Origin of the sequence: Blautia marasmi, assembly GCF_900258535.1 — a bacterium.
GTDB classification, from domain to species: Bacteria; Bacillota; Clostridia; order Lachnospirales; family Lachnospiraceae; genus Blautia; species Blautia hominis.
The window spans coordinates 634385-749727 of sequence record NZ_OIWX01000001.1; the positions used below are offsets into that span (position 1 = coordinate 634385).

The following is a 115343-nucleotide window of genomic DNA, read 5'->3' on the forward strand; positions in this document are numbered from 1 at the left end:
AGATCAAAGGAAGAATCACATATCTCCGCCCCCATACAAAATGCTTGTGCTTATATCAAATCCCATATAGCGGAGCCGCTCTCAATCCATATGCTCGCCAAACGCAGCGGATATTCAGAGTATTACTTTTCTCACAAATTCAAGGAGGAGATGGGTACAAGCATGAATGAATACGTCTTGAAGGAGAAAATCGACCAGGCCAAGCTGCTTCTGTCCGGTACTACTGAAAACATTCAGACGATCAGCGATAACCTTTCCTTCAGTAATCGGAGTTACTTTTACACCTGTTTTCAGAAACATGTCGGTATGTCACCCAGCGAATACCGTGCACAGAATCACAGGATATGATAGTTCTGATTTTATCTATAATGTTTTGTTTTTCCATATTCCATTTTCTTTCCATGAATTTTTGTACATATAAGCGAATTTCTATACTACATGCAAATAAAACTTCCCTTATAGTTGTCTTATCAGCTGTATAACGCAAATATACACAAAGAAAACGGAGGATTTATTTATCATGGCAAAAAAACAAAAGCTCTCACAGAGCGAAATTGACGGTGTACAATACCGCCGTGCAAAACTCTGGCAAATTATCCTGTTCGCATGTAATGCCTTTGTCGGCATGAGCGTCTACTCTCTCATCGGACTGGCAAGTTACACAGCCAGTCTTGGTTTTGGTATTGCCACTGCAGTCGTAGGTGTTATCCTCACCTGGACAAGGATTTTAGATGGTATCACTGACCCGATACTCGCGTTTGTCTATGACAGAGTAAACACACGGTTTGGTAAAATCCGTATTCTGCTCATCACAGGTTATATCATCGAAGCTTTGGCTCTCATGGCAATGTTTGTCTGGGGACCCGGAAAAGGTCTTGGTATTATCGGCTTTACTTTATTTTACATAATCTATGTCATTGGTTATACCATCGCCAACATGACAGCCTTGACCATCAATCCATTGATCAGTAATGACCCCAAACAACGCCCGACGATCAGCGTATGGTCAACAGCATTAAACTATGTCATCCCCATGGCCCTCAGTATTGTATTAAATACTGTCCTGCTCCCCAAGTTCGGAGGAGATTATAATCTTGAATTCCTGGGTGCTGCCTGCAAGATATGCCTTGGTCTTGCCGCAATGGGTACTCTTCTTGTATGCATCGGTGTATCGGAATACGACAGACCGGAAAACTTCCGCGGATTAGCAGTTAAGAAGGAACACTTAAAACTCAAAGATATGACTGAGATCTTAAAACATAACCGTCCCCTTCAGTGCTACATCATCTCTTCCGCTTCTGACAAGATTGCACAGCAAACAACCTCCCAGGCCGTTATCGTAACAATGATGAATGGTATCTTGATAGGCAATATGGGACTTGCAACCATTCTCACTGTTATCGGTATGCTGCCTTCTATTCTCTTTGCAGTCGCCGGTGCAAAATATGCCGGAAAGTTCGGAAGCCAGAAAACCATCGTCAATTGGACTCGTATCTGTATCGTGATCAGCGTGGTCATGTGGGGCTTCTTAATTGCGATTGACCCCAGGAAGATTGCCAGTGCAGGTATCTGCATGATTCTCTACGTGGTTCTCACCCTGATGAAAAACGGTGCCAATATGTGTGTAACTACTGCAGGTACCGCTTTTATGTCAGATATCATTGACTATGAACAGGATCGCAGCGGCCGTTATGTTCCGGCAGTCGTTACGGGCATTTACAGTTTTATAGATAAAATTGTATCTTCCTTCTCCGCTTTGATCGCCACAGGCGCTGTTGCAATGATCGGTTATACTTCTACTATGCCCCAGCCAACAGATGCTGCCACCCCGGCTATTTTCTGGACTACAACGATCATCATGTTCGGACTTCCAATCCTTGGCTGGATCTGCACTCTGGCAGCCATGCACTTCTGCCATTTAAGTAAAGAAGATATGGTAGAAGTCCAAAAACGCATCGAAAAGAAGAAAAACGCAGTACCGGCAGAAAGTGAGGAAAAATAAGCATGGCCAGATGTATAACACAGCTAAAAGACAATTGGAATTTTGTAAGATCAGCAAAGGATGCCCTTACCGCTGCAACGCTTCCCGGGGAGTCAGTGACACTTCCCCATACCTGGAACGCCATTGATGGCCAGGACGGAGGAAATGACTACCACAGGGGCACTTGCTATTACATAAAGAAATTGCATAAACCGGAATTAAAACCCGGAGAACAGGCTTATCTGGAATTCCAGGGTGCAGCTATGACTGCCGGCATCTATGTAAACGGCCATCTGCTCACCCACCACGAAGGCGGATATTCCACCTTCCGTGTAAATATCACAGAGGTTTTGTCAGATGAAAATACCATTGTTGCCGCTTTAAATAACGAAGACAACAATACCTGTTATCCGCAGAAAGCAGATTTTACCTTTTACGGCGGACTTTACCGGATGGTAAACCTGATCGTCGTTCCGGAAACCCATTTTGAACTGGACTACTGCGGTACACCCGGAATTAAGGTAACACCCCAAGTGGATTTGGAAAATCACAAAGCTACCGTTACTGTAGAGGCATGGATTTCGGCAGATGACCTGGTAACATTCACTGTGGATGGCCGGTCTCAAACAGTATTATCCGTCGAAAAACATGCACAAACTATATTTATGATTGAAAACGTACACTTATGGGATGGATTAAACGATCCGTATCTCTATACAGCCAGTGCCTCTTTAGAAAGCGGTGATGAAGTAAGTACACGTTTTGGATGCCGAGAGTTCCATATAGACCCTCAGAAGGGTTTCTTTTTAAACGGAAGCTCCTATCCCCTGCGCGGAGTTTCCCGTCATCAGGACTTTAAAGACGTAGGAAATGCCCTTACCATGGAGCATCACAAAAAAGACATGGAAATCATCCTGGAATTGGGTGCAACCACCCTCCGACTGGCGCATTACCAGCACGCACAGGAATTTTATGACCTCTGCGATGAAAATGGGCTGATTCTCTGGGCGGAGATTCCATACATTACCATGCATATGAAAAACGCCCGTGCCAATACGTTGACACAGATGGAAGAATTAGTGGTACAAAACTACAACCACCCCTCTATTATAACCTGGGGATTATCCAACGAAATCACAGCCGCCAGCACCGTAAATGAGGATTTACTGGAAAACCACACACAGCTCCATGACCTGTGCCACAAACTTGATCCCACGAGACCCACAACCATGGCTAATGTATTTATGCTGGAGACGGACAGTCCTATCCTGGAAATCCCGGACATTAACAGTTATAACTTGTATTTTGGCTGGTATCTTGGCGAACTGGAACAAACTGATGAATTTTTTGACGAGTACCATAGAAAATATCCTGACAGAGCAATCGGTTTCTCTGAATATGGTGCAGATGCCAATCCACAATACCAGTCCGCCGCACCGGAGAAAGGTGATTACACAGAAAGCTATCAGGCCCTTTACCACGAACATATGCTGCAAATGATAGAAGCCAGACCCTATCTATGGGCCACACATGTATGGAATCTATTTGATTTTGCTGCTGACGGCCGTGACGAAGGCGGCAAACATGGAGAAAACCAGAAAGGCCTTGTCACCATCGACAGAAAACTGAAAAAAGACGCCTTCTATCTTTATAAAGCGGCATGGAACAGAACCGACAAGTTTGTACACCTGTGCGGCCGCCGCTATGCTGACCGCGTGGAAGAAACCACTGAGATCAAAGTATATTCCAATCAACCGGAGGTCACACTCTTTGTAGATGGAACTGAATTTGCTACTGTCTCAGGCAAAACCATTTTCAAATTCCAGGTACCGATCACAGGTACCCATGCCATTACTGCAAAAGCAGATGCCTGCGAAGACTGTATGACCATAAGGCGCGTTGCAGAAGAAAATCCGGACTATATATTTGTCAAGCGGGCTCCTGTCACAAACTGGTTTGACACAGATGACTTAGATCCTGAATGTTTTTCCATAAACGACCGCCTGGCAGATATCCGTGAAAATCCTCAGGCCGGTGCGCTCATTGACCAGATGATGTCACAGGGTGCTTCTGCGCGCGGTGACGTTGCCGATGCGGTTAAGGATAACCCGGCACTTCAGCGTATGATGGGCCGTATGACTTTGGTCAGTCTTCTGAAACAAAGTGGTGCCGATGACGAAAGCATCAAACAGCTCAACCGCGTTTTACAAGGTATTAAAAAATAACTGATATTTGAAAACCTCCCATCCCGGCAGTTAAGTACATGAGCAGATACTTAATGCCCGGATGGGAATTTTTGAAGGAGGAGATAAATGAAAACCGATGCTCGTGTCCGGTACACCAGGCAAATCATCCAGCACGTATTCATAGATTTATTAAAACAAAAACCACTTAATAAAATAACGGTAAAAGAAATCTGTGAAAAAGCGGAAATCAACCGCAGTACCTTTTATAAGCACTATGAGGACGTCTATCATCTCATGCATAAACTGGAAGAATCCGCTTTGAATCAGTTGGAGTTATTATTGTTTGGATCTGCGCATAACGGAAATATACATGTTCTCACTACATTACTCACCTCTCTTCTGGAATACAAGGACCTGCTCACATCACTTACAGCCAAATCTCCTGACAGTGATTTCCTTAACAGACTCGCTGAACGCTGTTCCCAATATGCAGTATCTCACTTGGCTTCCGGTGATGTGGATCATCTCAGCAATCCGGACAAACAATGCGTATACAGTTATCTAGCCGGAGGTACCACCATGTTAATCAAACATTGGATGAAAACAGGCGCCAAAGAAGCACCTGCCGTCATCGCAGAGAAAATAGATGATCTGAATCAGCTTATACTATCATATGATCACAGCCATTCCGTATCCTCAAATCTCTGATCATCACTCCAGGATCTCCGGATGTCTCCACTGTGAAACATTTTTACCTCCGGCGGACAGCGCCCCGTCAACAGGAATGGCAGCACCGGTAATATAACGTGCCATATCACTTGCCAAAAACAGTGCAAGATACGCGCACTCCTCGGGTTCTCCCATTCGGCCGGAAGGGCAGTCCTTTGCAAAGAAAGCCATTGCCTGCTCCGGCGCATCTCCAAATATACTTGTTTTTGTATATCCCGGGCAGATGGCATTAACCGTAATATTATAATGGGCATAATCAAGTGCAGCTGCTTTCGTCATTCCCACCACTCCAAATTTCGTTGCCGTATACAGAGCCTGACCCCGCTGAGGCATAATTCCCGCGATAGAGGCCACATTGATCAGGAATCCTCCCTGACTGTGGGAACGAAGGATTGCCTCCGCCGCATATTTCATCCCTGCAAAGACTCCTTTACTGTTCAAATCAAAGATATTCTCATAATCCTCCATTTTATACTCATGCAGCGGAGTTCCTCCCTGCCCAATGCCCGCATTATTTACCATTCCATCCAATCTTCCATATTGAGAAACGGCCGTATCAACCAACTTTTTCATCTGTTTTGCATCGCTGCAATCTGTCTGCACAAAAACAGCCTCCCCGCCATTTCCACAGATCGCATCTGCCACCGCCTGCCCCTGTTCCACACTTCTGGCCGCGCAGACGACTTTCATGCCGTTAGCCCCATATACCTCTGCGACTGCTTTTCCAATCCCCCTGCTTGCACCTGTTACAATTACAACCTTTCCTTTTACTGATCTGAATGTGGCTGTCTTATTGGTCTCGTTCATTTCTCTCTCCTTATTCTGTTATAGTGGCTGTTTCCTGTCCTCAACCTCATTTTCATTATATGGAGAGTCTAAGAGTATCTCAATCATCAAAAAATCACCATATGTTATATAATCAACACATGGTGGTGCTTTGGTGAAAAAATAGACAGATGAATTTAAATTGATGCCTTTACAGTCTGTACTCTCATGGGCACATATTTCCCAATCCACTTGCAATAAATGAAATAATACACTATAATAGACTAAACGGTCTATTATTTGAGGTGCTTATGAAGAGAGAAGAACGAACAGCAATAACAATCAATAAGATTATAGAGTTGGGGATTGAAGAATTTGGAACGAAAGGCTATGAAGGGGCATCTTTAAATCGAATTTGCGAACAGGGAATACCAAAGGGATTACTATACCATAATTTCAAAAATAAAGATGCAGTGTATATTGCCTGTGTAGAAAAATGCTATAAGGATTTAACAAATGCACTAAAGGAATTGGGGGAATATGGCAGTTTGCAAAGCTATATGCAGGCTCGATTACATTTTTTTAATCAACATATTAACGAATCAAATATTATTTTTGAAACAATGTTAAAGGAGCCGAAGCATTTGACCAAAGAGATACGAAAAGCTAATTCCTGCTTTCAAGCTTTCAACTATGCTTTTTTTTACAATATTATTTCGCAATACACATTACGAGAAGGTGTTACAAGAGAAGATGCTTTTCTATATTTCTCAGTTATACAAAGAATGTTCAATTCATTTATGGGAAACCTTGGACTTGATACATACACAAATGAGGAAGTAAAAGTATTGCATGAAGAAAAGGTATTGAAGTTTGTTGATCTGATGCTATATGGATTAGTAGAGAGTGAGGATTAGGTGGAATGACAGTAATAATTCATGTCTTAAGATGGATGTTGACGATTGTAATTGCGTTTATATGTGGGAAACTTGTTTCAAAAATAAAATTACCCTCAATACTAGGGTGGTTGGTTGCAGGAATGCTTTTAGGGCCATTTGCGTGTAATCTTCTTCCACAAGAACTTCTGGATACAAATGTTTATAAGGGGATCATTCACGTTTTGGAGTGTACGGTTGGTTTATTGATCGGTACTGAACTTGTTTGGAGAAAGATAAAAAGCTGTGGGAAAGCATTGCTTGTCACTACGCTGACACAATCGCTCGGAACATTTATTGTTGTTTCAATTTCATTTTGTATTGTATTTGCATCTTGTGGGATTCCACTGTACTTAGCTTTTGTTTTTGGTGGTATTGCACTTGCAACTGCACCAGCACCGGCATTGTCCATTGTACAGGAATTTAAGACAGATGGATCTGTGACGAGAACACTAATTCCAATGGCAGCGTTAGATGATATTGTGGGAGTTATTGTGTTTTTTACAACTATAACGATTGTTGCACGTCATCTGTCAGGTGGTGGATTACCGATATACATGATTCCTGTGATGATAGTATTACCACTTCTAATAGGGGGTTTGTTTGGAATACCAACAGGATTTGTATTAAGGAAGATACAGTTGAAAAGTGGAATTGTTATTACACTCGTAATTGGCATTTTGTTGACTTCGATTGTGGGAAATTTGTGTAACACATATTTGATGCCAATACCACTCTTAAACTTTATGCTTATGGGTATGGCTTTTTCTGGAGCTTTTTCTAATTTGGTTTCGGAGGAAAAACTTGTTGAAATAATAAATGATTTTCAAGTAATACAAGCCTTTGCAATGGTCGTTGTTATTATCAATTTGGGGGCACCATTGGATCTTCACGCTATATTGGGTGCAGGATTTTTTACCGTAGTGTATATCATCATGCGTGCAGTGGGTAAGTATTTCGGTGCGAGGGCAGGAGCAAAATTGACGAACATGCCAATGACAGTTCAGAAATATTTAGGATTTACTTTATTGCCGCATTCGGGCGTTTCGTTAGTGTTTACAGGGATTGCGGCATCCATGCTCAGCACTGCGGATACGCAGAGTGCTGCCGTTGTAACCGGAACAATCGCAGCAGCAGCGATAATCAATGAGATCATTGCGGTGATTATGGCAAAAAAAGGATTTGAGTGGGCAGGGGAGTTGAATGAGAAATAAAAGTTTCCATACAAAACTTAAACAAGCATGTTCAAGACAAGCGAGGTTGGAAGCGTGAGTTCTCTAACCGTTTATACAGGAGGACGCATCCATCTCCTTCCCAATAGAGTGCTTTCAGCCGGTTGGCCTTGCGTCCGCAGAACAGAAACAAGCTGTTTGAGAATGGATCCAGCTTACAGCGGTTGGGGCTTGCATCCCGGAAATGGGCCTGATAAATCTGTTCAAAATCCACGTTCCACCACACTTTTTATCATCACATATGGTTTTCTATGACAACTCTGCACTGCTTTTTATAACATGCAATTCCATATTTTAATATCCGCTTCATTCCCTCGTCACGCAATTGATCCTCATATTGCATGCTCCGTATCTGTTTCAGGGCCTGTTGGCATTCCGCCTCCAAATCACCACTATCAGAATATTTTACTTCAATAATAATACCTAACTCCTCATTATCAATTTCTATGGTGATATCACTGTATCCGTCACCTGATTCCCTGTTTGAAAATATCCCCCAGGATTCCTTAAACCCAAGAAGACCTAACAGAATGCCATGATAAAAGTTTTCTTTCATTTTCTTTTTCACAAAGGTGTCTCTGATACTGATAGTCTTTCGCAAATACTCCCCAAACAATCTCTCAACACCTTTTGCATCTCCCGATTTTAACGCCTCACAAAATGCATTTAAAGTCTCACCATCATGCTCAACAGTTTCCTTAAAATACTCCATGATCTGTCTGGTAAATATCTTTCTGATCTCCATGTTCGGGATAGCCAGACTAAAAACATCCCCGTCCGGTTTTCCCCGCTGTGTCAGGTAGCCGGTTGTAAACAAAACACTCCAGATATTGTCAACGGACTGATACATATCATGGTAAGTCAACTCCTGATGGATTTCCTTTCTAATCTCTTCTCCTGCGACCAAGCGTTCTATTTCACGTTTTACCGTACCATTATCTGACTTTTCGATAAAATGTTTTACCGCATCATTTCCACTTGTATTTGCCCAGTAGTTTTGCGGCATGGCGTCTTTGTCCGTTCGCCGTGTATCACAATAGTTGATCACATCCCAAGGGCAATATACCTCTATATTCCCAAACTGATATCCATCATACCATTCTTTCATCGTATGATAGACTTCTGAAAGCCGGTAATACTCCAGAAGTTTTTTCACATCAGCATCTGTGAACCCAAAATATTCGTCAAATCTCACATCCGAGATGGACAAAACTTTCAAATTATTCAGACCGGTAAAGATACTTTCCTTTGATATGCGCATACATCCTGTCAGCACTGCCAAATATAAACTTTTGTTTGTTTTCAATGCCTGCTCAAAGAGGTTACGAAGTAAAAGAACCATCTGCTCATAATATTGATTATCAAACGCCTTTGCCAATGGCACATCATATTCATCTATCAAAACAATAACCGCTTGTCCATAATGTTTTTCCAGAAGCATGGTAAGGGTTTTAAGACTCTCCATTAATACTGAATCCGACATCCGAAAAATTTGTGCATATTTAGAGTCAATCATGATGAGCTGACTGTACATCATCTTCTCTTCGCTGGATAACCTTTTACTGTCCAGCAAGAAACGAAACCGCAATGCTTCTTTTCCTATTACAGAGCACATCATGGAACGCGCGGTTTCAAAGCTGTCACCGCTTACTCCTTTGAGTGATATGGAAACAACGGGAAATTTACCCATATATTTATCACATAGTTCCTTTTCATCAGCTATTTCCAGACCCTCAAAAAGATCCTGTTTCCCTCCTATTTCAAAAAAACATTTCAGCATACTCATATTCAGGGATTTACCAAATCTTCTGGGTCTGGTGAAAAGGTTGACTTCCCCCCAATTATAAATAAGTTCTTTGATAAGCCCAGTTTTATCAATATAGTAAAACCCTTCCTCCCGAATCTTTTCAAATTCCTCTATTCCTATGGGAAGTTTTTTCTTCATTTCCATACCGTCCACACACCCCTTCTGTTCACCGCTTATTATTTATTTTAAGTATACACAAAAAAACACCAAATCACAACTCAGATTCCATACCTTTGCTTTTTCTCACTGCAGTTTGTCCAATTTTCCTGCTATTTTTATCCTGATATCAACCAGCCATGTGCATGGGATTTGGATGCAACGCGGCCGGAGTCACCGGATGCCGTATCATTGACTCTCCCAGGGAACGTCTCATTGCCATCCTGACCAACAGTTTTGTACCCTGCAACGGACGCTTTCCCACTATTTTAGCTGTCCTCACCATGTTCTTTGCTGTGGGAACCGGATTCTTCACGTCCCTTTCCCTTGCTGTTTTGCTGGCAGCGGTCATTTTACTTGGAATATTCATGACCTTTTTTTCTTCCTGGCTGCTGTCTAAAACCGTATTGAAAGGAGTTCCTTCTTCCTTTACCCTGGAGCTCCCCCCTTACCGGCGGCCCCAGTTCTTCCGTGTTCTGGTACGCTCGGTGCTTGACCGCACACTCCATGTGTTATGGCGCGCACTGATTGCCGCAGCCCCTGCCGGTCTTATCATCTGGGTTTTAGCAAATATAAAAGCCGGGGATACCACGCTGCTGCTGCATCTGGCTGGTTTTCTCGATCCTGCAGGAAAGCTGATGGGTCTGGACGGGATTATTCTGCTTGCCTTTATCCTGGGGCTTCCGGCCAATGAGATCGTGGTTCCCATTATGATCATGGCTTATACCGCCCAGGGTACTTTAAGTGACGCGGGAAGTCTTACCGGGCTTCATGCGCTGCTGGTACAAAATGGCTGGACTTGTTTCACGGCAGTTTCCATGCTGCTTTTCACTCTCATGCACTGGCCCTGTGCCACTACTCTTTTAACTGTAAAAAAAGAAACCCACAGCCTGAAGTGGACGTTTCTCGCCTTTCTTCTTCCTACAGCTATGGGATTTCTGTTTTGTTTTCTATTTAATTGTGCGGTGCGGCTGTTCTTCTGAACAGCCGTACCGGAATCTGCCCTGTCCGAGTAATTGCCTGTCACCTATCATATAGTCAATCCCATAGGTTTCCGGTGGCTGTGACAGCACTTCTTCCCCGGGAATTTTACTATGATCATACTACTGGACAAATCCAATCGGGTTTTGGTTATCCTCCACAATAAAATGATGTATGAAATCATATTCCTTATCTCTGCCCTTCATTTCAGCCACCCATTCATCCGCATCACCAAACCACATAGAAACATAGTCTTACTGCATCCATGTTCTTACTAATTCAATATCATCTTCCTGCAATACACGTAATAAATACATATTCATCTCCTTTGATCTGCATCTTTTTATCTTGTAAACTGCCATAGACCAATGTCCTCAAACACCATATCAGGGTCTATGTGATTTATTCCATTGTCTAATCCTTATTCTATAACGCAATCCCCGGAAACCCATTTTTTATAAATATTTTTCTACCGAACTTTGCTCATACACCCGTTTTCCTAAAAGCGTAATGGCCTGCACAGGGCAGCGATTGACACAGCGGTAACACATTGTACATTTCGCATGCGGCAATGCCTTTTGCTCCCGGATCGTAATGTTTTCCATAGGACAGAGGGACATACATTTTCCGCATCCGATACATTTTCCGGGATCGATCTTAAGCCTGCTGCTATATTTTTGGGTTTTTGTATAAAACCAGAGCCTCTGCCCCAACAATCCGGCCGCATGGCTGCCAAGTCCCAGTCCTTCCCGGACAGGTTTCCCCGCTTTGAGACTTTCCGCGGCATCTTTTAATTTTTTATCCGCATCCTGTATGATCTTCCGGTTCTGTTCAGAAGTCCTCTTCAATGCCTTCTCGTCACTGATACAATCCGGCATTTTCACATGCAGCCCTCCCAGAATTTCGGCATGGCAGCGTCTCATAAGTCTTGCCCCACACCCTGCACCATCTCCGCTGAACAGCCCCATGGTGGCAATTATGTATATTTTTTTACCGGCAAATAAGCTGCTGTTTTTTGTAATAAAGTCTCTCACGATCTTGGGCAGATTACTGTAATATACCGGATAACCAAACAAAATTTCCGTTGCGTCGCAAAGGGCTGTTACGGCCCGTTCCTCCTCCACTGGAAAAACATCAATTGTATCTCCGTAATATTGTAAAAATCGTTCCACACAAAATTTCGTATTTCCTGTTCCGCTAAAGTATATTCCAATCATCGGCTCAACCTTTCTTATGGATGAATAAAAAATATGCCAGTCAATAGGCAGCAAATTTTGCCACAGATACACACCTTGCAATTCTCTTGCATTTCCTTTATAGTTGTAACGAAACACTTCGTTCAAAAAATCCGGCTGTAAGCTGCACAGATGCAGGTAGTTACCGCCGGAGTAATAGAAGGAGACTGTCTTGAAGAACTTATTCAAATACATAATCAAACCATTTTTATTTCTCATCCTGATACTGTGCATACTTCTTATCTATGCGCATTTCGTGGAGCCCAACCTGTTAGTAAAAACAACCTACACTGTACAGGCCCCTTCCGATGTAAAAGAATGTAAAATCGTCTATTTTTCAGATACTCACTTGGGGAATCTGTATGATCAGGAACACCTCTCGCGGATCGTTGAAAAGATCAATTCACAGAACCCCGATATTGTTGTGTTCGGTGGTGATTTACTGGATAACTATGCCCGTGACCAAGAAATCCTGGATTTGGACTTTATAAAATCAAAGCTGAAAGCGATCAGCCCTGATTCCCAAAAATATGCAGTATATGGAAACCATGACTATGGCGGCGGTGCCAGCCGTGTCTACTCTGACCTTATGGAAAACGGGGGCTTTACCCTCTTAAACAATACCAGCTTGTATTTGGAAGAATTCAACATCCGAATGACTGGTTTTGACGATTACCTTTTAGGCAATACAGACCCGGAACTCTATCAGAGCCGGGAGGATGCATTTACGGTCCTGCTTTCCCATGAACCGGATGTTGCCCAGTTAATTTCCATGCCCCAGGCGGGCCTTATGCTTTCCGGGCACTCCCACGGCGGGCAGGTCACACTTCCCTTTCTTACGCAGTACAGCCTGCCCACCGGTGCTACCAAATATATCAAAGGGCACTATCCGGATTGTGGGGTATCTGAAAACCTTTCCCTCTATGTGAGCAAGGGAATTGGTATGACCGTGCTGCCTTTTCGGTTCCTCAATCCACCGGAAATCATGGTGCTTCAAATCCGGAACTAATAGCCCTCCTGCCGCAGTCACCGCCCCTGTTTATCTGTACCACAGGTATTTTATCCTTCTGCGGCAGGATCGGGTATTATGGTGATCCGCACCTTTTCTACCCGTTTTCCTGCCATTTTCATCACCTGCACTTCCAGGTTCTCGCAGGTAAAACTGCTGCCCTCCATTGGCACCTGTCCCATCTGGTCCATGACCCAGCCGCTTACTGTGAGTACCTCAAATTCTTCTTCTTTTCCCAGCATCTCAAATACTTTTTCAATATTGGCACTTCCCATGACCAGATATTCTGTCTCTGCTATTTTTTCAATTTCCTCTATTACCTTGTCGTGTTCATCCCAGATTTCCCCTACCAATTCCTCTAAAATATCCTCCAGGGTAACGATGCCGATGGTTCCTCCGAATTCATCCAGCACCACTGCAATATGGGATTTCTTCTGCTGCAGTTCTTTAAGCAGTGCCCCCACCTGCTTCCCTTTTGAGATAAACAGGGCCGGGCGGATAATGGCCTGGATATCCTTATCTGTATTCGCTATGTAATTGTGGAAATCTTTCTGGTAGATAATTCCGATGATGTTATCAATAGATGTCTCATACACCGGCAGTCTGGAATAACCGGTCCGTACAAACACCTCCGCAATCTCCTCTTTCCCGGCATCCGCGGATATCCCTGTGACGTCTATCCGGGGAGTCAGTATATCCGCTGCCTCCAGCTCTGAAAATTCGATGGCACTCCGGATCAAGGTACCCTCCTGCTCATCAATGCCGCCCTCCTGCTCTGCCTCCTCCACGATAGTCAGAAGTTCTTCCTCCGTGATAGACGGGTCATTGGATGTTTTGAACACAAGGGAGAGCAGTTTTTTCCACTGCTTAAACAAAAAATTAGCAGGCGTCAGCAGAACGACAAAAATATTCAGGATAGGCGCAGAAAACATGGCAAACTTTTCCGGAGATTCCTTAGCTATACTCTTAGGAGACACCTCGCCGAATATGAGCACCACAATGGTTGTTACCACCGTGGAAACACTGGCCCCTGCCTCATCACCCAGCATTTTCACAAATATGACCGTCGCCAGGGACGCGGATGCAATGTTCACAATATTGTTTCCGATGAGTATGGTTGACAGCAGGCTGTCATAGCTCTCTGAAAGACGCATTACCAGCGCTGCCCTTTTGTTTCCTTTCTCTGCCATATTTTTTACCCGGATTCGGTTCAGGGATGAGAAGGCGGTCTCGGTAGCCGAAAAATAAGCTGACATGATAATACAGAACACAATAATAATCAAAGATAAACTATCATTTTCCATCATAAAAATCCTTTCTGATTTCAATATACAATATTTATACCCGTATACAAAAGAAGAAATATCCTTACATGGCAGCCTCCTTTTCGGAGGAGCCCCTGCCAATCCTAACAAAACAAAAAGGCACAGCCACATCCCATTTCCAGGGCGCAGCTATGCCTTGTTCTATTCTCATATGCTTTCGCTTCTTACAACTGTGGTACGGGGCAGCGTCACTATCCGCGTTGTCCTTCATAAATTCCTCCGATGATCATACATAAAATTTTAATCGTATTATACTAGATGTTTCCGGCAAATGCAAGCTGTTTTTCACTTGAGAATCCGCGGTTTCCAGCTAAATATATAAAGCGTGAATTATTGATTGACAGTGTCACGTTTCACAGTATAGTATTATAGCATTAAAGTATTCCATTCCTAAAAAACATTTGATCAGCCGCACAAAAAAGGAGGTAATCTTCTATGAACGGAAACTATTATGATGAGAATTTAAACGCACAAAAACTTTACAAGGTTTACCAGACGAAATATCCCAGAGTAAAACAATATTTAGAATCGGAAATTTCATTTGTAAGAAATCATTTGCAGGGTACAGAGCGTATTTTGGAAATAGGGGCCGGATACGGAAGGATCATGAAAGAATTGGCGTCGAACTGTAAGACGATCATTGGGATTGATATCTCAAAAGACAATGCAGCTTTTGGCAATGAATATTTAAGCGATGTGCCCAATGCGCAATTATTGGTTATGGATGCTCATGATCTTAACTTCCGGGAGCCATTTGACGTTATTTTATGTCTGCAAAACGGACTGTCTGCCATAAACGCACAGCCAATGGCGTTTATTAAAAAATGTATGGATCTCCTTACAACGGACGGTAAAGTATTTGTCAGCAGCTATAGTCCCAAATTCTGGGATCACCGTGTTGCCTGGTTCCGGGAACAGTCGGAAAAGGGTTTGTTAGGTGAAATTGACATGGAGAGAACCCGGGATGGGGAAATTATATGCAAGGATGGCTTTCGTTCCTCTGCGCTCTCTCCAGAAGAGATGGATCGAATCGGAAAATCCACAGGTTATGCATATTATGTGACAGAGACCGACCAGTCCAGTATTTTCCTGGTCATATCCAAAGCTGGATAAGGCTGGAAAATATCCGCAGTAACCAAGGGGCCTCCCCTCATGCCCTTATAATATTATTCAGCCGGTCCAATTTCCGGTAATGTATGATCGCAGCACAGAAATCCTGCCGGAACACCGCATGGAAAGAGCTGCGCAGCAATTTTGCGCAGCTCTTTAACACTTGCTTTGATCCGGAAATAAAATGCGGCTCGCTCTTCATGACAGGGTCATATATGAATCAACATCTGCATCCAATCCAGCAACCAGTTTTTTTAATTCTTCTAATGGCATAGAATACCCACTGTTCACCCAGTGTTTCATCATTGCGATAATACCGTGCACCCGATAATAGGCAAAATATTCTAGTTTCTCAGGGACCTCTGTGATATCACTCTCTTCCACCCACGCATTCATACACGCAGCTACTAAATAATCCATCAGATTCTGCAAAAGGGGAGAATCTAATGTTTCATTGGGATTGAGGAATAGTACTTTTGTCAACGTTGGATTATCCTGCATATAGTCCAATAACGCATTGTAAAATGACTGATAGGACGTCAGTGATGGGTCCTCAAAGATGAAGGTCAATTTTTCAAAAATATCATGTTCAAAATCACGATACAGATCATAAATATCCTCATAATGACTATAAAAGGTTGCACGATGGATATCAGCCAAATCCGTTAATTCTTTAATTGTAATATCATGAAGAGCCTTTTCTTCTAACAGATAAGAAAAAGCTTTTTTTATTGCAGTCCTGGTTTTTACGGATCGGCGGTCTGTTTTTCTTTCCATAAATAATCTCCTGAAATTTTTATAAATAAGCGACACATAATATGGATGCTGTTGTCTGAACGACATTTAGGGGAAAATTGCAGATAGTAATTCCACATTAGTTCATTATACTTTAAAGAAAGAAAACAGGCAACAGATGTGGTTTAAACCAATAGAAAGGATGTCCCATGGAATTCAAAACATTAAAGAAGAAAGATTATAAAAAAGCCATTCAGTATGCAGTGGTTGGAATGCATTTTAACTGGTATATGAATAACCCCTCCCTTCTTAAACTGTATGGAAGATATTTTCTGTATCTGGAGCTAAATCGGGCAACACAGGTGATTGCGGCTTATGAAGGCGATGAACTTGCAGGGGTTCTTCTGGCAGAAATGTTCGGGGAAAAACCTTGCTGCAAATCCATCGGAAAACAAATTTATGCCGGGGTATTTCATTGGTTACAACATATATTTGTGAAAGGGGGCGTGGACTGTTATGACAAAGCAAATGAAAATATGCGCAATGAATATCTGCAAAACCACACCCCGGACGGAGAACTGATCTTCTTAGCCGCAAATCCCCGCATCAAAAGGAAAGGTACCGGAAGCCTTCTGCTGGCGGAACTGGAAAAAAGAGAGGCGGGAAAAGTCATCTATCTTTATACAGACAATGCCTGTACCTACCAATTTTATGAACATCGTGGATTTGCACGTTTCGCGGAAAGAAACATTGTATTGAATCTAAACAAAACGGTTCCTTTAACATGTTATTTTTACACCAAACAGCTTTGATGACAGGGGACTGCAGCCAGCCGCCCCCTATGGTCATATAGTAAGATACAAACAAACTGCCTAAATCAGATGGATTTGGTACATTCTGTTTTTACAGCACATGTTTGTATTTTCCACCCCTGCAATTCTTTATGCAGCCCCACTGCCATAAACGCCGTGATGACAGCCGAAAGTACATCCGCCGCCGGCTGTGCATAAAGAATGCCATTCAGCCCCATAACCCGCGGAAGCAGTAATATGACCGGGACAAAACATATTCCCTGCCTGCAGGCTCCCAGGATACATCCCTCTTTTGCCCTGCCCATCACAAGAAAAAGGAAGGAATATACCGTATAGAAACCAAAAAGCATAAAGGAAAGACCGTTTGCCCGCAGCGCTGCTGCGCCGATGCGTATCATCTCCGTATCCCCTTTTGTAAACAGTGACATCAACTGCGCCGGAAATACCGCAGCTGCCAAGCCAAATATTACACAAAATACCGTTGACCAGAGGACAGACGTTTTGATCGCTTCATTCAGACGGTCAAATTTCTTTGCCCCGTAGCTGAATCCTGCAATTGGCTGAAACCCTTTCAGGAATCCGAATACGATCAAAGTCCCCATAGACATGATCTTCGTAAGCGGGCCCATAGCAGCAAGGGCGGAACCTCCGTAATCCTTAGCCGCATTGTTGATCATACCAATAGAAAGACTGGTCAAAATCTGGAATAACAGGGTGGGAATCCCTATTTTCAAAATTTCACACATGATCTCTCGGGAAAAACAACATTCCCTGATACGAAAATTGAATACACTTTTTTTTCGGAAGATATAGCATAAATAAACTATAGTTGACACAATTTGCGATATAGCTGTGGCAATGGCCGCGCCGGCCACCCCAAGATCCAGTGTGTAAATAAAGATGGGATCTAATACCACGTTTAATAAGGCACCGGACATTAACGCGCACATAGCGGTTTTGGCTGCCCCCTCACTGGACACAATGTTATTCATGGTGACATTAAATACATTGAAGATCGAAAATGTGATATAAATGCCGGTATAAGTGACTGCATACGGCATAACGCTTTCAAGTGCGCCTGTGACTCTCAGGATAGGTTTCAGAAAAATGACACAGCCAAGTATAACGGCTGCACCGATCAAAACACTGCAGTATAAAGCGGTACTTGCCACTTTATTAGCAGTTTTTTTGTCACCGCTACCCAGAAGCCGGGACAGATAGGCAGCGGCACCATTTCCAAATAGAAGGCCCAGCCCTACCACAACCTGTCCAAGGGGAAAGGCTACGGTAATCGCCCCCATCTGCTCCGTTCACAAACCTCCCACAAAATAAGAATCCACCAGATTGTATAGTGCATTGATCAACATGCCCATCATAGTCGGAAGCCCCAGGGCTAAAAGGGCTTTGGGTATGGGGGCACTTCCCAGGAGCTCCATTTTTGTGTTACGTCCATTCATAATTAACTCTCCTCTCACTTCTCAATAGTTATAAAGCACATTACTATAAATTATAGCATATTAGTTATATTACTATAATTTATAGTATATGTCAAGAAAAAGATTGCGTACCTTCTCCACCTCCCCATTCATTCACTTGACACCAATTAGAAAATACAATAATATAATTTATAGTATTTAAGCATGTTTATACACGACTGTATCTTATAAGAGCAGGGTAAAAGGAGGATAACTATGGCAGCCATAGATTTAATCGTATTGGGAATACTCAAAAAAGAATCGTTAAGTGCCTATGATATTCAAAAATTAGTAGAATACCGGAACTTATCCAAATGGGTAAAGATCAGCACTCCGTCAATCTATAAAAAAGTAATCCAACTGGAAGAAAAAGGGTTTATAAAAAGCAGCCGAGTCAAAGAAGGGAAGATGCCGGATAAAGCTGTGTATTCCCTGACGGAAGATGGAAATAAAGAGTTCGAGAAGCTTATGCTGGAGATTTCGACAAAACCGATCCATTTTTTTCTGGACTTTAACGCTGTCATTGTAAATCTGCCCAGCCTTTCCCCCGAAAAGCAAAAACAATGCCTGGGGGATATCGAATGTAACATAAAGACTTTAAAAACATATTTGGAAGAAAATATGGCTATGAAAGAAAACGATTCCGGTATTCCCGAAACAGGCATGGCTGTTCTTAAACAACAGCTTATCCTGGCAAACGCTATAGAAACGTGGATTGCATCCCTGAAACAAAGTGAATAGTTTTTATATCTTTCGGAAACAGCTATGAATACGAAAATGATCAAATATGGAGCACATCATGGAAACTTTTGAAAAATACCTGTCAACCATTAAAAACGAAGAACACCGCTCTCGTATGAGAGAGGTCCTGGAATGGATCAATAACCGTTTCCCGGATATGCAGCCTAAAATTGCATGGAACCAGCCTATGTTCACAGACCATGGAACCTTTATCATTGGCTTCAGTGCGTCAAAACAGCATTTTTCCGTTGCACCGGAACAAAAAGGAATTGAAATGTTTTCATCTGAAATCAAAAAATCGGGTTATAGCTATAGTTCCAATATTTTTCGCATACGCTGGGATGAGCCTGTTAATTATTCCCTGCTTGAACAGATCATTCGGTACAACAGAACAGACAAAGCAGATTGTTCCTCCTTCTGGAGGAAATGATCGTCATACGTTAATAAATGTCTATGGTCAATTTCCCCAAATCCCATAGGCCCCCAGGTAAAGGCAGCCGGACGCCCGAACAACCTGTGTTTGTCTATCCGTAACATACCCAAAAGGACAGGGGAATTTATCCCTGTCCTTATGGAGTAACCTTCCGGAATCTTACCTATCCTTATAAAACGCAATACATTCATAAGGTCTCAAACAATACCTATTGTTTACCGGGCAGCGCCCCGTATAATTTCCGGCTATCTTTTCTGCATATCCTTCAGGGATCGTTATCTCTGCATTCTGATCTTGAAAATTATGGAACGTCAGGATCCCCAAATCGTCCGACACACGTTCATAAGCAATGACATTATCGTTCTCTGTATCATAAGGAACAAATTTCCCATGGACCAAAATATGGCTGTACGGGCTGTCCTGCCTGAGGCGGATGAGTTCCCTGTAGAAATTCAATACGGAGTTTTTGTCATCTTCTTCCTGTTCCGCATTGATGGCTGTATAGTTTTTATTTACCTTTATCCATGTCTTATCTGCATCGGAAAACCCTGCATTCCTACTCTGATTCCACTGCATCGGTGTCCGGCTGTTGTCGCGGCTTCTTTTCACCACTATGTCAAATGCTTCCGTTTCACTCAGCCCTGCTTTCAGTGCTCTTGCATACTGGCCATGTGTGGCGAGATCATCATAATCCTCCATGGATTCCATCCTTATATTTTCCATGCCAATCTCCTGTCCCTGATAAATGAACGGTGTCCCCCGCAAAAACAGAAACAGCGACGCCAGCATGGTCTTACTGTAATAATGAATGTCTTCATCCGGCAGATACTTATTCACGGAACGGTTCTGGTCGTGATTTTCCAGATACACGGCACCCCACCCCATATTCTGTACATGTTCCTGGCTTTTAAATATTTTCTCCCTCAGTTCCTTTATTGTGAAATGTCTCGGTTTGAACCATTCCCCGGTATCCGGTACATCAATATCCGTATAGCTGAAATCAAATACCATGGAGAAAAACCCATCTTCACCGATAAACCGATCCAACAGGGCCGGCGGAACATTTGCTTCCGCAACTGTCATACTATTATGGGGCTTAAATGTCTTCTCATTGAGTTCTCTCAGGAAATCCTCTATGCCCGGCTGATTCAGAATCCAATCACCGATATACCGAAGCCCATCCTCACCATCCGGCGGAAATATCCCATATTCCATTTTCTTCTTTATATTACAGATTGCATCTATCCGGAACCCGCCAAGTCCCTTATCCAGCCAGTAATTGATCATTTTATAGATCTCTTCCCTGAGTTCTTCATTTTCCCAGTTCAGATCCGGCTGTTTTTTTGAAAAAGCATGGAGATAAAATCGGCTGCTGTCCCCTACCCGCTCCCAGGCGGAGCCTCCAAAATAGGAGCGCCAGTTGTTGGGCGGATTTCCGTCTTCCGTTTCCCGGAAAATATAATAGTCTGCATATTTACTCTCCGGGTGGTTCAGCGCCTCCTGAAACCATGCATGTTCATCTGATGTATGGTTCACCACCAAATCCATCAGTACCTTCATTCCCATCTCATCTGCTTTTTCAATCAGTGCATCCATATCCCCATCGGTGCCGAACATGGGGTGGATATGGTAATAATCAGAAATATCATACCCCCCGTCATCCATGGGTGAGCAGTATACCGGGCAGAGCCAGAGGACATTCACACCCAGTTCTTTCAGATACGGCAATTTTTGTATGATCCCCGGCAGATCCCCTATCCCGTCTCCGTTGGTGTCACGAAAGCTTTTGGGGTAGATCTGATAAACCACCGCGTCCTTCCACCAGCCCTTTTTCATCATTCCTGTCATTGTATTCTTATTCATAATTTCCTCCATGGCTCACCCCTTGACTGCTCCCTGGGCTACACCTTCAATAATGTTCTTCTGCATAAATATGTAAACGACCAATATGGGCAGCATAGTCAGGATCAGACCTGCCAGTACAAGTGCATAGTCTGTAAAATACTGACCTGTAAACATATATGTCATCAAAGGCAGCGTCTTCCTGCTGTTATCTGAGAGAATAATAAACGGTGCAAGGAAATCATTCCAAGTTCCCAAAAAGTTTAAAATAAAGATAGTAGATGCAATGGGCTTCAATAACGGCAGGATGATCCTCACAAAGATTCCAACCTGTGTACATCCGTCTATCTTTGCTGCCTCCTCAAGTTCATACGGAATGGACTTCATAAAACCATGGAACATGAAAACCGCCATGGATACATTGGCCCCGACATAGAAGATGATCATGGTGAGCCTGCTGTTCATAATGCCAAGGCTGCTGAAATTCTTAACCAGAGGGATCATGATAGACTGGAACGGAATGATCATGGACACTACCATGGCCATAAATACGATCCTGTTGATGGTCCAGTCTTTTCTGGCAAACAGATAGGCGCACATGGCGGCAGCAATAATGGTAAGCACAACACTTGCCAGTGTGATCAATAGAGAATTTCCAAAAGTCTGCACATAGTTCATCTTATGGAACGCATCCACGATCGCAGAAAAATCAAGTGACTTTGGCAGCGCCAATGCATTGTCCACAATCTCTTTGTTGCTCTTAAATGCATTGACTAAAACAATATAAAACGGAATGAGGAACAGAAGAAAAATCCCGGTTGTCACCACATAATATAAACCTTTCTTTGCCTTTTTCATTATGCTTCAACCTCCTTTTTCTTTGTAACGGTTACCTGGATCACGGTTATGACAGCCACGATCAGAAACAGGATAAGAGCTTCTGCCTGTCCAATACCAAAGTCATTGTATTTAAATGCTTTGTTATATACATGCATGGATGCCATAATAGTAGATTTATACGGACCGCCTGCCGTCAGTGTCAGGTTCACGTCATACACCATAAATGCCGCCTTGATCGACAGAAAGCTGCAGATCGTAATAGATGGCATGATCAGCGGAAGGATGATCTTACGGATCGCGTAGAATCCGGATGCCCCGTCAAGGGATGCCGCCTCGCAAACATCTTTCGGAACCGCTATGATGCCCGCCATATAAATGATCATCAGATACCCTGCCATCTGCCACACTGCCACTATGATCATTGCCAGCATTGCTGTATTCGGATCACTCAGCCAGTTGCCTGCAAACGTCCCGAAAAGCGGTATCTGGCCCAACTGTACCAGTGCCTCCGAAAAGATAAATTTCCATACAATACCAAGAACCACACCGCCAATCAGGTTCGGGATGAAGAATCCGGTCCTGTAAACACCCTGCCCTCTATATCCTTTGGTCAGCAGATATGCAAGTAAAAATGCCAGGATATTGACTGCCAGTACAACTCCGATGGCATATTTGAAGGTCCTGACCAGTGATTCCCAGAAATTCACATCGTGGAACGCTTTCACATAATTGGAAAGACCCACCACATTAAAATGCTCTGATATACCATTCCAATCCGTAAAGGACATAAATACACCATTTACAAACGCCCAGCCTATCACAAAGACAAATGCCAGGATCGCAGGTCCCGCGAATCCCAAAAACAGCAATACCTGATTCCTCTTCTTTTTCATTTCCGATCTCCTCCTATTTTGCACGCCAGTAGGCTTCATATGCTTCTGCCACTTCTTCTCTGCTGATCTGGCCGTCCAGATACCGCTGAAGCGCTGCCCCTGTGTCCACATAATGGTCTGCCGTATTTGCCATGTATGCAACCTTTGTCCTTCCCTTCTCCTGATAGTTCAGGATACTGGAGGCAATGCCGTTCTCCACCTCTACGGCTGCATTGTCATAAGCCGGAATGCCCTTTGCGTCATTTACTACGAACTCCCATCCACGTTCTGTCTGGGTAATATATTCAATCAGTTCCCTGCCTGACTGCTGCTGTTCTTCTGTCGCGCCGTTAAAAACAGTCAGGTACATGGGTACCAGCGTTGCGATCCTGTTGTTTGGATAAGAATCATCCTCGCCTACAGGCAGAGGGATCATGCCATATTCCCCCTCCGGGTCCAGCGATTCAAGGGCTGTAGAACCCCAATTCCCCTGGAACCAGAAAGCCGCCTTCCCTTCTGTTAAGATCCTGGCCTGCTTGGTGGTATCTCCGTCGTTGGCATACAGAAGCGGATTGTCTGCATGGTAATTATATTCCTTCAGCAGGTCGATGGTATCCATAACCTCTTGAAACACTTCATTCGATGCCAAATCTTCCTCGCCGCGTTTCAGCTTATCCACAAATGCAGCCTGCTCCTGTGGATCTTCAGATTGTCCAGTGTAGATATCTGTGGCAAGATGTGTAGACAATGACCAATCCTGGGCGCCTAAGACAATGGGTGCGATCCCCGCTTTCTCTATTTCTTCAAAAACCATTCTCAAATCCTCACGTGTATGGATAGAATCCGGGTCGAAAGATTCACCAAGCACATCATCTAATACGGCTCTGTTATAGATCAGTCCCATTCCCTCAATTCGATAGGGAACTCCATAGACGGCTTCGCCATCCCTGGCTGCGTCGATCGTCCCAGCACTTGCATATTCTACTGCACTTAAATCGGACAGATCCGCCAGCCGGTCCTTTGCCCGCAGCAGATCTCCCGTCTCCAGTCCCATAACCGTGGGCGTGTTTCCTGAGTTAAACATTACCGTGATCATGCTTGAAGTGTCCGCCGGCATAGGCACCACTTCCACCTCTGTCGTCTTACTCTGTGCATTGAAATCTGCTGCCAGGGCGTCAATTTTTTCTGATAGGTCACCACCGCCTAAATAAGCCCTGATCTTTACTTTCCCGTCCTTCGTCTTTACCGCATCCTCCTTGCTCCCGCATGCTGTCATTGTACACATTACCATTAAACTGATCAGGATACTTAATACTCTTTTCCCTCTGGTCTTCATATGTCTCCTCCTTTGTGAAACATGTTTCATTCCGGCGATAAATTTTGGATGCCGCCGCATCCTTTTTCTTTTCTTGAAACATGTTTCATTTGTTGCTTTTATCATACACCCACATATAGACTCTGTCAATATCAAATTTATACTTTTTCACCTTATCTCCGCATACCGTCCCAAAGCTTCCCCTACTTGGTTGTCTCCCCGTCTTTTCTGACAACATCTATCAGATACTTCCTCTTTGTGAGCTTCTGTCCGGCCATCAGTTTCAGCAAAATCTCCACAGTTTTATCTCCAATTTTATCGGCTGACTGTATGATGGAGGTCACATTTACCAGATTAACATCCGCCACATACGTCCCATCGTAGGAGACCAGCGCAAAATCATCCGGGATCTTTTTTCCCAGCTTAAGGGCTGCTTTTAAGAATGCCGCTGCCTGGATATCGGCTGCCATCACTCCATCAACCTGCGGATATTTTTCTAATATCGTCTTCGCGATCTCAAGATAGCCTGAAAAATCAAACTCATTCCATTTTATTTCGATAAAACGGTTTTCGATCCCTGCTGCATTTAAAGCATGCGCCAACGCCGTATGACATTTATAAGATTCCACTTTAGATAATTCCCGGTCACCTATATGGATCACATACCTGCATTGGCTTTCCATAAACTTTTCCGCTGCAAGCCTACCGCCTTTTTCGTGGTCTGATACCACAATGGGCAGTTTTTTTCCTGCATCATAATCCAGCATGATCATAGGCTTGTCAAATTGTTGATACTCATTATCTTCAAGATCTGATACCCCCATAATGACTCCGTCCACAATATTTGTCTTTAAAATATTGATATATTCACGCTCCCGCTCAATCTGGCCGTCCGTACTGCAAAGCATTAATTTATAGCCTTTTTCATACAATTTTGATTCAATGCAGTGGGCCAGATTTGAGAAATAGGGATGCCTGATGCTTGGTATCAGCATCGCTACGGTACCCGATTTTTGCCTGAACATCCCCCTGGCAAGTTCATTTGGGATATAATTCAGTTCTTTCATCGCGTCTTCGATTTTCTGTCTTGTCTCAGGAGCAACATTTGCTGTCCCGTTCATTACGCGGGACACGGTACATGCTGCAACATTTGCTTTTTTCGCCACATCTCTGATACTGGCCAAGTCTGTCACTCTCCTTTATTTCCGCAAAAGCAGTCACCAATCAGACATGCCTGCTATATGAATGAAATATGTTTCATTCATATGATAACATACTTGCTATAAAGTGTAAAATCATTTCTTTCTTCCTATGTATCCAAAAAGCACAGACAGATCTTTGTGATCTGCTGTACTTTTTTGTAATTGAAAAGAAACACAGAAGCACAGAAGTTTTTACCGACCGGTAATTTGAAACGGCCTGGATCCGGTTAAATCATAGGCCGTATTTCTTTAAATATCCGGTCCGGAAAATATTTTTCTAACGGATAAAATTTGTATGCTGCATAGCTTCCTTTACCGGCATCCCCAACTGCTCTTTTCCAAGGGCAATGGATTTTATAAGAAACGACATATTATTCGCCAGCGTCCGCATTCCCTGCAGCCCTTCTGCGTCCTTTGCCGCCTCACCGATCTCTCTGCCGTGAATGCTGTTCCAATACTGACCGGATGCTACCGGCATTCCACTAATCGTAAAATATTTATTCAGTTCGTCAAAGGTGGATGACAACCCTCCTCTTCTGGCTGCCACAACGCTTGCTCCCACTTTCATTGTCTTATCAAAAGGCGTGCTGAAGAATAACCGGTCCAGAAATGACACCAGTGTGCCATTGGCGGATGCATAATATACCGGACTGCCAATGATCAGTCCGTCACAGGCCTCAAACTTAGGTGCGATCTCATTGACGCAATCTTCAAACACACATTTGCCCTTCTCGGCACATGCCCGGCAGGCTATACATCCCCGAATCGCTTTGTTTCCGATATGGATGATCTCACAAGCAATCCCTTCTTTTTGAAATACCTTTTCCATTTCCTTTAAGGCAATATAGGTGTTTCCCTCTTTATGAGGGCTTCCGTTGATCATTAATACATTCATTTTTATATCCTCCTTTTTCTCTTATGCAATTTCCATCTGTAATTTCCATTCCGTCAGCTTTGCAGGCAGAGCACACGAATTGCACCATTGTTTTTTGCTCCGCAATGCTGTACACTATGATTGTATCAACCGATTGTAACTATCGGTCAAGTGTTTTTTGTAAATTTCTATTTTATTTATATAGGAAACGGGGTATTTGAAAATGTATACTATGATGCAGGTCTGCAAAGAAGCCAATATGACTTATCAGACCTTAAAATATTACTGTAATGAAGGATTAGTCCCTAATGTAAAACGAGATAAAAACAACCGCAGAATTTTTGACGAACGAGATCTGAAATGGATCAAAGACTTGATCTGTCTGAAAAAATGTGATATGAGCATTCAGGAAATGAAAAAATATCTGGATTTATGTATGCAGGGCGAATCTACGATCCGTCAGCGGAAAGAAATGCTTACTAAGAAACGGAATGCCCTCTTAGCTTCCATCGAGGAATTGAAAGGCCATGTTGAATATATTGACTGGAAGCAGGCGTTTTATGATGACGTTCTTTCCGGCAAACGCCCTTATGTCAGCAACTTAATACCCGTAGAGAAATCGAATGAAAGATCAGATGATTCAGCTCTTTAAACCTACGTCAAAAGCGGATATGGTATTTCTTTCGGAAGTCCGTATCCGCCTTTCATAACGGTTCATAATTGCTTTTTATAGTTCCGCCCCCATTCTTCCATAGCATCCATAATCGGACGCATTGATTCGCCTAAAGCACTCAGGGCATATTCCACACGAGGCGGTACTTCCGGATAGACAGTGCGCGTAATGATTCCGTCACTTTCCATTGAACGGAGGCTGTCTGTCAGCACCTTTTGACTGATTCCCTCTAAATCTTTCCGCAGTTCATTAAACCGCCATGGTCTCTGCATCAGATTCCGCATAATCAGCAATTTCCATTTACTTCCGATGATCTGTACCGTAGTTGCCACAGGACAAGCGGGCATTTCTTCTTTCGTCAGCATCGAAACACTCCCTTCCAAAAGTTTAAAAACGAATGTTGTATTCAAATTATAATATAAATAGTATCTTGCTGCAAGAGAGTTACAAAAAAGTAACTAAGTAATAGATTTGTGCGTACTTTTTTTCTATGCCATTCCTCCGTACAATGTAAGCAAGGAGCAGGAAATGTTCCAAAAACGAAATGGAGGTAATGAATAATGGCACTCTCAAATTTAGCTGGTTGGAATGAAAAAGCCGCTTCCTGCGGAACATCTTGCGGTGCCGGCGACAGGCCCGATGAAAAGCCCGCTGCCTGCGGTTCTGCATGTGGGGCTGGTGATAAACCACAGGAAAAACCCACTGCTTGCGGTTCTGCATGCGGAGCTGGTGGCAAAACACAGGAAAGCCCCTCTGCTTGCGGTTCCGCATGTGGCGCGGATAGCAAAACACAGGAAAGCCCCTCTGCATGCGGTTCCGCATGTGGAGCGGGTGATAAACCCTCTGCATGTGGGGCGTCGGAACAATAAGTAACTTTTATTCTCAGCAGTCCCCGGCAGTGTTGTTCTGTTGGGGACAATTTCATATAAAGTGAGGAAAACAATATGAAAGAATATTTCGCCTTTCAATGGCACATCACAGACGAATGCGACCAGAGGTGCAAACACTGTTATATTTTTTCAGAGGATAACTGCAAGAAGCCGGACGCAATGAGCTGGGAACAAATGCAGGAGACATTTTATAATTGTCTTGATCTTTGTGAGGTGTGCAAACGGCTGCCGTATTTTTATATCACAGGGGGTGACCCCATTTTACACCCAGATTTTTGGCGGCTTCTTGCCCTGCTGAAAGAACATGAGATCCCCTTTGCCATTTTAGGAAATCCGTTTCACCTGACAGATGAAGTTTGCAGAAAATTGAAATACTATGGCTGCCGGAAATATCAGCTCTCCCTTGACGGAATGAGGGAAACCCATGATTGGTTCCGCAAACCCGGCTCTTTTGACTGTACACTGGAAAAAATCTCATGCATCAAAGGGGCCGGTATTCATTCTGTTATTATGACTACGGTATCAGGCGTAAATATCAAAGAAATCCCTGCCGTTATTGATACTGTCGTTGAGCATGGTGCAGATGTATTTGCTTTTGCCCGCTATTGTCCCACCAGTGGCGAAAAGGACACGGGAATGACCCCGCAGGAATATAGAGAACTGCTTGATACCTGCTATCTAAAATTTAAGGAATACGAAGCCACAGGCTGCTCTACTTATTTCAATAAAAAAGACCATCTCTGGACGCTTTACGAGTATGAGAAAGGTGTTTTCAAAATCCCGGAGGGCACAGAAGATGGCATGATATACGGAGGCTGTAACTGCGGGAACTGTCATATGACCATAGTTCCTACCGGCGATATTTATGCCTGCCGCCGGGTACAGAACAGCAAAGTAGGAAATGTGTTCACAGACCGTATAGCGGATATATGGGTGTGTCAAATGGAAGCCTATCGGAACTATACAAAGTTTGAGAAATGCTCCAAATGTGAGCTTCTATCATGGTGCCGCGGCTGCCCGGCTGTGGCCAGCGGAAAAGAAGGGAATTTTTATGCTGCCGACCCACAGTGTTGGAAAGAGGTGATTTTATGAATGCACAGACCTGTTTAAAGAAATTACAATATGTGGGTGTTCTGAGTTTTGCTACCGTCAGCCCGGACGGAACACCGCAGATACGATGTATCAGCGCCATACATTATGAAACAGACGCCTTATATTTTTTTACAGCCAGAGGAAAAGGGTTCTGTAAAGAGCTGCTTCGTGACGGGCGGGTGCAAATACTTGCATATACCCGGTACAATGAAATGATCCGTGTATCCGCAAAAGCGATCCCTGTCCCCCGGGCGGATCAGAAAAAATGGATAGATGTGATTTTTGAGGAGCAGCCTTACCTTGCCAATGTATACCCAAATGATACAAGAGAGATCGGCATTGTTTTTTCTATTCGTGATATGGAAATTGAATATTTCAATCTGGCTGTTCATCCGATCTTCCGGGAGAACTATATTGTCGGAAACCGCCGGATAAAGCAAAAAGGTTACGAGATAACCAACCACTGTATCGGCTGCGGAACGTGCGCGGAAAACTGTCCCCAGAACTGTATCAAAGCCGGCAAGCCCTATCAGATCATGCAGGAACATTGCCTGCACTGCGGCAGCTGCTATGAACATTGTCCGGTACAGGCAGTCATGCAAAAGGACTGAACAAACGCTGCCATAACCTGTTTTTCAGCAGGTTCCGTTAATTTAATGATCAACTCACTGCCTGCCGCACTGGCAGTATAGGAAAGTTCCCGGCCGTCACATGTAATTTTCAGTGCATTTAACTTTCCACCGCGTATATATAGTCCCCGGCCTGTATGATGAAATTGTATCATGATTTGTTTTCCCCTGCGGCAGGCTGTTCTGGCGGCAGACTGTTTTGGCGGCAGGCTGTTTTGGCTTCAGGCGCATCGCAGAGAATATGAATTTCATACTGTGCTCCAGCGTCTGCGATGGAGCACAGCATAAACTACTCATAACCTCCGTCTAAAACACACGTGAGCGGCTGTATATATAAAAAAGCTCCTGGCTTATTTTATATTCTTTCTCAAGTTTTTCAAATGTTTGATCAAACGCTTCCGCAGCCCGGCTGTCAAATTCATAAACCCGGCTTTCCTGAAATTTCCAGTTCCCCTTAGGAATCGCACCTTTAGAAAGTTCCTTTACCAATAAAGCAGTCGGAAAAATATTGTCACCAATACAAATATTATATTGTTTGCTACTTTTAAAACCGCTGCTTATATAGTTTTCGGGATTTCCGTATATTACAATAGCGTCATAGCCCAGCTCAACTGCTTTTTGAAAGGAATATTCCAATAATTTTTTACCATAACCCTTACGCTGATATTTTGGCAGCACACTAAGTGGTCCAAAGGTTAAAATTGATTTTTCATTTCCTTCTTCATCAACAAGCTTTGCTTTTGTGTACATAATATTTGCGATAACAGAGTTGTCGCATTCGATCACAAAATCAAGTTCAGGCAAAAAATCTTCATGGTCACGCATGATGTGCACAAGATAATGTTCATTACACCCGGGAACGTAGAGATTCCAAAAAGCCTTCCTTGTTAGTTCTTCCACTTCTCTATAGTCAGATTTTAATTCATTTCTTATTATCATTTTGCTTTCTCTCCATTCATACAAAATCTGTCCTGCAGTATTTCCATCACTCACGTCAGAATTTGGCCTTAACTATACATCTCCGCTTTATCCTTGAAGGTGCGTAACCGTAACTATCTGCCAAAATATCCGCTGATCTCTCGCATCCTGCCTAACTGATCCACATGGAACGGGCACCGCTGGCTGCAGTGTCCGCATCCGATGCAGTCATCTGCCTTTTTTTCCAGACTTTTATAATGCTCCCCTGCCAAAACATCACCGGCCAGGGCAAGGTCATAATATTTGTTGATCAGCGCAATAGCAAGCCCCTCCGGACATGGCTGGCAATGGTCGCAGTATACGCATTTACCCTCAGCGCTTTTCGGTGCAAAGGAACTGATCACAGCGTAGTCTTTCTCTTTTGCCTCTGCGAGGAAAAATCCCAGGAGATATTCCAAATCGGCATGGTCTCTTACCCCGGGAAGCACGGTTAGGACTCCCGGCTTGTCCAGAATATACTGGATGCACTGGTAAGCTGTAAGCGCCCTTCCAAAAGGAGATGTCTTTGCATCCAGCAGCTGCCCTCCGCTGAAGGCTTTCATCACAGAGATCCCGACCCCCTCTGTCTCACACCGCTGGTACAGGCGCATCCTTTCCGACACATTTCCCTTTCCCCACTCATCGCCGCATTCATAATCATAGGCCGGGTTGATGCTGAGCATCAGCATATCGGGAAGACCAGTATCAAGAACCAATTCAGCCGTTGCAGGGGTGTGGGAGGACAGCCCCAGATGACGGACTACCCCCTGTTCTCTGAGCCGCAGGAGGTACTGCAGAATTCCGCCCTCCTTATGCTGCTTCCAGTCTGCCTCCTCATCCAGGCAGTGCAGAAAACCATAGTCGATATAATCTGTTTTCAATGCCTCAAGCTGCCAGTCTACAGAGCGTTTTACGGTTTCCAGATCTGTAGTCCATCCATAAGCACCTTTGGTATAATCTGCGCCAAAATGGATCTGATAAAAAATCTTCTCCCTTACATCTCTCATTACCTTTCCAAAGACCTGAAAACAGGACCCATGAGATGTAGCCATATCATAGTAATTAATCCCCTCCTCAAAAGCCTTTTCCAATGTTTTGGCAGCTTCTTTTTCCTCTGCCATGGCAATCGCGCTGGTCCCCATTCCCAGGACACTGATCTTATCTCCCGTTTTCCGGTTTATACGATATTCCATAAAAATCCCCCTGTCTTTTTTCTATCCGCTTCCAATCCCTGTCCCGCCAGGCATAGAAATGACGAGAAGCATATGTTATGTCTTTATAATATCATACAAATCCAATCACGGGTATCTTTCTACTCTGTCTTTTACTTATTTATCTCTGTCAAACACTGCAGATATTGATGTATCATGCGCATCAGTTCCAGGGTACTTCGGAAATATATCTTTTCTTCCGGAAATCTTACTTCACCCTGCATGGAGGCATTCTTCCTGCAGTATATCTGAATAGTAATATTCTTCTTATACAGTGCGTGGTCCCATTTGGAAAAATCTGTACCGCTTTCTTCCTTTGCAGCACCTTGGCAATCAGCAAAACACGGAATCTTTTCTTCACACATTTTCAGACACCTGGGGGCCAAATCCCCCTGCGGGTACCCTGCCTGTTTCATTACCTCCTCCATTATGAGGAGCATCTGATCCAGGCCATGAAAAATCATTCTTGTATTGTGATATAACGACCTTAATTCACCGCTTGGCACACAATCTTTGTAATTAAAAAACTGTATGATCATTGCCGCTGCATATTCCTTGTTATCCGCTCTAAGCCTGTCATCTTCATAAATACTTTCTGTTTTCCACTGCCTCATACCGGTTTCCTCCTATATACAGAAAACACACTGCATCCACATGCCCCGTCTTATCTTTGAACAACCACGGAATAAATATTCTGTGGTTACTCTTGTAAAAAAGAAAAAACATTTTTGGAGTATCCGAAAAACAGAAGTGAAAATCTTCAAAATCACATGGAAAAATAAGCCTATAACAAGAATTACTTGTATCAGGCTTATTCGCTGCGGAATCCTTTATTTTCCTGTGAGGAAACGGAAATCCTATTGATTTTTATCCCTGAATCATCTATAATGACATCAACAAATCAGAGGATGAAAGCACACGTATGTATGACAGTTACCACAGAATATTTATTCTGTGGTGTTTTTGTTTAAACCACTAACTTCATCTTGGAGATAATACGCTCATGCTCCCGGATACTTGTCTGAACGTAGATCCGTGTGGTCTCAACAGAAGAATGCCCCAGTATATCTGCTAAATGGGCCAGGTTTTTATGAACCGCGTAAAAACAGCGGGCAAATAAATGCCGGAAATTATGGGGGAATACTTTATGGACATCCACATTTGCCTCTTTGCATAATTTTTTCATGTCATGGCAGATGTTGGAGCGGTCCAGTTTTTTTCCGCTGGAGGTGCAGAATACGGCACCTGTACGGATTCCCTGCTCTTTGGCGTATCGGCTCAGTTTATCCGTTAATTTCTTTGGCAGTATAACCGTTCTGTTTTTTCCTTTCAGATTGATATCTGCACGCCCTGTGCGGACAGCCTCCACGGTTATAAACGGAAGCTCACTGACCCGGATCCCCGTCCCGCCAAACGTCAGCAGTAAATAATACATTCTTTTATTTTTCAGTTTCCCTGCACTTGACAGCAGCCGCCGATATTCAGCTTCTGAAAGTTCCTTATTCTCTTCTATAAAAGAACAATGCTGGATCTTCAACAACTTCACTTTACAATCCTCCATGCCGGAAAAGACAAGATATGCATTGACAGCCGACAGCTTTGCATTTACCGTGCGGGCTTTATGCCTTTCCTGTAATTGTCCCCTGTACTCTAGCAGCCGGCTTTTCCCGATTGGCTGCCCCTGAAGAAATTCTTTTAGATTCTCGATTTCGGAAATATACTTTTGTATTGTCAGCTTGGCCTTCTCGTGTTCCCATAAATAATCCTGAAACTCCTCGATCATAGCTCTGGTAATTATGTCTCTTCTCATATATATCTGCCTCCAGTCTAAAGATATCATCCCACAATATTTTAACTGATATACGCCATATGAAAAACAATAACTGACCAGTGCGCTCTTACCACAAAACAGTTTTTACAACCGTTCAATCATAATTTTACAAAAAACCGGAATCTATTTCTTCTGATCTTAACGTCTTCGCCGAACTAAACTCTACTAAATCTTTTAATAAATGTTCGACAAACAATTACTGATTTATTATAATGAAGATAAAGATTTTGTTTTCAGGAGGAACCTCTTATGACCAACCAACTCCAGGAAAATCCGGATCGGAACAAAACTGGTACTTCGGGAATCTGTGGCAGATAAGCAGGTGCAGACAGAGAGACAGGAAATGCAGTGATCAGAAACTAAAAGATATGAGGGGGATAAAAAATGGAACACACAGCAAACATACCAAACACCAAACGGCTGCTCATCTGGGGCGCAGGGGACCAGGGGACCGTAGCCCTGGATTGCGCCTTAGCCACAAAGAAATACAGCAGGATTGATTTTCTGGATATTCGGGAAAAGGGCCACCGCCAGATCCCGGGATATAGGATCTACGAAGAGGCAAAGGAAAATATCAACACGCTTCTTCCATCGTATGATGAGGTCATCGTCGCAAGCGGAAGCAATTATCTGCGGGAAAAGAAAATTGCCCAGATACTTGCCGCAGGAGTTCCTCTGGCAACCCTGATACATCCCACAGCAGTTATCAGCCCTTCTGCCCGTGTATCAAAGGGATGCACGATCCTTACCAATGCCGTTATAAACAGCAATGCTTATGTGGGGATCGGATGCATTGTAAACACCAATGCCGTGGTGGAACACGACTGCCTGGCTGAGGATTATGTGAATATCTGTCCTCAGGTTTCTATGGGCGGCCACGCGAAAATAGGTAGGAGATCCTTTATCGGCATAGGCAGTACCATCCTGGATCATATCACCGTCGGCAGGGAGTCCATTGTGGGGGCAGGTGCCGTGGTGATCCGGAATGTCCCTGACGGTGTGACTGTAGTGGGCGTTCCCGCCAAAAGAAGGCTGTAAAATAATACCGCACCCAGTAATTGATATTTTACTTGTCAAGTGGACAAGTAAAATATCTAAAATCAGGTGCGGTATCATTCTTATGTGGGGGCGATCCCCCGCTCTTTTTCTTTGTCTTTCTCTTTTTCCTCCTGGAAAAATGCCTTTGTCTCCGCGATCACAACAGAGCTGAGGCCCAGAAGGCCGATGAGGTTCGGAAAAGCCATACATGCATTAGTGATATCTGCCAGCAGCCAGATGGGTTTCAGGGATAAAAACGGTGCCACTGCGATACATGCAATATAAACCATCTTGTACGGAAGTATGTATTTTACGCTGTTGAACAGATATACCAGACAGCGTTCCCCATAATAACACCAGCCGATAATGGTGGTGAAGGAGAAGAAAATAAGGCCGATTGTCACCATATACATCCCGATATCTCCGGGAAGGCTTGCATTAAACGCCGCATTGGAAAGCAGGCCTCCGTCCAGGTCTGTGGTCTCCAGCAGACCGGAAGTGATCACAACAATACCGGTCATGGTGCAGATAATGATGGTAGTAAAGAAAACACTGGTCATGGAGATAAGCCCCTGGCGCACACAGGATTTTGTCTTTGCCGCGGCCACAACGATAGGGGAACTGCCGAGACCGGCTTCATTTGTGTAGATTCCTCTTGCAAAGCCTGTCCGCATAGCTGTCATAACGGAGATCAAAATAGTCCCCCCGGCGCCGCCCAGCATGGCATGAGGGGTAAACGCTGACTCAAAGATAAGGGAAAAGGCTCTGGGTATGGCTGAAGCGTTGACGAAAAGCACTGCAAAGGAGCCGATCACATAAGCCGCTGCCATAACCGGAACCACCAGCTCTGCTACGCGTGAGATAGATTTCAGGCCTCCCAGGACAACAGCGGCCACCGCGATGGTAACCACAATCCCAATAGCCGCCACCGGAAGATGGAACGCTTCACTGGCTGACTCTGTGATGGCATTTACCTGAGGAAAGGTGCCGCAGCCCAGCAGTGCTGTGATGATGCCAAAAAAGGCAAACAGCTTTGCAAGCCAGATCCATCTTTTACCCATGCCGTTCTGGATATAGTACATTGGGCCGCCTGCGATCTGCCCGTTTTCATCCACCGTACGGTATTTGACTGCAAGCAGACCTTCCGCGTATTTTGTAGCCATCCCCACAAAAGCGGAAACCCACATCCAGAAAAGCGCACCCGGTCCTCCCACACGCAGGGCCGTGGCAACCCCCACGATACTGCCGGTTCCAATGGTTGCCGCCAGAGCCGTACACAGGGAGCCGAATGCCGACACATCACCTTCCCCCTCCTCTTTTTCAAAAATGTACCGCAGTGCTCTGGGAAGACGTGTAACCTGCAGACATTTCAGCCTCAATGTAAAATATAAGCCTGTTCCGATCAATAAAATCATAGTAGGCGGTCCCCAAACGACTGCCTGTACCTTTTCCAGCAAATGCAGAATACTATCCATAAATCTACCTCCAATCCAAGATCCAATGAGAAAAAGAGCGCGGCAAAGGTACGAAAACCGACATCTGTCTTTAACCTATTGCCGCGCTGTTAAATACTTTATGTGTTAAAAATGATAGTATCAGAACAAGGTTGTAACATCTGTATTTTCCATATTGAAACTTAACGATACATTTTTGCATGTACTTAATCCATTATACGTATTAATAGCAGAATACACAACATTATTTTCTTTGCATGCTGTCTCAAGTCCCTTTCCGGCAATCTCAAGACCATATTTCAGGGTTGCGTTGGTCAGTGCAATGGTGGATGTTCTCGGTACAGCGCCCGGCATATTTCCCACACAGTAATGTACCACACCATCCACAACGAAGGTTGGATCATCGTGATAGGTGACTTTTGTTGTCTCGCAGCACCCGCCCTGGTCCACTGCAACATCCACGATCACACTTCCCGGTCTCATATTTTTCAGATACGCTTTCTTCATGATCTTAGGGGCTGCTTTTCCCGGGATCAGAACAGAGCCGATGACCAGATCTGCATCAGCAACTGCATTTTCAATGGCAGCATCTGTGCTGTACAATGTCTGGATCCTCGCACCGAAAATATCGTCCAGGTAGGCAAGGCGGTTCAGGTTAATATCCGTGATCGTCACATTAGCTCCCATTCCTATGGCAATCTTGCAGGCATTGGTTCCCACATTGCCGCCCCCCAGAATGACTACATTGGCTTTTGGTGTGCCCGGCACGCCGGAAAGGAGGACACCGGAACCTCCAAAGGGTTTTTCAAGATATTTTGCGCCCTCCTGAATGCTGAGACGTCCGGCTATCTGGCTCATTGGTGCCAAAAGCGGCAGGCTGCCGTTTCTCTCGATCAGGGTTTCATAGGCCACGCCTTTTACTTTGGATGAAAGCAGCGCATCTGTAAGAGGACGGTCCGCTGCAAGATGCAGGTATGTATAAAGGATAAGTCCCTCATGGAAATATGGATACTCTTCCTGAAGCGGCTCTTTTACTTTTACCATCATCTCTGCTCTATCCCAGACTTCTTTTGCAGAATCAAGAATCACGGCCCCTGCTTTTCTATACTCATCTGTGGTAAATCCGGAGCCAATGCCGGCCTCATTCTCAATATAGACCTCATGGCCCGCATTCACATAAGAGACAACATTATCCGGGGTTAAACCCACACGATATTCATTGTTTTTGATTTCCTTCACGCATCCTACTCTCATAATCATATCCTCCTGATATTTTTTGTTCCGCTGATATTAGAAACACCCCAGGCCGCGGAATAACATGGGTATTTTATTTATTTCAAAACCGTCCGGTCATGAAATTCTAGTGAGATACACTTATGATATACTATGATGCAGCATCTGAAACAAATAACCGTACTGCCGCCCTATTTATGAATAATATTTTTCATTTTATATTTTAAAAGACTTTTTTCTTCATTTCTTCTATGGCTTTACTTTAACACATAGAAACCGTTTGTGCAATAAGACAGATTTACAGAAAAACCCAATGGTTTTTTGGTTAAATTGTCCATTCAAAATTTTATGATATATGTTACAATTTTAACATACACAAAGGATGTCCTGAATTTTCGGAAAAATCTGATTATTTATAAAAAATCCCCGGATAAGGGGGATCGTTGGGGGAATTATTATGAATGAAATAAAAGAATTACTCAAAAGTACAAAACTTACCAAGACAGGCAAGGTCATTGCAGAATTTATCATAGATAACATAGAGGAGGCCTGCTTCATGACCTCCACAGATATAGCCATGAAGCTGGATGTCAGTGAATCCTCTGTCATCCGCTTTTCCAGAGCCCTGGGATTTACCGGGTTCATGGACTTTCAGCGGAATCTGCGGAACAGCTATAAGGACAATGTGTACAGTATGTCCAGCAACATCACCGTCCCCTATGAGCGGCTGAAAATGAGCATGGAACGGGGCGAAGCGAATTTTATGGAAGAATTTCTGGTGAACACGGAAACCAATATCTCTTCTGTCTTAAAAAACAATTCCAGGGAAACCTTTGACAAGGCCGCTGATCTCATGATCAAAAGCCGGAAAAAATTTGTGATCGCTTCCAGAGCCAATTCCGGTGTGGGGGCCTACACTTATTTTCTGCTAAAGCACATGCTGCCGGATGTATACCCTACCAATGATTCCAATGCCAATGTCATTGACCACTTAAGCGACATTGGAAAAGAAGACTGTGTTATCGTCTTCAGTTTCCCCAGATATTCCAAGCTGGATATGATGGCAGTCCAGATGGCGGAGGATGCCGAGGCAGGTATTGTGGTGATCACGGATAAGAGAAGTGCGCTTCTGGCCCAGTACGCGGACATTGTATTCACCGTAGGCCTCAACAGCAGCACCTTTTTTAACTCCTATGTGGGTGTGGAATTTCTCGTGGAAATGTTATGCGCGGATATCAACAACAAAATCGGCTGTTCCAATGAGGACAAATTAAAAAATATTGATAAATATATCAATGAACTGCAAGTGTACTAATGTCCCCCGATGGTATCCACAAGTGTGCGATACAGCAGCCCCTGGTCAATAGGCTTCGCCAGATGACCGTTCATTCCCGCCTCAGAAGCCCGCACTACATCCTCCCGGAAAGCATCTGCCGTCATGGCAATGATGGGAATGCTTTTTGCCCTGGGATGTGAGGAACTCCGGATCCTGACTGTGGCCTGATAGCCGTCCATGACCGGCATCTGTACATCCATGAGGATCAGGTCATAACGGTCCCCATCAGACATAAATTTATCCAGGGCCTCTTTCCCGTCTTCTGCGTAATCCACTGCAATCCCTGTCATCTTCAACAGTTCCATGGCAATTTCCCGGTTGATCCCATTATCCTCCACCACAAGAACACAATGCCCCTTCAAATCCGGATGGTGAATTTCCATACCCTGTCCCGGTATCATGACTGTCTTTTCTATCCCGGTAACAGAGAGCAGGGTATTGTAAAGCGTGGACGCAAAAATAGGTTTGGCAAGAAATGCGTTAGCTCCTGCCTCCCTGGCCCTTTCTTCAATTGGAGTCAGGTCATAGGCTGTTATGATAATGATCAGCGTGTCGGGCCCCACAATCTCCCGGATGCGCCGTGTAACCTGGAGTCCGTCCATATCCGGCATCTTCCAGTCGATCAAACAGACATCATACTCCTCACCGATGCGGTGCGCTTGGCTGACCTTCCCAATACATTCCTCTCCGGTCAGCACCCAGTCCGCGCGGATCCCCATTTTCTCAAGCAGAAGGGACGCATGAATACAGCTGTCCCTGTCATCGTCGGATATGAGTACCTTCAGGGATTCCAAAGCAGGCTGTTTCTGGACCCGCTGTCTGTCCGCCGCTGCGGGCAGCGCAAAATCCAGTTCCACAGTAAAGGTACTTCCCTTATCTACCTGGCTCTTTACCGAGATCGTCCCGCCCATAAGCGTTACCAGATTTTTCGTGATGGCCATACCGAGGCCTGTTCCGCCGAACTTATTCCCGGCCGCTGCGCTCTCCTGCTCAAAAGGACTGAACAAACGCTCCATAAACCCGGCACTCATGCCAATTCCCGTATCACTGACTGTAAAGCAGAGACGTACCCGGCTGTCTGTGCGCTGTACCTGCCGGATCTCCAGCAGGATCGTTCCGTTTTCCGGTGTGAATTTCAGGGCATTTGACAAGAGATTCAGCAGGACCTGATTCAGGCGCAGGGCATCCCCGATCAGAGCGGTATCCGTAATACCAGCCAGCCGTACCGTAAACTCCAGCCCTTTTGCAGAGGCCTGGGGATATATGATAGAGGTAATAGACTCGGTCACGGATTCCAGATTAAATTCTTCACAGGCAATCTTCATTTTGCCTTCATCTATTTTTGACATATCCAGCACGTCATTGATCAGCGTCATCAGATGCTTGGATGAGTATCCTATTTTCTCCAGACAATCCGCCACTCTTTTTCTGTCGTCAATATACGCAGCCGCAATGGTTGTCATTCCGATAATGGCATTCATAGGTGTACGGATCTCATGACTCATCCGGGATAGAAAATCGGATTTTGCCTGGTTGGCATGTTCTGCCACGGACAGAGCGTCTTTCAGTGCCTCTTTCTGCTCTGTGAGTTTTTTCTGCATCCTCCGCAGTTCCGTTACGTCTGTGATGTCAATGAAAATAGCCAGATAGATCGGGTATCCTCCCTGCCATTCCACACAGGTGGCATTGACCTGAAGCCATAAGTTCTTGCCAAACCTGCTTTTTACACGCATGACAAAATGGACAGGCCTGCCTGCCAGTAAATCTTCTTTCTGTTCCAGGATGACTTCCATGTTCTCATCTATATTGCGGCGATGCAGGGAATCTTCACTCCCATTGTCTCCCTCCCCAAAGTATTCCATGAAATGGGAATTTCCCTCCAGCAAATGCAGTTCCAGATTATGTCCGATCCGGTATTTTGCCACAAATCCCGGCAGGCTCTCATAGGTCACTGACTGTTCCCGCTGCATCCGCACCAGATTATCTACGTTGGTGAGGACCGAATAAGCCACTTGATAACCGTCAATCATTTCCTCTGAAAACTGGGTGGAAAACTGTACCCAGACAAAATCACCGTTCTTCCGCCGTATACGCGAAAGCAGCTGATATCCGTTTTCATGATGTTTTAGCGCGCTTAAAACGGCTGCCGTCAGTTCTTCCCATTCCTGTTGGTCATTTTGGTAATAAAGGTCCGGCCGGTTGTGAAACGCCGCTTCATATTCTTCTTTCGGCCATCCTATCAGTTCATAATAAAATTCGTTTGCCCAGATCAGGGTAAAATGTTCATCCAGCAGATGCTTGCTCACACTCACCTTCAGCAGGCGCATCAGCGTCTCATATTCGTAATCGGACGACACGTTCTGCACACGGCCGCCGGCCTCGGTCATTTCTTTTTCCTGTTTCATGATTTTTGTGGAACCTCCCAGCAAATATTCTTTAAGTTAACGGACTGTCTCCTCTTTTATAATCTGATATATCCCGACAGCCTACAAGACAGGCTTTTTTCCTGTTCCATTCCACAATGGATGCATCTGCCAGTACCCACAGCTTCAAATAAGGATTATAAATCTCCATGGTACTCTGTCCGGTCTTTTTCGCATGTTTCATTACGCAGTTTTCACAGGGCTTCTCCCTGTGATAGAACACTTCATAACAGAGCTGTCCTGTTTCTGCTTCCGGCACCAGTTCTTTTGTCCTGCCATTTATGTATCTCAGTATATAAGTATTGGGGTCCAGAACATACAGCCAGACTCTCTGATGATCCAATACACTCTGCAGATTCACAACAGACTCTGCCAGCTCCTCCTGTGCCCTGTTTTTTAACAGGAAAACTGACAAGAGTCTGCCCAGAAATGTTAACGCCTCTATCTGTTCTTCTGTCCACAGCCTCCGTATTTTACAGTCATCAAATCCTACAAAACCGTAGAATACACCATCTTCACGAATTGCGTACTGAAGTGTGGACATAATAGACTGCTTCTCTAAAAGCTGCTGCTCCCAGCTCTTCAGTGACCGGATATTCTGGCAGTAGAAAAGCCCGTCATCGCCAAAATTGTCACGATAATCATGTCCGTCATCCACATAGGCAATATGCTGCAGTATCTCTTTCTGTGATTCCGTCCCGTCTGCGCACCATTCAAAGGTATTACTGCACCGCTGTCCATCCCTGCTACTCTCAAAAATGTAAATTCTGCTGATCCCGAAAAGCTCTCCCACCAGTGCCAGGATAGAGAGCACAGCCTGTTCAAAATCCTCTGCTCCATGTAAAATGTCAAATGCCCGGATGATCAAAAACGGAAGATTCCATTTTTTTGACAGGTTGGAATCAATCTCCGTGCGCCGGCCGGTATCCACTGCCACTCCGATGGGGCCTTTTCTCATCTCGTCGCGGTAGCACATATAGCGGTCCTTCCCAGCTGCCTTGGCCCGGTAAAGTGCTCTGTCCGCATGGTCAAACAGGATTTGAAAATCATTATCCGTTCCGCGGGAAAATGCAAGGCCGATGCTGCAGGAAAAAGCTTCCCCGTTCAGATTATCTTCAAGCATATTCTGCATGGTATGTATGATGTTCTCCGCTCTTTGTTCTGCAACACTTACCTGTTTCACATTAGGCATAAAAATCAAAAACTCATCGCCGCCGATTCTGGCAACCGTATCCTGGACCCGGAACAGGGCTGCGATCTTTGTGGCGATCTCTACCAGCACCGCGTCTCCGAACATATGCCCATACCGGTCATTGATCCGTTTAAAATCATCTACGTCCAAAAGCATCAGGGCAGAAAGGTCTTGGGAAGCGCATTCCCCAAGATGTGTCTCCACCCTTGTCTGGGCAGCGGCTTTGTTATAGAGGCCGGTCAGCACATCACGCGCAGCCCGCTCTTCCAATTCTCTGGACGCTTTCTTCTGGGAATCAATGTCCAGGATCACACCAACAACCTTGGAAGGCCTGCCGTCCAAGTCAAACTGTGTGGCTGCCCGTACTCTGCACCATTTGTACTTTCCCTCCGCGTCCGCGATCCGCAATTCTCCTTCCTTGCAGGATACGCCCGCAGACATGGCATCCATCATCTCCACAAATACCGGCATATCATCCGGATGCAAGTGGGAAGCCTTCGGCACGGACTCCCGGATCGTCTTTGTAATGGGAAGATATCCATACTGCTTCTCCCAGTTGGAGGAGAGATAAAGTTCATCACGGACTATATCCCATTCAAAGATAATATCATTGGTCTGCTCCATGATGATATTGTGGCGCTCCAGTGACAGCCGGAGTCTCTCCTCCGCCTGCCGTGACCGGGTGATATCCAGCAGAACACCACAGGCAGTTTCGGTGCCCTCCTCACTGACTATCATACATCGGTTGGAAACCCAGACGATCCGCCCGTCCTTGGCTGTGAGCCGATACTCCAGCTCCAGATTTTTCCCGGTGTTCCTCTGTTCCCGGAACTGCTTGAGGACTTTTTTGCGGTCTGCCGGATAAATGAGCTGCATCAGGCTGTTCTGAAACTTTTCCCCGATCTCTTTTTCCGAATATCCCACCAGGTCAGTCAGCCCTCTACTGACATGCAGTAAGGTAAACTCATGGTCGCACCTGTACTTCTGCATACCCCCAAAAAGCTGTTCCATCACTGGATCCTCTTTTGCTGCTTCTGGCCTGTACTCCGCTTTGGCTGTTTCCGGAAGTTCTGTCCCCTCCTTGTGCCACACGAGAAGCACCCTGCGCTGATGCGGAGCTTCCAGATTGATCCGGAGTATGGAAACCCTGCACCAAAGATAAGCACCTGTTCCCCTGTCAAGAATCCGGTATCTCTGTTCCCGCCAGGTCAGCCCCTCATCAAATAATTCCCGTATATAGCCGCCCAGAGGTTTCAGGGCCTCCGCCCTGTCCTCCGGATGTACCGCTGCCTGGACGAAAGCGCTGAGTGACTGCTCAAAACTCACTCCCGCGCGAAGGCTGACAAAATCCTGGTCCTGCAGATATACCAGATGGTATGTGCCTGTATTCAGATCCGCCTCCATAACCGTGGCATCCAGATACCGCAAAAGTGCAAAATACTTTAATTGACTTTGTTCCAGGGTATTCTCCCTGTCAGCCAGAAGCGGCGCTTCCGGAGCAGGCGGTGTTTCCCTTCCCTGTTCCGCAGACAGCCCGTCTGCATACTGCTCAGAGAGCTGTGCAAACGAAGCCCTGACATTTTTAAAGCTTTCCAAAAGCCTTTGAGAAAATGTCCCGCATTCCCCGTTCAGGATCATACTGCACGCCTGACCCGGGGGGATCGCCTTTTTGTATACCCGGTCCGTAGTCAGTGCATCATAGCAGTCGGCAATGGCAACTACCTGGGCACAGATCGGAATGGTACTGCCTTTCAAACCATCCGGATATCCCCTGCCGTCCCACCGTTCATGATGATATCTGCATATCTGATATGCATACTGCAGGTATTCCCTGTCCTGCAGACGGTCAAGCCCTGAGAGGATTTCACATCCCTTCAGGGTATGGGTCTTCATGACCTCGAATTCCTCGTCTGTGAGTCTTCCGGGCTTGTTCAGAATTCTGTCAGGAATGGCAATTTTTCCAATATCATGCATGGAAGATGCTTCCGCGATCAGACGGATCTTCCGTCCGTCCAGGTTATATTCCTGGTAATTTTCAGCTACATCTTCCAGAAGGATCTTTGTAAACATTCGGATCCGCCGGATATGCTGGCCGGACTCCAGGCTTCTGTATTCGATCACGGAAGAGAGCATATCAATAACAGCAGCATTGGATTCCTGTGCCCGCACTGCCTGTTCTTCCACCAGCGCCTCCAGGCTGCGGCGGTATCTGCCCAGTTCTATAATGTTCTTCACACGGCTCTTAACAACATCCGGCTCAAAAGGCTTTGCTATAATATCGGATGCTCCCAGTTCAAACACTTTTACCCTGTTGTCATTACTGTCATCCGCGGTAATGACAATGACAGGCGCATGGTACAGCAATTCCCCCTGCCGCATCTCCTCCAGGACTTCATAACCATCCTTTTCCGGCATGACCAAGTCGAGAAGAACCACTGTTATGGAATCATGGTACTGCCGCAGCAGCATCATAGCCTGTTCTCCGTTCTCCGCTTCCAGCAGATTATACTCCGTTTCAAACAGGTTTCTGAGTATAGCCCGGTTGATCTCCGCATCATCCGCGATCAGAATTGTCTCCTGCTTTGTCGTACCCATCACTCCTCACTCATTTCCTACTGCTGTCTCCTATGAAACCCACAACCTTGTTCATGTTCATTCCTTTCGATTATAGCATACGGTTTTTAAATCCTCAACTGACTTGTGATATTTTAGGTCAAATATATTTCTTCTGACCTTTTCCATGACACTGAATTTAGCGGCTGTCATACTGGCAGCCGCAGGGGTTCTGAATCCGGTTATTGGCGAACTGGTACATAATGCCGGGTCTGTGATCGTGATGATCAACTCTGCGTTTCTGCTGCGGTGGAGGAAAAATTTCAAGGTGTTGTGAGCTGATTCATATATTCACGCTTTGTCTCAGCCTGTATATGTACATAAAGATCAAGTGTTGTCTTCACGGAAGTATGTCCCAAAATCTCCGACAGGGATTTTGTGTCAAACCCCTGCTCAATCCAGCGGCAGGAGAACTGGTGACGGAGGGAATGGATCTTTATGTGTGGTATCTGGCATTTTTTCAGAAGGGCCGCATACCTTCGCTGGACTGTGCGGGGTTCCACACAATTTTCCGTACCTGTCAGGAGAAAGCATCCGCCATTTTTCTTTAATGCTGTGCCAATTGACAGCAGCCGGTCCGGAAGGGGGATCTCACGCATGGAAGTAGAGGTCTTAGGCGTACCGATGTTGAGCCGCGTCCGCGGGCATACCCCCTGCCCCTCTGTAAGGGTCATATCCAGGTTCTTTACACGTGTCACGGTCCGGCGGATATAGATTTTGCGGTGGTTAAGATCTATGTCCTCCCATTTCAGTCCGCACAGCTCCCCCACACGTATGCCCGTATACATGCACAAAAGAATACCGAAAGTAAATGGATCTGTGCCTTCACTCAGGCAGGCATCCAGTTTTCTGAAATCCTCTTTGCTCATGATCTGGATCTCCTTCCCCCCTGCAGGAATGCGCGGAAACTTCAGAAGTTCACCGGGAAAGCAACCTAACTCCTGTCCGTAATTCAGTATGTTCTTCAGAACGCCCATGATCACATGTATACTTCCGTAGGACATTCCCTTCTCCATCTCCCGCTGGACAAAACTTAAAAGCGTACGGTTCGTGATTTTTCTCACAGAGGTCTCCCCCAGCGCAGGAAGGATATGATTCTCCAGTATCTCACCGTAATTTGAATAGGTGCTTTCCTTGACTGTGTAACGGATATGATTTTTCCAATGCACGCTTACCGTACAGATCCTGTCATCCTCCAGCAGAGCAGAGGGCTGGCTGCCGTATGCAAAAAAGGCCGGATATTCTGATATCTTTCTTATCTTCTTCTCCTTAACCTCTTTGTATGACTTGCCATACAGATAACCGTACCTGATCTTGCCGTTCATATCCCGCCCTTTCATATAGCGGGCCTCCCAACGGCCGTCTTTCCTTTTCCTGATGTTTTCACCTTTTCTTGACATTTTGACCTCCTTGACCACTTTTCTGTCCACTCATTGTCGGCTGCTGCATTCACGAAAAGGCTTTGTTCTTAATTTTTGACATAGCGGGGCTGTTTAGCTGCCCTTCCTATGCTAAATGATTTGATAAAATATTTGTTTTTTTGATCTATTGATCTTAAAGCCTTTTCGCGTTAAACTAAAGTTTGTCTAATGATGGAAAAATTTTGTTTCCTATTTTCCATCACTCAGATGTCACGTCTCAGAAATCAAGGTGAAGCAGAAAAGCCCCTGCCGTACAGACACTCCCTGCGCAATGATAAAAATTAATTTATGTTATTAAAAAAAGCCATTACCTCAACTTTTGTTGGCAATGACTTTCATTGTTATGGTTAAATCTTACTTTCAATAGTTTCTCATAAGGATAAATATTTTGTCAATTCCTTCTACTATAAAATACCCATTTTCAGGATATCACTATGCACAGCAGCCGGTCGGCACAATTTTTCTATGCTTTCTTTTGCTTTTCAACATAATCTATTATATAATATAAAAGAATCAGATCATTCGTTTACATAGAGGATTTCCAATGTTAAAAGAAAAATTACATTCTCTTATCCGCTTTCCTTACGAGGAAAAATACCGTGACCAGCTGGAGCTGGAAATGGTATCTTTAAATTATAGATCCGAACGGACCATCGCCTTTTTTATGCTGGTCATGCAGTTATTTATGATCATAGTCTTTACCTTCCGTCCCGGCAGTATCTTTTACAGTTACCGGAGGCTGCGTTATGCCATAGCCTACGCCGTACTGGCTGTCGGACTGATCGTACTGTTGACTATACATAAGCGCGCCCAAAACAACTGGCGGCTGCATGCAAGACTCTGCACCGCCTTCGGGATACTGCTGGTCTTCTGGATCAGCTTCATCTCCTATCTGGATGCTCTGGGTGATCTGAGCATTGTTGTATACTGCTCTTTTCTCCCCATGATGGCCGCCTTCCTCATGCTGCCGCCACATATTTTAAGTATCCTGCATATACTTACCTGTATCCTGACAAACTGCCTGGTACTCTTGACCCCTTACGGACAGGAAAATATGTTCAGTACACTGATAAACAGCAGCTTCATCTGCCTGTTATCCATTGTTTATTCCTACCGCCTGTACCACGCCCGTCTGACCGGTATCTATGATAAGATCATCATTGACCAGAAAAACCAACAGTTGGAGGCAGCCAATGAAAAGCTGGACCGTCTGTCTATGACAGATACCCTGACCACCCTTGGCAACAGACGCTACCTGGAAGAATCCGTGAAATCTCCTCTTGAAAAATACGGTGTACATATGGGTTCCCTGGCGGTTCTGCTGCTGGACATTGACTTTTTCAAACAGTACAATGACCGCTATGGCCATCAGCAGGGAGATGTATGTCTCAAGACTGTCGCCTCTGTCTTATCTTCCTTTTCAAAACAGGAGGATTTTCAAGCGGTCCGGTATGGAGGGGAAGAGTTTGTACTGGTGACAACCGGCCTTTCCGCTGAGGAGATCATGGCAAAAGCGGAACAGATCCGCATGTCTGTGGCATCCACCCAAATAGCCGCCCCACAGAAGATCAATACCTCCGTGACTGTCAGCATTGGCGTCTCTTATCATGCATCATGGAAACCCGGCCTTCTGGAAACGGCTATAGAGGAGGCTGACAGGGCACTGTACCGGGCAAAACAAAACGGACGCAACAAGACCATTTTATTTACAGATTAATGTTTGAGAACTTAAAAAAATCCCGCCGGGCTTACCATATAAGCAGCCGACGGGATTTTCTTTCCCTGTTACATTCCATTATCTCCAGCTAAAATCTGCATTGCCGATTCTTCCTCGAACTGCCTGGAATACAGATCATAATAATATCCTTTCTGTCTTAACAGCTCTCTGTGGCTTCCCTCCTCAATGATTTTACCGTCTTTCACCACCAGGATCAAATCTGCCTGACGGATGGTGGAAAGCCTGTGGGCTATGACAAAAGAGGTATGCCCCTTCAGAAGCTGGTCCGTGGCTTCCTGTATCAACTGTTCCGTCTGGGTATCAATGGAGGACGTGGCCTCATCCAGCACGAAAATACTGGGATTCGCCAGAATCGCCCGGGCAAAAGATATCAATTGCTTCTCTCCTGTGGACAGCCTGCCTCCGCTCTCCCCCACATTACTCTCATACCCCTTTTCCAGCTTGCCTGCCACAATATCCGCGGAAACCTTCCTTGCGGCCTCCCGGACCTCCTCGTCCGTGGCCTCCAGGCGCCCGTACCGGATATTATCATAAAGCGTACCGGAAAACAGATGGGGATTCTGCAGCACATACCCGATCTGGCTGTGCAGCCAGAGCTGTGACCGCTCCCGGTAATCTTTTCCGTCAATGAGGATACGCCCTTTGGTAGGTTCAAAAAACCTGCCCAGCAGATTCACCAGGGTGGATTTTCCTGCCCCGGTCTCCCCCACAATAGCCACATTCATTCCCGCAGGCACATGCAGATTGAAATGTTCCAGCACATATTCTTTTCCGTCGGGATACCGGAAAGATACATCCTCAAAGACAATATCTCCCTCTATCCTCTCCCAGTTCTCCTTCTTTGCCTCAAACATATCCCCGTATCTTTCAATCACTTCCGGCGCATCTGTTACATTGGGCTGCTGCTCCAGCAGATCCATAACACGCTCAATACTGGCCTGGCAGGAGATCAGATCCGCCAAAAGACGGGCGAGCTGCTGTATCGGCTCGAAAATGACCACCGCATAAGAAATAAACACAGACAGGGTTCCAAGCTGCATCACCTGGCTCTGCACCATATATCCTCCCCTTGCCAGCACAATAGCTGCTGCCACGGAGCTGAAAAATAATATGGTCGGAATATACACTGCGTTCAGCATGGCAGATTTGGTTGCCGCCTGATGCATATTTTTTGTAATACTGCGGAAATTCTTCTGGTTATCCTCCTCGATCACCATACTTTTTGAGGTCCTCACCCCTGTGATCCCCTCATTATAGGCACTGGTGATCTGGGAATTGACCTTTCTCACCCTTCTGTTCCAGTGAAGGATCTTATTCTGGAAATACACGGTGAGGACTGCAATACAGGGCACCACCAGCATGATGATAAGCGCCAGTTTCCAGTTGAGCAGAAACATGATCACAAACACACTGACCACATAGATAAATGCCCAGAACATATCCACCAGTCCCCATGCGATCATTCCCGCTATCTTCAGGGTATCACTCATGACCCTGGCATGGATATAGCCTACCGGGGTGGTATTATAATAGGAAAACGACAAAGTCTGAAGATGCTCAAACTGCGCTTTCTTCAAATCTTTCCCCACACTCATCTCAATGGTGGTGGCTGCGTGGACAGACAGATACACGGATACCGTCTGTGTCACTATCATTGCCACATAGACCAAAGCAAAAATATTCAGCCCTTTTAATGTGTTCAGTGCAATAAAATGGTCGATGGCATAGCTCTGAAACAAAGGAACCAGCACATCAATCCCTGCCAGGATCAGATTCAGGCCAATGGTAATGGCAAAGAATTTCGTATACGGTTTAAAAAAGGGCAGCATTTTAGCCCATGTCTTAAAGCTGAAGGGTTTGTTATAATCTTGTTCTTCGTATGCCGCCATTTTACACCTCCATCTGCATTCTGTCGTCCTGGCTCATCTGGATATCATAAATCTTCCTGTAGATCCCCTGTTGTTTGATCAGCTCCTGATGGGTTCCAATCTCCTCAATGCTTCCCTGGTTCAGCACCATGATCTTGTCAGCGCTCATCAGTGTGGTCACCCTGTGGGAGATGAGGATCACAGTGGCATCTCTCCGGTTCTCCAGAAGCGCCTTCCTGATCTTGGAATCTGTCTGGGAATCCACGGCTGAAAGAGAGTCATCAAATACCATAATGGGTGCTTTCTGCAGCAGCATCCTGGCTATGGCGATCCTCTGCCTCTGGCCACCTGACAGGGTTACTCCCCTCTCACCCACCAGGGTTTCATACCCATCCGGGAAGTTCATGATAGCCTCATCAATGCAGGCTATTTTAGCCGCCTGCCTGATCTCCTCAAAGGAAGCCTCCGGCACAGATGCCGCTATGTTTTCTTTGATGGTCCTGGAATAGAGAAACGGTTCCTGGAGCACCATTCCTACATTCTTTCTGATCCATTCCAGCGGAATCTCACTGATGTTTTTTCCGCCCAGCGTTATATTTCCCTGCCCTTCCTCCAGCTCATACAGCCGGTTGAGAAGCTGCATGATCGTGGACTTGCCGCTGCCGGTACCGCCCAGGATTCCCAGCGTACTGCCCTGGGGGATGGAGAACGTAACATCGGAAAGCACCTCTTTTCCATCCTTATATCCGTAGTTTACATGAGAAAATCCTATGTCAAAGCCCTGATCCCGGCTTTGGTCCTCATACTCCTTTTTATCCTGATAAGCCTCTTCCTCGGCCCCTATGATATAATCCACACGCTCAAAGGAAACGCCCGCCTTACTCATGTCCGAGAGGATTCGTCCAAGCCCCCGGATAGGCCAGACTAAAGTTGTATTATAAGAAGCAAACGCAATAAATTCTCCCACAGAGATATTCCCGTGTACAGCCTCCGCTGCCCCAAGAACGATCACTGCAACCACCTGCAGGCCGGTGATCAGATCCCCGATTCCCCAGTAAAGCCCTGACAAGGTACCAAGCTTGATCCACAACTCTGCAAACGCATTATTTTTCTCATAAAAACGTTCCATCTCAAACTTTTCTCTTCCGAAGGCCCGCACCACCCTGACACCTGTGGCATTCTCCTGCACAACGGTGGACAATTCCCCTTCCGCTTCATCGGCTGTAGTAAAACGCCCTGCGATCAGACGGTAGAAAATGGTGGAGTACAGTGCCACCACCGGCACAAAACACAGCACGATAAAAGAAAGCTTCACATTCATGGAAAACATCATCCCGAACGAGACCGCAACCAAAAATACGGTACGGAACACCTCCAAAAGCTGGGTCACCACAAAGTTTCTGATAACCTCCACATCTGAAGTACAGCGCTGTATGATATCTCCTGTCTGGTGTCTGTCATGCCATTCCATGGGAAGCCTCTGCACATGAGAAAACAAGGCGTCTCTCATGTTCTTTGCAAAATTCTCACCGGCTTTTGCCGTGTAGGCACGGCTTAAAAAAAGTGCCGCTCCGGAAAAAAGTGCCACTCCTACCAGCATCAGTGCCATGATCCACAAATGCTCTGATAAATATTTATATTTATCCCCGCCCAGCACAGAGTCCACGGTAAACCGGAAAATCTGGGGTGTCAGGGAATTTAAACCGGTCGTGACCAGCGAGGCTAACACTGCCACCAAAAAATATTTCTTGGACCCCTGGAAAAACCGCATTACCAGGTCCGCTTTTCTATGTTTTTTACTCATGATCCTCCTTAACCTGCCTCATTCGTTTTTGTACTATCTCCATAATAATCTGGATTGCGTATATATTCAATATCTATATCATTTTCTCTTCATCCATGCTATAATCTTCGCAGTAAAACCGGATAGGAATATAGCATAAGGAATCGTTAATAGGATTTCACTTAGGAGAGAAAATATGTTTATCCAATACAATAATCTGGATATTAATTTTACCATTGGCAGCACCCGGTTCCGCACCCTCAATATCGCATATGAACACCTGCACCGCATCATCCCCAGCCACAGCCACGGAGACAACAGCTATGAGATCCACTATGTAGTATCCGGCAGGGGATACATAAAAGTGGGGGAACTGACATACGAGATCACCCCCAATACCCTCTATCTGGCAGGCCCTCATGTGGCCCATGCCCAGATATCCGTACAGGGTGATCCCATGGTGGACTACTGCATTTATCTGAGACTGCGGCGCACCTCCCCAGGTGAAAAAAGAACCGATGACCTGGACCGCCTGTTTACCGAGAAGACCTTCTGGATCGGACAGGACAACTGCCAGATAAAAAATACCCTGGAACAGCTATTCCGGGAGTTAAAGGAACAGAAAACAGGCTACACCGTCTACGTGGAGACCCTGCTGCGGCAGCTTATTGTGCAGATGATACGCAACTATCAGGGCGGCCAAAAGGCCCGCCACCACGTCAAGCCCGCAACACCGGCAGAAGCCCAGGATTTTATCATTGAGGAATCCTTTCTGTACGACTATCCTGTTCTCACACTGGAACAGCTTGCGGACAGACTGGGTCTTGGGTGCAGGCAGACCGAACGTCTCATGCAGGACATATACGGCAAAACATTTCTGCAGAAAAAAGGAGACGCCCGCATGTCGGCAGCCTCCATACTGCTTACCTATTCAGACCGCAGCATCTCCTCCATCGCTGAGGAGCTGGGTTATTCGTCAGTGGAGCATTTCTCTGCAGCGTTCCGGAAATACTACAAGAAAAGTGCCCGCCAATACCGGAAAGAAAACCGGGACCATCCATAAGGGGATGACCTTTTGTTGTTACAACAGGCACATCTGTGAGCAGCGGATCTTCGCTGTGCACAGGTGTGCCTGATCAGACCACCGGTTCTTTCTTTTGCCTATCCATTTGCTGTTGTATGCACTTCCATTTTCTCCGCTTTCTGGTAATTCAAAAGGAAGATGCCTGCGCATACCAGCAGAAGGGCAGTCACGATCTTCCATCCCTCCGCCTGATTCTTTTCGTGCAGGAAAACAGAGGACAGGATAACCCCAAACACGGGATTCGTGAATCCGAAAATGGCGATCCTGGATACCGGATGGTGTTTCAGCAAAATCCCCCAGACGGAAAACGCTACAGAGGAAATAAGCGCCAGATACACCAACATGACCACGCCTTGGAAGGAAACCGTATGGATACGCCCCCCAAGCACAAAACCGCATCCCATCATAACAAGTCCGCCAAGCATAAACTGGTATCCGCTTAAAACCACAGGGTCTTCATCCCTCGAATATATTTTGAGAAGACTGGACGCAAAGGCATAGGCAGTTACAGACACCAGAAGGAATCCTTCACCGTTTATCTTAAGCCCTGCCCCCATGCCGCCCCCATTTAAATTTACCAGTACCACACCGGCAAATCCCACTATACAGGCCGCTATCTTCTTCCCGGTCAGCTTTTCCTGACGGAAGATCAAACTGGCGACCAAGATACTCAAAAAGGTATTGGAAGCCGTTATAATGGAGCCTTTCACACCGGTAGTATGAGCCAGCCCCAGATAAAAAAACACATATTGTAAAATCGTCTGAAACATTGACAGCTTCACAATGTTTCCCCATGACCTTCTCTTTGGCACCAGCACCTTTCTCGCAAGGATACTTCCAAATACCACAGCCAGCAGTCCTGCCAGTGCGAAACGCATACCCGCAAATAAAATCTGGGATGCCGGGCTGTCTCCCGGTATCTCAAAAAGTTGGTAACCTATTTTTATACTTGGAAAGGCGCTTCCCCACAGTGCATTGCACAAAACAGCAAGCCCGCAGACCACCCAGGCCTTTTCCAGCATAGGTTTTTTGAATGTATTCATTTCTCCGTGTTCTCCTCTTCCGGCACACGGTAATCCTTCAGAATCACGTCCGCAAATTCTTCTTTCACATGAAACTCCTCTATAAGACTTTCTTTGACCAGCTCTCTGGCTGCCTTTAGCTGTCTGCAGGTCTCCAGCATTGCAGGTATTGTAGTCTCCAGCCTTCTCTCTTCCTCAAACTCCCGGCTGTTTTCCAGTTCATCACACGCCTGCATAAATCCTCCTCGCTTTCTTCCGTACATAAACGACTGTTTCTCCGATGCTTATCAGCCCGGAAAAATCTACAAGATATATTATTCAGTATAGAGGATATTGTCTCATTTGGCAAGTCAAGCTTTGCTTTGGCTGGCTGCTCACAGGAATAAAATGATCTTCCGCACACCGGGAATTGAAAAAGGCGTATCCGCAAACGGGATACGCCCTGGTTTCTTTCTGTTTCTTTTACTTTTTCAGCACCATTTCCACCGCATTTTTCCACCCGGAATATTTCTTATCCACAAGGCTTTTTTCCATCTGCGGTTCAAAAGAAGTCCTCCTCATTTTCGCAAAAAGTTCTTCCTTTTTGTAGATGCCAAGACCAATACCTGCAGCATAGGCGGCACCGATCCCGGACAGTTCCTCGGCTTCGGGTACCTGTACCGGTATGCCTGCCATGTCACTTTGAAACTGCATCAGATATGTATTTTTTGTGGGACCGCCGTCCACTCTCAGTTCCCGGATGGGTATCCCCGCATCCTCCTCCATGGCCTTTAAAATGTCAGTGATCTGATACGCGATACAGTCAAGCCCTGCCCGCACGATCTCCGCTTTCCCTGTGGTCCTGGTGATCCCGCAGAGGATTCCTGTGGCCGCACTGTCCCAGTACGGAGCCCCAAGACCGGTAAAGGCCGGAACAAAATACGTGCTGTCCTCAGGCACTGCCTGCCGTGCCAGACATTCCGTCCGGGCTGCGGACTCCACCATCTCCAGGTCATTCTGCAGCCAGCTTATCACGGCTCCGGTATAATTTATATTTCCCTCCAGCACGTAGTTTACCTGCCCGTCCATTCCCCAGGCCAGGGAGGAAACCAATCCGTGGCTGCTAAATACCGGTGATCTTCCCACATTCATCATCACGGAGGAGCCGGTGCCATAAGTGGCTTTTACCATTCCCTCCTCCAGGCATCCCTGCCCGAAAAGTGCTCCGTGAGAGTCCCCCAGCACCCCGTGGATGGGTACCGGTCTCTCTAAAAAACCATCAAAGTCCGTCTCTCCATAATACCCGCCTGAGTCTGTAACCTTTGGCAGGTTTTCTGCCGGAATCCCAAAGACATTGCAGATATCCTCATCCCAGGCAAGTGTCCTGATATTGAAAAGCTGGGTCCGTGAGGCATTGGAGTAATCCGTCCGGTAATGTTGACCGCCGGTGAGTCGGTATACAAGAAAACTGTCCATGGTCCCATAACACAGATTTCCCTCCCTGGCCGCCTGCCCGGCACCTTCCGCATGTTCCAGGATCCAGGCAATCTTGGCCGCTGAAAAATAAGGGGAAAGATTCAGGCCGGTCCGCTCTCTTATCATATCCGCCCGGTCTGCAAGCCTGTCGCAGATATCCCTGCCCCTTGCACACTGCCAGACCACAGCGTTATATACAGGCCTGCCGTCTCTTGTCCATGCAAGGGCCGTTTCCCTCTGGTTGCTGATGCCCACACCGGTTATCCGTTCCTTATCTATGCCGGCCTTCTTCACCACATTCTTTACAGACCGGATGGTATTTCTGTATATCTCCTCCGGATCGTGCTCCACCCATCCTTTGCTGTCAATGATCTGTCTGTGAGGCAGGTCCGCACGGGCAAGGAGTGCTCCCTGGCTATCAAAAAGCAGTGCTTTTGTCCCCTGGGTACTCTGGTCGATTCCCAGTATATATCTCTCCATATCAAACCAACTCCCTGGCTTTTTTGGCTATTCCTTCCGCATTTAATCCGTAGTAGTCAAAGACTTCTTTGGACGTTCCCGTGATTACGGCTGCATCCGGCAGGGACAGGTTCACAACTTTTTTCGGACACTCACTTCCCACAGTCTGGCTTACCATACTGCCAAGACCGCCGAAGGGGGCGTGTTCTTCCACTGTGATAACAGCTTTCACACCGGATACGATCTGCATCAGGGTATCTTTGTCAAAGGGTTTTACACAGTACATATCCAGTACAGCGGCCCTGATCCCCTCTTTTTCCAGGATATCTGCTGCGTCAAGAGCCGGCTTCACCATCTCTCCGCACGCCACCACCGCCAAGTCTTTTCCCTCTTTCACCACAGTGGCCTTATCCATTTCAAAAGGACAGTTTCCCTCTTCGTATACATCCTCCACCGCGTTTCTTCCCACGCGGATATAGGCCGGTTTTTCATCCCCAAGCAGGGCCTCTGTCAGGCACCTGGTCTGATTTCTGTCACTGGGTATGTATACCCTCATATTGGGAACTGCCGCCATAGCTGCAATATCCTGTGCAGAGTGGTGGCTCATGCCGAGGGCACCGTAACTGATGCCGCCGCTGATGCCTATCAGCTTTACATTGGTATTGGAATATGCCACATCCACTTTTGCCTGCTCATAGCTTCTGGTGGATAAAAAACAGGCCGGGGATACTGCATAGGCTTTCTTCCCGCATTTTGCCAGGCCTGCGGAAATACTGACAAGATTCTGTTCCGCAATTCCCACCTCAACAAACTGTTCCGGATAAGTATCCGCAAAGGGTGTCATAGACGCGGATCCCCTGGAGTCGCTGCACAGCACTACAATGTCCTTGTCTGTCTTTGCATTCTCCATTAATACCCGGCAGATTTCCTGCTTATTTGCTATTTTATTCATGAAGGGCAGCCTCCTTTTTTGCAGCGAAATCGCTGATGATCTGGTTATATTCCTCCTGTGTGGGCACTTTGTGATGCCAGTTTGCCTTGTTTTCCATAACAGGGGAACCAAAACCCTTTGTGGTATTGGCAATGATGACACTTGGTCTTCCTTTTGTCTCTGCCGCCTGGGAAAAGGCCTGCAAAAGTGCATCCATGTCATTCCCACTGACGTTTATGACCTGCCACCCAAAAGAAGAAAAGCGCTCTGCCAGGTCATCATGCCCCATCACATCCTCCGTACAACCGGATATCTGCAGCCTGTTTCTGTCCACCACGGCACAGAGATTGTCCAGATGATACTGGCTGGCAGCCATGGCGCCTTCCCACACAGAGCCTTCTGCCAGCTCACCGTCCCCCATGACGGTGTACACTCTGTACTCTTTTTTATTCATTTTTCCGGCCAGAGCCATTCCCACACACACGGGAAGGCCGTGACCAAGAGAACCGGAATTCATTTCAATACCCGGAAGTTTATTGTTCGGATGTCCGATGTAAGAGGAACCGAATTTTGAGAATTTTTCTTTTACATCATCCAAATCCAGAAATCCCTTTGCACACAGCACCGCGTAATAAGCCTCCATGGAATGTCCCTTACTGAGGACAAAACGGTCCCTGTCCGGGTCATCCGCGTTTTGGGGTGAAACATTCATAACACGGAAGTAAAGGGCTGTCAGGATTTCCATAACGCTCATATCTCCTCCGATATGCCCTCCCTTTCCGGCCATGATAATATCAACCGTGTCTTTGCGCAGATCAAACACTTTCGCTTTCAGATTTTCCATCTCATTCACCTCTCAAATATGCCTTAACCTGTTCCTCGATCGGATCATACAAATCCGGTTTTACACCTATATACTTGCACGCCTCGTAGAGCACCGGCACCACATCCTTATGAATGCCCACACAGTGATGGATGTATGGCCCTTCCACCAGCTTGGCCTCCAGGCGTTTCAGGTTTTCCACCTCAACCCACACATAAGTGCCTTTTGTATAGGGTCCTTCCACTCCTTTTGCGTTTCCCAGGAGCAGGGAGTATTCCCCGTTGTCCCCGTCAAAACGGCAGAGTGTCATATCCCCGTGTTTTGCCTCCGCTTCTATGGCTCCCGGATGGTCAAAGGCCAGAGGATAGCCGATGGACGGTTTTTCCTTTGCCACGGAGATGGGCCATGGGCCGCAGTGCTGCAAAAGCTCTCCGTTTTCATTGTCCGGATGTCTCACTGTCCAGTCCGCAAAGAAGGTCCTGGCCTGGTCCATGCCCGCAGCTTCCGCCAAAAGTGAGGTGATCGCGCCGTGGATATCGGTCTCACAGACCACAGGGATCCCCTCCTCATTCAGCAGGGAATTGGCTGCACAGGGCATGATCCCGATCTCACCTTGAAGGGCATTCCAGCACTGGATGGCAATGGCATTACAGCCGTATTTTTCTGCCAGATTCTTCATGGCAGCCTTGAGCGCGGCCACATTTTCCAGCTCATTTTCTTTGATTTTAATGCACATATTGTCATGACAGTATGCCATGATCTTTGCCACCTCTGTGCCCTCTTCCTTCACCTTTTTCATCTCTTTTGTCAATTCGGGAATGGGGATTGGGGAAAGCTGGATGTTGAACCGTTCCAGCAGTTCCCCCTCATTGCACATGGTACTCCAGAAATCAAAGGGGCGGGGGCCGATTTGCAGGATCCTTATACTTCGGAACACCTTCACCACATTGCACACTGCCTGGAAATCCCTGATTCCCCGCTCAAACTCCGGGTCCGTAAGCCTGCAGTTTGTCATGTAGGTAAACGGCACCCGGAATCTTCTCAAGACCTTTCCGGTGGCAAAAAGTCCGCACTGGCTGTCACGGAGACGGACGCCTTTTTCGTCCGGGCGCTCGTCCCTCGGTCCCCACAAAAGCACCGGAACATCCAGCTCTTTTGCCAGTCTTGCAACCTCATACTCTGTACCGAAATTGCCGTGGGGGAAGAAGAGGCCGTCCACCTTCTCCGCCTTAAATCTTTCCGCTATTTTTATTCTGTCCGCCTCGTTATAAAGGAGGCCTTCCTCATTGATATCCTTGATATCCGCAAATGCAACATCCAGTTCACGGAGCCTTTCCCTTGTCAGATCCGCATACTTGATCGCATCCGGAGCACTGAAAATACTCCTGCGTGTTGGGGCAAACCCTAATTTTATTTTATCCAAACTCACACACCCTGCTTTCTTTCCAGGACACTGTCCCTCTCTATAAATTCCGTACAAATCTGAATCTTTGTCTTAGCCTTACTTCTCTCCTGCATCATCTCCACGATGCGGCGCACTGCCAGCCTTCCCATTTCCTGCTTGGGCACCCGCAGGCTGGTCAGCCTGGGGACTGCGATCTCACAAAACGGCAGGTCGTCAAATCCTATGATGGAGACATCCTTGGGCACCCGGTAACCGGATTCCTGCAGAGCCTTCATGGCCCCCAGCGCCAAATTGTCATTGTCCGCGAAAAACGCGGTGGGAAGTTCCGGTTTTCCTGCCAGATACCGCAGCATATCCTGATGGGCAGCCTCCATGGTAACACCAATGGTCACAATATACTTGTTCTCCAGTCTCAGGTTGTGCTTATTAAGCGCGATCTGAAACCCGGAAGCCCTGGAGCCGAATGCCTTGATCCGGTAACTGCCTCTCAGATATCCGATTTTGGTATGTCCCTTCTGGATCAGATATTCCCCTGCCATTCTGGCTGCGTCCGCATTGTTGATAAAAACCCCGTCAAATGACATGTCATGGTTCCAGTAATCCAGCACCAGGAAGGGCACCTTCAATCCCCGGAACACAGCCGCCTCCTCATCCGTCAGCTCTGTACCCAGAAGTACAATGGCTGAGGCCCGGTCCAGACAGAGATTTTCCACCTGTCTTTTATAGTCCTCGGTCTGCCTGTCAAGGTAGCAGAGTGCCATCTCATATCCTGCTTCCCTGCACTCCTTCTCAAATCCATCCACAACCAGGGAAAAGAAGGGGTTGTCATCCACAATCAGACCTTTATCCTTATAAATGACCAGCTTTATTTTCGTGATTCCCATCTCTCCAATGTAGCCCAGTTCCTTGGCTGCCCGGAGGATTTCCGATGCAGTGTCCTTGTTCACACCTTTTTTATGGTTCAGCGCATTGGATACGGTAGCCGGAGAAAATCCTGTGTATTCTGATATTGTCCTTATATTTACTTTCACCGTCTCACCTCCAAAACACTCTTAATTTATCTAACGGCAACTCAGCAGCTCTGCACATGTTACTGTTCACTGGCCACTGTAGCGGGAGGCGTTTTCCCAAAGGGATGCTGCGCGATGCGCAGCAAAATCCCGAGTTAGCCAGCGCGATATGGGGCAGAATGCTCCATATCTGTGCATCGCGAAGCGCGTTACTGTGCAAAGAGCTACCTTTTTCGTATACTGTGAACAGTAACCTGCACATTTACAGCGCTGACCGTCACACGCATCTTTTGATCTGCACTGCCATGTACTGTCTGCCCGGCAGTTCTATCCTGAATCTTCCTTTATAAACACCTTTCTTCTCTGCTGTCATGTTCCAGGTGTCCAGCACGCGTACTTCAAACTCTGTCTCATCATCAAAGTAGAAATCTCTGAAGGACGGACGCATAAAGCTGTAATAAAACAGATAGTAGTCTTTTACCGGCTTGATCTGGGATGTGCTCTCCTCCGGCACGGCACATACTTCGTCCCAGCCGCATTTTTCATAAGGCATAAGTCCAATGCCCGGTGTCTCCTTCATGACATCCAGAAGAAATCCGAACCGCTTGTGGCTTTCCCCGTGCAGTTCACCGCCGTGTGACCACCAGAGGATATCCTGGGGATGCATGTAGGTCTCTCCATGTCCCGGGTATCCGCCTCTTACGGCTGCCTCCCAGAATCTGCGCAGCATCTCCTCACCGCTTATGTTGCCCCAGCCGTGCTGGATATTTCCTTCATAGGCGATCTCGTCCAGCACTACAGGTTTTCTGTATTTTTCCCGCCACTCATTTACCAGTTCTGAGGATTTGTACAGATCTTGCCTCTGAATGCTGCAATGTGTGATCCACGGACGATTGTGGTCATAGAAATTTCTGCAGTTGTGGATAGAACGCAGATGGCGGTAAGGGTCTTTTTCGCAGATGATCTTTGCATACCGCTCCCAATCCTCCACTTTCTTTTCCTCGAACAGATCAAATTCATTTGCCAGGGACCACCAGATATTTCTGTATGCTGCAAACCGGGCGATCACATATTTCCAGTACCTGTCATCTTCCACTGGCTCCATACAGGAAAATCCCCAGCGGTCATAAGGATGCATCACGATCAGATCTGCCTCGATCCCCAGGTCTCTCAAAGCCTCAATACATCCTTCCATATGCCTGAAATGTTCTGTGTTGAATCTGGTAAGATCCCAGTCATTCCCTTCACTTCTGCCTGTGTACTCCTGGAAATTTTCCTTTGTAAGCACACCGGAATCCATAGGGGTCCCCTCATAGGGATAGGAACGTGGCTCACCTAAGTTATAGTCATAGTGTTTTGGGAAAACGCAGAACCTGATCTTGTTAAAAGCACTCTCTTTTAATGTCTTTAGAGTCTTCTTGATCAATGCATCCGACTGCAGGTCCCACACATAACAGGTTGTTCCTATGGAGTAATAAGGCGTACCGTCCTCGTATGCAAAATGATAGGTATTTGCCACTCTCACAGGACCGTGATTATCCCTGCCCGGAGCTGTTGCCGTAAAGCTCCCCTCCAGGTCTGCGTCCAAAAATCCGGCACTGATCTTAAAGGTATACTCCCCTTCAAAAGAAGGCATGAACCTCACCTTATAGATACCGTTTCCGTCGTAAAAGCCGTCCGCTCTTGTACACTCGCTTTTGCTCTCAAAGGTTCCTGTCACTTCATAATCTGTGAATGGATTACCCTCTGCCGGTCCCTGAAACTCCACCTCAAAGACATCCCATTTTTCCACTTGTTTTTTATATCTGCCGTTCTCCATACTCTACCTCCAAGTCTATTTTTTATCAGGCTTTTACCGCGCCTGCCATACCTTCCACAAAGTGTCTCTGGAATATCAGATACACGATCAGCACCGGGATAACGGAAATCAATACGCCTGCACACAGATATCCGTAATCTGTTCCATGCTCGCCTACAAATGTCATGATGCCTACCGGAACCGTTTTCTTCATATTATCATTGATGATAACACTTGCCAGCAGATATTCATTCCAGGTGGACAAAAAGTCTGTGATGATCAGAGTCGCCACAGCAGGTTTGGCAACCGGGAAGATGATCTTATAGAATAACTGCCATTTGTTACATCCGTCTATGTATGCCGCTTCATCCAGTTCTCTGGGGATGCCGTTAAAAAAGCCCCGCAGGATCAGGATACCGAAGGAGATACCAAAACCTACATACACATAGAACAGTCCGAAATAAGAGTTCAGAAGTCCCAGTTTGCTGTAGATCACATTAATAGGTACCAGTGCTGTCTGCATCGGCAGCATCATTCCAATGAGGAAGAAGATAAAAGTTCCCGTTTTATGCCTGATCTCCAGTCTGGTGAGCGCAAAGGCTGCCAGAGCCTCAATAAAGATCCCCAGCGGCACTTTCAGGCCGGATACGATCAGGTCGTTCTTCATATAAGTGAACAGCCGTCCTTTGGTAATGGCATTGACAAAATTGTCCCAGGCCACCTGTGCCGGCATACTGAACAGGCCTGCACCGCTGTAAAAATCAGATTTGCTTTTGATCGCAGTTGCCACCAGCGTAAACATAGGTACCACCCAGATAAGCGCCAGGATGATCAGGACAATATACAATACTGCTTTTTTTGTGATCTTCTTTGTTTTTCCTTCCACGATAATCCCTCCCCGCTAATCTTCTTTTGCTGTAAAGGATACATACGGAATGATAACTACCATCATCATAAGTACCATAATACAGGCAACTGCTGTTCCGTATCCCACATTGTTATACTGGAATACCTGTGAATACATGTAGGTGGAAAGCATCTGGGTGGCATTGTTTGGCCCGCCTCCCGTAAGACCTTGTACCACATCGTAAACCTTCATAGCTGCCACGATCAGTGTGGCGATCACAATGACAAAGGTATCTTTTAGAAGCGGTACTTTGATCAGGAAAAACTGCTCAATCCCGTTGGCGCCGTCAATGGTGGCTGCCTCCAGAACATCAGGGGAAATGGCCTGCAGGCCCGCCAGAAACAAGATCATCGGCTGTCCGATGGCCTGCCACAAAGCTGCCGCGAACACTGCGTAGAGACTGACATTGGGGTCAGATATCCATCCCTGGGAGAAGTTGATTCCCAGTGCTTTGAAAAATTCATTGATAAAGCCAATATTGGGGTTGTAGATCCATCTCCAGATGATAGCCACCGCAATGGGTGCGATGACACACGGAAAATAGAAAAAGCCCCTGAAAAATGTACGTCCTTTAAACTGCTTGCTCAGTATCACCGCAAAAAGCAGTGCAATTGTCATAGTCACAAATATAGTCAAAACAATCCAGATCAGGTTGTTGATGATTGCCGTGTGAAAGATTTTGTCGCCTTTAAAGAGATTTATGTAATTTGATAAGCCCACAAACTGTTTCTCGCCAATACCGTTCCATTTAAACAGGCTGATGAAGAAGGAATAGCACACAGGTGCCACAATCACGGATAAATAGATGACCGCCGCCGGGAGCAGGAAAAAATACGCGGCTTTATCTGTCCTGGTATAGTTTTTCTTTTTTTTCATGGTTTCACTCCAATCTGTTTGGTCAGCACAGTGGTTTTTGGAAAGCGGAGGAGCGCCTCAACTCCTCCGCTGACCGTAGGAAAAGTCCTCTTATTATAGTTATTTGTTATTGTAAGCCTCGATTGCCTCCTGGATACTCTTTGCTCCGTCTTCCGGTGTCATCTGACCATTGGCGATAGCATCCTGGGCATTGAACAACACGTCAGCTACCTCTGTGGGGAATGCCTGGTCTGTGATGGTAAAGATGCCGTTTTTCTCGGATGTCTCTAACAGTACAGGTACATTTGGCTGTCCTTCCGGCATTTCTGCGCCTACTACAGGGAGAGGAAGGTTATAATATTCCGCATACTTTTCTGTATTTTCTTTATTGTAATAGTAATCTGTAAAGCGCATGCAGGCTTCCAATTCTTCGTCCGTATTATCCGCATTGAACTGTGTCATCTCTGCAAATGCGGACATCCTGTTCGTCTCTCCGCTTGGGAATGCAAACACGCCGTACTGGTCCATTTCAAGGCCTTCCTGAATAATCTTTCCATCCTGCCACTGGCCCTGGATATCCATAGCGCACTGGCCATTGGCCATACCGATCAAGGTATCATTAGGGTCCTGGGTCAGGAATCCATCCGGGAAGTAACCTTTATCACAGAACTCCTGATATTTTGCCAAAGCCTGTACCACTGCATCGTTGTCATAGCTCTCTTCAAATGTATTCATCTTGTCATGAAGTTCTGAACCTGCGTAATGTTCAATGAGAAGTTCCACAAAACGCATGGTGTGCCAGCCGTTGAGACCTGCGGTGGAAATAGGTGTGATGCCGTTTTCTTTTAAAGTTGCACAGGCTGCTTCAAAATCTTCAAACGTGGTCGGTACTTCTATGCCGTACTGCTCGAAAATATCTTTTCTATAGTAAATTCCCAGAACATTATAGCTTGTAGGATAACCGCAAAGCTTTCCATCTAAGGTACAGAGGTCCATGGAAGTCTGTGTGAATTTCTCGCTCCATTTATTTTCCTCGGCGTACTGTGTCAGGTCATAAGTAAGGCCATTCTCTGCGTAGAAGCCGCCCAGGCTCCCGCCCCAGTTGAACCACATATTCGGCATGGTCTTGGAGGAAGCAGCAACTTTGCAGGCATCTTTGATCCCGTCCGTATCATAATAGGAAACGGTTACTTTAACATCTTCATTGGCTTTGTTGAACTCTTCCACAATAGGGTCCACGGCATTCTGCCTGGTATTCAGTGTCCAGAATGTAACCTCTGTAGACCCGCTCTTGGAATCTCCTCCTGAACTGCTGCTCTCTTTACTCTCGGAACCGTCGTCACTTCCGCATCCTGAAAGCGCCATAGACATAACCATTGCAGATGCCATTGCCAATGCCATTACTTTTTTAATTTTCATTTTGAATCCTCCCTGAATTTTTAAACAGATTGTTTAAATCGTTTTTGCTTTCATTTAAATATCGACGTCGTTTATTTAAACTTTTTCGCTCTTGATTTAAATTTATTTTAGCATTTGTTTATATAATTTTCAAGTGTCTTTTTGCTTTTTGCTCATTTTCATAATAATTATATGTGATTTTTATGTATTTTGCACATATATTTACGTTATGCACCTACCTTTCCACCTGTTTTCGAGTGTTTAGATAAAGTTTTACATAAATCTTTATATAAATAAATTCAAGAAGTGTTTTATATAAATCTTAAATTATTTTATATAAACATAAATGTACAGAATTTATAGTTACTGTACACTCCGTGTCCAGTAACACGCTTCGCGATGCACAGATATGGAGCATTCTGCCCCATATCGCGCTGGCTGCCTCGGGATTTTCATGCTTTCAGCATGAAAACGCCTCCCGGTATAGTGGCCTGTGTACAGTAACAATTCATATCTTGTATCCAGCCTATATGGTACTTTCCTATAGATAAGGAACCGGATTTGTGATAGACTGACCGTAACGTTTCAGCGCCTTCACCCTTTTGCAAGCAAAAATCCACACAGAAGCAACTATAAAAAAATAAACAGGAAAACCAGGGAGGACGGATAATGCCCCAACAGACATTTGATAGTATTGAGAAAACAAAGAGATGTTTTGAAGAAAGTTTTGAATCAGGAACCCTTTATAACAGGCAGACCCAGGACGCCACACATCTTATGCAGATAATAAACGCCATACAGGTAACAGCCGGAATGAAAATACTGGATTTAGGAACCGGAACCGGGTATCTTTCCTTCCCCGTTGCGGAAAAATACCCGGATGCACAGGTCACCGGCCTGGATATTGTTGAAAAAGCATTGGAGAAGAACCGGGAGCGAGCCGCATCTGATGGCTTGAAAAACCTTCATTTTATCAGCTACAACGGAATGGAGCTTCCTTTTGAGAATGAGCAGTTTGATTTGGTCATCACAAGATATGCGCTGCACCATTTTCCCGCCATCCGGGATACCTTTGCAGAGATCAGCAGAGTGCTGAAACCCGGCGGAAGATTCTTTTTGTCCGACCCGGCCCCCAACGATAATGATACGGATGGATTTGTGGATGCTTACATGCAGATGAAAAAAGACGGACACATAAAATTTTACACGAAACAGGAATGGCAGGAAATCGGCAAAGAGGCCGGTTTATCCCTGGCGGATGGCTTTGAAACCTCCATCCGTTTTCCTAAGAAAATTGAAACCGCATTGGAATTTGATGATATCATGAGCAGATTTGCCAAAGAAGTGACAGACGGATATTTGCTGGAGATAATGGATAATGAAATCTGGATCACTGAAAAGGTAAATAATCTTCTGTTTCAGAAACACCCCTAAGACTTATTTTAACTTGAGAAGCCCATGGTCCGGAGGGCTCCTACGGGGGCCTTTCGTTATTTCATGGTAACTATTCAGTAAGTCTGCGCATTCACTGCGCTGACCGTAAGAAAGTGTACCACGGCCAAGCAGATTATAGTGTACACCTAAAGGCATACATCTACGGCATAGTATCCCGGCCGCCCTTCACTTTCCCCGCATGATCCTTTACATTTTCACACTATTCCCCACCACCATTTTTTCATTCACCAGAACAACGCGTCCATACCCCTCATCCCCCCGGCCCATTAACTCCAGCAGAAGTTCTGCCATCAGCACGCTTCTCTTTTTATGAGGCACTTCAAAATGAGTCAGTTTATAAGGTAAAAGTACCGTATCCGGAATGGCGTCAATACCCAATAGGGAAATCTCATCCGGCACGGATATTCCCAGTTTCATCAGTGACTGGGCCGTCCCCACGGATACCAGAAAATTCTCAAGAAATACCGCGTCCGGCAGTACCTCACAGCTCTTCATGTATTTTGCTGCCCTCTCCTCGATCTCTTCCCTCTCATTTCCCGTCTCCCAAAAACTCCCCTCAATCTCCGGGTCCCTGCACAGATATTCCCAAAAGGCTTCTCTCCTTGCCCGGAAATTGTAGATAGTCTCCTTATTTTGAAAATAGACGATCCTTCTGCATCCATGTGCTTTCAGATAATCCATCCCTTTAAAAACAGCCTGCCGGTTATTAAAATTCACAGTATTCCAGTCAGACTCCCTGGGATCGCAGTCACTCATGACAATGGGGATCCTGCACAAAGAAAGCAGCTCGTAATCGTTTTTCCCGAATTCATCTGCCCGCAGCAGTATCCCCCTTGTGCCGTCCGAATTGCTTTTCAACAGAGCCTCTTTCAGCTCCTCGTTGCCGTACGCATAGACAAGCCGGACTTCCAATCTATCCTTCTGGAGACGCTCCACGCTCTCCACATAAGTGATCCTGAAAAAGGACCCCATCCCCCCGGACAACACCCGGGGAGAGTTTTCAAAAATGATCAGTTTCACAAAGGTGCCTTTCGTCACATCTTTCCCCTGCTGTCCGCTGATGTATTCCAGGATCCGCTTTCTTGTCTCCTCATTTACCCCCGGTTTTCCGTTGATGGCAAGGGACACCGTAGCAGTGGACACACCCAGGGCCTCCGCCACTTCTTTTGACTTAACCTTCATTGCCGTCACCGCCGTTTCTGCCTTTCAAATCCTTTACACTGTCCCGCTCCACAAAAATAGTGCAGACCTGGGTCTTTGTTTTAATCTTATCAGTTCCGTTGAGCACTTCCAGGATCCTTCTGACTGCCACCCGCCCCATCTCCTGTTTCGGAACACGGAGTGTGGTCAAAGGCGGATTGGCGATCTCACAGAATGGCAGGTCATCAAATCCCACCACGGAAATATCTCCGGGCACCTCATATCCCTTTTCCTGCAGAGCCCTGATCGCCCCAAGGGCAACCATATCATTATCCGCAAAAAAAGCGGTGGGGAGCTCCGGTTTTGTCTCAAGATATGTCCTCATGTCCTCATAGGCTCCATTGATGGTGGTGGACAGTGTAACCGTATATTTCTTTTCCGGTACGATTCCGCACTTATTCAGAGCAGTGGCATATCCCACTGCCCGGGAACGAAAAGCTTTGATCCTGAATTCCCCTCTCAGATACCCTATTTTCCTGTGGCCTTTTCTCAGGAGATATTCTGTTGCCATACGGGCAGAATCCGCATTGTTGATCAATACACCGTTAAAGCTCATATCCCAGCTCCAGTAATCCAGCATCAGAAACGGGCAGGATGCATTCTTATACAGAGCCACATCCTCCTCCATCAGTTCTGTGCCCAGCATGATCACCGCTGAGGAATTATCATGGATCAGCCAATTCACCTGCTCCTCATAGTCCTCATCCTCATAATTCAGATGACACAGCACCATCTCCATGCCGGAAGCCCGGCACTCTTTTTCGATCCCGTCGATCAGAAGTGAAAAAAAAGGCGTATCATCCAGAATCAAACCATTTCTTTTGAAGATAACGAATTTGATTTTTCCGATACGCGATTCACTGATGTACCCCATCTCTTTCGCCACACGGAAAATCTCGGCTGCCGTATCTGCATTGACCCCTTTTTTGTGGTTCAGTGCATTGGAAACCGTAGCAGGCGAGAATCCTGTGCGTTCACTGATATCTTTTATACTTACTTTCATAACTGACCTATCCCTTTATATGTTTCAATCCATGCCCGGTAATTACACAGAGTACGGGTGCAGCTTACCTCTCCGCCTACAGAGGCGGGAGATAACACTTATCAAAAACTACATATAAATATTTTATCAAAAAATTTAAATATTTTCAATAAGCCAGTTATTTTTCTTTCCACATCTTCACAAACACCGGTACATACAGCACCCAGGTCACGGCCATGAGGACGCCGCAGCATACGATCAGGCCATTTACCAGAGAGAGCGGCAGCCGCAGGAAGAAAAACAGCACGAACATTACCACATAAGAAAATGCAGTACAGACCTTTCCATACCATTTAGCCCCATCCAGCTTCCTGCCCCGGTAATGGGACAGGAGAAGCCCCATAATCCCCATAAATCCCTCTTTCAGGACAAACAATCCCACCAGCCAGCGCATGTTTTCATACCGGAAAGCCAGGCAGAGGATCATAGCCCCCAAAGTCAGCTTGTCCGCCACCGGATCCAACGCTTTGCCAAGCTCTGTGATCATGTTAAAATGCCTCGCCACTTTGCCGTCCAGCATATCCGTGATCCCGGAGATCCCCACCAGCACAGCGGCTATGTAATACTCCCTCACCGACTCCGCGTGATAATACAGAAGTACATACACCGGAATCAAAAGGATCCGGAAGTATCCCATGATATTCGGAATAGAAAAAATTTCTTTTCCGGTCAGCGGTTTTTCAAAAAAAGCCATACAAATCCTCCCCTTTATACACCATCTAACGCTGCGTCCTGCCCGTATTTCTCTGCTGACCGGACACCACGTATCATAATTGAAACAATATCCCGGCAGCAGCCGCTATCCCAATGTAAGCAGCAGGGTGAAGCTTCCACCTTCTCATTGCCAGAAACACTGCAGCAGCCAGAAGAATGGGCGGAACTCTCAAGATCTGCCCTAGGTCCCCCCCTGCAGCATAAACCTCCACATTCAAAAGCGCAGTCCCTGCAACCCCAAGCCCTGCCGACGCAATGAGTCCCGTGGATGCGGGACGCAGGCCATAGAAAGCATCCTGCACCATCCTGGAATCCTTGAATTTCTGGAGCACTTTACTTATTACTATGATAATCACAATTGACGGGAATATTAATCCCAAAGACCCTAAAACAGCCCCCGGCACTCCCGCGGTGGTAAATCCCACATACGTGGACATATTTACCCCCATGGCTCCGGGAGTGGATTCAGAGACAGCGATCATATCTGCCACATCCTGATAGGTAAACCATCCCGTCTTCTCTGACATGGCATACAAAAAGGGCAGTGTGGCAAGCCCTCCTCCCACAGCAAAAAGCCCGGTCTTGGCAAACTCATAGAACAGTCTGAGCAGTATCATACCCTCTCACCTGCCCTTCTCATTCCCTGCCGCAGCAAAATCCCCAGCACACCTGCCCCCACTACAAGGACTGCCGGAGATACCGGAGTAAACATGGACAACAAAAGCACCCCGGCGCAGATTGCCAGGCATTTCAGATCAACTACGGATCTCTTTCCCAGTTTCAGCACTGCATCCAGGATCAATGCACAGACGCAGGCCCGAATCCCGTTAAATGCGTGGCGCACAAAAGCAATATTGGAAAAATTCCGCAGAAACGCCGCGATAACCGTAATGATCACAAGGGATGGAAATACAAATCCAAGCGTCGCCGCAATCCCTCCCGGCACGCCTTTTCTCTTATATCCGATAAATGTGGACGTATTGACCGCAATGATCCCGGGCGTGCACTGGCCTATGGCATAATAATCCATAATCTCCTCCTCCGATGCCCATCCCCGTTTTTCCACCACTTCCCGCTGTATAATAGGAAGCATGGCATAACCGCCCCCAAAAGTAACGGCACCCATCCGGGCAAATACCCAGAATAATGATAACAGCTCTCTCATCTCTTCTCCTTCTGCCTGTTTAGATCAATTCCCGGATCTTAAGATATCCAAGTATGGCCTCAACACATCTGTCTGCCCCCAGAATGCTGCTGTCCAGGCATAATTCATAGTCTTCGGCTCTCCCCCATTCCCTGTGCGTATAATATCTGTGAAAGGATGTCCTGGCCTCATCGGTCCGGCTGATCTTCTTTCTGGCACTGTTCCTGGACAGGCCTTCTGTCTCCATCACATACTGAATTCTTTTTTCCATATCCCCATGAATGAAAATACTCACAGCATTCCGGTCTCCCCTAAAGATTTCACTGCCGCACCGGCCAATGAGCACACAGGGGCCCACACCGCACAATTCCCGGATACGTGCAAAGGGGATCTTTTCCATTTCCCTCTCCGCATTGTTCATGGCAATGGCGTACAGCAGGCTGTCCACAGGCTGTTCCTCATAAAACGCCCTCACTTCTTCGTAATCTCTTCCTCTGGCGATCTTGATAAGTTCTTCTTTATCATAAAAGGTGCAGCCAAGCTTCTCGGCAAGCTTTTTTCCTATTGCCTTTCCCTGGCTTCCGTACTGCCTTCCAATGGTGATAATCCCCTTTTCCATCTCTACCGCTCCCTTCTGCTACATAAATCCTGCAAATACTGAGGCACCAATCACAGTCAAAAGACCCGCTACCGCAATAGCCAGACTGCTCATGGCCCCTTCCACCGGACCGAGTTCCATGGCCTTGGCCGTTCCGATGGCATGGGAAGATGCTCCCAGGGACAGACCTTTTGCCACAGGCTCCTGGATACGAAAGATCTTAAATACCACTTCCCCTATCATGTTGCCCAAAATTCCGGTAATAATGATAACCGCCACCGTAATTGTGACAATTCCGCCCAGCTCTTCAGATACCCCCATGCCGATGGCTGTTGTGATGGACTTTGGAAGCAGTGTCACATACTGGGCATGATCCAGTCCGAAAAGCTTTGCCAGCAGAAAGACACTGACAAGGCTGGCAAGCACACCGGATATAAGCCCTGCTGCCACTGCTTTCAGATTCTTCCTTAAAAGTCCCATCTGTTCATACAGGGGCACGGCCAGACAGACTGTGGCCGGAGTCAACAGGTAGCTGATATATTTGCCGCCCTCATAGTAACTGTCGTAATCAATATGCCCCACTGCCAGCACGCCAATCACACAGATCACACCTATCAGCAGCGGATTAAAAACTGCCATCTTAAATTTCCGTTTCAGAAGCAGCCCCACCTCATATCCCAAAAGACTTAAAACTGCTCCCCAGAAAACAGAGTCACTCAGCAATGCTTTCATTTTTCTTTCTCCCCTTCCGTATGATCCCCTGGGTCACAAGCCCTGTGACCGCCATGACAAAAACTGTGGTAACGGCAGTGATAACCGCAACCGGAACGAATACAGGCTTCAGCACTCCCCATGCGTTCAGCAGTCCTGCCGCGGCAGGTATGAACATCACAGGCATGATCTCAATCAAAAATCCCGCCGTTTCCCTCACCTGATGTGTTTTTAAGATACCTGTCTGAAGCGCAGCCAGCATCAGGACCAGGCCGTAAACACTGGCAGGCACGGGAAGCGGCAGGATGATATGCAGCCCTTCTCCTAAAAATGATAACAGTAAAATAATACAGAATTGTCTCAGATACTTCATAGCTCCTCCTTCTGTCTCTGTGCTTTAAGATCCGTCGGTATGTACTTAAAAAATTATACAGCCTCAGAATGAAAAGTCAATGTGTACCTGCAAATTCCTTTTTCTGCTGCTGCCGGATATACCCCCCCCTGCTCTTCTATAAAATCCTCCAAATCCTGCAAAGTCTCTTCGGCCCAGGTATCCGATAATTTCCGCGGCGATGGCAGATAGATATCCCTAGCAAAAAGATTCGTCATTGCAAAATAGAGCTCCTTATATCTGTTCCTATTGTTTTCCTTCTTGTCTTTAAAAAAGCGGGCAAAGTGTCAATATGACCTCTTTGTCCGCTTTTTCCGTACTCTCATATTCATTTACTGGCAGCTTTTTAACTGTTTTTTATTATAACATTCCAGACTTTCTATGTCTATTTACTTTTTTTAAGGACCACCATATCAAAACCTTTTACCGTACCGTCATATTCCCCATACCAAACCGCAAACGGTCCCTTGGGCAGGCGCACCTCTGTACTTCCCGGATTGAAATTCTGTACGATCAGGTAATACGCATCCTCTGTCTCCCTGGATGTCACTTCAATTCCGGTGGGAATGTGATGGATGTACCGTTTGATCCCGGCCTCTTTTACCAGCTTTCTGTATAACTCGTCGTAAAAGCCCTGCTCAAAATCCGCACACACATAATACGCTTTTCCTTCGCCGTAAGTATTACAGGTCAGGGCCGGCATTTTGGCATAAAAATCTTTTCCGTAGGTCATGAGAACTTCCGCCCCGTTTGTCCTTACCAGGTCACAGAGATGCTCACATGTATATGTCTTTGTCATGTTCAGCGCATTTCCTTCCACCGGAACGCCGCAGTTGGTCTCCCCGTCATACAGTCCGTCTATCTCCGTGCTGCGCAGACCGCACACATCCATCAGACCGTGAGGCGTACCACCCAGGAAACAGAGGTCTGTATCATCCACAATACCTGACCAGTATGTGAGGATCAGCTTTCCGCCTGCCTTCACAAAGTTCTGTGCCTTCTCCTCAAATCCGGCTCTGAACATATACAGCATTGGGGCTGCTACGATCTTGTAGCCGTCCAACTCCTGCTCCATGTCAATGACATCCACATCAAGCCCCTGCTTGCGGAAGGCATAGTAAGACTTCTCCACCGCCTCTTTATAATACAAGTTTTTATTTCTCGGACCGGCTGCGTCCTCCATAGCCCAGCGGTTTTCCCAGTCATAGATAACCGCTGCCTGTGAATTGGTACGGCTTCCCGCCATCTCACGCAGGGCATCCAAAGCCACTCCCACTTCTGTCACTTCACCGAATACTCTGGTGTCATCCCCGCCGTAATGGTCAATGACAGCACCGTGGAATTTCTCGCTGGAGCCTCGGCTCTGGCGGAGCTGGAAATACTGCACACTGTCCGAACCGTGTGCGACGGCCTGGAGGGAAGCTGCCCGCAGCATACCCGGCTTTTTCAGCTTGCTTACACTCTGCCAGTTTGTGGCTGACGGACATGACTCCATGAGAAGGAAGGGTTTTTTCAGGATACTCCTCATGATATCATGCTGCATTCCTGTATCCATAGCCGTATGGGACTCCGGTCCTTTGTGCCATGTGGGATAGTTATCCCATGTGACAATATCCACCACGTCTTGGAATTTATGGTAATTTAAACCTCCGAAGTTGTACATCATGTTGATCATCACCGGAAGGTCTGAGCCGCCATCCTTCACTGCCTGTGCCTCATGCCGCACAAAATCCACGGTCCTGTCCGTGACAAAACGCTTCCAGTCCAGATTTAATCCGTGTAGGCCTGACTCTCCTCTGGGAGACGGGCTTTCCACCTGGGAAAAATCATTGTAGATATGGCTCCAGAAAGTTGTGGCCCAGGCTTTATTCAGCGCATCAATGGTGCCGTATTTCTCCTTCAGCCACCTGCGGAATTCTTCCTGACAGAGGGGGCAGTGACACTCGCCGCCGTACTCATTTGAAAGATGCCATCCGATAACACCGGGATGCTTTCCGAATTTTTCAGACAGCGCCATATTCATCTGCCGCACCTTTTCCCTGTATACTGGAGATGTATAGCAGTGGTTATGTCTGCCGCCGAACAGATTTCTGTGCCTGTCAGCCTCCACCCGAAGAACTTCCGGATATTTGTCGCTCATCCATTTTGGACGGGCACCGGACGGAGTTGCCAGGATCGTGGAAATGCCGTTTTCATACAGACGGTCGATCATCTCTTCCATCCATCCGAAGTTGTATTCCCCTTCACGTGGTTCCAGAACTGCCCAGGAGAAGATCCCCAGAGAAACTTCATTGATCTTGGCCTTTTTAAAATACTCTATATCCTTCCTAAGGATGTCCGGGGAATCCAGCCACTGTTCCGGATTGTAGTCTCCCCCGTGGATCATTTTACCGAAATTTACGTCTTTACCCATATCTGTCCTCCAAGGGGCCGGACTTTAGAAGACCGGCCCTGTTTTAAACTGTTTTGTATTCTTATATCCCTTTAAAGCTGAATGTGAATTCCATTTTTCCTTCTGTGTTCAGAAGATATTCCGGATGGGTCTTGGAACCCCAGCTGTCATCCCCTGCTATTCCCATCTGTTTTGCAGACACTCTGACAACGGTGTAGTGCACATTGGGAAGCTCAAAAGAATGCATGGCATTCTCAATCTCATGAGGTGTATACGGAAGCGCGGAGAATTCCATTTTATTTCCCGTAAACAGCATTCCCCTGCCTTTTCTGTCTGTAACACTGGCCCAGCGGACACCTACCTTATTACCGCATTCCTGGGGAACCAGATACTCTGCCATATTGTCCGCCACTTTGTTACTGTAAATACCGAGCTTCGCGCCCTGGCAGCGGTCAACATAGGTCTCCTCCGGTCCCATGCCGTACCATGTCACATGGTCATGATCCGCATCAAATTTGAACATGACACCAAATTCCGGCATATCACCCAGTTCCTTCACCGGATCATAAGTAAGTGTGGTCTCAATGGTCCCGTCACCAAACACCTTATAAGTAAGGCTGCACTCCGCAGAAGGAAGGGACGGCATAAAATAGGTGTAAGTAATCACCGCGCAGTCATCCAAAACTTCCAGTTTCGGTATGCGGTATCCACCCTGAGGATCTTTGTGGTTCAAATACATGCTTGCCAGTTTCCACTGCCCGTAGCGCATGGGCATCAGATTGCCGCAGTCATTATCTGTAGGCGCTCTCCAGAAGTTTGGTTTTGGGATGGCCTTGATCATTTCCACACCGCCGTACACATATGAAACAAGTCCGCCGTTCAGATAGGAGAAGAGAACACGGAAACCATCGCCATGGATCCCAATATTATGTACACTCTTTACGATCTCCATCTTTCCTTTATGCGATACAGCAGGTCCCTCTGTCTGATACACCCCTTGTCCGAAGGCAACCTCGTGTCCTCTCTTTGCCCACAGGGTATCCTCTTTCAGGCGGAAGGAAACCGTGACCGCATACTCTCCCGGCAAAGTCTGAACACGGACCGGCAGTTCATACACATCCTCAAAAAGAGGCGCCGTGTGTGTTTCCAGACAGGATTCTGTTATCAGGTGCCCATTCTTTTCCACCGATACGACGCAGTCAAAGCTGTCTGTATTCACAAACAGATTTTTGTTGATCACCCGCACCTTGTCCTTCTCCACCACTGCCGTGATATTCTGGTAATTGAATTTTACTTCCTGCATCTTTGGTGAAGGTTCCCGGTCTCCGCCGTAGGCAATACCGTTGCCGCTGAAGTTATAATCACAGGGACGGTCATCAAAGTCTCCGCCATAAGCCAAAAACTCTTTTCCGTAACGGTCTTTTTTATAAATGGACTGGTCAATGTAATCCCAGATAAATCCGCCCTGATATAAAGGTTCCGTATCCGTCAGATCCGTGTATTTATGCATAGCACCGCAGGAATTGCCCATGGCATGGGTATATTCACAGCAGATAAAAGGTTTGCTCCTGTCTTTCTCCAGGAAGGCCTTGATACTTTCCACAGAAGGATACATCTGGCTTTCCATATCGCTGGACCCGTTATATCTGCGGTCCCAGAACACACCTTCATAGTGTACCAGCCTTGTGGGATCCTCCCTGCGGTAGAACTCTGACATCTCATAGATATCTTTTCCGCCGAAGGATTCGTTGCCGCAGGACCAGATAAGAATTGCCGGATGGTTTTTGTCCCTCTGATACATGGAATTTACACGGTCCAGCATCATGTCCAGCCATTCGGGATGGTCACAGGGCACTACCTTATTGAGGTCAGGCGCCTTTTTCTCTGCCTGGGAATCCCAGGAGCCGTGGGACTCCAGATTGTTCTCCGCGATCATGTAAAGTCCGTATTCGTCACATAGATCATAGATATCTGAGCCGTCCGGGTAATGGCAGGTGCGGACGGCATTGATATTGTTCCTCTTCATGGTCACAATATCCTTTATCAGCTCTTCCCTTGATACATGGCGGCCGCTTACTGAGCTGAATTCATGGCGGTTCACCCCTTTGAACACCACTCTTTTACCGTTCAGCATCATGATATTGTCTTTCATCTCAAATCTTCGGAAACCTACTCTGTAGGGAATCACCTCTGTTACGTTTCCTTCTTTGTCCATGATCTGGAAAAGCAGGTCATAAAGCACCGGCTCTTCTGCGCTCCAAAGTTCCGGGTTTTCCACTTTCATCACCAGTTCTGTCTCGCCGCCCAGCGCACATTCCTCTGTCATCCATGTCTGATCGTCCTTGGAGAGGGTGATCTTCGCTTTCCCTTCCGCCGTAGATTTCAACACGATCTCTAAATCTGCCTTTGTGAATGTATCATCCAGCAGTGTACGGATCCTCATATCCTCCACATGCACCTCCGGTATGGCATACAGATATACATCCCTGTAGATACCGGAAAAACGGAAGAAATCCTGGTCCTCGCACCAACTGCTGCTGGTAAATTTGAAAACCTGGGCCGCCAGTTTATTTTCCCCTTCCCTGAGATAGGGGGTCAGTTCAAATTCGGATGGGGTAAAGGTGTCTTCACTGTATCCTACATAACTGCCGTTCAGCCAGACTGCAATGCCGCTCTCCGCACCCTGGAAAGAGATGAAAACACGTTTGCCTTTCATATTTTCCGGCACTTCAAAATATTTCACATAACTTGCCACAGGGTTAAACCGTGTTGGGATCTCCCCGGGTTCCAACTCCTCCCAGCCCTCCCAGGGATACTGCACATTGGCATACTGGGGGCAGTCATATCCCTCCATCTGGATATGGGCCGGCACGCGGATGTCATCCCAGGACCTGCAGCAGTAATCCATGGACGCAAACCCTGGAACCGTGCTGCGGTAATTATTGGCATAGTGGAATTTCCACAGACCGTTCAGGCTGTACCTGAAATTGTCCTGCTTCTGCTCCATTTCCTCCATGGAACCATAATATCTGTGGTTCGAATGGGCATTAACCCTGTTTTCCCGGAACCAGGTGGGGTCTTTCACTTTCTCGTACTGAAATGTTTTCATGTTTACCTCCTGTTTATGGACGGCAGATAGATGTACGCCTTTCACCTGCCGTATGATTAAAAATCAGGCGGATATCTCATGTTAATAAAATATCCGCCTGTATAGTACATATTTTGTAACTGTGAAGATCATCAACAGTCACCCTATTTTCAACAGCCCGGCTGCACCGGCTACTGCCTCTTTTTTATTTAACAGCACCTGTGATACCTTCTGCAAAGCTCTTCTGCAGACAGAAGAATACAATTGCGGTAGGCAATGTACAGATCAGAACACCCAGCATCAGCATACCGTAATCAACGGTATAGCCGCCCAACAGGTTGGCTACCAGCATAGGCATGGTAATGGAATCGTCTGTCTGTAAGATTACCTTTGGCCACAGGTAGTTATTCCATGCATTCATGAAAGTGATGGTCATGGCTGCCGCATACGTGGAACGCATGGTCGGGAAGAACATACGGAAAAAGATTCCGGTTTCGCTCAAACCATCAAGGCGGGCTGCCTCAATAATATCATGCGGGAACGAACGGGCACTTTGCCTGAACAACATGATCAAAAACGGGGTCGAGATGGTAGGAAGCATGAATGCTGCCATACTGTTGACCATTTTTAAAGTGGAAAACATCTTGAACAAAGGGATCATGATAGCTGCGAAAGGAATCATCATAGCTGTCAGAAGGAGTGTCATTACAACATCCTTGCCTTTGTCATGATAGATCTCAAAACCGTATCCTGCAATAGAACATACCAGAAGGGCCAGAGCGGTGAGAATAACCGCATTTCTGAAGGAGTTCCACATAGCTCTTGCCAAATCCTGGTTCGCCAGCAGGGCCTTGAAATTGGATACTATATATCCGCCGGGGATCAGCTTGCCCGCAACTACATCTGTACTTTTGTTTGTTGCTCCGCAGAACATGTAGTACAACGGAAATACAGAGAACAGTGAAACGATTGTCAGGAATACATACTGAAATATTTTTTGGCCTTTATTCATCGCTCATCACCTACTTTCATCTGGATAACTGCCAGAATTGCAACCATGATCAGTACAATGATAGACATTGCAGCCGCATAGCCGAAATTCGGGCTCTGTACAAAGGATGTATTGTATATGTAGTGGGACAGAGTCATGGTTGATTTACCCGGTCCGCCGTTTGTCAGGTTCAGGGACTCATCAAACAACTGCAGGGTTCCGTTTGTGGACATGATGGTTGTCAGAAGAATCGTTGGTTTTAAAAGCGGTACTGTAATCTTGAAGAAAGACTGGATCGGTGAAGCGCCGTCAATCTTAGCAGCCTCATAAACAGAGTACTCAATGTTCTGCAGGCCTGACAGATAGAACACCATATTGTATCCTGTCCATCTCCAGATCAGCGCGATGATGATAACCGCTCTGGCTGTCCATGCATTGGCAAACCACATGATGGGGTCTGCTCCCATTCCTCTTAAAACGGTATTGATAAAGCCATCGTTGGCAAACATGGAACGGAAGATCATAGCATAGGATACAAGGGACGTTGCACAGGGAAGGAAAATCGCTGTACGGAACAATCCTTTGAACCGCAGATGCTTGTTGTTCAGCATGGAAGCCAGTGCCAATGCAAGTACCAGCATAACCGGCACCTGAATGATCAGATAGAAAAATGTGTTGAACAGACACTGTTTAAATGTAGGGTCTTTCAGAATACGAAGGTAGTTCGCAGCTCCTCCGAAGGTTAAATTAATACCGATACCTGTCTGCAGAGACATAACGAAAGCTTTGATCATAGGATAAAAACTCATCCAGCAAATCAATGCTGTAGCCGGGATCAGGAATATCCAGCCGGTCACATTATGTTTCTTTTCCAGAGACATCCCTTTTTTATTAGGACCACTCATAAATATGCACCCTCCTTTTTAGAATTTAGTTGTAAGCAGATGCGCTTCCCGTACTGCCGCATCCGATTAAAAAGGTCCGCCGCCGCCTTTGATAAGCAGCAGCAGACCTTTCATTTCTAAGAAATCAAAACCAATCAGGGTCTGTTATTTATCAGCCGCCCATTGTGAAGTCTACAGTATCCTGTGCTTCCTGAAGTGCGGTTCCGATATCTGTACCCTGCTGTGTGATCTGGGAAAGTGCAACACCGATAGCATCACGCGCGTCATAGTAGAACGGTCCGGTAACGTTAGAAGGTGTCTTGGTAGCAAAATCTACGATCTTAGCATAAACTTTGTCATTTCCGAAGAACGGAACTTCCTGATTGTAAACATCAGATTCACCAGCCGGTGCCCATGTTGCCAGAGCGCCTTTGGAGATCAGGTCATCATAGAATTCTGTGCTTCCGCCGAATGTGGATTTCAGGAAATCTACAGCCAGGTCTGGTTTTTTACAGTTGGATGTAACTGCCCATGAGGAACCGCCGTTGTTGGAGTAGTTGCTTGCATCGCCAACACCTTCCATCTTAGGCAGGTTTGTGATAGCCCATTTTCCGGACTGATCTTCCTGTGCTGTAATGGTAGCCATGATCCAGCATCCATTGATAACGCCTGCAACAGTTCCGTTGTTGATAGAAGCTACATACTGATCCCAGTCTGTTACTTCTACTAATGTGCCGTCTTTTACCATCTGAGAATAAATCTCTACTGCTTTTTTAACAGCTTCATTGTCAACAATATTTGCTTTTCCGTCTTCTGTGAAGCAGGAAGCTCCCACAGACTGGATCATCATCATGATGATATCAGTAGAACCTGCCTGCTGTGTCAGCAGAGGCTGTCCTGTTTTTTCTTTGACAACTTTAGCTTTCTCCATAAAATCATCCCATGTGATATCTGTGAAGTCAGCTACTGTATATCCGGCCTGCTCCAGAAGGTCAGTTCTGTAAGCGCCGATGGCAGCACCGTTATCAAACGGAACACCGTAGTTCTTGCCGTCTAAGGTAGAGTAAGCTACTTTAGCTTCTGAGAACTCTGTAAAGTCAATACCCTTGTCCGTAAGGTCAACGAAAATATCCGGGTAGTTGGTAGCATATTTCTGGAAAGAGTTATCCTGCATCAGGAAGATGTCAGGTAAGGTACTTAAATCGCCTGCTGACATAGCTGTTGTCAGTTTTGTCTCAATATCATCTGACTGGATCTCAGTAACTTTTACATTAAATCCGTCATGGTCTTTTGCGTAGATCTCAGCAGCTTTGTTGATGGCATAGATGTTGAAGTTCGGGTCCCAGCACCATACAGTTAATGTATTGTCATCATCTGTAGCTGCTACAGCGTCACCTGCCGCATCATCTTTCTTAGTGTCATCTGTTCCGGTGGTTTCTTCTTTTTTTGTATCACCGCCGTCTGTGGTTCCGCTTCCGCTGTCGCCTCCGCAGGCTGCAAGTGAAACAACCATCATAGAAGCCAGCATAGCTGCAACAATTTTTTTTCTCATAACACAAATACCTCCCTTTAATTATTAAGCCTTAAACTCATGAATGTACATACGGTCCTATTATTCGACAGATTGTTTGTGTAATATGACCACATTTCCGTTTTTTCACGGTCCAGCATATATGTATATTACATCATCTCGTCGCATATGTCAATATTTCATTTGTCTAATTTGTACATTTTTTATTACTGCCCACAGTCCACTGTCCCGCGAGGTGTTTTGCGTAGCAAAATCCCGAGTTAGCCAGCAGTGAACAGTAACCATTTTCTGTTTTCCTGTTTATTTACCCGTTTCCGGGGGCCTTACCAGCCTTTTAACACCGATACATTATAGTTGGAAGGGTTGTCTTCTTTTCCCCTTGCCGTGCTCCTCCACTGATGCGGAGCAGTCCCCACAATCTTCTTGAAGTTACGGATGAATGTGGCTGATGCCTGGAAACCAACCTTAACGGCAATGTCCTCCAGACGCTCGTCTGATTTCGCAAGAAATTCACAGGCCCGTTCAATCCGTACCAGATTCACATATTCTGCCGGAGACGTATTCATAAATTCTGTGAACACCCTCCTGAAATGTGTCTCGCTCATATGGCATATCTGTGCCAGCTGTCCTACCTTGATCTCTTCCTGATAATGCTTTTCTATGTAGTCCAGAACTGCCAAAATACTGTTCAGACTTCCGTCATCTATGATCTTGGCCTCCGGCATACTGTCCACCGGATTCATTCTGGCAATCTTGAGAAGCAGTGTGAGCAGGCATCCCTGCACGCTCTCCAGATAAAACTCTTCCCTGTTCCGCATTTCATTCAGAATGACACGGACAAGCGCCTCGATTTCCGGTGCCTCTTCCCTGCTGGTCAGAAACATACGGCTGTGAAGCCGCTCCAGCACCGTATTTGCATACACAGGTTTTTCCGCGTATACGGTCTTTAAAAAACGCTCCGTGTCTATAAAAAGATACTCCCAGCTGTCAAAGACTTCGTCCCTTCCCGTTGTGTGATGGGGAAAATTTTTGGGGATGACCGTAACAGTTCCCTCCCCATATTTGACGTCCTCTTTTCCCAGGTGCATAACACCCTCGCCATAACAGCAGTAGCCTATCTCCATATAGTTATGGAAATGCATAGGATCACTTCCATACCTCGTTACCCAGCGCTCCCCCATAAGTGCGATCAGAGGCACACGCTGCGGAATCTCATAATACCGGAATTCTACATATTCTTTTTCTCTCTTCTTCATTTGTAAGCCCTCGTTTCCATCCTAAACTAATACCTTATTCTTTAGCTTATCATAGCTTCTTGGGCTTCGTCAAATTTTTAAGGGCTTGTTGAAGAAAAACGTACAACCTCGGTCATTACAGACTCTCTCAGACTTTTCTTATAAGAAATTCCCCCTTGTCCAGGATTTTTCTCCGATTCCTATTGTCAATCGGCCTAATCACCTCGGCTTTTATCCCTCGGTTTTCATCAATTATACCATCATATCCACGGTTATTTTACTCATAATCGATTCGTTTTTTTGCATTTTCAATCATTTTAGCAACTTTTGTTTCGGGTTTTTGTATCAAATGCCAGGTTTTTTGTAAACCCAGCCAACAAAAAATGACCAAAGCAGAAGAAAAACCGGCAGTTTTACAGAACTGCACCCTCCATACTCTTCTCTGCCGCATAAAAAGGCTCCCGCACAGCCTGCTCACTGCCGCGGAAGCCTTTTAAAGCCTTTCCCCCTACGGCTCGAACCGCAGGAAATCCTCTGTCATTTCAATCCGGCACACACTCTGTACACTGCCGGTCATCTTTACCCGCCAGTCCTCGTCAATCTGGATCCAGAGCTTACCGCCGGGCATGTGCACCATCACATCCGAATCAGCCAAACCCAGACGGAAAGCCACTCCCGCTGCGGCACAGCTGCTGGTGCCGGAAGCCAGGGTATATCCCACACCCCGCTCGAATATCTCTATCTGAATGTTATTTTTATCAAGGACTTTCATGATCTGTGTATTGACCCGGTCCTCAAAATAATCGGAGCGCTCTGAAAAGGCACCTATTTTACAGACCTTTTCCCTGGAGATCTCCGCCATGGGGATCACACAGTGTGTATTTCCCATGGAAACACAGGAACAGTCATATGAACTTGGTCCGAATACCATCTTCTCTCCCAACGCTTCCCGTGGCTCCCCCACAAGTCCTGCTTCTTTGCTGGAAAAGGACAGCTTCCCCATATCCGCCTGGATCCTCGTTCCGTCCGCATTGAGAAAACGCACCTGCACTTTTCCGCCTTTTGTCCTGATATTCAGCCGTTCGCTGAGTGTGTACCCTGCGTCCTTTAAATACTTGGCAAATATACGGATGCCGTTTCCCGCTCTTTTCGCTTCGCTTCCGTCCGGATTAAAAACACGTACAGCAAATTCTCCGTCTTCTATATAAGGACCGGCCAGGATGCCGTCTGAGCCTACTCCGAAATTCCTGTCACAGACTTTCCGGATCATTTCTCCGTCCAGTTCCCCTGTATTCTTCTGACAGTCATATACCAGATAATCATTTCCTATTCCGTGATATTTTTCAAATTTCACTGCTCTCTTTCCTTTCCTGTTATGATGCGCTTTCCAATTCCGGCGCATCCCATCATATGCTATCCATGTTTTAGTTTACGGTTCACAGACCGCTGTTGTGCCAGGTACTTCTCTCCGCTTCTTTATCTCTATCTAGTTTATCAGACACTTTTATGTTATAATATAAGCATCGTGTTAAAAACATTGCAAAATATGCTGAAACTATAACGGTCCCACAGGAGGGAACAACATTGGATTCTTACAGTAAAACCGGTTATCTGAAAGACGATTTCCGCCTCTTTCATATTACAGACGGGGAGGAGCACAGCTTTTCCTATCATTATCATGATTTTTACAAACTTCTGGTTTTCATCCGGGGGGATGTGACTTACCACATTGAAGGAAAATCCTTTGATTTAAAACCCTATGATATTGTCCTGGTAAATGCCGGCGAGATCCACAAGCCGGTCATCAACAGCCGTTCCACCTACGAGCGGGTGATCCTCTACATTTCTCCTGCATTCATAGATTCCTGCCGGGATGGGGAGGATTCCCTGAACCATTGCTTTGTACAGGCCCAAAAAAGCCGTTCCAATGTACTGCGCATTGAGCTGTTTGGCCAGAGCCGCCTGTATCAGGTCCTGCAGGAGCTGGAAAAATCCTTTGGGGAGGGGGCCTTTGCCGCTGCGCTGTATCAGAAAGCCCTTTTCCTGGAATTTCTCATTCTTCTGAACCGCTTTTCCATGGATGCCTACACAGGTACTTATATAGAAAACAGCCGCTGCAATTCCAAGATCCTTCCCGTGCTTGACTATATCGGCGAACATCTGGCGGAGGATATTTCCATCGACCTGCTGGCATCCCGGTTCTATATGAGCCGTTATTATCTTATGCACTTGTTCAAACAGGAGACGGGATACAGTGTTGCCAGCTATATTTCCACCAAGCGCCTGCTGCGGGCCAGGGCGCTGATCCAAAACGGCATGTCCGTCACAGACGCCTGCTACCAGTGCGGCTTTAAAAATTATTCCTCCTTTTCCAGGGCCTATAAAAAACTTTTCCACACATCTGCCAGAGGCGAACGCTACCCAAACTGACACGCAGCCTTATCCTCTAAGTTACTATTCAGCCTTCCGGCAGTCCGGCGCGTGGCTGTCTCGGGATCGCCTTGCAATTGCAAGGCAGCACCCCGCGGGACAGAAAAAGGCTGAACTGTTACTCCTCTAACACATCTCTTTTCCCTCTTACATATAGTAAATAAGAGTTCAGACATTCAGGAGCCAGGCAATGAGTCACCAAAAATTTGATTTTGCAGTCATCGGCGGAGATATGCGTCAGGTCTATCTGGCACAATATCTCCTGGAATGCGGCTGCAAGGTTTGTAAATATGCACTTTGCGCAGATATTCCGGGCACCTCCTGCTATACTGCCCCCTCTCTTTTGGAGGCAGTTTCAAACGCAGAGACCATTCTTGCGCCAATCCCCATAAGCAAAAGCAAAGATATCCCACTGTCCCTTCTGCCGGATATGCTCCGGGAGGGCCAGTCCTTCTTTGCAGGATGCATACCCAGAGACTTCCAGGAAAAGTTATTTTCAAAAGGCATTTTTGTCTCTGATCTGATGAAGGATGAGATACTCACTGTAAAAAACAGCATAGCAACCGCAGAAGGCGCCGTTGCGGAAGCCATTCAGAAAAGCAGCTGCAATCTCCACCATAGCCGCTGTCTTGTACTGGGATACGGAACCTGCGGGAAAACCCTGGCCTCGTATCTGAAAGGGATGTTCTGTCATGTAACGGTTTGTGCCAGAAGACCCGGCGTGCGGGCAGAAGCCCAGGCGCTGACAGGGGACGCTGTCTCTTTGGAGGAACTGAAAGAACACGCGGGCAGTTTTGATTTTATCTTCAACACAATTCCCGCGCAGATCATTGACAGGTCATTTTTAAAGAGCCTGAAAAAACAGGCTCTCATCATTGATATTGCTTCCGCTCCCGGCGGTTTGGATCATGCCGAAGCGAAGAACCTGGGGATATCCGCATATCTCTGTCCGGGACTTCCGGGGAAATATGCCCCTCGTTCCTCCGCCTATGCCATTGCGGAAGCTGTTTTTCGTATATTAAAGGAATTTGAAGAATAGGAGAAACGATCATGTCGTTAAAAGGAAGGAAAGTGGGAGTGGCCTTTACCGGCTCCTTCTGCACATATAAAAAAGTGTTTGAGGAATTACAAAAGCTTGCAGACGAAGGCGCAGAAATACAAACCATCTTTTCAGATGCCGCCAAAAGCATTGACAGCCGTTTCGGCAATGCAGAGGACTTTGTAGAAAAGGCACGCAGCATAACAGGCAGGGAACCCATGCTCACCATCCCCCAGGCAGAGCCTATCGGCCCCAAAAGCCTGCTGGATATCCTGGTGATCCTGCCCTGCACAGGCAATACCATCGCAAAGCTTGCAAACGGCATTACCGATACCCCTGCCCTCATGGCAGCCAAGGCGCATCTGCGGAACGAAAAGCCTCTGCTTATCTCCATCTCCACCAACGACGCACTGGGGATGAATATGAAGAATATCGGCCTGCTCCTGAATGCCAAGAACATCTATTTTGTTCCTTTCGGTCAGGATAACCCCGAGAAAAAGCCCAATTCCATGATCGCCCGCACGGAACTTCTCATACCTTCCATTGAAGCAGCTTTAAACGGAAAGCAGTATCAGCCGGTCATACAGTAAAAAACTGCTGTCACCGTCAAACGCAGCTCAATTTTTCACCCGGCAGGGGTTTGCCCGCAGCAGTATGCGGGCAAATCCCTTATGGGGTATCAGAAGAAAGGGGAAATTCTATGTGTGGTATCGCAGGATTTTGTAATCCGAAAAGAGATTTTACGGAGGAAAAGGGGAAATGGAATCACATCCTGGAGGAAATGAACCGGATACAAAAGCGCCGGGGACCGGATGACCAGGGGACTTATCTGGACAAAAGCTGCGGCCTGGCCCATGTGAGGCTGGAGATCATTGACCTTGTCACAGGTCATCAGCCTATGATACGAAAGAGTGCATCCGGCACTTATGCCATCGCATACAACGGTGAGATCTACAACATGCCTGAACTGAAAAAAGAACTGATAAAAGAAGGGGCTGTCTTTGAGACTGCCAGCGATACCGAAGTGATTTTAAACGGATTTATGCTGCACGGGAAGGAATACATCAAAAAATTAAATGGTATTTTTGCCATAGCTCTGTGGGATTCCGCCAAAAACCAACTGTCCCTTATCAGAGACCGCCTGGGGATCAAGCCTCTATTCTATACATGGGCTGACAAAACCCTGGTATTTTCCTCTGAGATCAAAGGTCTGTTCGCCTTCCCCGGGGTAACACCCCAGCTGGACAGGGACGGCCTGTGCGAAGTATTCGCTCTGGGGCCTGCTAAAAGTTACGGAAAAGGCGTCTTCAAAGATGTCAGTGAGGTACTTCCGGGACACTGCCTGACATTGGGACCAGGCGGAGTCTCTGAACATGCTTACTGGAACCTGGAAAGCCGCCCCCATACAGACTCTTTTGACGAGACCGTGGAAAAGACAGCCTGGCTGGTGGAGGACGCTGTTAAAAAACAGATGCTCTCCGACATTCCCATCAGCACCTTTCTCTCCGGCGGTGTGGACAGCAGCCTGGTCACCTCTATCTGTGCCGCAGAGCTGAAAAAACAGGGAAAAGTCCTGAACACCTTCTCTTTTGACTTTAAAGACAACAATAAATATTTCAGATCCAACGCCTTCCAGCCAAGCCAGGACCGTCCCTGGGCAGAAAAAATGGTGGAGTATGCCGGCACAAACCACCGTTTTCTGGAGTGCGACAATATGGCACAAGTGGACTGTCTGTTCAAAGCTGTGGACGCCAGAGATCTGCCGTGTATGGCGGACGTGGAATCCTCTATGCTCTACTTCTGTTCCCAGGTGGTGGAGCACAACAAAGTGACCCTCACAGGTGAATGCGCAGATGAAATCTTCGGCGGGTATCCCTGGTTCCATAAAAAAGAGGCATTTGAGGGAGACAATTTCCCCTGGTCCATGAGCATGGAGCCCAGAAAAGTCCTCCTGTCCGACGACTTTGCCGAATCCCTCGGCATGGAGGAATACGCACATGCCGCCTATGAAAAGACCATCCGTGAGACACCGGTCCTGCCGGGAGAGAATCCCGAAGAAAAACGCCGCCGTGAAATCTCCTATCTGAACCTGCGCTGGTTCATGGTGACACTGCTGGACCGCATGGACCGCACCAGCATGTATTCCGGCCTGGAAGCCCGTGTCCCCCTGGCAGACCACCGGATCGTGGAATACATCTTCAATGTCCCCTGGAGCATGAAGTGCCCGGACGGCATCGTCAAAGGCCTGCTGCGCCATGCAGGGGAAGGATATCTCCCAAAAGAGGTTCTCTGGAGGAAAAAAAGCCCCTACCCCAAAACCTATGACCCTGCCTATGAAAACCTTTTGGGCGACCGCCTAAAAGAAGTTCTGGCAGACCCCAATGCCCCCATCCGCCCAATCCTGGACACCCGCAAAGTACACGCATTCCTGGAAAGCCCCTCCGACTACGGTAAACCCTTCTACGGCCAGCTCATGGCCGGCCCCCAGATGCTCGCCTACATGCTCCAGGTGAACTACTGGCTGGAAAAATACAAGATCCGTATTTTGTAACCGGCAAAATCCTCTAAAAAGGCTGGAGAATCACTGTCATTCTCCAGCCGTCTAAAGCATCCTGCAGTCTTCAAAAAACCGCCCCATCTTTCCCATAAGCCTCTGCTCCGGCCTCTCTGCCCACAGCCTTTTCTGAATCAAAAACTTCATCCCTGAGGCACCACCTCACATACCGTAAGAAGTCCCTCCCTGACAGTAAAACGGACCTCCAGCCCTGCAAAGCCAAACCCATAGATCCGCTCCGGATCATTCTGATATGCAGGCCTTGGGTCATTGGCCAGAACGCCCCTGAGGGCCTTTCTCTTATGTTCCGGCACTTTTTTCTCCAGCTCCTCCGGAAATTCCACTTCCAGCCTGTCTTCCTTATGTCTGGACGCAAATCCGCCCTCTGCCTCCGGGTGGCTGTCCGCATGAGGAACATAAGGCTTAATATCCAGGATCGGCGTTCCATCCATTAAATCCGCCCCTCTCACATGAAGGACAGGGCCGTATTCCGGATGCATCTCAATCCGCTCCAGACGTACACAAGACAACCCGATGGGATTTGGCCGAAAAGGTGAACGTGTAGCAAATACCCCTTTCCTTATGTTTCCCCCAAGCCTGGGCGGTCTCACCATGGGCTGCCATTTATCTCTTGCCGATTCAGAAAACTCCCAAACAAGCCATATATGCGAAAACTCTTCCAGCCCCCTGAATGCGTCCGGATTCCTATACTTTGCCTCAAAAACCACCGTTCCCGCCAGATCCTCCACCAACCCACTCTGACGCGGGATCCCAAACTTCGCAGGAAAATCCGTCCGGATCCATCCTATCCGATTGATCTCCATAAAACATCCTCCCTTCCTCTCATACCCATTTTCCCATCCCCCTCAAAATCCACACACTCCCGCAGACCTAACATTTTTCCTATAGCATACCCCAGTTTTCTCCAACAATCAAGCCGTTTTGATCATACCCACAGTAACAGTTCAGACAAGCTGAACCGTTACGCATCCAGCCATTAAGAATCGCTTCGCGATGGGCCGGATAAAGCTGGCACTACTTTTTCATACGGTCAGCGCAGTAAATGCGCAGACCTGTCTGAACTGTTACTGCCCACAGCCACAACCAGTCAAAGGAAGGGAGGGCTATACATCAAACACCTAACCTCAAGATCCCATCATACTCCCCTTCCAGCCTCTCATCCATATGATGCGTGATGGTAATGACCGTCAACTCCCGTCTCTCCAACAGCCTTTTCTCGATCTCAAACGCCGTCTCCCGATCAATTGCAGACGTACCCTCATCCAGGATCAACACCGGCGTCCTCCTGATAAGTGCCCGCGCAACGGCGATCCTCTGCCTCTGTCCCCCGGATAAAAGCTGTCCGTTTTCGCCCACCTTACTGTCTATTCCTCCTTCCATCCCTGCAAGGAAATCCTCCATTCCGCTCTCCATCAACGCCTTATGTATCTCTTCATCCGAATACTGCCGTCCCAGGCAGATATTATCGCGGATATCCGTATCAAATAAAAACACATTCTGATGGATAACAGCTATCCGCCTGTTGATCTCCTCCTGCGGCATCTCCTTGAGGGAATGCCCATCTATCTCTATCTGCCCTTGAAAATCCCGGAAATATCCGGTCAAAAGTTTGATCAGCGTGGATTTCCCACACCCGCTTTGACCCACAACAGCATACTTTTTCCCTGCTTCAAACAGAAAATCCTCATGCTCCAGCACCTTCTGATCATCCGCATAAGAGAACGTAAGATCCGTACAGCGGATCGCATCCTGCAGTCCCTGCATTTCATATTCCTGTCTGCTGCTGTCCTCCCCTTCATTGCGGGATATATCCATCAGCTCCGCCAAATGCTCCATAACCGGTTTGATCCCCTGTATTTTTGGAATATTCTGCATCAGTATTACCACCGGTGTGACAAACGTCCCGCTAAGCTGGATCAACGCAAGAAGTGTTCCCATACTTACCTTTCCCTGCATCATCTGCCAGGCCGCCACAAACACGATCACAATAACTGTCAGGGAAGAAAAAATATCAGAAAAACTCTCATTTACTGCCATCAGCCTGTCGGCAGCAAATTTTTTGTCCGCAGTATCCTTATTCACTTTATGAAATCTGCCTAAAATACAGTGTAAGGCAGAATATCCCCGTATCACTTCATAGCCATTCAAAAAATCCTTTGCCGCCGCAGTAAAGGAGGACAGCTGTGCCGAATACGCGTCCTGCCGTTCCTGGAGTTTTTTCCCCATAAGCGCAGGCACCGCAAACAAGAGCACTAAAAACAGAAGCAATATAAAGGTCACCAGGGGACTTAAATATAACAGGATCCCAAGGGTAGCCAGAAAGAGCACTGCCATCTGGAAACAAAGCAGCAGCGGAACCAGATAATTATCCTCCACCAATTTCACATCATTCACAAGAGCGGACAGATAGTCCGCTGTATTCTGTGCTGTATACTCTTTGGGGTCTTGTTTCATCACCCCCTTAAAGACCCTGCCCCTCAGATATCGGGTCACATTCCTCAAAAGGATTTTCCCCAGTAAGGCTTCCGAAAAGCTGATGACTCCAAAAGCCAGCAGAAAAGCGGCCATCCCCCCCAGTACCCTGTAAAACTCTCTGATCTCCCCCGCAACAGCCACATCTATGACTCTCTGCAGGAAGATTGAGACAAATGCTGCCAATAACGAGGACAGCCCCCCAAGCAATATGGTGCCGCCCAGAAGCAGGCGGTCTTTTGGTTTATATAGTGTCATAATATCCCTCCCGATCATTGTGTTACCGCAATTATATTGTTTTACTTACGTGAAATATATTTCATGTATATAAAATATCATATAATTCTATATTAGCCAAATACATTCTATAAAAATCGAATTCAGAACAGAATAAATAGTAACTATTCCGTAGGTCTGTGCATTCACTGCGCTGACCGTAAGAAAGCATTCCGCAGCCAAGCAAAAATCCCATCGCCAAAGGCGATTCTGCTTGGATTTTTACTGTAACTGTGAGGGTACTGAACAGTTACAATAAATAAAAAAAGGGAGGTGCTGAAATGCATCTCCTCAAACTATAGCCAATCCATATTCCTATATTTTCTTTCTATACGGCGGTGTACAAACTAATAACCTTAACCGGCAAAATACATAACGATTCCTTTCCGCTCTTCCAAACCCGGCGCTGTTAAGGCTGTCACATACCTGCTATTTTTCTAACTGTATTAGCTGTCCGAATGGTGATCCTGCCGCTTACACCGGAACCGGCAGTCTTTGACCACCAATTTGTCTTTTGATAGTCCTTCCGGCTGAAGGACCAGAAAACAACATTTTTGTAATGATACACGCTCTCATATTCCGCTTTAGGCACTCCTATTTCATCATAGAACTCCTCATAAGATAAAGGAGGCAGAAGAAATATAAGGTTATCATATATCTCTCTATTATCATCTCCCCACCAATCAGGAGCATTCTTTAACAGCTCTGCTAATTCTTCCTGCAAAATAATAAAGACCGGTATCTCTAAATGAAATCTGTCTTTGATCATGAGCTGTACTTTATTTGAAAGAACGTCTTTATCCTCAATGGCATTTGAAAAGATAACATTACCACTGTTTAGATAGGTGACAATCTCTGCAAAACCAAGTTCTGCAAAGCACTTTTTTAATTCAGACATTGCTATCTTGTTTTTTCCGCTTATATTGATTCCCCTTAACAAGGCAATATATCTTTTCATAAACCACTTACTCCTCTACCGCTCCAAATCATACTGCTTGTCAAACAATCTTTGATCACAATATGTGGAGGTGTCATAAAAGCATCTCCTCCACCTTTTTCAGGAACTCCCGTATGGTGTCTTCCTGCAAACAATAATACACTTTTCCATCCCGCTTTTCCACGGTGACAAAATCGCAGAGCAACAGCGAGTTCATATGATGCGACACTGTTGAAGGCGACAATCCCAGACTCTCTGCCAGTTCCAGGTTGAATTTCCTGGAGCACTTCAGGTCACATAATATATCCAGTTTACTCTGGTCGCTCAGTGCCTTTGCCTGGCGGATGACCATTTCTTTAGACACATTTCCGGAATGTTTCCCTGTATCCAGGTATCCCATGAGAACTCCATGGTATCCGCACGTCAGCATAACGATCTGCGCCAGAGGTACTCCCATGGACATATATACTGCCTGGTTTTCTTCACAGAGCTCTGCCATTTTTGCATAAGATTCATTGCCTTCCAGATTTTCTTTTTTCTGCAGCAGCTTTTCCAAAGGCTTCTTCACAGAATCCCTGGCTTTTTCAAATGCCGGAAGATTCAGTCTGATCATTTCGCCAAGCTGTTCCAGCCGGTAGACGGGTCTTCTCAGCCAATCCAGGACATACCACTTTTCCTCACTTTTCACAGGCAGGCCGTCCATAAACTCCAAAAGTGTCTTTTCCCCTGAAAGGTCCGGCAGGTCATCTTCTGTCTTGATATCAGGATTTTTTTCCATGTCTACAAGGTAATAGGCCAATCTTCTGCGCATTGCGGCCGGATCTGCCTGCCCGGGGTTCTCCAGATACTGGCGGTTCTCCACAGCCAAAGCTACGATCCAAAAAAACATATCCTGGGATTTATCTTTATAAAAAAACTCCTCCTGGGGGGTCTTAACTTTATGTTTCAGAAAGGTCCTGACATACTTCTCTACCGGCGGAAAATATTTCTGGTAAAACATCTCCCCTCCAAGTCCGAAGCCGTTGAGATCCCGGATGATCTCTTCCCGCCATGTTTCGGGATTTTCTACACTAAGCAGAGCAAGGGTCTCAAACAAAGGGTCCAGCTCTCTTTTTAGTACGATACCCATACAATTCCTCCCATATATATTTTATGCATATAGAATACCATAAAGGAATAGAAAAAGAAATCCCTACGGTTTCATATCCTCGTATTTTTCCTTTTTCTGCAGATACATCTGTGTATCTGCTCTTTTATAGGTATCTTCAAGGGATTGATCCGTGGTATCATCGTAAACAGCGTATCCTGCAGACATCCGAATCTCCACACCTGCAGCCAGTCCCTCAGCCGGTTTCCTTTGGCAGACCTTATCCAGCATTTCCAGGATACGCTCGCGCGGCACCTCACGAAGGATGATGGCAAACTCATCTCCTCCTGTCCGATACAGGGCTGCAGACTTCGGAAGACATGTTTTAAGGATCCCGCACCCCGCCTGAATATACTTATCTCCGGCAGTGTGCCCAAAAGTGTCATTGATGTGCTTTAATCCATCTAAGTCAACGGAGACAACAGCAAGTCCTTTCTTTGTCCTCATTGTCTCCAGGTTGTGGATATCCACTTCAAAAGCATTTCTGTTTTTCAGCCCTGTGAGCAAATCCGTATTGGCCATATCCTTGTAGGCCGGATTGGAGATCCTGCGGAAAAGCACCACGGCTGTAATGGCGGCAAGAACACAAAAAATGCAGATGATGAGCGGAGCCGCAAACTTCATATTGCTGAAAGTGCGGTACTGGCTGGAAGCATCAAATTCAATTCCCAGTACCCCCACCACCTCATCTTCGTCATGCATGGGAAAATAAGCGATGAAAACATTTCCCCAACTGGTATGATTGATGTCCTTGGGAAGCACCACCTGGTTCTCCATGGCCTTCTTCATATCCGGATAGCACTCCGGTTCAATGGCATCTCCTATATACCGGAAATCCTTGCCGGTGTCCGGCAGTCCATCCACCAGATAGATAAATGTACCGTCTTCCTTTTCCTTGGCTGTGTAGAGATATCGGACACCTGTGGCTGTTTTGACACTTTCCAGTGTCCTTTTTGCCTCCTGGTAGAGATAAGACGTGCCGTCCGCCCTGCTGTTCAGCCTCCGAAAGGTCTCCACATCCAGTTTGCCGTCCGCATACTCATAGATACTGTTTGCCCTGGCACAAAGCGCCCGGATCATTCCGTTATAAGTCAGGCTGTAACTCACCCCAAAAGTAAGTCCGCAGGAAATGATCACAATAATGGCGGTCATAAGAAAAACCTGCACATCAACTCTGTATATCCCTTTAAAAGTTTCCGGCTTGGTTTTATTTCGCTTCATCTTCCACCTCACTGTAGGATACATTTTCCACCATACCCACCGCCTTTACTGTTTTTCCGTCTTTATCCCTGATCGCAGTGAGGGTAATGCGGTTGCGGACGGTACTGCCATCCCCCATTTTTGCCTTGACCACACAGGAGGCTCTGTCCTCCCCCCTGTAAATAGCACGGTATATATCCCGGAAGGCTTCCTCGTATCCTTGGCACACCGTACCCTGTTCAATAAATCCCTCCGGTGCATTTGCCACCGTGGCATCCAGCCCAAACGCCTTCTGCGCATATTCAGAATAATATGCGGTACGCGTCTCCGTGTCCAGTTCAAAGATCACAGATCTTGTAGCCTCCATAGCCAGCCGGAAGCGCTCCTCACTTATGCGGAGATTCTCAATGCTGTTCATCCGTACGGTCTCATCCGACAGGGCTGCGTAAAATATCTCACTGCCAAAATTGGAAGTCAGGCAGAAAAAACGTATCCTCAGCCAAAGGACAGACGCACCCTTTCTTTTTCTCACAAAAACCTCTGCGCCCTTTTCCTCTTTGCTGCGTTTTGCTTCTGAGAGGGCATCGGTTATCTTCTCCCTGTCCTCAGGGAAAATATCCTGCATAACATCCACATGGCCGCTTCCACTCATCCAGTATTCGCCCATCAGCCGGCAGTATTCCCCGTTAGCCCTCAGAACAAAGAGGTGGGTCCCATCGTAGCTGTACTGAGCCACAGCACCTGTAATATTACCCAACAGCCGGTCGGTCAATGTGTCTTTGTGGAACAGATCACTCAAATCCAGAAGGTGGCTGCTCTCCACCCGTTTTTTCCCACCGTCACAAAAGTCTACTTTGTCAGGCGCAAGAAGCAGATCCTCAAATTCCTCGATACTCATAGGGCAGTAGTAATAAAAGCCCTGCCCATAGACACAGCCCACACTGCGCAGTGTCTTCACATGTTCTTCCCGGTTGACCCCCTCAGCGATCACCGGCAGATTCAGCCATTTGCTCATATGCAGGATCGCATCCAGTATACCCAGGCTTTTCAGCCCCTCCCCCTCCATAAAATGCATATCCATTTTTAGGATGTCAATATTGGTGCTGCTCAGCATATTCAGGGATGAATACCCATTGCCGAAGTCATCCATCAGAATTGTAAATCCGTTTTTCTTCAGCCTCTCCGTCTCCTTAATGATCCGCTCAGACTGACCGGCATATACACTTTCTGTGATTTCCAGTTCGATCAAACCGGATGGGATATGATACCGCTCCATTATGTCTGTGAGCACAGAACACACGTCCATGTCAAAAATATCCATGCGCGACAGATTTACGGATACGGGCACACAGGTACCGCCCTTGTCAAGCCAACGCCTGATCCAGGCAGCCGTCTCCTCCCAGACATACAGATCCAGCTTTTCGATAAAATGGTTTTTCTCGAACAATGGCACAAAATCCCCGGGAAGCAGCAGACCTTTTTGAGGATGCTGCCAGCGTACCAGAGCTTCTGCCCCCACTACTTTACCGCTCTCCATATTGCATTTTGGCTGCATATAGATTTTAAATTCCCTGTTTTTGATCCCTGCTTCCATGCTGTTGGTGATCTCCTGCTCTCTGAGGAGATTTTCCCGCATACTTTCCCGGTACACTGCCACATGGTGGTCATTGCCTTTAACCGAATTCAGGGCCATCAGTGCCCTGCCGCACATATTTCCGGCGGGAATCACTTCCTCCTCCATGCGATAGATCCCAACTGCCAAAACCGCCTGGGCGTTTACAGGGCTTCCGCTGAAGATCCCCAGCAGATGATCCACTGTGCTTTTCTCATCTTCCACAGGAATGCAGAGAGCAAAGACATCATCCCTCAGGTTCCCCGCAATATGCTTTTCTTTGCGCGAAATGTACCTAAGCTGCTCTGCCACGTATTTTAAAAGCAGGTCTCCCTGCTCTTCACCGTACAATTCATTTATCATTTTAAACCGTTCAATATCTATGCAGATGATTTCAAAGCGGATATGAGGGTTCTGCTTTATCGCTCCGTCGGCAGATGCGCAGAAAGCCTCCCTGTTGAACAAACCCGTAACTTGGTCATATTGTTTCAGCCGTATGATCTCTTCTCTTAACCTTCTGTTCTCATTCTGCAGTTCTTTATCTTTCCTATCTTTCTGCATTTTTGTTCCTCAACGATTCTTTCGTAATATTCGGGGCTTTATACATATTTTTATTCTAACACTGCTATGGGTAAATTGCTATATAATTATCCTTATGGTTTCAGAGCTGACTTCCCAAGAGTTACTGTTTACTCCGTGTCCAGTAACACGCTCCGCGACGCGCACATATGGAGCATTCTGCCCCATATCGCGCTGGCTGCCTCGGAATTTTCATGCTTCCGGCATGAAAACGCCTCCCGGTACAGTGGTAACTCCCAAGATGAACGTTCAGGCAGCGGAACTGTCACCTAAATTCCCCGGATATTGATTTATACACTGGGATATATGCCAAAAAACAGGCGGTTCATCCAGCCATGACTGGGGTATGCCGCCCGTTTTCCTTATCTGCGCTATTTGACAGATCACCTTCCGGCTCTGCCATATATAAATTTATGTATGTTTCTGTCCGATGCAAGGGGGGTCAGCCTCAGAACCTGTTCCCGGATCCTTTCCTCTGCTTCCTTGCTGCTGACTGCGGACGCCGCCTTCAAAACTTCACGGTCCCAAAAGTCCTCTGTTTTGCAAAAGGCTGTGGAGTCCCAGCCGTAGGGTTTTCCCTCCGCACTGATTTTATGCCTTCTCCCGCAAATGGTGAGGAAAAGATTCATCTGCAGCTCCACTAAAGCCCTGTCAAAACGGGATTTGTCTTCTTTTCCAAACCCGGCTGCCTTCTTCAGTTCATGCAGCGGCATCACGCCTTCTTCCTCTATACTGGTATATATACGTTTTGCCTCATTGCTGATCCTGCCTTCCAGGTACATATCCATAAAATCCATACTGCCCCTGCGGCAGGCAAAAAAATACGGATACCATTCTTTGGTGATATACCCGCTTTTCCTGAAAAAGAATTTCGCGTATGCCGTATCATTTCTTTCATCCAAAACCCGCATACGCCACTCCCACGGGTCTGTCTCCTTGTCTCCTGTGTGCCACTTGACCGGCGTATCATATGGAGGCTCCTTGTCCCAATCCCAGTCAATAATGGAATATATGCCCTCCGAATTGCCGCCGCCCATGGAAAATCCGGCATCAAGCAGCACTTCTGTAAAATTCTCGTAATTCATTACTTTTTTCATCTCACACCCCGATCCCTGCACTGTACCTGCTTTCTTTGATCCGTACATAATAATTTACTTCCTGATTCTATCATTTTATTTTCCTTTCTGCAATCAAGATACCCTTCTATTCTACAACCGGCAACATGACATCTGTATGTCATCTTTCTTCCGTGCGCAGTGCAGGTTCAGAAAGGAACTGTCGGTTAATACCGATTTTTAAGCCCTTTACCAAAGAATAGGAATATCCCGTGTAATTGGGTGCCTTTCAGCACTTGATTTTCCACGGGATACTCCTACTTTTCTATTGACACTTATTTTTGACCGCAAAAGGGCCTTGTTCTTATATGCACATTATAACATGTAGTGGAAAAAGATGGTTGTCGTTAGCCATCCTTTTCTTTTTTAATTTCAGGGGAGCCAATGACTCCTACAAGTCATTGGCTCCCCTGTTTAGGTCAGTCTATTTCCCGACCGCCCCTTTATAATACCAATCATGTTAGACTAAAATACCGAAAAATCAATCATGTCGCCCAGGCTTTGCAACTGCTCTTTTGTCAGTGACACGGGACCCTCTGCCGGTTCATTTGTCTGGACGTTAATATATCCCCCGTTTCCATCCATATAAACATTTTCATCCCATACATCCGACATATTTATACGCACAAAATTCTCTGCTCCTTTGTAAAAAATATAACTGTGTTTTGTAACATGATTGATCATGAGTCCAAGGTTATCTCCATTTTTGTTTGTATATTCCCATTCCTCATAGTCTGACAGATCTCCCATATTCAGAACCATATCACCGAACACACCGTTTCTGTTCACTGACATGCCGCCTGTATATCTGTATTCCGGCTGGTTTTCTTCCAGTATGGGGCAGATGTCTCCATTGAAGTTCCCCTCCGGAAATACCCTTGCATAGCTCCAGATCAAATGCTCCTTATCCAGCAGAAAATCACGGATACCTGTCCTGTCCATGATCTCATTATAATCTACCACTGTCTCCGGTTCACTTAACAACTTCAGATCATACTTTTGGGATATCTCATCCACCTTGTCTGCTGTTCTTTGGGTGTTTACCCCATACGCGCTGCTGTATTCTGCCAATTCTTCCGGCAGTCCGTTTTTACTGATCTCCCCCACTGCCTGCAGTTCTTCTTCAGAATTTAAATTTTCTATAACATATTTGCTCCACTCCTGTGCCGCTTTATATTCATTACTCCCCTTCAGTGCACTTGCCACCATATTTATGGCTTCTTTCTCTTTGAGCACCTGTTTCTCCCCTTCCGCAGATTCAGATACATATTCTTTTTCCTCAACAGGATTGATCTTATCATCCACCAATATGTTATTTAATCCAAAAAAATCTGACGCACCTGCTGTAATTGCCAGGCCGGTCACTAATATTGCTGCTGCCGTAAGCGTAATCCACTTTTTCTTACTCATAGGTTTTCTCCCCTTCGCATTCCTGACTATGACCTCTCCTGCATCCACCTGGTCAAGCAGTCTTTGCTGCCGTTTTTCAAATGTATCAGAAAACTTGTGCTCCCCGCTGTTTTCTCCCATACGCTCCAGCTCCCATGCCTGCCCGATCAAATATAATATGTTCTCCATGCTGTCTTCCTTGTGAGGTTTTCTTTCCTTCTCATCCTTCACCCATCTCACCTCCCATTTCACTTCTGACCTTTTCTCTTGCACGGCGCAGCCTGGAGTAAATATTATCCTCGCTCAGATTCAGGCGCAGGGCAATCTCATGAACCGGCATTCCTTCAAAATATCTCATACACACAACTTCCCAATAATGTGCAGGCAGAACTTTCCTTATTTCCTGTATCAGTTCCCTATACTGCAGACTTTTCATATAAGACTCTATGGGCCTGTACGCGTCGGTCAGCCATTCCTGTTCCTCCACAGACACGTTCCCCTGCTCCCGTCTGTTTTTCCTATATATATCTATAGCCGCATTTTTCACAAACCGGGTCAGCAGCGCTTTTATCTTGTTCTCCTCCATCTGTCTGCATTTTCCCAGATAGGGTATAAACTTTTCATATGCGTCCCCAACCGCGTCCTCTGCCTGATACCGGTCATGCAGAATGGAAAAGGCAACTGCATACATCCCATTTCTGTATTTCATAAAAATATCTTCCAAAAGCACGGCATCCGGATGCTTTTTTCTTTCGCTCTCCACCCCTTCTTCTCCCTCCTGTTCTTAAGCGGATTTTTTCTTCGGAATGATCATTCTTACTAATAATAACGAATCACACCGGAAAATTTGGTCACTTCCGGATATTTTTTTACAAAAAACAGCGCATGCCAAAGTTCCCATAAAAAAAAGAACTTCTGCCTGCGCTGAATGCGGTTCCGGGTTTACCATGGCAGCCACACACGGACACATCCGCCTCCAAACACTTCGGAATTTCCTAATTCCAGCCTGCCGCCATGCTCCTCTATAATTCTGTCTGCAATAAACAATCCCAGACCGGAATGTACGCCCCCGCTTCTGGCACTGCTGCCTGTATAAAATTCTTCTTTTCCTTTTTTGAGCGCCTCCCCCGTAAATCCCGGGCCGCTGTCCTCCACAACGATCTCTAAACCATCCTCCGGGGCAGAGGTCCCCAGACAGATGGTCCCCCCCTGCCCTGCATATTCCGCGGCATTGGCTATGATATTCAGCAGTGCCCGTTCCAGGCGCTGCTCGTCTGCCTGTATTTCCCTGCGGATCTCTGCTGCCTTCCACATCAGGACCGCCTGTTTTTCCGCTGCCATCCCCTGTGATTTTTTGTGTATCTCCTCCAGGAATGCATCTGCGCAGACAATCTTTTTTACAAACCCCGCCGGCTGCTTCCCTCTTGTCATATCCAAAAGCTGCTCCACATACCCCTGCATCTGACGGATACTAACTTCTATGGCCTCCACACAGGCGCGTTCTTCCTCCTTAAGGGTGCTCTCCAGCAACAGTTCGTTGTATCCCCTCACAATGGTAATGGGTGTTTTCAGATCATGAGCCAATGCCGATATCTTCTCCTGTCTGGCTTTTTCCATATCCCACTGGCTCATCAGGGATTTTTTCAGCGCCTCCTTCATGTGATCCAGGGCAGCCCCCACACGATCAATCTCGCGGACACCGCAGTTTTGCACCTGGAATTCCAGATTCTCCTGCTCTATTTTTTCAATGGCACTCTGTATACCGTTCATCTTCCGCTCCAGCATCCTACCAAATCGCACAGCCATATACATCAAAAATGCCAGGATCTCCAGTATTACACATCCATATATGATCTCCTCCGCTGCCGGAAGATATTTCCGAAGCTTGGGGTCCGCAAATTGAGCCTTGATGGAGTAACGCAGCACCAGAACTTCACCCTCCCGCTCCACCAACCGGTAAAAAATGCGGCTGATCCCGGAATACCCTCTGTGGCTTACTTCCCAGGCTTTCTCTGCATCCTTTTCAGGTATGGTCCCCTCTTTCCAGGTTCCTTCCTCTGTAAAAAGTGCATAATCCATCAGCGGAGGAATATCTTCCATGCGGATCTCCTCCGTATTTTTTAAATTATCTTTCTCCCGTTCATATTCAATATCCCCATAATTTGCAGGATAAATATAACCTGCCTGCATAGCCAGGGACATGAGTATAAAGCCAAGAAATGCCAAGATCAGAGACCCCAGCAGCCAGCTGACCAGATATTTTATAAAAAGCCATTTTAAACTTCTTTCTCTTTCCATGTATAGCCAATCCCCCATACGGTCTGTATCGGAATCCCGCCCAGTCCCTCTGCCTTCTGCCTGATATTTTTCACATGCATGGCAATCACGGAACTGTCACCCTCCGCGTCATAGCCGAACACGCTCTCGTAGATCTGATCTTTTGACAATGTCTGTCCGTGGTGCAGTGCCAAATATTCACAGATTGCATATTCCCCTTTTGTGAGGGGACAGACCTGCCCGTCTTTCTCCATCTGTTTCGCTCCCAGAAAAAAGCGGAAGCCCGATACCTCCAGGGCATGTTTTTTCTCCCGCTGGTCTCTTCTCAGATGTGCGTTGACCCTTGCCCGGATCTCTTCTGCACCAAAGGGCTTTTTCAGATAGTCATCTCCGCCCAGTCCAAGCCCGCGCAGTATATCTGCCTCCCCACTTTTGGCTGTCAGAAAAATGATCGGACAGTCCACCAGATCCCTTATTTCCCGGCATAATTCAAATCCGTCAAGCCCGGGCATCATAACATCCAGCAAGATCAAAGAATAGGCAGACAGGGAGAGCTTCCTAACCTCCAGAGGGCTGCCCACAGCCGTAACCCGGTGCCCGTCCCTCTCCAAAATCTTCTGTATTAAAGTAAGGAGCAGAGGATCATCATCCACTGCCAGAATTGATGCCATATCTATGCCTCCTCCCTACGGCCTTCAAACTTTTGAAACCATAAAAATGTCATGACTAAGAATAGCACAGATACTACCAGATAGCAAACTCCTCCAAGACGGAGCTGCCCCGTCAAATTTCCATATGTGCCCTGTTTGAGGGCAAGTAACATGGTGGAAAAACGCATACCATAGGAAGGCCACCACACATACCAGATTCCGTCGCCAAGTCCGGTCAGCATTACCGCTGAAACCACAGATTCCGCCACCCCTGCACCAATCGTCACCCCTTCTCCAAATTTAAGTCCCAAAAACAGATGCTCTGCATAGACGGGCAGGTTGGATGCCCAGAGTACCAGTGTCAGAAGGAAGATATCTCCCGCCTCCGGCCCCTCTCCCTGCAGGCACAGCACTGCCTGAAACCCAAATACCGCAATGGCCATAGCCAGCAGTCCTGACAAGAGCAGGAGCACGAGTTCTGCCCCCAGACCTTTCGCACGGCTGGGCATTGCAAGCAGGTTCTGCATCCTTCCCGCTTTAGCCTCCCTGTCTGTCAGCATTGCCGTCACAATCCCGGTAACAGCGGGATAGGCCATGGCTAAAAGTGTAACATAAGAAGTCAGATGTTCCCAGCCCCCTGCAGAACGCAGCCCCATGTATGCCACATATAAAAACACTCCCAAAACAGGAATGAGAATATGTGCCGCAAAAAAGAGAGAATGCCGCATTCTGTATCCGCTGCTTTTTAGAAACCTGTAAAATCCCTTCATCTCAGACCGCCTCCCGTCTTTCCCACCATTTTACACTGCCAAATACCGTTGCCGCCAGCAGCACAGCCACCATGCAGAAGCCAGACAGAAAAACAACGGGATCCAAAAGAGCATCCCCCGGCTCCAGTAAAAGCCCGTTTGGACGGATCAAAAGGACAGGGCACATAAGGCGGTCCGCGATGGAGAACGGAAACAGGAAAAACAACCCTTTTTCCACCACGGAAAAACTGAAAAAAGCAGCCAGAAGTCCCAGCATAACACATGGAATCATGCCAAGCTTTGAAGCCAGCATGAGATAAAAGGGAATCTGCCATAAGCTCACCGCCCAGACGATCAGCATGCCTGCTCCCCCAAAGCTGACGGGAACCGATGTGGTGAACACTATTCCAAGCAGACTGACGACAGCCCAAAAAATCCCTTGTGACAACAGCAGTTTCAGCGCCACAGCAATACATTTTGCAGTCCACTGTCCCGCCCCGAATACCGGTGAGGCCAGCATGGTCTGATAATGGAGTCTGATCTCACATCGTATATTCATGGCGCATAACAGCGGCACCAGACAAGGGTATAAGGTCCCATACCATATATTATAAGTAAACTGCTGGGCATACGGCCCCGCCATACTGATGAGGTACCCCAGCAAAATGGTGATAACCGGCATAACCCACATGGATCTTCCCATGGTGGAGTGCCGCATTTTAAGTAATTCCCCGCGGATCATTCCAATCATCTTATTCCCTCCCATTCTCTCTCACAACCTTCATAAAAAGCTCCTCCAGATTTTCTTTCCCGGAGATATCCCCCTCATATCCCAGGATACCTCCCGCTATGATACCGATACGGTCTGCGGTCTGCTGCACTTCACCCAGTATATGACTGGATAGGATAACGGTTATTCCCTGCTCCGGAAACCACCGAATCAGATTTCTAAGCTCTTGTATCCCAATAGGGTCCAGGCCGTTTGTGGGCTCATCCAGAATCAGGAGCCGGGGATTCCCAAGGAGGGCCGTGGCAATGCCCAGGCGCTGCTTCATTCCATAGGAAAAATGTCCTGCCCTTTTATTCCCCGTGTTTTTCAGGTCCACAGTATCCAGCACCTCATGGATCCTCTTCTCCGGAAGTCCCAGCTGCAGGGTGTGTACTCTCAGATTTTCTTCTGCCGTCAGATTTTCATAGATAGGCGGGTTTTCTATCAGCGCGCCAATATGGTATAAATCCTTTCTGCACCATTCATGATCTCCAAAATAAATCTTTCCTCCCGTTGGTCTCAGCAACCCTGTGATCATCTTCAGTATGGTGGATTTCCCCGCACCGTTTGGCCCCAGAAGGCCGTAGATACAGCCCTCCTCAATAGCCAGCGATACTTTGTTTACCGCTTTATGACCTTTAAATGACTTACTGAGATTTTCTGCCCTTAAAATATATTCGCTCATATAATTTCATCCTTTCTTTGAAAGCCGCGATCCCAGGCTTTCCTTTTCTTATACACAGGATAAAACGTAATTTTAAATTTTCTATAAAGACAGTGAAAAAATCCTGGGGTACTGTACAAGGTTGGGTAAACACCTCCCGATACAGTGGCCTGTGAACAGTAACGTCTATATTGCAATATTATATAAATTTAATAAATATAGTAATTGTAACTTTGCACACTATCAGTTATAATAGATTCACAGACAGAGTTTCCGTGTCATATTTTCCAGGAGGAAACCATATGGCAAGGAAAAAATTTGAACAGCTGGATCTAAAGGATGCTTTTCTCTTTTCCGCTGCGCTGGAAGATCCGGAGGCGTGCCGGCTGATACTGGAGTTATTTTTAGGGTATCCCATCGCAAATATAACCGTACACGCGGAACACAGTATTTTGCTCAGTTCTGATTTCAAAAGCGTCCGGCTGGATATCTATGCCAGTGACGAGTTATCCGTTGGCTATAACATGGAAATGCAAAACGAGAAGGAGAACAATCTGCCCATGCGGTCGCGGTATTACCAGAGCGAACTGGACATAGCCGCCTTAAAACCCGGAGAAGATTACAATGATATGAAGCCGGGCTATATTATTTTCATTTGTACGTTTGACCCATTTGGCAAAGGGCTGTACAAGTATACTTTTGAAAACCGCTGCCTGGAAACAGATATGCCTCTCGGAGATAAGACGATGAAAATCTTCTTTAACACAAAAGGTACCAATCCGGAGGATGTTTCAGAAGAACTGCTTGCATTTCTTGCGTATGTAGAAGACAGCACGGATTCTTGTGCAGAGAAAACCCAAAGTGAAACTGTTCATAAGATCCACAATAGGATCAAAGAATTGAAAAAGAATCGGGAAATGGGGGCGAAATTTATGCTGCTGGAAGAACTGATCAAAAGTGCTGAAAAAAAGGCCGGTGCTGAGGGACTTGTCAAAGGACGTATAGAAGGCATCTCTAAAGGAAGAAGCGAGGAGCAGAATCGCTACAGCAGACTGATTCTCCGGTTGGCCAAAGACGGACGAAGTGATCTGATCGTAAAAGCTGCTTCTGACACACATCTGCTGGATGCTTTATATCAGGAATATAAATTATAATCTGTAACTGTTCAGTACCCTCACATTTACAGGCAAAAATCCATGCAGAATCGCCTTTGGCGATGGGATTTTTGCCTGGCTGTTGAACGTTTTTTTACGGTCAGCGCAGTAAATGCGCAGACCTGCTGAATAGTTACTCAAAGATCATCTATTGACCTGATGCTTTTTAAAAGCATAACCTGAAGCCAGCGCAAATACTGCAATGCAGAGTATATACACCACAGTCAGCATGGAAGGCAGGCCAATGACCCTGCCCGGTATGTGGTAGACCAGATAATCTGTAAACCGAAACTCTGATATCTTAGGAGGTAGAAGCGCCAGAACATGTTTCCAAAGATATCCCCCTGCATTTCCATATAAAAAATTCGGTATCAGTACCAGAAGAAAATCCACTATGATCACACCGTAACTGTTCTTAAACACAGAAGACAAAAGTAGCGTGACTGCAGTCATACAGAGCACCGCACCGTAATTCAGGAACACCACCAGCAATACAGCCTGCCACATAGTCATATGATAGCTGATGGGGTTGGAGGTGTCATATGCCTGTATGGGAAGAGTTGCGCCCTGGGGACCGCATATCATAAGATAAATCCCGGAATAAACCAGAATGATCCCCCAGTAAACCGCTGTTGCATAGAGAAATGCCGTCAGTATTTTCGCGCCTGCCAGTCTGCTCTTCCCATATCGCATGGTCAGCAGCAGAGAATCCGCCCTGCTCTGGTATTCCCCTGCGAAAACAGGTGCAGTCCCCACACAGATCAGCGGTATGATCAAAATGATCCATCCTGCGGAATCTATCATGTTTTTCCAGAACCGGAAATTTCCCAGTTTTAAATCTTTTACCTGAGCATCCTTTTTCAGCCAGTAATCTTTCTGGTCCTCCAAAATGATGCCGTTCTTCACAGACCTATCCAGCGCGATCCGCACCTGTTCTCTGCGGCTCTCATAAAAATCTTTTCCTATACTTTTTTGAAACACTTCCTTCATATTCAGAGTCGTGTCGCTCCCCTGGTAGTTTGTCAGCAGAAGCGAGAACAGATCCCGGTTTCTTCTATATAAAGTTCCGTACACTTCCTCATTTAAAAAATCCAGTTCTTCCCGGTCTGAATTGGCAGCGGGGTCCTCTGTGCAGTCCAGGTATTCCCGGATGGTCCGCTGTACGGTTTCCTGGGTCACAGGCACGGTTGGCAGTTCCTTCAAAACCTTCACAGCTTCCGTTCCATAGACACTGTTCCCATTTTCATCTATGGCGGAGGTCTGTGCGATCACAGAGTATACACAGAACAGCAGAAACATACTGCAGCCCAATACCGTAAGCTGGTTCATCCTGCTTCCCCATATTTTTTTCCATTCATATCTCACCAGACGCTTCAACTACCATCTCCCCCTCTCGTCCATTTCCTCATAAAAAGCTTTCAGATATAAATCCTCCAGTGTGGGTTCTGCTTTTACGGCTGACTGCATGGGTTTTGTATTGCTGACCACACGCAGCCGCAGGTCCTTTCCCTGGCGATGGGAATTTACCACGCATATGCTGCGATCCATATTTTCCAGCTCCTTTTCCTCTGCCTCACATTCCCAGACTTCCCCGTCTATGGTTTCCGTCAGCTCCGATACGGTACCGTTCATAATAAACCTTCCTTTTTTCATGAGCAGGATCCTGTCCGCGATATATTCCACATCTGAAACGATGTGGGTGGATAAAATAACGATCTTATCCTTTGAAAGGCCTGAGATCATATTTCTGAAATACGCCCGCTCTTTTGGGTCCAATCCTGCGGTGGGCTCATCCAGGACCAGTATCCTCGGATCATTGAGAAGGGCCTGTGCAATGCCCAGCCTCTGTTTCATGCCCCCGGAAAATGTGCGTATTTTTCTGTCCGCGTCTTCCGATAGGTTGGTAAGTTCCAAAAGCTCCTTTGTCCTCTTCTTTGCGTAAGAGGGCCGCAGTCCTTTTACGGCTGCAATGTAAAGCATAAAATCTTTGGCGGTAAAACTGGGAGAATAACCGAATTCCTGAGGAAGATATCCCAGCAAATCCCGGAAAGCCTCCCCCATCTCTATATTGCTGCGTCCATCCAGCTTAACTTCCCCCGAAGTAGGGGTTAAGATCTGGCACAGCATCTGCATAAGTGTTGTCTTCCCTGCACCGTTCGCTCCCAGAAACCCATAAATCCCCTCCTCCAGTTCCATGCTCACCCGGTCCACGGCAATCTTATTTTTAAACTGCTTAGTCAGCCGTTCCATAGTTAATTTCATGACGCATCCCTCCCATACTCTTCAGAAGCCTGTTTATTTCCAACACTGTGACCACAATTCCGGCTGCTGCGGCAGCTCCCCAGCCAAACAGCCTGTCTGCTTCATACACCGGTACTGCTGATGCCCGCAGCATACTCACTGCGGCAATCAGAAAACCGCCCCAGGCAGTACAATACCACAGGGCATTTTCATCTCTGCACCGGTTTATCACTGTCATACAGCCTGCACACATGACACTGAACGGTGCCGCAAAGTACAAAATTGCCTGCCATAACAGGCCTGCAGTGAGGTCGGCTGCAAGCACCGCCCCTGTCAGACACACCGACAGATCCAAAAATCCAAATACCAGCAGACGGACCAACAGCATCTCCCCCGGCGAGTGTCTGGCCGCCTTGAGGATTTCTCTCATTCCCGGCCGGCAGATATCACACAGTTCATTTACATTCGCCAGACACAGCAGAGGCGCTGACACGGACAACAGAGGCCATGTACGTTGGTCAGGGGCCACCCCTGTCTCCAGGATTCCCAAGATCAGAAAGGCTGTCAAGATCAGCTTTGCAGCCCAGACTTTTCTGCTGATAAAAGGAAGCTGTCCTAAAAAAAATTCTCTCCTGCTTACACGCTGCCGCTCCGGATGCAGATTAATCTTCCCGGCTGCTTTCAGCGTCTGCAGATATGCCTCCTCTTCATAATCCGGTATTGGAATATCCCCCAGTCTCTGACGCAGTTTTCTGTCCCTCATGCCATCACTCCTCCCATTTGGTTTTAATGTATTTTTCCGCATTTTTCAGTTTGTACCGGACTGTGGAAACCGGCAGGGAAACCACCTGGGCAATTTCCGCCAGACGCAGATTCTGATAATATCTGAGCAGTATCAATTCTTTTTCCAGTTCCGGAAGCTCCCGGATTATTTCCTGCATAGTAAGCCTGTCACTGAGCTGCTCCGTCCCGGCAGGAGGACCATTTTCATACTCACTGCTTCTTTCTTCTTCCAGCAGAGTCTCTTTTCTTTTTTTATAATGGTCTTTGATCAGATTACCCGCCGTCACATAAAGATAATTTTTCAGTTTTCCTGTGTGCTCATAGCTGTCCAAATTTTGCAGAAAGCGCAGAAAAACATCCTGGGTCAGATCCTGGGCGGTCTGCCGGTCTTGCACACGGCAGTAACAATATGTATAGATGTCCCTGTAGTATTTTTGAATGAGGATTTCCACAGATTCCTGCTGGCCGCTGCGGATGTTCTTCAGGATTCTTTTCTCGGACATGTTTTTTCCTTTCTGCTGCATAGTATCTATAGTATATAACGACTGAGACGCAGAAAAAAACAAACAATTCACAAAAAAATAAGGCGGATGAACATCATCCGCCCAGACTGCTTAAAAACTGCATTCCCATAATTTTTTATTCTCGCAGCACATAAAGATCATGTCTGTGAAAGACCGTTACCTGCCTGCTTTCAAATCATATATTTTGCTTCAAACTCTGAAATCTCTATGGGTCTGCTAAACAAAAAGCCTTGCACCGTTTTAACACCATATTCTTTTAAAATATTTAATTGCTGCTCATCCTCTATCCCTTCAGCGATCAGTTGAATCCCCATCTCATCACACATTTTTGTCATTGCTCCCAGGATGATCCGAGAACTTTTATTTGAAATAATGCCTTTTAAAAATCCTTTGTCTATTTTCAACACATCGAGTTTCACCAGTGACAGCAGCGTTAAGTTTAAACTATCTACGCCAAAGTCATCCATAGCTACTTTATATCCGGCTTTCCTTATTTGATCTATCCTGGTTACCAATCTATCTAGATCCGTACAATTGAATCTATCGATAATATCGGTAATTACTATCTCCAAAAATTCTCTTTTGATCTGATATTTGTCACTGATAGCCTGGGTTTTTTTTACAAAATTATCATCCATGAAAGTGACCCTTGAAAAATTACTGGATACCGTAAAAAGAGAATACCCCTGTTCTGACCAGGCACTCAGATTTTTACACACTTCTTCAAAAACGTAATAATCAATCTTACTGATAAAGTAAGTATCTTCTAATATCGGAATAAATCTGTCCGGTTCTATGATCGAACCATTTTCATCCTGATAGCGGATGAGTGCCTCTGCACCGGCCATACGGCAGTCTTCCACTTCTATTTTAGGCTGTAAATATACTTTAAAATTATGATTCTTTATATTTTCTATCAATACATCAGGATCTGTCAAAAATTTCAGTATATCATTATTATGTCTGTAACGGCCGGTGGCATGATGCCCCTGATAAAATCTCTTTTTATCCGCATACATCAATTCATCCGCCTCTTTGATAATATCCTGTATATGGGAACAAGCTTCACTCCACTTACATCCTATGGCAATCTGGTATTTACTGTTCCCAAATTCATCTTTCAATAACTGGACACTGTCATAAAAGCATTCTTCTGTCATATCCAAATATAGGATCACAAACTCATCACCGCCTATGCGGTAAAGATGGTTTGAAGAAGCGCTTCTCTTCATGATACCGGCACATTCTTTTATCAGATCATCACCGGCATCATGGCCAAAGGAGTCATTGATCTCTTTCAGCCCGTTGATGTCTAAGTAAACCACTCCCACAGACTCTTTACACGTCTTAAATTCAGAAACATCCTGAATAAAACGATTTCTATTATAGAAAGATGTCAGCTTGTCTATCTGGCTTAACTCAAATAACATCTTTTCATTTTCATTTCTCTGCATGGTAAGGGAGATGAAATACTGGACTGTCTGCATGAACGGAACTGCTGTTTCAGCCATATCCAAATCTTGATTATCCAACCCCATAGACCCACTTACTTTTCCATTTTTCATTAAAGGAACCCAGACTATATTTCGTATGCCTTGTTTTGAAAGCAGTTCATAACCTGTGGGGAAGGTATCCTTCATTTCCTCGACATCATTTATAACGACTTTTTTATATTTCTCCAATTCATCCAGCCAGACCTGATAATCACCGATCGGAATGTTTTGTAAATTGTCAATCTCCGGCGGAACGCCTTCTTTGCACCACTCTGCAATATTGGAGTAGTAATCACCTTGAAACAGAAAAACATAAGCACGCTCTGCCAAAAACAAGGTTCCGATATATTCCATAACCTTAGTTATGGCAGCTTTAATATCACGGTTATTATAAAGCTCCCTGACACAGGCCAGGCGGATCTCGTCTCTCTCCAGCCTTCTTTTCAACTCGTTTTTTTCTTCATTGGCTTCCGTGATATCAAAAGCGATCTCCATTCTTGCTATGCGTCCATCCCATTCGATCAAGCGGTCCTTCAACAGGTAGTGCTTATTTATGATAGGGTTTGTATACTCCCAGGAATAGGTCTCATTCATTTTTAAAAGCTTATTTGTACAAAAAGTGCATGGCTCATCAAATCCCTGCAAAACTTTATAACATTTTTGCACCGGCAGACTGTCATCAACCTGAAATATTTTCTTTCCTGCCTCATTGACAAATAATAGTTCATAAGTGTCCATATCTGAAACGTACATTAGCTCTGATATTTCATTCATAGGTGCCAATAATTCCTGGGCTTGTTTTGATAACTGTTCACTCTTCTTTACATTTTCCTTTTCGGCCTCTATTAATTTCCATCGGCGCTTTTCCTGATAAAAGGTAAAAACGGAAGACCCAAGAGCCATAACTATAAATATTGTATTCAATATCACTAATGCTTTTCTTGCATTCTGTACTGTCTGCTCTGAATATTCTTCCGCTTTAAATACCGTGTCATTTGCCAATTCAAAATAATCCTCGCTCAGCTCATATAACCTCTGGGCAGAAGCCCCATCCCTATAGGCGTATATCTGTGTTTTGATATCCTCCCAATCCTCTTTCATTTCTATTAACAATGTCTGGAATTCTTTACTCTCCAGTCTTCTTAAATCCAAATCATCACTTCCGCTTGAAAGTCCTGACAAAATATGATCCAGGCTCTGAATCAGCTCATCATCCGGCACGTGGTTCAATTCTTTTTTTATGAGCCTCTGTGTCGCGCCGCGGACAATACCGATATAGTTTATAACTCTGGCATTTCCCTGTAGATCGTCAATCAGATCCAGCGACATAAATGCCGTGATGATCAGGGCAACACATAAAATAACAGGAACAAAAATCCCGCCTAATTTTGCTACTGCTTTCCTCATATCATTGCCCTCCTTGGTTCTTTCAGGTTCAAAATCCCATGCAGAATCGCCTTTGGCGATGGGATCTTTGCTTGGCCGTGGTACACTTTCTTACGGTCAGCGCAGTGAATGCCAGACCTACGGAATAGTTACAAAAATTAATCTTATCTGTATTTAAAACAGATGAAAACCATCCATCCTTTTAAAGACTATGATTCATTATATACTGTATATATAAAGAAGTCCAGCATGGAAAGAGCGGAGGAATACAGAATAAAACGACCCGCTGCGCAGACATTTACGCGCAGCGGATCGTCATGAAATTATTTGCCCAGAAGCTCTCTCTCGATTCTCTCTCTTGCCTCCGGTGCCTGTCTGTCCATTTTCTCCGGGAATCCGAACATGGAAACACAGGCTATATTATCGCCGCCCACTTTAGGAGCGTTCTCTTTTAACTGTTTACCCGCGAAATCCATATCCCGCAGGGTTTCAAAGATGCCGTCAAAATCCACATCCCCTTCGCCCATAGCCAGATGCTGATGTATGGTCACATCTGCTTTGCCGCGCCCGTTCAGCCAGGGCGGGTTTGCAATGTAACGGCAGTCTAACGTCTGATTAAAGGTATCTGCAAACAGAACATGGGTCAATTCATCCCCTGCGTATCTCAGCATAGAGCGCACATCCCCTTTGCCCTCGTCATAGAAAAACCCGTGAGGTGAAGAATAAACATAACCCAGGTTTTTGGAACGGAAGGACTTTACCAAGTCACATGTCTCATTATTCAGTTCACAGAAATCGTAAGGATGGGACTGGATCTCCACTCGGATGCCTTCCCGCTCAATGATGGGAAGCAGTTCCTCCATGGATCTGAACCACATGCCATTGCAGATTTCCTGCTGGTTCGGGTCCCCGGACAGCTCTGTGTTGATGACCTGTACCCCCATATCCACCGCGATCTCAATCATACGTTTCCAGTTGGCAACCGCAAACTGTCTCTGCTCCTCTGTGGGGCCTGACCAGCGATACACCACAATGAAAGAGGATATTTCCACGCCCGTCTCCTTCAGAGCCTGTCTGTATTCCTGCTCACATTCCTTTGAAAAAAGCGGATGTTTGTAAAATGGGTTGATCCTCGGATGGGGAGACTGCTCAATGTATTTATATCCCCAGTCAGCTACCTGATGGACCATGCGATTGATATCCATCTGTTTTGCCAGTACATCCACGTCAAATGCTATCTTCATATCCATTCCTCCTTGTAATCTTTATGGAATCCTCCCGGCAGCAATACCGGGAGGGTTCCTATTACAGACCTGTCTTTTCCGCGATATAAGCCCTTGCCTTTTTTGCATATTCCAGGGGATTGGCCTTTGCAGGGTCCTGCTCTGCTTCCACAACAACCCATCCTTCATATCCTGCGTCCTCAAGGATCCTGAAGATGGGAGCAAAATCCACATCTCCGTCACCGGGAACTGTAAACACACCTTCGCGGACACCTTTTAAGAAACTCCACCTCTCATTTTGGGATTTCTTCACCATCTCTTCGCGGATGTCTTTTAAATGTACGTGTTTTATCCGGTTCACATATCTTTTCAGGACCTTTTCCGGGTCAATACCCGCAAAGGACAGGTGGCCGCTGTCAAAGAGAAGAAATACCAGTTCCGGGTCAACCATTTCCATAAAACGGTCGATCTCCTCCTCTGTCTGTACAACTGTTCCCATGTGATGGTGGAATGTGAGTGTCATGCCCTTGTCTTTTGCTATTTTCCCAAGCTTGTTCAGACCCTCAGCCAGAAGCTTCCACTCCTCATCATTCATGACATATTTGCCTTCCCATACAGGCTGCTCCATCTTGCCCTGGATGCTGTAGCTCTGCTCTGATACACCGATCACTTTTGCACCCATCTCTTTCAGGAAATCTGCTGCCTTGATGAACTCCTTCTCTGTCTCCTCAAATGGTTTGGAAATGAGGAAAGAAGAAAACCATTGGTTGCAAATCTGAATCCCTCTTAAATCCAGTGCCTTTTTAAGCACTTTTGTATCTGCAGGGTATTTGCCGCCCACTTCGGAGCCGGTAAATCCGGCCAATGCCATCTCACTGACGCACTGCTCAAATGTATTTTCTTTACCTAAATCCGGCATATCGTCATTGGTCCATGCAATGGGAGCTATGCCCAGTCTGACTTTGCTCTTATCCAACATCTCTTACTTTCCTCCCTGTCTGCTCTCTTCTTTGTTTCTGATATAATCCAGGATCATGGAAACCGTACCTTCCACACCGGTCTTGGACACGTTGACCACCATATCGTAATGTTTCGGATCATCACGCCTCATTCCGGTAAATTTCTGGTAATAGCTGTTTCTCATCTCATCTTTTTCCTTCAATTCTGCCAGAGACATGCCGCCGTAGTATTCTCTGCCTTCTTTTTCCCTATATTCATCGTCTGCATAGAGGAAGAAGGAGTACGTGTGTTCCTGTCCGCCCAGAATAAAGTTCGCGCATCTTCCCAGGAATACCCCCGGTGCTTTCTGGGCCAGGCCTCTGATGATCTGGCTCTGTTCCTCAAACATCTTGACAGCGCTCATATCATCCGCCACACCTGCCTGGGGGTAGGCATACGGTGAGAAGGTAGGCTCTTTGTCCCCATAATTGTAATTATCCAGATATTTCTGCACTTCCTCCAGATTGGAAGTCTCCATTCCCATCTTCTCTGCCAGCAGACAGATAATCTGACGGTCATAGACCCTGCAGTTCAATTCTTTTGCAATTTCTTCTGCAATTTTTCTTCCGCTGCTGCCATAGACACGTCCGATCGCCACATTGATCTTATTTTCAGAATGGGCTGCCACAGGGATCTCTTCCGGCTCCCCTTTTCCTTCCCTGGAAATCAGCTCACGCATCATTTTGTCATACATTTTATCCAGCTTATAGCATGCTGCAATGATAAACATGATCACCCAGATCGCAATAGGCACATACAGATAGAATGTTTTGATCGCAGAAATCGCAGATGCTGTCTGCTCTGCTGCGGTGGCTTTCAGTCCATCAAATGCAGCCATGGAAAGGATGGCACCCATAATAGCGGATGTGAAACCGGAACCGGCTTTCTGTCCCATACTCATGGAGGAGAACATCAGTCCTTCCACACGGACACCTGTTTTCCAGTGACCATACTCAATGGCATCACTGGGCAGTGAATACTGTACGCCGTAGAACGGAGCAATACCAAAGCCTCTCATAATACAGGTAACAACGCCAAGAGGCACACTTGTGATATTCATAAGGAAGAGAAGCTGTCCTGCAATACCCAGGATACATCCGGCGCAGATCAGATTTCTCTTGCCGTATTTTGGAAGCAGTTTCGGAAGCATGGCTATACCGATG

Annotated in this window: 100 protein-coding genes and 1 pseudogene (2 of these 101 running past the window's edge); 27 read left to right on the forward strand and 74 right to left on the reverse strand. The window is 46.2% G+C overall.

All coding sequences use genetic code 11. The features are described 5' to 3' along the window. The 4 genes from C6P39_RS02685 to C6P39_RS02700 form a co-directional block, all read left to right on the forward strand. Positions 1-348 carry the final stretch of a helix-turn-helix transcriptional regulator gene (locus tag C6P39_RS02685; RefSeq protein ID WP_104802730.1) on the forward strand. 864 nt of this gene lie to the left of the window's left edge, so 348 of the gene's 1212 nt are visible here — the last part of the coding sequence; its start codon lies beyond the left edge, outside the window; it ends in the stop codon at positions 346-348. 172 nt (positions 349-520) lie between these two features. Beyond that, entirely contained in the window at positions 521-2002 is a 1482-nt protein-coding gene (locus tag C6P39_RS02690) for an MFS transporter (RefSeq protein ID WP_095173460.1), read from the forward strand. Between the two features lie 2 nt (positions 2003-2004). After that, on the forward strand, positions 2005-4206 hold the full coding sequence (locus C6P39_RS02695; protein WP_104802731.1) for a glycoside hydrolase family 2 protein: 2202 nt from the start codon (positions 2005-2007) through the stop codon (positions 4204-4206). Between the two features lie 87 nt (positions 4207-4293). Continuing rightward, positions 4294-4875 carry a TetR/AcrR family transcriptional regulator gene (locus C6P39_RS02700; protein WP_104802732.1) on the forward strand — a complete coding sequence of 194 codons (582 nt, stop codon included), beginning with the start codon at positions 4294-4296 and terminating at the stop codon, positions 4873-4875. Positions 4876-4878: 3 nt separating this feature from the next. Here C6P39_RS02700 and C6P39_RS02705 read toward each other — a convergent pair whose 3' ends face one another. After that, positions 4879-5703 (reverse strand): SDR family NAD(P)-dependent oxidoreductase, encoded by an 825-nt coding sequence (locus C6P39_RS02705; protein ID WP_104802733.1) that lies wholly within the window; start codon positions 5701-5703, stop codon positions 4879-4881. Positions 5704-5972: 269 nt separating this feature from the next. Here C6P39_RS02705 and C6P39_RS02710 point away from each other — a divergent pair, with 269 nt between their 5' ends. Both C6P39_RS02710 and C6P39_RS02715 read left to right on the forward strand, forming a co-directional pair. Then, positions 5973-6578, forward strand: coding sequence for a TetR/AcrR family transcriptional regulator (locus C6P39_RS02710; RefSeq protein ID WP_104802734.1), 606 nt, complete (start codon positions 5973-5975; stop codon positions 6576-6578). 5 nt (positions 6579-6583) lie between these two features. Then, positions 6584-7810, forward strand: a complete 1227-nt coding sequence (locus C6P39_RS02715; RefSeq protein ID WP_104802735.1) for a cation:proton antiporter — start codon at positions 6584-6586, stop codon at positions 7808-7810. Positions 7811-7841: 31 nt separating this feature from the next. Here C6P39_RS02715 and tnpB read toward each other — a convergent pair whose 3' ends face one another. Both tnpB and C6P39_RS02725 read right to left on the reverse strand, forming a co-directional pair. After that, entirely contained in the window at positions 7842-8054 is a 213-nt protein-coding gene (gene tnpB / locus C6P39_RS28675; RefSeq protein WP_104802736.1) for an IS66 family insertion sequence element accessory protein TnpB, read from the reverse strand. Positions 8055-8063: 9 nt separating this feature from the next. Further along, complete coding sequence (locus C6P39_RS02725) at positions 8064-9779, reverse strand: AAA family ATPase (RefSeq protein ID WP_104805837.1); 1716 nt, start codon at positions 9777-9779, stop codon at positions 8064-8066. 158 nt (positions 9780-9937) lie between these two features. On the opposite strand from C6P39_RS02725, the gene C6P39_RS02730 reads away from it, so the two are divergent. Further along, positions 9938-10774 (forward strand): nucleoside recognition domain-containing protein, encoded by an 837-nt coding sequence (locus C6P39_RS02730; RefSeq protein WP_330406999.1) that lies wholly within the window; start codon positions 9938-9940, stop codon positions 10772-10774. 453 nt (positions 10775-11227) lie between these two features. On the opposite strand, the gene C6P39_RS02735 is transcribed toward C6P39_RS02730, so the two are convergent. After that, positions 11228-11989 carry an EFR1 family ferrodoxin gene (locus C6P39_RS02735; protein ID WP_095174329.1) on the reverse strand — a complete coding sequence of 254 codons (762 nt, stop codon included), beginning with the start codon at positions 11987-11989 and terminating at the stop codon, positions 11228-11230. Positions 11990-12179: 190 nt separating this feature from the next. Here C6P39_RS02735 and C6P39_RS02740 point away from each other — a divergent pair, with 190 nt between their 5' ends. Then, complete coding sequence (locus C6P39_RS02740) at positions 12180-13016, forward strand: metallophosphoesterase (protein ID WP_104802738.1); 837 nt, start codon at positions 12180-12182, stop codon at positions 13014-13016. A gap of 50 nt (positions 13017-13066) precedes the next feature. Here the strand turns inward: C6P39_RS02740 and C6P39_RS02745 are convergent, their stop codons facing one another. Further along, the gene (locus C6P39_RS02745; protein WP_104802739.1) at positions 13067-14320 is read right to left on the reverse strand and encodes an HlyC/CorC family transporter; all 1254 of its coding nucleotides are present in this window, start codon (positions 14318-14320) and stop codon (positions 13067-13069) included. Positions 14321-14776: 456 nt separating this feature from the next. On the opposite strand from C6P39_RS02745, the gene C6P39_RS02750 reads away from it, so the two are divergent. Next, a complete protein-coding gene (locus C6P39_RS02750; protein WP_104802740.1) occupies positions 14777-15454 on the forward strand; it encodes a class I SAM-dependent methyltransferase in 678 nt (225 codons plus the stop codon). 195 nt (positions 15455-15649) lie between these two features. On the opposite strand, the gene C6P39_RS02755 is transcribed toward C6P39_RS02750, so the two are convergent. Next, complete coding sequence (locus C6P39_RS02755; protein ID WP_158661441.1) at positions 15650-16228, reverse strand: TetR/AcrR family transcriptional regulator; 579 nt, start codon at positions 16226-16228, stop codon at positions 15650-15652. 167 nt (positions 16229-16395) lie between these two features. Between C6P39_RS02755 and C6P39_RS02760 the strand changes: the two genes are divergently transcribed. Further along, positions 16396-16998 (forward strand): GNAT family N-acetyltransferase, encoded by a 603-nt coding sequence (locus C6P39_RS02760; RefSeq protein WP_104802742.1) that lies wholly within the window; start codon positions 16396-16398, stop codon positions 16996-16998. 65 nt (positions 16999-17063) lie between these two features. On the opposite strand, the pseudogene C6P39_RS02765 reads toward C6P39_RS02760, so the two are convergent. Further along, positions 17064-18455 (reverse strand): annotated as a pseudogene (locus C6P39_RS02765) (MATE family efflux transporter). A 234-nt stretch (positions 18456-18689) separates the two neighbouring features. Between C6P39_RS02765 and C6P39_RS02770 the strand changes: the two are divergent. Both C6P39_RS02770 and C6P39_RS02775 read left to right on the forward strand, forming a co-directional pair. Then, positions 18690-19214 (forward strand): PadR family transcriptional regulator, encoded by a 525-nt coding sequence (locus C6P39_RS02770; protein WP_104802743.1) that lies wholly within the window; start codon positions 18690-18692, stop codon positions 19212-19214. Positions 19215-19272: 58 nt separating this feature from the next. Then, positions 19273-19644: an iron chaperone gene (locus C6P39_RS02775; protein ID WP_095173445.1), complete on the forward strand. Its 372-nt coding sequence runs from the start codon at positions 19273-19275 to the stop codon at positions 19642-19644. A gap of 162 nt (positions 19645-19806) precedes the next feature. Here C6P39_RS02775 and C6P39_RS02780 read toward each other — a convergent pair whose 3' ends face one another. The 6 genes from C6P39_RS02780 to C6P39_RS02805 form a co-directional block, all read right to left on the reverse strand. Further along, a complete protein-coding gene (locus tag C6P39_RS02780) occupies positions 19807-21510 on the reverse strand; it encodes a glycoside hydrolase family 13 protein (RefSeq protein ID WP_242986882.1) in 1704 nt (567 codons plus the stop codon). 15 nt (positions 21511-21525) lie between these two features. Then, positions 21526-22347: a carbohydrate ABC transporter permease gene (locus C6P39_RS02785; RefSeq protein WP_104802744.1), complete on the reverse strand. Its 822-nt coding sequence runs from the start codon at positions 22345-22347 to the stop codon at positions 21526-21528. Then, positions 22347-23222, reverse strand: a complete 876-nt coding sequence (locus C6P39_RS02790) for a carbohydrate ABC transporter permease (RefSeq protein ID WP_104802745.1) — start codon at positions 23220-23222, stop codon at positions 22347-22349. Before C6P39_RS02790 ends, C6P39_RS02785 begins: the two co-directional genes overlap by 1 nt. A gap of 13 nt (positions 23223-23235) precedes the next feature. Next, entirely contained in the window at positions 23236-24537 is a 1302-nt protein-coding gene (locus tag C6P39_RS02795) for an ABC transporter substrate-binding protein (RefSeq protein WP_158661442.1), read from the reverse strand. Positions 24538-24719: 182 nt separating this feature from the next. Then, on the reverse strand, positions 24720-25700 hold the full coding sequence (locus C6P39_RS02800) for a LacI family DNA-binding transcriptional regulator (protein ID WP_104802747.1): 981 nt from the start codon (positions 25698-25700) through the stop codon (positions 24720-24722). 295 nt (positions 25701-25995) lie between these two features. Continuing rightward, the gene (locus C6P39_RS02805; RefSeq protein ID WP_095173440.1) at positions 25996-26613 is read right to left on the reverse strand and encodes a flavodoxin family protein; all 618 of its coding nucleotides are present in this window, start codon (positions 26611-26613) and stop codon (positions 25996-25998) included. Positions 26614-26815: 202 nt separating this feature from the next. Here C6P39_RS02805 and C6P39_RS02810 point away from each other — a divergent pair, with 202 nt between their 5' ends. Next, a complete protein-coding gene (locus C6P39_RS02810; RefSeq protein ID WP_095174326.1) occupies positions 26816-27244 on the forward strand; it encodes a MerR family transcriptional regulator in 429 nt (142 codons plus the stop codon). A 62-nt stretch (positions 27245-27306) separates the two neighbouring features. Here C6P39_RS02810 and C6P39_RS02815 read toward each other — a convergent pair whose 3' ends face one another. Beyond that, positions 27307-27630 (reverse strand): winged helix-turn-helix transcriptional regulator, encoded by a 324-nt coding sequence (locus C6P39_RS02815; RefSeq protein ID WP_095173439.1) that lies wholly within the window; start codon positions 27628-27630, stop codon positions 27307-27309. Between the two features lie 195 nt (positions 27631-27825). Between C6P39_RS02815 and acgA the strand changes: the two genes are divergently transcribed. From acgA to C6P39_RS02830, 3 genes are all read left to right on the forward strand, one after another. Further along, the gene (gene acgA / locus C6P39_RS02820) at positions 27826-28134 is read left to right on the forward strand and encodes an ACGX-repeat peptide (protein ID WP_104802748.1); all 309 of its coding nucleotides are present in this window, start codon (positions 27826-27828) and stop codon (positions 28132-28134) included. 75 nt (positions 28135-28209) lie between these two features. After that, positions 28210-29247: a radical SAM/SPASM domain protein, ACGX system gene (acgM, locus tag C6P39_RS02825; protein WP_095173437.1), complete on the forward strand. Its 1038-nt coding sequence runs from the start codon at positions 28210-28212 to the stop codon at positions 29245-29247. Then, positions 29244-29858 (forward strand): 4Fe-4S binding protein, encoded by a 615-nt coding sequence (locus C6P39_RS02830; protein WP_104802749.1) that lies wholly within the window; start codon positions 29244-29246, stop codon positions 29856-29858. The genes acgM and C6P39_RS02830 overlap by 4 nt, the downstream gene beginning before the upstream one ends. A 324-nt stretch (positions 29859-30182) precedes the next feature. On the opposite strand, the gene C6P39_RS02835 is transcribed toward C6P39_RS02830, so the two are convergent. The 4 genes from C6P39_RS02835 to C6P39_RS02850 all read right to left on the reverse strand — a co-directional run bounded on the left by C6P39_RS02835 (position 30183) and on the right by C6P39_RS02850 (position 33854). Further along, positions 30183-30815, reverse strand: a complete 633-nt coding sequence (locus C6P39_RS02835) for a GNAT family N-acetyltransferase (protein ID WP_095174325.1) — start codon at positions 30813-30815, stop codon at positions 30183-30185. A 113-nt stretch (positions 30816-30928) separates the two neighbouring features. Next, on the reverse strand, positions 30929-32026 hold the full coding sequence (locus C6P39_RS02840) for an aldo/keto reductase (RefSeq protein WP_104802750.1): 1098 nt from the start codon (positions 32024-32026) through the stop codon (positions 30929-30931). Positions 32027-32157: 131 nt separating this feature from the next. Continuing rightward, on the reverse strand, positions 32158-32658 hold the full coding sequence (locus tag C6P39_RS02845; protein ID WP_104802751.1) for a hypothetical protein: 501 nt from the start codon (positions 32656-32658) through the stop codon (positions 32158-32160). Between the two features lie 353 nt (positions 32659-33011). Beyond that, positions 33012-33854, reverse strand: a complete 843-nt coding sequence (locus C6P39_RS02850; protein ID WP_104802752.1) for a tyrosine-type recombinase/integrase — start codon at positions 33852-33854, stop codon at positions 33012-33014. 405 nt (positions 33855-34259) lie between these two features. Between C6P39_RS02850 and C6P39_RS02855 the strand changes: the two genes are divergently transcribed. Next, positions 34260-34913 carry an acetyltransferase gene (locus C6P39_RS02855; protein WP_104802753.1) on the forward strand — a complete coding sequence of 218 codons (654 nt, stop codon included), beginning with the start codon at positions 34260-34262 and terminating at the stop codon, positions 34911-34913. 80 nt (positions 34914-34993) lie between these two features. On the opposite strand, the gene C6P39_RS02860 is transcribed toward C6P39_RS02855, so the two are convergent. After that, entirely contained in the window at positions 34994-36388 is a 1395-nt protein-coding gene (locus tag C6P39_RS02860) for an alanine/glycine:cation symporter family protein (protein WP_095173431.1), read from the reverse strand. 120 nt (positions 36389-36508) lie between these two features. Next, positions 36509-37621, reverse strand: a complete 1113-nt coding sequence (ald, locus tag C6P39_RS02865; RefSeq protein WP_095173430.1) for an alanine dehydrogenase — start codon at positions 37619-37621, stop codon at positions 36509-36511. 436 nt (positions 37622-38057) lie between these two features. Here ald and C6P39_RS02870 point away from each other — a divergent pair, with 436 nt between their 5' ends. Further along, positions 38058-38915 carry a MurR/RpiR family transcriptional regulator gene (locus C6P39_RS02870; RefSeq protein WP_104802754.1) on the forward strand — a complete coding sequence of 286 codons (858 nt, stop codon included), beginning with the start codon at positions 38058-38060 and terminating at the stop codon, positions 38913-38915. Here the strand turns inward: C6P39_RS02870 and C6P39_RS02875 are convergent. Next, the gene (locus C6P39_RS02875; protein WP_408608518.1) at positions 38912-41344 is read right to left on the reverse strand and encodes a response regulator; all 2433 of its coding nucleotides are present in this window, start codon (positions 41342-41344) and stop codon (positions 38912-38914) included. The two genes, C6P39_RS02870 and C6P39_RS02875, sit on opposite strands and share 4 nt — an antisense overlap. Before the next feature lie 28 nt (positions 41345-41372). Continuing rightward, entirely contained in the window at positions 41373-45146 is a 3774-nt protein-coding gene (locus C6P39_RS02880; protein ID WP_104802755.1) for a diguanylate cyclase domain-containing protein, read from the reverse strand. A gap of 145 nt (positions 45147-45291) precedes the next feature. Between C6P39_RS02880 and C6P39_RS02885 the strand changes: the two genes are divergently transcribed. Beyond that, the gene (locus C6P39_RS02885) at positions 45292-45441 is read left to right on the forward strand and encodes a hypothetical protein (protein ID WP_330397270.1); all 150 of its coding nucleotides are present in this window, start codon (positions 45292-45294) and stop codon (positions 45439-45441) included. Here C6P39_RS02885 and C6P39_RS02890 read toward each other — a convergent pair. Next, positions 45428-46564: a tyrosine-type recombinase/integrase gene (locus C6P39_RS02890; RefSeq protein WP_104802756.1), complete on the reverse strand. Its 1137-nt coding sequence runs from the start codon at positions 46562-46564 to the stop codon at positions 45428-45430. The genes C6P39_RS02885 and C6P39_RS02890 overlap by 14 nt on opposite strands. Before the next feature lie 565 nt (positions 46565-47129). On the opposite strand from C6P39_RS02890, the gene C6P39_RS02895 reads away from it, so the two are divergent. Next, a complete protein-coding gene (locus C6P39_RS02895) occupies positions 47130-48302 on the forward strand; it encodes a GGDEF domain-containing protein (protein WP_104802757.1) in 1173 nt (390 codons plus the stop codon). Between the two features lie 68 nt (positions 48303-48370). Here the strand turns inward: C6P39_RS02895 and C6P39_RS02900 are convergent, their stop codons facing one another. Continuing rightward, complete coding sequence (locus C6P39_RS02900) at positions 48371-50212, reverse strand: ABC transporter ATP-binding protein (protein WP_095173424.1); 1842 nt, start codon at positions 50210-50212, stop codon at positions 48371-48373. A gap of 1 nt (position 50213) precedes the next feature. Further along, entirely contained in the window at positions 50214-51995 is a 1782-nt protein-coding gene (locus C6P39_RS02905) for an ABC transporter ATP-binding protein (RefSeq protein ID WP_104802758.1), read from the reverse strand. Positions 51996-52170: 175 nt separating this feature from the next. On the opposite strand from C6P39_RS02905, the gene C6P39_RS02910 reads away from it, so the two are divergent. Beyond that, on the forward strand, positions 52171-53037 hold the full coding sequence (locus C6P39_RS02910; protein ID WP_104802759.1) for an AraC family transcriptional regulator: 867 nt from the start codon (positions 52171-52173) through the stop codon (positions 53035-53037). Positions 53038-53135: 98 nt separating this feature from the next. On the opposite strand, the gene C6P39_RS02915 is transcribed toward C6P39_RS02910, so the two are convergent. The 11 genes from C6P39_RS02915 to C6P39_RS02965 form a co-directional block, all read right to left on the reverse strand. Continuing rightward, positions 53136-54101 (reverse strand): DMT family transporter, encoded by a 966-nt coding sequence (locus C6P39_RS02915; protein ID WP_104802760.1) that lies wholly within the window; start codon positions 54099-54101, stop codon positions 53136-53138. Next, complete coding sequence (locus tag C6P39_RS02920) at positions 54098-54316, reverse strand: hypothetical protein (protein ID WP_104802761.1); 219 nt, start codon at positions 54314-54316, stop codon at positions 54098-54100. Before C6P39_RS02920 ends, C6P39_RS02915 begins: the two co-directional genes overlap by 4 nt. Positions 54317-54542: 226 nt before the next feature. Next, on the reverse strand, positions 54543-56015 hold the full coding sequence (locus C6P39_RS02925) for an FGGY-family carbohydrate kinase (RefSeq protein ID WP_104802762.1): 1473 nt from the start codon (positions 56013-56015) through the stop codon (positions 54543-54545). Between the two features lies 1 nt (position 56016). Beyond that, positions 56017-56946: a transketolase family protein gene (locus C6P39_RS02930; protein WP_104802763.1), complete on the reverse strand. Its 930-nt coding sequence runs from the start codon at positions 56944-56946 to the stop codon at positions 56017-56019. Further along, positions 56939-57769, reverse strand: coding sequence for a transketolase (locus C6P39_RS02935; protein ID WP_095173417.1), 831 nt, complete (start codon positions 57767-57769; stop codon positions 56939-56941). Before C6P39_RS02935 ends, C6P39_RS02930 begins: the two co-directional genes overlap by 8 nt. A gap of 1 nt (position 57770) precedes the next feature. Then, a complete protein-coding gene (locus C6P39_RS02940; protein WP_104802764.1) occupies positions 57771-59171 on the reverse strand; it encodes an L-fucose/L-arabinose isomerase family protein in 1401 nt (466 codons plus the stop codon). Positions 59172-59173: 2 nt separating this feature from the next. After that, a complete protein-coding gene (locus C6P39_RS02945; RefSeq protein WP_095173415.1) occupies positions 59174-60184 on the reverse strand; it encodes a LacI family DNA-binding transcriptional regulator in 1011 nt (336 codons plus the stop codon). Between the two features lie 256 nt (positions 60185-60440). Continuing rightward, complete coding sequence (locus tag C6P39_RS02950; RefSeq protein ID WP_104802765.1) at positions 60441-61982, reverse strand: DUF5605 domain-containing protein; 1542 nt, start codon at positions 61980-61982, stop codon at positions 60441-60443. Positions 61983-62007: 25 nt separating this feature from the next. Continuing rightward, on the reverse strand, positions 62008-62847 hold the full coding sequence (locus C6P39_RS02955) for a carbohydrate ABC transporter permease (protein WP_095173413.1): 840 nt from the start codon (positions 62845-62847) through the stop codon (positions 62008-62010). Positions 62848-62862: 15 nt separating this feature from the next. Further along, a complete protein-coding gene (locus C6P39_RS02960; RefSeq protein ID WP_095173412.1) occupies positions 62863-63744 on the reverse strand; it encodes a carbohydrate ABC transporter permease in 882 nt (293 codons plus the stop codon). Between the two features lie 99 nt (positions 63745-63843). Then, entirely contained in the window at positions 63844-65142 is a 1299-nt protein-coding gene (locus C6P39_RS02965; protein WP_104802766.1) for an ABC transporter substrate-binding protein, read from the reverse strand. Positions 65143-65790: 648 nt separating this feature from the next. Here C6P39_RS02965 and C6P39_RS02970 point away from each other — a divergent pair. Further along, complete coding sequence (locus C6P39_RS02970) at positions 65791-66555, forward strand: class I SAM-dependent methyltransferase (protein ID WP_104802767.1); 765 nt, start codon at positions 65791-65793, stop codon at positions 66553-66555. A gap of 207 nt (positions 66556-66762) precedes the next feature. On the opposite strand, the gene C6P39_RS02975 is transcribed toward C6P39_RS02970, so the two are convergent. The 16 genes from C6P39_RS02975 to dapF form a co-directional block, all read right to left on the reverse strand. Next, positions 66763-67758 (reverse strand): LacI family DNA-binding transcriptional regulator, encoded by a 996-nt coding sequence (locus tag C6P39_RS02975; RefSeq protein WP_104802768.1) that lies wholly within the window; start codon positions 67756-67758, stop codon positions 66763-66765. Further along, complete coding sequence (locus C6P39_RS02980) at positions 67748-68779, reverse strand: LacI family DNA-binding transcriptional regulator (RefSeq protein WP_104802769.1); 1032 nt, start codon at positions 68777-68779, stop codon at positions 67748-67750. The genes C6P39_RS02975 and C6P39_RS02980 overlap by 11 nt, the downstream gene beginning before the upstream one ends. Positions 68780-68936: 157 nt before the next feature. Then, entirely contained in the window at positions 68937-69512 is a 576-nt protein-coding gene (locus C6P39_RS02985) for a CDP-alcohol phosphatidyltransferase family protein (protein WP_104802770.1), read from the reverse strand. A 73-nt stretch (positions 69513-69585) separates the two neighbouring features. Beyond that, positions 69586-70149, reverse strand: a complete 564-nt coding sequence (locus C6P39_RS02990; protein WP_104802771.1) for a chromate transporter — start codon at positions 70147-70149, stop codon at positions 69586-69588. Beyond that, complete coding sequence (locus tag C6P39_RS02995; RefSeq protein WP_104802772.1) at positions 70146-70697, reverse strand: chromate transporter; 552 nt, start codon at positions 70695-70697, stop codon at positions 70146-70148. Before C6P39_RS02995 ends, C6P39_RS02990 begins: the two co-directional genes overlap by 4 nt. 19 nt (positions 70698-70716) lie before the next feature. After that, positions 70717-71295 carry a cytidylate kinase-like family protein gene (locus tag C6P39_RS03000; protein WP_104802773.1) on the reverse strand — a complete coding sequence of 193 codons (579 nt, stop codon included), beginning with the start codon at positions 71293-71295 and terminating at the stop codon, positions 70717-70719. Between the two features lie 18 nt (positions 71296-71313). After that, positions 71314-72006, reverse strand: coding sequence for an LrgB family protein (locus C6P39_RS03005; protein WP_095173403.1), 693 nt, complete (start codon positions 72004-72006; stop codon positions 71314-71316). Continuing rightward, positions 71987-72358, reverse strand: coding sequence for a CidA/LrgA family protein (locus C6P39_RS03010; RefSeq protein ID WP_095173402.1), 372 nt, complete (start codon positions 72356-72358; stop codon positions 71987-71989). The genes C6P39_RS03005 and C6P39_RS03010 overlap by 20 nt, the downstream gene beginning before the upstream one ends. A 403-nt stretch (positions 72359-72761) precedes the next feature. Continuing rightward, a complete protein-coding gene (locus C6P39_RS03020; protein ID WP_104802774.1) occupies positions 72762-74789 on the reverse strand; it encodes a beta-galactosidase in 2028 nt (675 codons plus the stop codon). 61 nt (positions 74790-74850) lie between these two features. After that, on the reverse strand, positions 74851-77877 hold the full coding sequence (locus C6P39_RS03025; RefSeq protein ID WP_104802775.1) for a glycoside hydrolase family 2 TIM barrel-domain containing protein: 3027 nt from the start codon (positions 77875-77877) through the stop codon (positions 74851-74853). A gap of 184 nt (positions 77878-78061) precedes the next feature. Beyond that, complete coding sequence (locus tag C6P39_RS03030; RefSeq protein ID WP_095173399.1) at positions 78062-78868, reverse strand: carbohydrate ABC transporter permease; 807 nt, start codon at positions 78866-78868, stop codon at positions 78062-78064. Beyond that, on the reverse strand, positions 78865-79752 hold the full coding sequence (locus tag C6P39_RS03035) for a carbohydrate ABC transporter permease (RefSeq protein WP_095173398.1): 888 nt from the start codon (positions 79750-79752) through the stop codon (positions 78865-78867). Before C6P39_RS03035 ends, C6P39_RS03030 begins: the two co-directional genes overlap by 4 nt. 151 nt (positions 79753-79903) lie before the next feature. Next, positions 79904-81283, reverse strand: coding sequence for an ABC transporter substrate-binding protein (locus C6P39_RS03040; RefSeq protein ID WP_104802776.1), 1380 nt, complete (start codon positions 81281-81283; stop codon positions 79904-79906). 302 nt (positions 81284-81585) lie between these two features. Then, a complete protein-coding gene (locus C6P39_RS03045) occupies positions 81586-82518 on the reverse strand; it encodes an AraC family transcriptional regulator (protein WP_095173396.1) in 933 nt (310 codons plus the stop codon). A 256-nt stretch (positions 82519-82774) separates the two neighbouring features. Beyond that, on the reverse strand, positions 82775-82948 hold the full coding sequence (locus tag C6P39_RS27375; protein WP_156087467.1) for a hypothetical protein: 174 nt from the start codon (positions 82946-82948) through the stop codon (positions 82775-82777). Between the two features lie 57 nt (positions 82949-83005). Next, complete coding sequence (dapF, locus tag C6P39_RS03050; RefSeq protein WP_242986886.1) at positions 83006-83851, reverse strand: diaminopimelate epimerase; 846 nt, start codon at positions 83849-83851, stop codon at positions 83006-83008. Positions 83852-84081: 230 nt separating this feature from the next. Between dapF and C6P39_RS03055 the strand changes: the two genes are divergently transcribed. The 4 genes from C6P39_RS03055 to asnB all read left to right on the forward strand — a co-directional run bounded on the left by C6P39_RS03055 (position 84082) and on the right by asnB (position 88517). Then, complete coding sequence (locus C6P39_RS03055) at positions 84082-84927, forward strand: AraC family transcriptional regulator (protein ID WP_104802778.1); 846 nt, start codon at positions 84082-84084, stop codon at positions 84925-84927. 190 nt (positions 84928-85117) lie between these two features. Continuing rightward, positions 85118-85966, forward strand: a complete 849-nt coding sequence (locus C6P39_RS03060) for a dipicolinate synthase subunit DpsA (protein WP_104802779.1) — start codon at positions 85118-85120, stop codon at positions 85964-85966. Positions 85967-85977: 11 nt separating this feature from the next. Beyond that, positions 85978-86556 carry a dipicolinate synthase subunit B gene (locus C6P39_RS03065; protein WP_095173392.1) on the forward strand — a complete coding sequence of 193 codons (579 nt, stop codon included), beginning with the start codon at positions 85978-85980 and terminating at the stop codon, positions 86554-86556. Positions 86557-86666: 110 nt separating this feature from the next. After that, positions 86667-88517 (forward strand): asparagine synthase (glutamine-hydrolyzing), encoded by a 1851-nt coding sequence (asnB, locus tag C6P39_RS03070; RefSeq protein ID WP_104802780.1) that lies wholly within the window; start codon positions 86667-86669, stop codon positions 88515-88517. A 146-nt stretch (positions 88518-88663) separates the two neighbouring features. Here the strand turns inward: asnB and tsaA are convergent, their stop codons facing one another. The 14 genes from tsaA to C6P39_RS03140 form a co-directional block, all read right to left on the reverse strand. After that, positions 88664-89344 carry a tRNA (N6-threonylcarbamoyladenosine(37)-N6)-methyltransferase TrmO gene (tsaA, locus tag C6P39_RS03075; protein ID WP_104802781.1) on the reverse strand — a complete coding sequence of 227 codons (681 nt, stop codon included), beginning with the start codon at positions 89342-89344 and terminating at the stop codon, positions 88664-88666. A 307-nt stretch (positions 89345-89651) separates the two neighbouring features. Next, positions 89652-91271 carry an ABC transporter ATP-binding protein gene (locus C6P39_RS03080; protein ID WP_104802782.1) on the reverse strand — a complete coding sequence of 540 codons (1620 nt, stop codon included), beginning with the start codon at positions 91269-91271 and terminating at the stop codon, positions 89652-89654. A 436-nt stretch (positions 91272-91707) separates the two neighbouring features. Beyond that, positions 91708-92247 (reverse strand): DUF1697 domain-containing protein, encoded by a 540-nt coding sequence (locus C6P39_RS03085; RefSeq protein ID WP_104802783.1) that lies wholly within the window; start codon positions 92245-92247, stop codon positions 91708-91710. A 73-nt stretch (positions 92248-92320) separates the two neighbouring features. Then, complete coding sequence (locus C6P39_RS03090; protein WP_104802784.1) at positions 92321-93355, reverse strand: ArsR/SmtB family transcription factor; 1035 nt, start codon at positions 93353-93355, stop codon at positions 92321-92323. Positions 93356-93418: 63 nt separating this feature from the next. Beyond that, positions 93419-94594 carry a GGDEF domain-containing protein gene (locus tag C6P39_RS03095; protein ID WP_158661443.1) on the reverse strand — a complete coding sequence of 392 codons (1176 nt, stop codon included), beginning with the start codon at positions 94592-94594 and terminating at the stop codon, positions 93419-93421. Then, positions 94581-96746, reverse strand: a complete 2166-nt coding sequence (locus C6P39_RS03100; protein ID WP_104802786.1) for an EAL domain-containing protein — start codon at positions 96744-96746, stop codon at positions 94581-94583. Before C6P39_RS03100 ends, C6P39_RS03095 begins: the two co-directional genes overlap by 14 nt. A gap of 401 nt (positions 96747-97147) precedes the next feature. After that, positions 97148-97909 (reverse strand): AlkZ-related protein, encoded by a 762-nt coding sequence (locus C6P39_RS03105; RefSeq protein ID WP_242986888.1) that lies wholly within the window; start codon positions 97907-97909, stop codon positions 97148-97150. Between the two features lie 435 nt (positions 97910-98344). Continuing rightward, a complete protein-coding gene (locus C6P39_RS03110) occupies positions 98345-99499 on the reverse strand; it encodes a hypothetical protein (RefSeq protein WP_104802787.1) in 1155 nt (384 codons plus the stop codon). Then, positions 99489-100031 carry an RNA polymerase sigma factor gene (locus tag C6P39_RS03115; protein ID WP_095173381.1) on the reverse strand — a complete coding sequence of 181 codons (543 nt, stop codon included), beginning with the start codon at positions 100029-100031 and terminating at the stop codon, positions 99489-99491. Before C6P39_RS03115 ends, C6P39_RS03110 begins: the two co-directional genes overlap by 11 nt. A gap of 179 nt (positions 100032-100210) precedes the next feature. Next, positions 100211-101566: a sensor histidine kinase gene (locus tag C6P39_RS03120; RefSeq protein ID WP_158661444.1), complete on the reverse strand. Its 1356-nt coding sequence runs from the start codon at positions 101564-101566 to the stop codon at positions 100211-100213. Next, a complete protein-coding gene (locus tag C6P39_RS03125; protein WP_104802789.1) occupies positions 101545-102216 on the reverse strand; it encodes a response regulator transcription factor in 672 nt (223 codons plus the stop codon). The genes C6P39_RS03120 and C6P39_RS03125 overlap by 22 nt, the downstream gene beginning before the upstream one ends. A 2-nt stretch (positions 102217-102218) precedes the next feature. Beyond that, positions 102219-102965: a lantibiotic immunity ABC transporter MutG family permease subunit gene (locus C6P39_RS03130; RefSeq protein ID WP_104802790.1), complete on the reverse strand. Its 747-nt coding sequence runs from the start codon at positions 102963-102965 to the stop codon at positions 102219-102221. Position 102966: 1 nt separating this feature from the next. Continuing rightward, positions 102967-103695, reverse strand: coding sequence for a lantibiotic immunity ABC transporter MutE/EpiE family permease subunit (locus C6P39_RS03135; RefSeq protein ID WP_158661445.1), 729 nt, complete (start codon positions 103693-103695; stop codon positions 102967-102969). Between the two features lies 1 nt (position 103696). Continuing rightward, on the reverse strand, positions 103697-104398 hold the full coding sequence (locus C6P39_RS03140) for a lantibiotic protection ABC transporter ATP-binding protein (protein ID WP_104802792.1): 702 nt from the start codon (positions 104396-104398) through the stop codon (positions 103697-103699). A gap of 281 nt (positions 104399-104679) precedes the next feature. Between C6P39_RS03140 and C6P39_RS03145 the strand changes: the two genes are divergently transcribed. After that, positions 104680-105531 (forward strand): Rpn family recombination-promoting nuclease/putative transposase, encoded by an 852-nt coding sequence (locus C6P39_RS03145; protein WP_095173375.1) that lies wholly within the window; start codon positions 104680-104682, stop codon positions 105529-105531. Positions 105532-105675: 144 nt separating this feature from the next. On the opposite strand, the gene C6P39_RS03150 is transcribed toward C6P39_RS03145, so the two are convergent. The 8 genes from C6P39_RS03150 to C6P39_RS03185 all read right to left on the reverse strand — a co-directional run. Continuing rightward, positions 105676-106908: an ABC transporter permease gene (locus tag C6P39_RS03150; protein WP_104802793.1), complete on the reverse strand. Its 1233-nt coding sequence runs from the start codon at positions 106906-106908 to the stop codon at positions 105676-105678. Next, positions 106909-107793: an ABC transporter ATP-binding protein gene (locus tag C6P39_RS03155; protein ID WP_095173373.1), complete on the reverse strand. Its 885-nt coding sequence runs from the start codon at positions 107791-107793 to the stop codon at positions 106909-106911. It abuts the gene before it with no gap. Next, positions 107765-108535: a hypothetical protein gene (locus C6P39_RS03160; RefSeq protein ID WP_104802794.1), complete on the reverse strand. Its 771-nt coding sequence runs from the start codon at positions 108533-108535 to the stop codon at positions 107765-107767. The genes C6P39_RS03155 and C6P39_RS03160 overlap by 29 nt, the downstream gene beginning before the upstream one ends. A 4-nt stretch (positions 108536-108539) precedes the next feature. Then, on the reverse strand, positions 108540-109058 hold the full coding sequence (locus C6P39_RS03165) for an RNA polymerase sigma factor (RefSeq protein ID WP_158661446.1): 519 nt from the start codon (positions 109056-109058) through the stop codon (positions 108540-108542). Positions 109059-109249: 191 nt separating this feature from the next. Continuing rightward, on the reverse strand, positions 109250-111979 hold the full coding sequence (locus tag C6P39_RS03170) for a sensor domain-containing diguanylate cyclase (protein ID WP_104802795.1): 2730 nt from the start codon (positions 111977-111979) through the stop codon (positions 109250-109252). Positions 111980-112281: 302 nt separating this feature from the next. Further along, the gene (locus C6P39_RS03175) at positions 112282-113202 is read right to left on the reverse strand and encodes a sugar phosphate isomerase/epimerase family protein (RefSeq protein ID WP_104802796.1); all 921 of its coding nucleotides are present in this window, start codon (positions 113200-113202) and stop codon (positions 112282-112284) included. Positions 113203-113263: 61 nt separating this feature from the next. Further along, entirely contained in the window at positions 113264-114160 is an 897-nt protein-coding gene (gene iolE / locus C6P39_RS03180) for a myo-inosose-2 dehydratase (protein ID WP_104802797.1), read from the reverse strand. A 3-nt stretch (positions 114161-114163) separates the two neighbouring features. Continuing rightward, positions 114164-115343: the 3' portion of a cytidylate kinase family protein gene (locus C6P39_RS03185; protein ID WP_104802798.1), read on the reverse strand. Its footprint extends 914 nt past the window's final position; only the last 1180 of its 2094 coding nucleotides appear in the window; the start codon falls outside the window, past its right edge; the stop codon is at positions 114164-114166.

Coding starts and splice junctions, on each gene's coding strand:
- C6P39_RS03100 (WP_104802786.1), bottom strand. CDS start 96,746: ATGCAGAAAGATAGGAAAGATAAAGAACTGCAGAATGAGAACAGAAGG.
- C6P39_RS03025 (WP_104802775.1), bottom strand. CDS start 77,877: ATGAAAACATTTCAGTACGAGAAAGTGAAAGACCCCACCTGGTTCCGG.
- C6P39_RS03155 (WP_095173373.1), bottom strand. CDS start 107,793: ATGAAATTAACTATGGAACGGCTGACTAAGCAGTTTAAAAATAAGATT.
- ald (WP_095173430.1), bottom strand. CDS start 37,621: ATGAGAGTAGGATGCGTGAAGGAAATCAAAAACAATGAATATCGTGTG.
- C6P39_RS02700 (WP_104802732.1), top strand. CDS start 4,294: ATGAAAACCGATGCTCGTGTCCGGTACACCAGGCAAATCATCCAGCAC.
- C6P39_RS03175 (WP_104802796.1), bottom strand. CDS start 113,202: ATGAAGATAGCATTTGACGTGGATGTACTGGCAAAACAGATGGATATC.
- C6P39_RS02835 (WP_095174325.1), bottom strand. CDS start 30,815: ATGATAATAAGAAATGAATTAAAATCTGACTATAGAGAAGTGGAAGAA.
- C6P39_RS02870 (WP_104802754.1), top strand. CDS start 38,058: ATGAATGAAATAAAAGAATTACTCAAAAGTACAAAACTTACCAAGACA.
- C6P39_RS03170 (WP_104802795.1), bottom strand. CDS start 111,979: ATGAGGAAAGCAGTAGCAAAATTAGGCGGGATTTTTGTTCCTGTTATT.
- C6P39_RS03145 (WP_095173375.1), top strand. CDS start 104,680: ATGGCAAGGAAAAAATTTGAACAGCTGGATCTAAAGGATGCTTTTCTC.
- C6P39_RS02980 (WP_104802769.1), bottom strand. CDS start 68,779: ATGAAAGTAAGTATAAAAGATATCAGTGAACGCACAGGATTCTCGCCT.
- C6P39_RS02850 (WP_104802752.1), bottom strand. CDS start 33,854: ATGAGAAGAGACATAATTACCAGAGCTATGATCGAGGAGTTTCAGGAT.
- C6P39_RS02950 (WP_104802765.1), bottom strand. CDS start 61,982: ATGGAGAACGGCAGATATAAAAAACAAGTGGAAAAATGGGATGTCTTT.
- C6P39_RS02890 (WP_104802756.1), bottom strand. CDS start 46,564: ATGTCAAGAAAAGGTGAAAACATCAGGAAAAGGAAAGACGGCCGTTGG.
- C6P39_RS03165 (WP_158661446.1), bottom strand. CDS start 109,058: ATGTCCGAGAAAAGAATCCTGAAGAACATCCGCAGCGGCCAGCAGGAA.
- C6P39_RS03160 (WP_104802794.1), bottom strand. CDS start 108,535: ATGAGGGACAGAAAACTGCGTCAGAGACTGGGGGATATTCCAATACCG.
- C6P39_RS02900 (WP_095173424.1), bottom strand. CDS start 50,212: ATGGCGGCATACGAAGAACAAGATTATAACAAACCCTTCAGCTTTAAG.
- iolE (WP_104802797.1), bottom strand. CDS start 114,160: ATGTTGGATAAGAGCAAAGTCAGACTGGGCATAGCTCCCATTGCATGG.
- C6P39_RS02920 (WP_104802761.1), bottom strand. CDS start 54,316: ATGCAGGCGTGTGATGAACTGGAAAACAGCCGGGAGTTTGAGGAAGAG.
- C6P39_RS02775 (WP_095173445.1), top strand. CDS start 19,273: ATGGAAACTTTTGAAAAATACCTGTCAACCATTAAAAACGAAGAACAC.
- C6P39_RS02970 (WP_104802767.1), top strand. CDS start 65,791: ATGCCCCAACAGACATTTGATAGTATTGAGAAAACAAAGAGATGTTTT.
- C6P39_RS02995 (WP_104802772.1), bottom strand. CDS start 70,697: ATGAGAGAGCTGTTATCATTATTCTGGGTATTTGCCCGGATGGGTGCC.
- C6P39_RS03020 (WP_104802774.1), bottom strand. CDS start 74,789: ATGGGTAAAGACGTAAATTTCGGTAAAATGATCCACGGGGGAGACTAC.
- C6P39_RS02730 (WP_330406999.1), top strand. CDS start 9,938: ATGGGATTTGGATGCAACGCGGCCGGAGTCACCGGATGCCGTATCATT.
- C6P39_RS03140 (WP_104802792.1), bottom strand. CDS start 104,398: ATGAGCGAATATATTTTAAGGGCAGAAAATCTCAGTAAGTCATTTAAA.
- C6P39_RS02750 (WP_104802740.1), top strand. CDS start 14,777: ATGAACGGAAACTATTATGATGAGAATTTAAACGCACAAAAACTTTAC.
- C6P39_RS02930 (WP_104802763.1), bottom strand. CDS start 56,946: ATGAATAAAATAGCAAATAAGCAGGAAATCTGCCGGGTATTAATGGAG.
- C6P39_RS02760 (WP_104802742.1), top strand. CDS start 16,396: ATGGAATTCAAAACATTAAAGAAGAAAGATTATAAAAAAGCCATTCAG.
- C6P39_RS02895 (WP_104802757.1), top strand. CDS start 47,130: ATGTTAAAAGAAAAATTACATTCTCTTATCCGCTTTCCTTACGAGGAA.
- C6P39_RS02790 (WP_104802745.1), bottom strand. CDS start 23,222: ATGAAAAAGAAGAGGAATCAGGTATTGCTGTTTTTGGGATTCGCGGGA.
- C6P39_RS02780 (WP_242986882.1), bottom strand. CDS start 21,510: ATGAATAAGAATACAATGACAGGAATGATGAAAAAGGGCTGGTGGAAG.
- C6P39_RS02770 (WP_104802743.1), top strand. CDS start 18,690: ATGGCAGCCATAGATTTAATCGTATTGGGAATACTCAAAAAAGAATCG.
- C6P39_RS02715 (WP_104802735.1), top strand. CDS start 6,584: ATGACAGTAATAATTCATGTCTTAAGATGGATGTTGACGATTGTAATT.
- C6P39_RS02695 (WP_104802731.1), top strand. CDS start 2,005: ATGGCCAGATGTATAACACAGCTAAAAGACAATTGGAATTTTGTAAGA.
- C6P39_RS02960 (WP_095173412.1), bottom strand. CDS start 63,744: ATGAAAAAAAAGAAAAACTATACCAGGACAGATAAAGCCGCGTATTTT.
- C6P39_RS27375 (WP_156087467.1), bottom strand. CDS start 82,948: ATGCGGCAGAGAAGAGTATGGAGGGTGCAGTTCTGTAAAACTGCCGGT.
- C6P39_RS02845 (WP_104802751.1), bottom strand. CDS start 32,658: ATGAGGCAGTGGAAAACAGAAAGTATTTATGAAGATGACAGGCTTAGA.
- C6P39_RS02725 (WP_104805837.1), bottom strand. CDS start 9,779: ATGGAAATGAAGAAAAAACTTCCCATAGGAATAGAGGAATTTGAAAAG.
- C6P39_RS02735 (WP_095174329.1), bottom strand. CDS start 11,989: ATGATTGGAATATACTTTAGCGGAACAGGAAATACGAAATTTTGTGTG.
- C6P39_RS02925 (WP_104802762.1), bottom strand. CDS start 56,015: ATGGAGAGATATATACTGGGAATCGACCAGAGTACCCAGGGGACAAAA.
- C6P39_RS02805 (WP_095173440.1), bottom strand. CDS start 26,613: ATGAATGTATTAATGATCAACGGAAGCCCTCATAAAGAGGGAAACACC.
- acgM (WP_095173437.1), top strand. CDS start 28,210: ATGAAAGAATATTTCGCCTTTCAATGGCACATCACAGACGAATGCGAC.
- C6P39_RS03105 (WP_242986888.1), bottom strand. CDS start 97,909: ATGTACGGATCAAAGAAAGCAGGTACAGTGCAGGGATCGGGGTGTGAG.
- C6P39_RS03030 (WP_095173399.1), bottom strand. CDS start 78,868: ATGAATAAAGGCCAAAAAATATTTCAGTATGTATTCCTGACAATCGTT.
- C6P39_RS02860 (WP_095173431.1), bottom strand. CDS start 36,388: ATGGATAGTATTCTGCATTTGCTGGAAAAGGTACAGGCAGTCGTTTGG.
- C6P39_RS03080 (WP_104802782.1), bottom strand. CDS start 91,271: ATGACACTATATAAACCAAAAGACCGCCTGCTTCTGGGCGGCACCATA.
- C6P39_RS02905 (WP_104802758.1), bottom strand. CDS start 51,995: ATGAGTAAAAAACATAGAAAAGCGGACCTGGTAATGCGGTTTTTCCAG.
- C6P39_RS03095 (WP_158661443.1), bottom strand. CDS start 94,594: ATGAAGCGAAATAAAACCAAGCCGGAAACTTTTAAAGGGATATACAGA.
- C6P39_RS03090 (WP_104802784.1), bottom strand. CDS start 93,355: ATGGGTATCGTACTAAAAAGAGAGCTGGACCCTTTGTTTGAGACCCTT.
- C6P39_RS03010 (WP_095173402.1), bottom strand. CDS start 72,358: ATGAAGTATCTGAGACAATTCTGTATTATTTTACTGTTATCATTTTTA.
- C6P39_RS03000 (WP_104802773.1), bottom strand. CDS start 71,295: ATGGAAAAGGGGATTATCACCATTGGAAGGCAGTACGGAAGCCAGGGA.
- C6P39_RS03130 (WP_104802790.1), bottom strand. CDS start 102,965: ATGAAGGGATTTTACAGGTTTCTAAAAAGCAGCGGATACAGAATGCGG.
- C6P39_RS02855 (WP_104802753.1), top strand. CDS start 34,260: ATGGAACACACAGCAAACATACCAAACACCAAACGGCTGCTCATCTGG.
- C6P39_RS03125 (WP_104802789.1), bottom strand. CDS start 102,216: ATGGCATCAATTCTGGCAGTGGATGATGATCCTCTGCTCCTTACTTTA.
- C6P39_RS02755 (WP_158661441.1), bottom strand. CDS start 16,228: ATGGAAAGAAAAACAGACCGCCGATCCGTAAAAACCAGGACTGCAATA.
- C6P39_RS02990 (WP_104802771.1), bottom strand. CDS start 70,149: ATGATACTGCTCAGACTGTTCTATGAGTTTGCCAAGACCGGGCTTTTT.
- C6P39_RS03120 (WP_158661444.1), bottom strand. CDS start 101,566: ATGGAAAGAGAAAGAAGTTTAAAATGGCTTTTTATAAAATATCTGGTC.
- C6P39_RS02745 (WP_104802739.1), bottom strand. CDS start 14,320: ATGGAAAATGATAGTTTATCTTTGATTATTATTGTGTTCTGTATTATC.
- C6P39_RS02935 (WP_095173417.1), bottom strand. CDS start 57,769: ATGGAAAATCTGAAAGCGAAAGTGTTTGATCTGCGCAAAGACACGGTT.
- C6P39_RS02815 (WP_095173439.1), bottom strand. CDS start 27,630: ATGCTGACGAAAGAAGAAATGCCCGCTTGTCCTGTGGCAACTACGGTA.
- C6P39_RS03065 (WP_095173392.1), top strand. CDS start 85,978: ATGTCGTTAAAAGGAAGGAAAGTGGGAGTGGCCTTTACCGGCTCCTTC.
- C6P39_RS03045 (WP_095173396.1), bottom strand. CDS start 82,518: ATGAAGAAGAGAGAAAAAGAATATGTAGAATTCCGGTATTATGAGATT.
- C6P39_RS02840 (WP_104802750.1), bottom strand. CDS start 32,026: ATGGAATATCGTATAAACCGGAAAACGGGAGATAAGATCAGTGTCCTG.
- acgA (WP_104802748.1), top strand. CDS start 27,826: ATGGCACTCTCAAATTTAGCTGGTTGGAATGAAAAAGCCGCTTCCTGC.
- C6P39_RS02810 (WP_095174326.1), top strand. CDS start 26,816: ATGTATACTATGATGCAGGTCTGCAAAGAAGCCAATATGACTTATCAG.
- C6P39_RS02915 (WP_104802760.1), bottom strand. CDS start 54,101: ATGAATACATTCAAAAAACCTATGCTGGAAAAGGCCTGGGTGGTCTGC.
- C6P39_RS02795 (WP_158661442.1), bottom strand. CDS start 24,537: ATGAAGACCAGAGGGAAAAGAGTATTAAGTATCCTGATCAGTTTAATG.
- tsaA (WP_104802781.1), bottom strand. CDS start 89,344: ATGGAGATCAATCGGATAGGATGGATCCGGACGGATTTTCCTGCGAAG.
- C6P39_RS02910 (WP_104802759.1), top strand. CDS start 52,171: ATGTTTATCCAATACAATAATCTGGATATTAATTTTACCATTGGCAGC.
- C6P39_RS03060 (WP_104802779.1), top strand. CDS start 85,118: ATGAGTCACCAAAAATTTGATTTTGCAGTCATCGGCGGAGATATGCGT.
- C6P39_RS02830 (WP_104802749.1), top strand. CDS start 29,244: ATGAATGCACAGACCTGTTTAAAGAAATTACAATATGTGGGTGTTCTG.
- C6P39_RS02965 (WP_104802766.1), bottom strand. CDS start 65,142: ATGAAAATTAAAAAAGTAATGGCATTGGCAATGGCATCTGCAATGGTT.
- C6P39_RS02880 (WP_104802755.1), bottom strand. CDS start 45,146: ATGGGTACGACAAAGCAGGAGACAATTCTGATCGCGGATGATGCGGAG.
- C6P39_RS02690 (WP_095173460.1), top strand. CDS start 521: ATGGCAAAAAAACAAAAGCTCTCACAGAGCGAAATTGACGGTGTACAA.
- C6P39_RS02785 (WP_104802744.1), bottom strand. CDS start 22,347: ATGAAAAAGGCAAAGAAAGGTTTATATTATGTGGTGACAACCGGGATT.
- C6P39_RS03135 (WP_158661445.1), bottom strand. CDS start 103,695: ATGATTGGAATGATCCGCGGGGAATTACTTAAAATGCGGCACTCCACC.
- C6P39_RS02710 (WP_104802734.1), top strand. CDS start 5,973: ATGAAGAGAGAAGAACGAACAGCAATAACAATCAATAAGATTATAGAG.
- C6P39_RS03040 (WP_104802776.1), bottom strand. CDS start 81,283: ATGAGAAAAAAAATTGTTGCAGCTATGCTGGCTTCTATGATGGTTGTT.
- C6P39_RS03085 (WP_104802783.1), bottom strand. CDS start 92,247: ATGAAAAGATATATTGCCTTGTTAAGGGGAATCAATATAAGCGGAAAA.
- C6P39_RS03005 (WP_095173403.1), bottom strand. CDS start 72,006: ATGAAAGCATTGCTGAGTGACTCTGTTTTCTGGGGAGCAGTTTTAAGT.
- C6P39_RS02705 (WP_104802733.1), bottom strand. CDS start 5,703: ATGAACGAGACCAATAAGACAGCCACATTCAGATCAGTAAAAGGAAAG.
- asnB (WP_104802780.1), top strand. CDS start 86,667: ATGTGTGGTATCGCAGGATTTTGTAATCCGAAAAGAGATTTTACGGAG.
- C6P39_RS02885 (WP_330397270.1), top strand. CDS start 45,292: ATGACACTGAATTTAGCGGCTGTCATACTGGCAGCCGCAGGGGTTCTG.
- C6P39_RS02985 (WP_104802770.1), bottom strand. CDS start 69,512: ATGGCTTTTTTTGAAAAACCGCTGACCGGAAAAGAAATTTTTTCTATT.
- C6P39_RS03035 (WP_095173398.1), bottom strand. CDS start 79,752: ATGAGTGGTCCTAATAAAAAAGGGATGTCTCTGGAAAAGAAACATAAT.
- C6P39_RS02975 (WP_104802768.1), bottom strand. CDS start 67,758: ATGAAGGTTAAGTCAAAAGAAGTGGCGGAGGCCCTGGGTGTGTCCACT.